Source organism: Marinobacter halophilus, assembly GCF_003007685.1.
Lineage (GTDB): Bacteria > Pseudomonadota > Gammaproteobacteria > Pseudomonadales > Oleiphilaceae > Marinobacter > Marinobacter halophilus.
The window spans coordinates 1-115,343 of record NZ_PXNN01000014.1 but is presented as its reverse complement, the minus strand read 5'-3'; the positions used below and the strand labels follow the sequence as shown (position 1 = coordinate 115,343).

93 protein-coding genes and 2 tRNA genes (1 of these 95 running past the window's edge) are annotated in these 115,343 nt (G+C 57.0%); 46 read left to right on the top strand and 49 right to left on the bottom strand.

What is annotated here, in order from left to right:
• On the bottom strand, nucleotides 1–3,010 hold the 5' portion of the coding sequence (gene purL / locus C7H08_RS12330) for a phosphoribosylformylglycinamidine synthase (RefSeq protein WP_106672315.1). 896 nt of this gene lie to the left of the window's left edge; only the first 3,010 of its 3,906 coding nucleotides appear in the window; the start codon lies at nucleotides 3,008–3,010; its stop codon lies beyond the left edge, outside the window.
• 270 nt (nucleotides 3,011–3,280) lie between these two features.
• Between purL and mltF the strand changes: the two genes are divergently transcribed.
• On the top strand, nucleotides 3,281–4,795 hold the full coding sequence (gene mltF / locus C7H08_RS12325) for a membrane-bound lytic murein transglycosylase MltF (RefSeq protein WP_227663085.1): 1,515 nt from the start codon (nucleotides 3,281–3,283) through the stop codon (nucleotides 4,793–4,795).
• Between the two features lie 7 nt (nucleotides 4,796–4,802).
• Here the strand turns inward: mltF and C7H08_RS12320 are convergent, their stop codons facing one another.
• On the bottom strand, nucleotides 4,803–5,306 hold the full coding sequence (locus C7H08_RS12320) for a regulatory protein RecX (protein ID WP_106672309.1): 504 nt from the start codon (nucleotides 5,304–5,306) through the stop codon (nucleotides 4,803–4,805).
• Nucleotides 5,307–5,452: 146 nt separating this feature from the next.
• Here C7H08_RS12320 and C7H08_RS12315 point away from each other — a divergent pair, with 146 nt between their 5' ends.
• The 5 genes from C7H08_RS12315 (at nucleotide 5,453) to C7H08_RS12295 (ending at nucleotide 14,691) form a co-directional block, all read left to right on the top strand.
• Nucleotides 5,453–7,918 (top strand): DUF349 domain-containing protein, encoded by a 2,466-nt coding sequence (locus tag C7H08_RS12315; protein ID WP_106672306.1) that lies wholly within the window; start codon nucleotides 5,453–5,455, stop codon nucleotides 7,916–7,918.
• 192 nt (nucleotides 7,919–8,110) lie between these two features.
• Nucleotides 8,111–9,319 (top strand): acetyl-CoA C-acetyltransferase, encoded by a 1,209-nt coding sequence (locus tag C7H08_RS12310; RefSeq protein ID WP_106672303.1) that lies wholly within the window; start codon nucleotides 8,111–8,113, stop codon nucleotides 9,317–9,319.
• Between the two features lie 29 nt (nucleotides 9,320–9,348).
• Nucleotides 9,349–11,499, top strand: a complete 2,151-nt coding sequence (locus tag C7H08_RS12305) for a 3-hydroxyacyl-CoA dehydrogenase NAD-binding domain-containing protein (protein ID WP_106672300.1) — start codon at nucleotides 9,349–9,351, stop codon at nucleotides 11,497–11,499.
• 250 nt (nucleotides 11,500–11,749) lie between these two features.
• Nucleotides 11,750–13,924 carry a carboxy terminal-processing peptidase gene (locus tag C7H08_RS12300; RefSeq protein WP_106672297.1) on the top strand — a complete coding sequence of 725 codons (2,175 nt, stop codon included), beginning with the start codon at nucleotides 11,750–11,752 and terminating at the stop codon, nucleotides 13,922–13,924.
• 5 nt (nucleotides 13,925–13,929) lie between these two features.
• Nucleotides 13,930–14,691 (top strand): helix-turn-helix domain-containing protein, encoded by a 762-nt coding sequence (locus tag C7H08_RS12295; protein WP_106672294.1) that lies wholly within the window; start codon nucleotides 13,930–13,932, stop codon nucleotides 14,689–14,691.
• Here C7H08_RS12295 and mtnA read toward each other — a convergent pair.
• Nucleotides 14,680–15,735, bottom strand: a complete 1,056-nt coding sequence (gene mtnA, locus C7H08_RS12290; RefSeq protein ID WP_106672343.1) for an S-methyl-5-thioribose-1-phosphate isomerase — start codon at nucleotides 15,733–15,735, stop codon at nucleotides 14,680–14,682. The genes C7H08_RS12295 and mtnA overlap by 12 nt on opposite strands.
• 182 nt (nucleotides 15,736–15,917) lie before the next feature.
• Between mtnA and C7H08_RS12285 the strand changes: the two genes are divergently transcribed.
• The 8 genes from C7H08_RS12285 to rdgC all read left to right on the top strand — a co-directional run bounded on the left by C7H08_RS12285 (nucleotide 15,918) and on the right by rdgC (nucleotide 21,732).
• Nucleotides 15,918–17,246, top strand: a complete 1,329-nt coding sequence (locus C7H08_RS12285) for a TRZ/ATZ family hydrolase (protein ID WP_106672292.1) — start codon at nucleotides 15,918–15,920, stop codon at nucleotides 17,244–17,246.
• A 23-nt stretch (nucleotides 17,247–17,269) separates the two neighbouring features.
• A complete protein-coding gene (ubiG, locus tag C7H08_RS12280) occupies nucleotides 17,270–17,986 on the top strand; it encodes a bifunctional 2-polyprenyl-6-hydroxyphenol methylase/3-demethylubiquinol 3-O-methyltransferase UbiG (protein ID WP_106672289.1) in 717 nt (238 codons plus the stop codon).
• Nucleotides 17,976–18,641, top strand: a complete 666-nt coding sequence (gene gph / locus C7H08_RS12275; RefSeq protein ID WP_188445131.1) for a phosphoglycolate phosphatase — start codon at nucleotides 17,976–17,978, stop codon at nucleotides 18,639–18,641. The genes ubiG and gph overlap by 11 nt, the downstream gene beginning before the upstream one ends.
• Nucleotides 18,642–18,705: 64 nt before the next feature.
• Nucleotides 18,706–19,458 carry a YciK family oxidoreductase gene (locus C7H08_RS12270; protein WP_106672284.1) on the top strand — a complete coding sequence of 251 codons (753 nt, stop codon included), beginning with the start codon at nucleotides 18,706–18,708 and terminating at the stop codon, nucleotides 19,456–19,458.
• Nucleotides 19,458–19,691 carry a glutaredoxin family protein gene (locus C7H08_RS12265; protein WP_106672282.1) on the top strand — a complete coding sequence of 78 codons (234 nt, stop codon included), beginning with the start codon at nucleotides 19,458–19,460 and terminating at the stop codon, nucleotides 19,689–19,691. The genes C7H08_RS12270 and C7H08_RS12265 overlap by 1 nt, the downstream gene beginning before the upstream one ends.
• 12 nt (nucleotides 19,692–19,703) lie before the next feature.
• Nucleotides 19,704–20,474 carry a peroxide stress protein YaaA gene (gene yaaA, locus C7H08_RS12260; RefSeq protein WP_106672280.1) on the top strand — a complete coding sequence of 257 codons (771 nt, stop codon included), beginning with the start codon at nucleotides 19,704–19,706 and terminating at the stop codon, nucleotides 20,472–20,474.
• A 26-nt stretch (nucleotides 20,475–20,500) separates the two neighbouring features.
• On the top strand, nucleotides 20,501–20,701 hold the full coding sequence (locus C7H08_RS12255; RefSeq protein ID WP_106672278.1) for a DUF2788 domain-containing protein: 201 nt from the start codon (nucleotides 20,501–20,503) through the stop codon (nucleotides 20,699–20,701).
• Nucleotides 20,702–20,799: 98 nt separating this feature from the next.
• Nucleotides 20,800–21,732, top strand: coding sequence for a recombination-associated protein RdgC (gene rdgC / locus C7H08_RS12250; RefSeq protein WP_106672276.1), 933 nt, complete (start codon nucleotides 20,800–20,802; stop codon nucleotides 21,730–21,732).
• Between the two features lie 20 nt (nucleotides 21,733–21,752).
• Here the strand turns inward: rdgC and C7H08_RS12245 are convergent, their stop codons facing one another.
• A complete protein-coding gene (locus C7H08_RS12245) occupies nucleotides 21,753–24,500 on the bottom strand; it encodes a bifunctional acetate--CoA ligase family protein/GNAT family N-acetyltransferase (RefSeq protein ID WP_106672274.1) in 2,748 nt (915 codons plus the stop codon).
• A gap of 207 nt (nucleotides 24,501–24,707) precedes the next feature.
• Here C7H08_RS12245 and C7H08_RS12240 point away from each other — a divergent pair, with 207 nt between their 5' ends.
• A complete protein-coding gene (locus tag C7H08_RS12240; RefSeq protein ID WP_106672271.1) occupies nucleotides 24,708–25,634 on the top strand; it encodes a histone deacetylase family protein in 927 nt (308 codons plus the stop codon).
• A gap of 8 nt (nucleotides 25,635–25,642) precedes the next feature.
• Here C7H08_RS12240 and C7H08_RS12235 read toward each other — a convergent pair whose 3' ends face one another.
• Nucleotides 25,643–26,569, bottom strand: a complete 927-nt coding sequence (locus C7H08_RS12235) for a flagellar protein MotY (RefSeq protein WP_106672268.1) — start codon at nucleotides 26,567–26,569, stop codon at nucleotides 25,643–25,645.
• A gap of 157 nt (nucleotides 26,570–26,726) precedes the next feature.
• On the opposite strand from C7H08_RS12235, the gene pyrC reads away from it, so the two are divergent.
• A complete protein-coding gene (gene pyrC / locus C7H08_RS12230) occupies nucleotides 26,727–27,758 on the top strand; it encodes a dihydroorotase (protein WP_106672265.1) in 1,032 nt (343 codons plus the stop codon).
• Nucleotides 27,759–27,795: 37 nt separating this feature from the next.
• Entirely contained in the window at nucleotides 27,796–28,452 is a 657-nt protein-coding gene (gene rnt, locus C7H08_RS12225; RefSeq protein WP_106672263.1) for a ribonuclease T, read from the top strand.
• Nucleotides 28,453–28,516: 64 nt separating this feature from the next.
• On the opposite strand, the gene C7H08_RS12220 is transcribed toward rnt, so the two are convergent.
• Nucleotides 28,517–30,502 carry an SDR family oxidoreductase gene (locus tag C7H08_RS12220; protein WP_106672260.1) on the bottom strand — a complete coding sequence of 662 codons (1,986 nt, stop codon included), beginning with the start codon at nucleotides 30,500–30,502 and terminating at the stop codon, nucleotides 28,517–28,519.
• Between the two features lie 379 nt (nucleotides 30,503–30,881).
• Between C7H08_RS12220 and C7H08_RS12215 the strand changes: the two genes are divergently transcribed.
• On the top strand, nucleotides 30,882–31,181 hold the full coding sequence (locus C7H08_RS12215; protein WP_106672257.1) for a hypothetical protein: 300 nt from the start codon (nucleotides 30,882–30,884) through the stop codon (nucleotides 31,179–31,181).
• A gap of 41 nt (nucleotides 31,182–31,222) precedes the next feature.
• Nucleotides 31,223–34,063 carry an insulinase family protein gene (locus tag C7H08_RS12210; RefSeq protein ID WP_106672254.1) on the top strand — a complete coding sequence of 947 codons (2,841 nt, stop codon included), beginning with the start codon at nucleotides 31,223–31,225 and terminating at the stop codon, nucleotides 34,061–34,063.
• Between the two features lie 8 nt (nucleotides 34,064–34,071).
• Here C7H08_RS12210 and C7H08_RS12205 read toward each other — a convergent pair whose 3' ends face one another.
• On the bottom strand, nucleotides 34,072–34,713 hold the full coding sequence (locus C7H08_RS12205) for a TIGR04282 family arsenosugar biosynthesis glycosyltransferase (RefSeq protein WP_106672251.1): 642 nt from the start codon (nucleotides 34,711–34,713) through the stop codon (nucleotides 34,072–34,074).
• Nucleotides 34,700–35,419, bottom strand: coding sequence for a TIGR04283 family arsenosugar biosynthesis glycosyltransferase (locus tag C7H08_RS12200; RefSeq protein ID WP_106672247.1), 720 nt, complete (start codon nucleotides 35,417–35,419; stop codon nucleotides 34,700–34,702). The genes C7H08_RS12205 and C7H08_RS12200 overlap by 14 nt, the downstream gene beginning before the upstream one ends.
• A gap of 96 nt (nucleotides 35,420–35,515) precedes the next feature.
• Between C7H08_RS12200 and C7H08_RS12195 the strand changes: the two genes are divergently transcribed.
• The 9 genes from C7H08_RS12195 to C7H08_RS12155 all read left to right on the top strand — a co-directional run bounded on the left by C7H08_RS12195 (nucleotide 35,516) and on the right by C7H08_RS12155 (nucleotide 48,637).
• Nucleotides 35,516–35,592 (top strand) — tRNA-Arg (locus tag C7H08_RS12195).
• Between the two features lie 344 nt (nucleotides 35,593–35,936).
• Complete coding sequence (hsdR, locus tag C7H08_RS12190; protein WP_106672245.1) at nucleotides 35,937–38,366, top strand: EcoAI/FtnUII family type I restriction enzme subunit R; 2,430 nt, start codon at nucleotides 35,937–35,939, stop codon at nucleotides 38,364–38,366.
• Between the two features lie 51 nt (nucleotides 38,367–38,417).
• Complete coding sequence (locus C7H08_RS12185; protein WP_106672243.1) at nucleotides 38,418–39,914, top strand: type I restriction-modification system subunit M; 1,497 nt, start codon at nucleotides 38,418–38,420, stop codon at nucleotides 39,912–39,914.
• Nucleotides 39,911–41,656, top strand: a complete 1,746-nt coding sequence (locus C7H08_RS12180) for a restriction endonuclease subunit S (RefSeq protein ID WP_106672241.1) — start codon at nucleotides 39,911–39,913, stop codon at nucleotides 41,654–41,656. Before C7H08_RS12185 ends, C7H08_RS12180 begins: the two co-directional genes overlap by 4 nt.
• Nucleotides 41,653–42,354 (top strand): DUF3800 domain-containing protein, encoded by a 702-nt coding sequence (locus C7H08_RS12175; RefSeq protein ID WP_106672239.1) that lies wholly within the window; start codon nucleotides 41,653–41,655, stop codon nucleotides 42,352–42,354. The genes C7H08_RS12180 and C7H08_RS12175 overlap by 4 nt, the downstream gene beginning before the upstream one ends.
• On the top strand, nucleotides 42,336–42,845 hold the full coding sequence (locus C7H08_RS12170) for a hypothetical protein (RefSeq protein ID WP_227663087.1): 510 nt from the start codon (nucleotides 42,336–42,338) through the stop codon (nucleotides 42,843–42,845). Before C7H08_RS12175 ends, C7H08_RS12170 begins: the two co-directional genes overlap by 19 nt.
• Nucleotides 42,846–43,127: 282 nt before the next feature.
• A complete protein-coding gene (locus C7H08_RS12165; RefSeq protein WP_106672234.1) occupies nucleotides 43,128–44,138 on the top strand; it encodes a restriction endonuclease in 1,011 nt (336 codons plus the stop codon).
• 703 nt (nucleotides 44,139–44,841) lie between these two features.
• Nucleotides 44,842–45,654: a hypothetical protein gene (locus C7H08_RS12160; RefSeq protein ID WP_106672232.1), complete on the top strand. Its 813-nt coding sequence runs from the start codon at nucleotides 44,842–44,844 to the stop codon at nucleotides 45,652–45,654.
• 280 nt (nucleotides 45,655–45,934) lie between these two features.
• Nucleotides 45,935–48,637 carry a mechanosensitive ion channel domain-containing protein gene (locus C7H08_RS12155; protein WP_227663088.1) on the top strand — a complete coding sequence of 901 codons (2,703 nt, stop codon included), beginning with the start codon at nucleotides 45,935–45,937 and terminating at the stop codon, nucleotides 48,635–48,637.
• Here C7H08_RS12155 and C7H08_RS12150 read toward each other — a convergent pair.
• Nucleotides 48,625–49,416 (bottom strand): SDR family oxidoreductase, encoded by a 792-nt coding sequence (locus tag C7H08_RS12150; RefSeq protein WP_188445133.1) that lies wholly within the window; start codon nucleotides 49,414–49,416, stop codon nucleotides 48,625–48,627. The two genes, C7H08_RS12155 and C7H08_RS12150, sit on opposite strands and share 13 nt — an antisense overlap.
• A complete protein-coding gene (locus C7H08_RS12145) occupies nucleotides 49,413–50,105 on the bottom strand; it encodes an SDR family oxidoreductase (protein WP_106672228.1) in 693 nt (230 codons plus the stop codon). The genes C7H08_RS12150 and C7H08_RS12145 overlap by 4 nt, the downstream gene beginning before the upstream one ends.
• A 149-nt stretch (nucleotides 50,106–50,254) precedes the next feature.
• Here C7H08_RS12145 and C7H08_RS12140 point away from each other — a divergent pair, with 149 nt between their 5' ends.
• A complete protein-coding gene (locus C7H08_RS12140; protein WP_106672225.1) occupies nucleotides 50,255–50,929 on the top strand; it encodes a spermidine synthase in 675 nt (224 codons plus the stop codon).
• A gap of 61 nt (nucleotides 50,930–50,990) precedes the next feature.
• Here the strand turns inward: C7H08_RS12140 and C7H08_RS12135 are convergent, their stop codons facing one another.
• Genes C7H08_RS12135 through C7H08_RS12125 form a run of 3 tightly spaced genes read right to left on the bottom strand, consistent with a single transcriptional unit; the run spans nucleotide 50,991 to nucleotide 54,241 of the window.
• Nucleotides 50,991–51,650 (bottom strand): alpha/beta hydrolase, encoded by a 660-nt coding sequence (locus tag C7H08_RS12135; RefSeq protein ID WP_106672222.1) that lies wholly within the window; start codon nucleotides 51,648–51,650, stop codon nucleotides 50,991–50,993.
• 57 nt (nucleotides 51,651–51,707) lie between these two features.
• Nucleotides 51,708–52,739, bottom strand: a complete 1,032-nt coding sequence (locus C7H08_RS12130) for a hypothetical protein (protein WP_106672219.1) — start codon at nucleotides 52,737–52,739, stop codon at nucleotides 51,708–51,710.
• Between the two features lie 26 nt (nucleotides 52,740–52,765).
• Nucleotides 52,766–54,241 carry a DUF3360 family protein gene (locus C7H08_RS12125; protein WP_106672216.1) on the bottom strand — a complete coding sequence of 492 codons (1,476 nt, stop codon included), beginning with the start codon at nucleotides 54,239–54,241 and terminating at the stop codon, nucleotides 52,766–52,768.
• A 212-nt stretch (nucleotides 54,242–54,453) separates the two neighbouring features.
• Here C7H08_RS12125 and C7H08_RS18420 point away from each other — a divergent pair, with 212 nt between their 5' ends.
• Nucleotides 54,454–54,651: a hypothetical protein gene (locus tag C7H08_RS18420; protein WP_227663089.1), complete on the top strand. Its 198-nt coding sequence runs from the start codon at nucleotides 54,454–54,456 to the stop codon at nucleotides 54,649–54,651.
• A 44-nt stretch (nucleotides 54,652–54,695) separates the two neighbouring features.
• The gene (locus C7H08_RS12120; protein ID WP_227663090.1) at nucleotides 54,696–55,982 is read left to right on the top strand and encodes a diguanylate cyclase domain-containing protein; all 1,287 of its coding nucleotides are present in this window, start codon (nucleotides 54,696–54,698) and stop codon (nucleotides 55,980–55,982) included.
• A 6-nt stretch (nucleotides 55,983–55,988) separates the two neighbouring features.
• Here C7H08_RS12120 and C7H08_RS12115 read toward each other — a convergent pair whose 3' ends face one another.
• The 4 genes from C7H08_RS12115 to C7H08_RS12100 are packed head-to-tail and all read right to left on the bottom strand — an operon-like array spanning nucleotide 55,989 to nucleotide 61,721.
• Nucleotides 55,989–56,594, bottom strand: a complete 606-nt coding sequence (locus C7H08_RS12115) for a condensin complex protein MksE (protein ID WP_106672213.1) — start codon at nucleotides 56,592–56,594, stop codon at nucleotides 55,989–55,991.
• Nucleotides 56,587–58,011, bottom strand: a complete 1,425-nt coding sequence (locus C7H08_RS12110; RefSeq protein ID WP_106672211.1) for a hypothetical protein — start codon at nucleotides 58,009–58,011, stop codon at nucleotides 56,587–56,589. Before C7H08_RS12110 ends, C7H08_RS12115 begins: the two co-directional genes overlap by 8 nt.
• The gene (locus tag C7H08_RS12105) at nucleotides 58,004–60,946 is read right to left on the bottom strand and encodes a coiled-coil domain-containing protein (protein ID WP_106672209.1); all 2,943 of its coding nucleotides are present in this window, start codon (nucleotides 60,944–60,946) and stop codon (nucleotides 58,004–58,006) included. The genes C7H08_RS12110 and C7H08_RS12105 overlap by 8 nt, the downstream gene beginning before the upstream one ends.
• Complete coding sequence (locus C7H08_RS12100; RefSeq protein WP_106672207.1) at nucleotides 60,939–61,721, bottom strand: hypothetical protein; 783 nt, start codon at nucleotides 61,719–61,721, stop codon at nucleotides 60,939–60,941. Before C7H08_RS12100 ends, C7H08_RS12105 begins: the two co-directional genes overlap by 8 nt.
• Nucleotides 61,722–61,811: 90 nt before the next feature.
• On the opposite strand from C7H08_RS12100, the gene C7H08_RS12095 reads away from it, so the two are divergent.
• Nucleotides 61,812–62,459, top strand: a complete 648-nt coding sequence (locus tag C7H08_RS12095; RefSeq protein ID WP_106672205.1) for an MBL fold metallo-hydrolase — start codon at nucleotides 61,812–61,814, stop codon at nucleotides 62,457–62,459.
• A gap of 26 nt (nucleotides 62,460–62,485) precedes the next feature.
• On the opposite strand, the gene C7H08_RS12090 is transcribed toward C7H08_RS12095, so the two are convergent.
• The gene (locus C7H08_RS12090) at nucleotides 62,486–64,105 is read right to left on the bottom strand and encodes a methyl-accepting chemotaxis protein (RefSeq protein WP_106672203.1); all 1,620 of its coding nucleotides are present in this window, start codon (nucleotides 64,103–64,105) and stop codon (nucleotides 62,486–62,488) included.
• Nucleotides 64,106–64,370: 265 nt separating this feature from the next.
• Between C7H08_RS12090 and C7H08_RS12085 the strand changes: the two genes are divergently transcribed.
• The gene (locus C7H08_RS12085; RefSeq protein ID WP_106672201.1) at nucleotides 64,371–65,030 is read left to right on the top strand and encodes a hypothetical protein; all 660 of its coding nucleotides are present in this window, start codon (nucleotides 64,371–64,373) and stop codon (nucleotides 65,028–65,030) included.
• Nucleotides 65,031–65,051: 21 nt separating this feature from the next.
• On the opposite strand, the gene C7H08_RS12080 is transcribed toward C7H08_RS12085, so the two are convergent.
• Complete coding sequence (locus C7H08_RS12080; RefSeq protein ID WP_106672198.1) at nucleotides 65,052–65,675, bottom strand: L-threonylcarbamoyladenylate synthase; 624 nt, start codon at nucleotides 65,673–65,675, stop codon at nucleotides 65,052–65,054.
• Entirely contained in the window at nucleotides 65,672–66,028 is a 357-nt protein-coding gene (locus C7H08_RS12075) for a BolA family protein (protein WP_106672196.1), read from the bottom strand. Before C7H08_RS12075 ends, C7H08_RS12080 begins: the two co-directional genes overlap by 4 nt.
• Before the next feature lie 290 nt (nucleotides 66,029–66,318).
• On the opposite strand from C7H08_RS12075, the gene C7H08_RS12070 reads away from it, so the two are divergent.
• From C7H08_RS12070 to C7H08_RS12055, 4 genes are all read left to right on the top strand, one after another.
• A complete protein-coding gene (locus C7H08_RS12070; protein WP_106672193.1) occupies nucleotides 66,319–68,499 on the top strand; it encodes a DNA topoisomerase III in 2,181 nt (726 codons plus the stop codon).
• A gap of 115 nt (nucleotides 68,500–68,614) precedes the next feature.
• Nucleotides 68,615–69,343 carry a response regulator transcription factor gene (locus C7H08_RS12065; RefSeq protein WP_106672191.1) on the top strand — a complete coding sequence of 243 codons (729 nt, stop codon included), beginning with the start codon at nucleotides 68,615–68,617 and terminating at the stop codon, nucleotides 69,341–69,343.
• Complete coding sequence (locus C7H08_RS12060) at nucleotides 69,336–70,970, top strand: FecR domain-containing protein (RefSeq protein ID WP_106672188.1); 1,635 nt, start codon at nucleotides 69,336–69,338, stop codon at nucleotides 70,968–70,970. The genes C7H08_RS12065 and C7H08_RS12060 overlap by 8 nt, the downstream gene beginning before the upstream one ends.
• Before the next feature lie 33 nt (nucleotides 70,971–71,003).
• On the top strand, nucleotides 71,004–73,571 hold the full coding sequence (locus C7H08_RS12055; protein ID WP_106672186.1) for a CHASE2 domain-containing protein: 2,568 nt from the start codon (nucleotides 71,004–71,006) through the stop codon (nucleotides 73,569–73,571).
• A 4-nt stretch (nucleotides 73,572–73,575) separates the two neighbouring features.
• On the opposite strand, the gene C7H08_RS18415 is transcribed toward C7H08_RS12055, so the two are convergent.
• Complete coding sequence (locus C7H08_RS18415) at nucleotides 73,576–74,019, bottom strand: fibronectin type III domain-containing protein (protein ID WP_227663091.1); 444 nt, start codon at nucleotides 74,017–74,019, stop codon at nucleotides 73,576–73,578.
• A 518-nt stretch (nucleotides 74,020–74,537) separates the two neighbouring features.
• Between C7H08_RS18415 and C7H08_RS12040 the strand changes: the two genes are divergently transcribed.
• Nucleotides 74,538–75,920, top strand: coding sequence for an NAD(P)-binding domain-containing protein (locus tag C7H08_RS12040; RefSeq protein ID WP_106672177.1), 1,383 nt, complete (start codon nucleotides 74,538–74,540; stop codon nucleotides 75,918–75,920).
• A gap of 195 nt (nucleotides 75,921–76,115) precedes the next feature.
• Here the strand turns inward: C7H08_RS12040 and C7H08_RS12035 are convergent, their stop codons facing one another.
• The 17 genes from C7H08_RS12035 to rpsB form a co-directional block, all read right to left on the bottom strand.
• Nucleotides 76,116–77,852, bottom strand: a complete 1,737-nt coding sequence (locus tag C7H08_RS12035) for a methyl-accepting chemotaxis protein (RefSeq protein ID WP_227663092.1) — start codon at nucleotides 77,850–77,852, stop codon at nucleotides 76,116–76,118.
• 397 nt (nucleotides 77,853–78,249) lie between these two features.
• Nucleotides 78,250–78,326 (bottom strand) — tRNA-Met (locus C7H08_RS12025).
• Between the two features lie 73 nt (nucleotides 78,327–78,399).
• Entirely contained in the window at nucleotides 78,400–79,086 is a 687-nt protein-coding gene (rnhB, locus tag C7H08_RS12020) for a ribonuclease HII (protein ID WP_106672169.1), read from the bottom strand.
• A complete protein-coding gene (lpxB, locus tag C7H08_RS12015) occupies nucleotides 79,086–80,264 on the bottom strand; it encodes a lipid-A-disaccharide synthase (RefSeq protein WP_227663093.1) in 1,179 nt (392 codons plus the stop codon). The genes rnhB and lpxB overlap by 1 nt, the downstream gene beginning before the upstream one ends.
• 18 nt (nucleotides 80,265–80,282) lie before the next feature.
• Nucleotides 80,283–81,074 carry an acyl-ACP--UDP-N-acetylglucosamine O-acyltransferase gene (lpxA, locus tag C7H08_RS12010; RefSeq protein ID WP_106672167.1) on the bottom strand — a complete coding sequence of 264 codons (792 nt, stop codon included), beginning with the start codon at nucleotides 81,072–81,074 and terminating at the stop codon, nucleotides 80,283–80,285.
• A complete protein-coding gene (gene fabZ, locus C7H08_RS12005; RefSeq protein ID WP_106672165.1) occupies nucleotides 81,074–81,511 on the bottom strand; it encodes a 3-hydroxyacyl-ACP dehydratase FabZ in 438 nt (145 codons plus the stop codon). The genes lpxA and fabZ overlap by 1 nt, the downstream gene beginning before the upstream one ends.
• An 11-nt stretch (nucleotides 81,512–81,522) precedes the next feature.
• Nucleotides 81,523–82,548, bottom strand: a complete 1,026-nt coding sequence (gene lpxD / locus C7H08_RS12000; protein WP_106672162.1) for a UDP-3-O-(3-hydroxymyristoyl)glucosamine N-acyltransferase — start codon at nucleotides 82,546–82,548, stop codon at nucleotides 81,523–81,525.
• A gap of 42 nt (nucleotides 82,549–82,590) precedes the next feature.
• Complete coding sequence (locus C7H08_RS11995; RefSeq protein ID WP_106672160.1) at nucleotides 82,591–83,088, bottom strand: OmpH/Skp family outer membrane protein; 498 nt, start codon at nucleotides 83,086–83,088, stop codon at nucleotides 82,591–82,593.
• Nucleotides 83,089–83,132: 44 nt separating this feature from the next.
• Nucleotides 83,133–85,451, bottom strand: a complete 2,319-nt coding sequence (gene bamA, locus C7H08_RS11990; protein WP_106672158.1) for an outer membrane protein assembly factor BamA — start codon at nucleotides 85,449–85,451, stop codon at nucleotides 83,133–83,135.
• 45 nt (nucleotides 85,452–85,496) lie between these two features.
• Nucleotides 85,497–86,846 (bottom strand): RIP metalloprotease RseP, encoded by a 1,350-nt coding sequence (gene rseP, locus C7H08_RS11985; RefSeq protein WP_106672156.1) that lies wholly within the window; start codon nucleotides 86,844–86,846, stop codon nucleotides 85,497–85,499.
• Nucleotides 86,847–86,897: 51 nt separating this feature from the next.
• Nucleotides 86,898–88,082: a 1-deoxy-D-xylulose-5-phosphate reductoisomerase gene (gene ispC / locus C7H08_RS11980; protein WP_106672154.1), complete on the bottom strand. Its 1,185-nt coding sequence runs from the start codon at nucleotides 88,080–88,082 to the stop codon at nucleotides 86,898–86,900.
• Entirely contained in the window at nucleotides 88,079–88,930 is an 852-nt protein-coding gene (locus C7H08_RS11975; RefSeq protein ID WP_106672334.1) for a phosphatidate cytidylyltransferase, read from the bottom strand. Before C7H08_RS11975 ends, ispC begins: the two co-directional genes overlap by 4 nt.
• A gap of 19 nt (nucleotides 88,931–88,949) precedes the next feature.
• Complete coding sequence (gene uppS, locus C7H08_RS11970; protein ID WP_106672153.1) at nucleotides 88,950–89,720, bottom strand: polyprenyl diphosphate synthase; 771 nt, start codon at nucleotides 89,718–89,720, stop codon at nucleotides 88,950–88,952.
• Between the two features lie 62 nt (nucleotides 89,721–89,782).
• Complete coding sequence (gene frr / locus C7H08_RS11965) at nucleotides 89,783–90,340, bottom strand: ribosome recycling factor (protein ID WP_106672151.1); 558 nt, start codon at nucleotides 90,338–90,340, stop codon at nucleotides 89,783–89,785.
• Between the two features lie 67 nt (nucleotides 90,341–90,407).
• The gene (gene pyrH, locus C7H08_RS11960; RefSeq protein WP_106672149.1) at nucleotides 90,408–91,136 is read right to left on the bottom strand and encodes a UMP kinase; all 729 of its coding nucleotides are present in this window, start codon (nucleotides 91,134–91,136) and stop codon (nucleotides 90,408–90,410) included.
• Nucleotides 91,137–91,316: 180 nt separating this feature from the next.
• On the bottom strand, nucleotides 91,317–92,186 hold the full coding sequence (gene tsf / locus C7H08_RS11955) for a translation elongation factor Ts (protein WP_106672147.1): 870 nt from the start codon (nucleotides 92,184–92,186) through the stop codon (nucleotides 91,317–91,319).
• A 94-nt stretch (nucleotides 92,187–92,280) separates the two neighbouring features.
• Nucleotides 92,281–93,030: a 30S ribosomal protein S2 gene (rpsB, locus tag C7H08_RS11950; protein ID WP_106672145.1), complete on the bottom strand. Its 750-nt coding sequence runs from the start codon at nucleotides 93,028–93,030 to the stop codon at nucleotides 92,281–92,283.
• 250 nt (nucleotides 93,031–93,280) lie between these two features.
• Between rpsB and map the strand changes: the two genes are divergently transcribed.
• The 6 genes from map to dapE are packed head-to-tail and all read left to right on the top strand — an operon-like array spanning nucleotide 93,281 to nucleotide 100,458.
• Complete coding sequence (gene map, locus C7H08_RS11945) at nucleotides 93,281–94,051, top strand: type I methionyl aminopeptidase (RefSeq protein ID WP_106672143.1); 771 nt, start codon at nucleotides 93,281–93,283, stop codon at nucleotides 94,049–94,051.
• A complete protein-coding gene (locus C7H08_RS11940; protein WP_106672141.1) occupies nucleotides 94,052–96,697 on the top strand; it encodes a [protein-PII] uridylyltransferase in 2,646 nt (881 codons plus the stop codon).
• Nucleotides 96,694–97,896, top strand: coding sequence for a succinyldiaminopimelate transaminase (dapC, locus tag C7H08_RS11935; protein ID WP_106672139.1), 1,203 nt, complete (start codon nucleotides 96,694–96,696; stop codon nucleotides 97,894–97,896). The genes C7H08_RS11940 and dapC overlap by 4 nt, the downstream gene beginning before the upstream one ends.
• Nucleotides 97,893–98,231: an ArsC family reductase gene (locus C7H08_RS11930; RefSeq protein ID WP_106672137.1), complete on the top strand. Its 339-nt coding sequence runs from the start codon at nucleotides 97,893–97,895 to the stop codon at nucleotides 98,229–98,231. Before dapC ends, C7H08_RS11930 begins: the two co-directional genes overlap by 4 nt.
• A 46-nt stretch (nucleotides 98,232–98,277) precedes the next feature.
• The gene (gene dapD, locus C7H08_RS11925) at nucleotides 98,278–99,306 is read left to right on the top strand and encodes a 2,3,4,5-tetrahydropyridine-2,6-dicarboxylate N-succinyltransferase (protein ID WP_106672135.1); all 1,029 of its coding nucleotides are present in this window, start codon (nucleotides 98,278–98,280) and stop codon (nucleotides 99,304–99,306) included.
• A gap of 21 nt (nucleotides 99,307–99,327) precedes the next feature.
• On the top strand, nucleotides 99,328–100,458 hold the full coding sequence (gene dapE / locus C7H08_RS11920) for a succinyl-diaminopimelate desuccinylase (RefSeq protein ID WP_106672134.1): 1,131 nt from the start codon (nucleotides 99,328–99,330) through the stop codon (nucleotides 100,456–100,458).
• Between the two features lie 118 nt (nucleotides 100,459–100,576).
• On the opposite strand, the gene C7H08_RS11915 is transcribed toward dapE, so the two are convergent.
• Nucleotides 100,577–100,795, bottom strand: coding sequence for a SlyX family protein (locus C7H08_RS11915; RefSeq protein WP_106672132.1), 219 nt, complete (start codon nucleotides 100,793–100,795; stop codon nucleotides 100,577–100,579).
• A 142-nt stretch (nucleotides 100,796–100,937) separates the two neighbouring features.
• Here C7H08_RS11915 and C7H08_RS18490 point away from each other — a divergent pair, with 142 nt between their 5' ends.
• Nucleotides 100,938–101,489 carry a cold-shock protein gene (locus C7H08_RS18490; RefSeq protein WP_106672332.1) on the top strand — a complete coding sequence of 184 codons (552 nt, stop codon included), beginning with the start codon at nucleotides 100,938–100,940 and terminating at the stop codon, nucleotides 101,487–101,489.
• A 72-nt stretch (nucleotides 101,490–101,561) separates the two neighbouring features.
• On the opposite strand, the gene C7H08_RS11905 is transcribed toward C7H08_RS18490, so the two are convergent.
• The 4 genes from C7H08_RS11905 to C7H08_RS11890 form a co-directional block, all read right to left on the bottom strand.
• Nucleotides 101,562–101,936 (bottom strand): hypothetical protein, encoded by a 375-nt coding sequence (locus C7H08_RS11905; protein ID WP_106672129.1) that lies wholly within the window; start codon nucleotides 101,934–101,936, stop codon nucleotides 101,562–101,564.
• A complete protein-coding gene (locus C7H08_RS11900; RefSeq protein ID WP_106672127.1) occupies nucleotides 101,908–103,311 on the bottom strand; it encodes a hypothetical protein in 1,404 nt (467 codons plus the stop codon). Before C7H08_RS11900 ends, C7H08_RS11905 begins: the two co-directional genes overlap by 29 nt.
• 122 nt (nucleotides 103,312–103,433) lie before the next feature.
• The gene (locus C7H08_RS11895) at nucleotides 103,434–106,058 is read right to left on the bottom strand and encodes a DUF6351 family protein (protein ID WP_106672124.1); all 2,625 of its coding nucleotides are present in this window, start codon (nucleotides 106,056–106,058) and stop codon (nucleotides 103,434–103,436) included.
• A gap of 169 nt (nucleotides 106,059–106,227) precedes the next feature.
• Nucleotides 106,228–106,668: a VOC family protein gene (locus C7H08_RS11890; RefSeq protein ID WP_106672123.1), complete on the bottom strand. Its 441-nt coding sequence runs from the start codon at nucleotides 106,666–106,668 to the stop codon at nucleotides 106,228–106,230.
• A 59-nt stretch (nucleotides 106,669–106,727) separates the two neighbouring features.
• Here C7H08_RS11890 and C7H08_RS11885 point away from each other — a divergent pair, with 59 nt between their 5' ends.
• On the top strand, nucleotides 106,728–107,639 hold the full coding sequence (locus tag C7H08_RS11885; protein ID WP_106672120.1) for a DUF1853 family protein: 912 nt from the start codon (nucleotides 106,728–106,730) through the stop codon (nucleotides 107,637–107,639).
• Here C7H08_RS11885 and C7H08_RS11880 read toward each other — a convergent pair.
• The 6 genes from C7H08_RS11880 to C7H08_RS11855 all read right to left on the bottom strand — a co-directional run.
• Complete coding sequence (locus C7H08_RS11880) at nucleotides 107,629–108,213, bottom strand: ATPase (protein ID WP_106672117.1); 585 nt, start codon at nucleotides 108,211–108,213, stop codon at nucleotides 107,629–107,631. The genes C7H08_RS11885 and C7H08_RS11880 overlap by 11 nt on opposite strands.
• Nucleotides 108,191–108,604: a TA system antitoxin ParD family protein gene (locus tag C7H08_RS11875; protein WP_106672113.1), complete on the bottom strand. Its 414-nt coding sequence runs from the start codon at nucleotides 108,602–108,604 to the stop codon at nucleotides 108,191–108,193. Before C7H08_RS11875 ends, C7H08_RS11880 begins: the two co-directional genes overlap by 23 nt.
• Nucleotides 108,605–108,711: 107 nt before the next feature.
• A complete protein-coding gene (locus tag C7H08_RS11870) occupies nucleotides 108,712–109,236 on the bottom strand; it encodes a hypothetical protein (protein ID WP_106672111.1) in 525 nt (174 codons plus the stop codon).
• A 19-nt stretch (nucleotides 109,237–109,255) separates the two neighbouring features.
• Nucleotides 109,256–110,332: an ABC transporter permease gene (locus C7H08_RS11865; protein WP_106672109.1), complete on the bottom strand. Its 1,077-nt coding sequence runs from the start codon at nucleotides 110,330–110,332 to the stop codon at nucleotides 109,256–109,258.
• The gene (locus C7H08_RS11860) at nucleotides 110,329–113,736 is read right to left on the bottom strand and encodes a toxin VasX (RefSeq protein WP_106672107.1); all 3,408 of its coding nucleotides are present in this window, start codon (nucleotides 113,734–113,736) and stop codon (nucleotides 110,329–110,331) included. The genes C7H08_RS11865 and C7H08_RS11860 overlap by 4 nt, the downstream gene beginning before the upstream one ends.
• Nucleotides 113,733–115,343: type VI secretion system Vgr family protein (locus C7H08_RS11855; protein ID WP_243411435.1), on the bottom strand; the 1,611-nt coding region annotated here is incomplete at its 5' end. The genes C7H08_RS11855 and C7H08_RS11860, both read right to left, overlap by 4 nt.

Genomic DNA, 115,343 nt, shown 5'->3' with positions numbered 1-115,343 from the left:
TATCACGAAGCGACTGGATGCGATAGCTGGTTTCTGCCCACAACCGTTGCAGATCGGCACGGGGTTCATCGATCACCGCGTCACCTGCAAACGTCAGGTGCATGCGATCTTTGTCATTCAGCGTGCCAATCACACTGGTGTGATCACCGAGCCCGGCAGCAGAAAATTGCTGCAACACAAAGCCCGTGTCATCACGACGCACCTGAATGACCGCGCCCAGCTCTTCATTGAACAGCTCCCGGGCAAACTGAGACTTATCCTCAGCCAGGCCATCCAGCCGGATATCAACACCGGTGCGGCCGGCAAAACACATTTCTGCGAGTGTTACGAACAAACCACCGTCGGAGCGATCGTGATAAGCCAGCAGCTTATTGTCCGCATTCAGCCCCTGGACAACAGCGAAAAACGCTTTGATATCTTCCGGGTCGTCCAGGTCCGGTGCCACAGCACCGACCTGACGATAGACCTGCGCCAGTGCCGAGCCGCCCAGACGGTTCTGCCCTGCGGCAAGGTCGATCAGAATCAGGTCGGTTTCTCCGGCGTCTGAGCGCAATTGCGGCGTCAGCGTGCGCGTGACATCGGTCACCGGCGCAAAGCCACTGACCACCAGCGACAGCGGTGCCGTGACACTCTTCTGCTCGCCGTTATCTTCTTCCCAGGTGGTCTTCATGGACATGGAGTCCTTGCCCACCGGGATGGTGATACCGAGCGCCGGGCACAATTCCATACCAACCGCCTTGACGGTTTCATACAGATTTTCGTCCTCGCCTGGATGGCCGGCGGCGGCCATCCAATTTGCCGACAAACGAATATCGGACAACTTGCCGATGGCTGCAGCGGCCAGATTGGTAATCGCTTCACCCACCGCCATGCGACCGGATGCCGGCGCGTCGATGATCGCAAGCGGTGTGCGTTCGCCCATCGCCATCGCCTCACCGGAAACCACGTCAAATGAGGCTGCTGTAACGGCCACGTCGCTGACTGGCACCTGCCATGGTCCCACCATCTGATCCCGGGCGACCAGCCCGGTGATGGTGCGATCGCCAATGGTGATCAGGAAACTCTTGGAACCCACCGACGGCAATCGCAGAACCCGACGCACGGCGTCGTGAAGGTCAATTTTGGTGGAATCGAAAATCGGCTTGGTGAAAGATGACCGGCTGACACTGCGGTGCATTCGTGGCGGCTTGCCGAACAGAACTTCCATCGGCAGATCAACAGGTTTGTCGTTGAAGTAGGAATCGCCCAGTGCCAGATGATGCTCTTCCGTGGCCTCGCCAACCACCGCATAAGGGCATCGCTCACGCCGGCAAAGAGCATCAAACAGGTCCAGATTTTCCGGTGCTACCGCCATAACGTAGCGTTCCTGGGATTCGTTACACCAGATTTCCAGGGGCGACATGCCGGGCTCATCACTCGGGATATCCCGCAACTCAAATTTGCCGCCACGGCCGCCGTCCTTGACCAACTCAGGCATGGCGTTAGACAAGCCACCGGCACCGACGTCGTGAATAAAGCAGATCGGGTTGTCGTCACCCATCTGCCAGCACCGGTCGATGACTTCCTGACAGCGGCGTTCCATTTCCGGGTTGTCCCGCTGTACCGATGCGAAATCCAGGTTTTCATTGCTGGCGCCAGAGTCCATGGACGAAGCAGCACTACCACCAAGGCCGATCAGCATGGATGGCCCCCCCAGTACGATCAGCTTGGCGCCCACCGGGATAATGCCTTTCTCGACGTGCTGCTCACGAATGTTACCCAAGCCACCCGCAATCATGATCGGCTTGTGATAACCGCGCACTTCTTCTCCGGCGGCACCGGGCACTTTTTCTTCAAAGGTCCGGAAGTAACCGGTCAGATTGGGACGACCAAATTCATTATTGAACGCAGCACCACCAATCGGCCCTTCGATCATGATTTCCAGGGCGGAGGCAATGCGGTCTGGTTTGCCATAACCGATTTCCCAGGGCTGCTGATCGCCGGGCAGATTCAGGTTGGAAACCGTGAACCCGGAAAGACCTGCCTTGGGCTTGGAGCCACGGCCGGTAGCCCCTTCATCCCGGATTTCACCGCCGGAACCGGTCGCGGCACCGGCAAACGGTGAAATCGCCGTCGGGTGATTGTGGGTTTCGACCTTCATCAGGATATGTACCGGCTCACGGTGATAGCCGTAAACACCGGAATTCGCGGCCGGGAAGAAGCGACCAGCCTCGCTGCCCACAATCACCGAAGCGTTGTCTTTATACGCTGAGAGCACGCCTTCGCTGTTCATCTCATAGGTGTTGCGAATCATCGCGAACAGGGATTTATCCTGACCCTCGCCATCAATGTCCCAGGAGGCATTGAAAATCTTATGCCGGCAGTGCTCCGAGTTTGCCTGAGCAAACATCATCAATTCGACGTCGGTGGGGTCGCGCTCAAGATCGGTAAACGAGGTCACCAGATACTCAATTTCGTCGTCCGCCAGCGCAAGCCCCAGGCGTTCGTTCGCTTCAACCAGCGCATTCCGACCACCGGCCAGCACCGGAACCCGGCCAAGCAGCCTCGGCTCTTCATGACTGAACAGCAGTTCTGCCCCACCCATTTCGTGAAACACTTTCTGGGTCATGCGGTCGTGTAACAGCGCCGCTATTCTTTCACGCTGCTCGAGACCGAGCTTACGGTCGGACTGCACATAAAAGGCAGTGCCACGCTCGATTCTGCGAATCTGGCGCAACCCGCAGTTGCGAGCAATGTCAGTAGCCTTGCTCGACCAGGGCGAAAGAGTGCCGGGACGCGGAACGACCAGAAACAGCACGCCGCACGGGTCTTCCACGTCAACGGTTGGTCCGTAGGTAAGCAGTCGGTCAAGAATCGCCTGTTCCGCATCGGAAAGGTCGTCATCAAGATCCACGAAGTGCATAAATTCTGCATACACATGCCCCACATCAGGAACAAGTTGCTGAATCCGGGACTGCAGCTTCAGGGAACGGAAAGGCGAGAGCGCGGGGGCGCCGCGAAGTTCAAGCATGATATCAACCTGTATCGCGCGAATCGGGGGACGTCTGAAAGGCCGCCATGATACTTGAAACCGGACTCAGGATACAGTGTAAGAAATGCTCTTTGCCTGCGGTACAATTGACACTGTTTTGCACGTTAATTAATCAGCTTAATTGACCCGGACTGGCGCAAAGGGGATCATTAAGTTTGGGCAAGGATAGCCTCAGGCATCATAAAACAGGACATATAGTGACACCGTCACCGCATCCTGAGCGTTGAGCTTTATATGGAGATCAGGGATTTGGCGCGTTTTTTCAGTAATGCCAGCAGTACCTGCCTGCTACGGGTTTTGGCACTGACTGCAGCACTCGCAGCCACTGGCTGCTCACAACCCACCACACTTCAGTCAGTTAAAGATGAAGGCGTGTTGCACGTGATCACTCGCGTGGCGCCCTCTATTTATTACGAAGGTCGTGACGCGGCAACGGGATACGACTACGAGCTTGCACGCCGCTTTGCTGACGAATTGGGCGTGGAACTGAGAGTTCGTGTGGCCGAAGATAACTCCGAAGTTCTCTCTGTTCTTGCCAAAGATTACGCTCATATTGGCCTGGCAGGGCTTACCCAGCGTCCGGATTTTGAAGGCAAGTTCCGAGTCGTTCCTATTGGTGTCCAGGCTCAGTCGGTGGTGGTCTATCATCGGGACTACCCGAGCCCATCATCGCTGTCGGATCTCAACGGGGAAACATTGCACCTGCTCGCCGACAGCAATCATGAGCACGTGATTGCCAGCCGCCCTGAGGGCGCCGCCATCAAACGACAGGTTCACTCCGGGCTGGATGCGGCCGGTTTGCTGGCTCGGGTAGAAACGGGCGAAATTGCGTACGCCGCAGTTTCATCCAACGAGCTTGATCTGAACCACGTCTATTTCCCCATGGTCAAAGAAGGCTTTGCGCTGGATGAACCCAGAGAACTGATCTGGCTGTTTCCTGCCGCGCAGGATGACAGCCTGGCTAACGCCGCGGCAGAATTCCTGTCACAAGCCCGCGATAACGGCTCCATGGCCCAGCTTGCGGAACGCTTTTATGGGCATCTTGATCGTCTGAACTATGTCGGTGCCAGGACATTCATGCATCACGTTGAAAATCGTCTGCCCAAATACAAGTCCCTGTTTAAAGGGTATGCCAGCGAAGTAGAGCTGGATTGGCGATTGCTCGCCGCCATCGGCTATCAGGAGTCGCACTGGCGCCCGAATGCAGTATCCCCCACGGGAGTTCGCGGGCTGATGATGCTTACCCGGAACACCGCCAGCTATATCGGAATCAATAACCGCTTGGACCCCGAGGAAAGCATTGAAGGTGGCGCCCGTTACTTCCGTATGGTCCACGCAAAAATCCCGGAGCGCATTCCGGAGCCAGACCGGACATGGTTTGCCCTGGCCTCCTACAACGTCGGCTTTGGCCACCTGGAAGATGCTCGCAGGCTGACCCAGTCCGGTGGCAAAGACCCGGACCGCTGGATGGACGTCAAAGAATTCTTGCCGTTATTGGCACAGAAAGAATGGTACACAAAAACCCGGTTCGGCTACGCACGCGGTCATGAACCCGTGGTCTACGTGCAGAACATCCGCCGTTATTACGATGTGCTCACACGAATCACCGAACCAGATCAGCCAGCGACCGCTCCGAATCCTGAACTGGTATCGTTGCATAAAGGCGCTGAACCAGCCGCAGACAACGATCCGGCGAATGACCTGGGCCAGGATCTAAGGGCAGCCCTGCCATCCGAACTGCACCTGATACCACCAACGCTCTGACCCTCGTTCAGCCCGGCCCAGACACTTCATCGGAATCGTCAGGCACCCTTGCCTCCAGCGCCCGCTCCACGTGCACAGCGGTGAATCCGCGACGATTGAGAAATCTCGCTTGTCGGAGTTTTTCCGCCAGGTCATTTTCCACACACCCTAAACCGAACCGCTTCTCACGCAACCCGATAGCACGCCGAGCCCACTCCTCGTCAGAGGCCTCAGTCAGGCAATCCGGGCTATGATGTTTTATGCCCCTCTGCTGCAGCTCTGCCTGGATTTTCAATGGTCCATACCCTGCATCCATGCGCTGGCGTGCGTAGACATCAGCAAAACGTTGATCGTCAAGCCAGCCCTCGTGTTCATACTCATCGAGTACCGTGTCAATAATGGCTGCCTCGATCTGGCGCTGTCGCAGCTTCAGAGATAATTCGTAGCGGCTGTGTTCACGCCTTGCCAGCAATCGTAATGCCGCAGAACGGGCTTTATAGTCCTGGCCCTGATCTTTTTCATCTTTTGCCATAAAGCCCCTTCCCGCAAATGCACCCAAAACGCTAGACTAGCGACCGATCAACCCAACTCCCCGGCACACGCCTGTGCGCCGATGAACGGTAGTGGCCCACTTTGCCGCTGCCGCAGACTGGTTTCAATCCCGAAGGATACCTGTATATGGCTGCATTCATTCAGAAACTGTTCAAATCCCGCAAGGCTACACCCGTCACCAGCCCCAGGGCCCCGACAAAATCTGAACCCGCACAGCCAAAAGAACAGGACACCCGACAGCAACTTAAAGAGCAGCAGGAACAGCAACTTAGGAGCAACCCCGACCAACCGCAACTGGCGACGCTTGCCCTTGAGGGGGTAACGGCCGCCCTGCGACTGGACGCCGCCAACAGAATTCACGATGAAGCCCAGCTGCAGCAGGTGCAGAAACAGGCAAAAGGTCGGGACAAGAGCGTCTACCAAACCGTAAAACAGGCACTGCAAAGCCTCAAAGAACGACAGGCGGCTGAAGCAAGCACGCGTGAAAAAGTCAAAGGCCTGATCCGACAGGTCCAGGACCAGTCCGTCAGCGAAGACACCAAGCTCTATCAGGCGCGCCTGGACGCGCTTCAGGAAAGCTGGCGGATTGTCGAAAGTCAGGCCAATCCGGAGCAGGCACAACAATTTCTGGAAGCCGTGCACCAATGTCGTGATCGACTGAATAAAATGGAGCAGGCCCGGCACGAAGAAGCACGTCATCAGGAACAGACACGCCAGCGCTCAGAGACTCTGGCCCTGCTGCGCGAAACGTTAACGGATCTGAAATCCCAGGACGCAGCAGAGCTGCCGTCCGTGTCCGCACTGGATGCGTTCCAGAAAACCCAGGAGAACCGCTGGCTCGAAGCGACACGGGAGACTCAGGTCGGCAAGCAGGAACAGAAAGACTACGAACAGCACATGTTGTCGTTCCGCAACTATCTGAATGCCGTAAACAGGCTCAGCCAGGCCAAAGAAGCCATCAATGAGTTGGCCGAAGCAGCCGATACGGAACAGGCCACCGACGCCCACCGTGACGCCGCCACAGCCCTGCTGAAACAAATCGACTGGCCAACAGATTTCCCACAACCCGTGAGCCTGAGCCCGGTTCGCAAACTGGCGGGCAAGCCCAAAGCCCCGAAACCGGCAGACGCCAATCAGGAAAAGCAGAAAGCATTAGCCGAGGCTCTGCAAACGTCGCTTCCGGAGCTCGAAGCTGCCTTGGAAGCCAGGCTGTTCAAAGAATCCAGGCAGCTGATCAAGCTTGCACAAAATCAGTTCCAACAGCTGGACCAGCGCCATCGCAAACCGCTACAGGCCAGGATGCAGTTGCTGAACGGACAATTCCGGGAACTGAGCGATTGGCAGGGCTTTGCTACAGAACCCAAGCAGATTGCTCTTTGTGAACAGATGGAATACCTGGCCGATCAGCCAATGGAGCCGGAAGCAAAAGCGGAACGCATTAAAGATCTGCAAAACGAATGGCGCGATCTGGGCGGCTCATCTGACCGGGCCCTGTGGAGCCGTTTCAAAGCTGCTTCTGATGCGGCCTATGAGCCTTGCAAGGTCTACTTTGAAGCCAAGTCCGGCCTCAAACAGGCGAACCTGGACAAACGCAACGCCATTTGCGATCAGCTGGACACCTTTTTGGCGAACGCCGACTGGACCGTGATTGACTGGAAAGCCGCAGAGCGTATTCACCAGACCGCGCGCGAGGAATGGAAAGGGGCATGGCCGGTGGATTTCAGAGACAACCGTCCGGTGCAGAAACGCTTTGATGAACTGCTCAAAAAGCTGGAACGCCCGCTGGACCAGGAGCGCCAGAACAACGAAGCCTTGAAGCAGACTGTAGTTGAAAAGGCGCAGGCGCTGATCAATCATGAACCTCTGCAAGAGGCGATGGAGCAAGCCAAAGCTTTGCAGAATGACTGGAAGGCCGTCGGCATCACCCGGCACCGCGAAGACCGTAAACTGTGGCAGGCGTTCCGCAAAGCCTGCGACCAGATTTTCGCCCGCCGTGATGCAGAGCGTTCCGCTCAGCAGGAGGCCACGCAGCATGCCGATCAAGCCGCCCGGGAAACACTGACCAAATTCCTGACCGTGACGGTTGATTCTGGCGAGCCCCTGCTTGATGAAGCGCGGGCAGCGGTTGCTCAGCTTTCCGGAGAAACGCTCTCGCCCGGCCTGCGCGATCAGCTGCAGCAGCTCCGCCAGCGCCTGAACAGCATCGCTCAGGAAAAAGCACTGCAAAAAAGAATTACAACCTGGCAAACCCTGGTTACTGGCCGGGGCCGGGCACAACTGTCATCGGAGGCGGTTCCGGAAAAGTGGATCAGCCTGTATGGCGATCTGGATGGCCAGAACGGGCGGGATCTTGCGATCCGCGCAGAAATTCTGGCCGGCGCATCGTCGCCAGAACAGGACCAGACCCGAAGAATGGAAATTCAGGTCCAACGCCTGACCGACGGCATGGGCAATGGCGTCGCCGAAACGCCCATCAAGGAACTGGAAAAACTGGTAGCGCTCTGGTGCCTTCAGCCTGACAACGAGGACATAACGCCTGAAAATGGTGAGCGCCTGAATCAGGCGCTGGCCACCTTACTGCAGGCCGACTGATTTCAGTCGCGTTGATGCTCATGCACAAATCCCTGGCCTGCTTTATCGCGGCCAGGGATTTTTTCTTTATTGTCCCTGAACAATTTTGCCAATCGGATTGGCAGCGCCTGTCATTACACCCTGAGGCAGGTAACGGCTATGGTTACGGCTTTGAACAATCGTGCCCGGAAAACAATTACCAGAGGAACTACCATGACAACCGAGGCGTATATCTTTGATGCGGTCCGCACTCCCCGCGGTCGCGGCAAGAAAGACGGTTCACTGCACAGTGTAAAACCCATCAGTCTGCTGACCACCGTACTGGATGCCCTGCGTGACCGAAACCAGCTGGACACCGCTCAAGTCGACGACATCGTGATGGGCTGTGTTACGGCGGTCGGCGACCAGGGCGCAGACATCGCCAAAACCGCAGCATTGGCGGCGGGCTGGGACGAAAAAGTCGCTGGTGTGACCCTCAACCGGTTTTGCGCCTCGGGTCTTGAAGCCGTCAACCTGGCCGCCATGAAAGTGCGTTCGGGCTGGGAAGACATGGTGGTGGCCGGCGGCGTTGAAGCCATGTCCCGCATCCCCATGGGTTCTGACGGCGGCGCCTGGGCGACCGACCCGGCCACCAACCTGCAAACCGGCTTCATGCCACAGGGCATCGGCGCCGACCTGATCGCCACACTTGACGGCTTTAGCCGGGAGGATGTCGACAGCTTTGCCGTTCGGTCTCAGCAAAAAGCCGCCAAAGCCTGGGAAAACGGTCATTTCGTCAAATCCATCGTGCCGGTGACCGATCAGAATGGCGTGGTGATTCTGGCCCAAGACGAACATGTGCGCGGTAACACCACCGTAGAATCTCTGTCTGGCCTGAAACCGTCTTTCCAGATGATGGGCGAAATGGGTTTTGATGGTGTGGCCCGCGAGAAATATCACTACGTCGAGAAAATCAATCACGTGCATCACGCCGGCAACTCGTCCGGCATTGTCGACGGTGCGACCGCCATGCTGATCGGCAGTGAAGCCAAAGGTAAAGAACTGGGCCTGAAGCCCCGCGCCCGCATCGTCGCCACCGCCGTCACCAGCACCGATCCCACCATCATGCTCACCGGCCCTGCCCCTGCCGCTCGTAAGGCGCTGGAAAAGGCCGGTATGACCGCAGACCAGATCGACCTGTTTGAGGTGAACGAAGCCTTCGCCTCGGTGGTGATGCGCTTCCAGAAAGAATTGTCCGTTCCGGACGAGAAAGTGAACGTCAACGGCGGCGCCATCGCCATGGGCCACCCCCTCGGCGCCACCGGCGCCATGATTCTGGGCACCCTGCTGGATGAGCTGGAGCGCCGCGAATTGCGCTATGGCCTCGCCACCCTTTGCGTGGGCGGCGGCATGGGCATTGCCACCATCATCGAGCGCGTCTGAATCCCACTTTCTAGAATAAGGAACCGACCATGAGTGCCATTCAATACGACCTGGGTTCAGACCAGATTCTGACCCTCACCATCGACATGCCGGGCCAGTCCGCCAACACCATGAACAGCGAATTCCGTGCTGCTCTGACCGAGACCGTCAACAAGGTCAAAGGCGACCTGGACAACATCAAGGGCATCATCGTTGCCTCCGCCAAGAAAACCTTCTTTGCCGGCGGCGACCTGAAAGAGCTGCACAAGGTCACCCGCGAGCAGGCCAAAGACTTTGAAGACATGGTCAATGGCCTGAAAGCCGACATGCGTTTTCTGGAAACCAGCGGCAAACCGGTTGTCGCAGCGATTAACGGTACCGCCTTGGGCGGTGGCCTGGAAATCGCCCTGGCTTGTCATCACCGCGTCGTCCTGGATGACGACAGCACTCAGCTGGGCCTGCCAGAAGTTACCCTGGGCCTGCTGCCCGGTGGTGGTGGCACCCAGCGCTTGCCCCGGATGATTGGTCTGGAAGCCGCCTTTCCATTCCTTATGGAAGGCAAAAAGGTCAACCCGAAAGCCGCCCTGAAGGCAGGCCTCGTCGATCAACTGGCTGGCTCACCAGAAGAGATGATCAGCAAGGCCAGAGCCTTTATCGACGCCAACCCCAAGTGCCTCCAACCCTGGGACCAGAAAGGTTTCAAATTACCAGGCGGTGCACCGCATCATCCGGCAATGGCCCAGAAACTGGCCATTGCCCCAGCCATGCTGAAACAGAAAACCAAAGGCTGTTACCCGGCGCCAGAGCGCATTCTTTCTGCGGCGGTGGAAGGCGCGCAGGTGGACTTTGACAACGGCAGCCTGATCGAAACCCGTTACTTTGCCGAGCTCGTCACCGGCCAGGTCGCCAAGAACATGACCGGCACCTTCTGGTTCCAGCTCAACGCCATCAAGGCCGGCGGCAGTCGCCCGAACGACGTGGACAAGGCGAGCTTTAAAAAGGTAGGGGTACTGGGTGCCGGCATGATGGGCGCAGGCATTGCCTATTCCACGGCCACACGCGGCATTGATGTGGTCCTGAAAGATGTTTCTGTGGAAAATGCAGAAAAAGGTAAAAGCTATTCCGAAAACCTGCTGGCCAAAAAAGTCAGCCGGGGTCGCATGACGGAAGCTCAGAAAAACGACGTGCTGGCCCGCATCAAGGCCTCTGCCTCTGTTGACGACCTGGACGGCTGCGACCTGATTATCGAAGCGGTGTTCGAAGACAGTGACCTGAAAGCCAGAGTCACCCAGGAATCCGAGCCGAGAATGGCGGCCAACGGCATTTTTGCCTCCAACACCTCCACCATCCCCATCACTCAACTGGCTCAGGCGTCGGCCAAGCCCGACAACTTCATCGGCCTGCACTTCTTCTCCCCGGTCGACAAGATGCAACTTGTGGAAATCATCGTGGGTGAGAAAACCTCTGATGAGACCCTGGCCCGGGCGTTTGACTACGTGCAGCAGATCGGCAAGATTCCCATTGTGGTGAACGACAGCCGCGGTTTCTTCACCTCTCGCGTGTTCGGTACCTTTGTGAACGAAGGCATCAGCATGCTGGCTGAGGGCATTCACCCCGCCAGCATTGAAAATGCCGGGGTGCTGGCTGGCATGCCAGTGGGTCCGCTGGCCATTTCTGACGAAGTCAGCCTGACGCTGATGCAGCACATCCGCGCCCAGAGCAAGAAAGACACCGAAGCCGCTGGTGGCAGCTGGCAGCCTCACCCGGCGGAAGCCGTTATCGACGCCATGGTAGACACCCATAGTCGCAAGGGTAAAGCCGCGGGCGCCGGTTTCTACGACTATCCAGATAAAGCCAAGAAAACCCTGTGGCCGGAGCTCGAGAACCTGTTTGTCGACCAGGGTAAGGCTCGAAGCGTGAAACTGCAGGATCTGAAAGACCGGATTCTGTTCATGCAGGCCATCGAAACGATTCGCTGCCTGGAGGAAGGCGTACTGAGAACCGTGGAAGACGCCAACATCGGCAGCATCTTCGGCATCGGCTACGCGCCCTGGACCGGAGGAGCCATTCAGTTCGTCAATCAATACGGTGTGCGAGCCTTTGCCGAGCGTGCAAAGCAGCTGGCTGACCAGTACGGCGAACGGTTTACGCCACCGGCACTGCTCCTGCAAAAAGCTGAAAATAACGAAACCTTTGCCTGACCAACCCGGCCGGAGGGGCAAACCCTCCGGCCGCACCATTTTGCCCACCTGGCCTTTACTTCCCGTTACTCACCCCAATCTATATGGACGTATTGTCACGAAGCGACACCGATGGCCTATGGCAACAGGTGTAGCGCTTGCCTACAATCGAGTAAGAGCTAGTTCAAAGGTCCGTTCACAATCCCGGACGTATGAATATGATAAGCTGAGAAATAACCTCCAGCCGCCCAGAATCGTCAGGTATGCCTTTATGACCATTGCGGAAAAACTGATGCAGCGCCGTTCCCAACCCTCAAAAGTGTGGAAAGTCGGCGCTTGTACAGCACTGACACTGTCTATGTTCTTGGCCGGCCTGACCGGTGTGCAAGCAAACATTGACGATGCGGCAGAGTACAAGCCTGTAGCGCCCACCATTGACCAGGCCCGGGCCAACATTCTGATAGCACGCCAGCTGCAGTTCACGCACTTCCGAAACCTTGGCATTAGTGACGAACTCTCCGGCGATGTGTTTGATGCCTACCTCAAGTATCTGGACGGGCAGCGCGTTTACCTGACCCAGGAAGACATCGATTCTCTGAAATCGATGAAATCACGCCTGGGTTCTGCCCTGAAAACCGGACAGCTTCAACCTGGCTTCGATATCTACAACCTGGTCCAGCAGCGTATTATCCAGCGCCTGCAGTTTGCCTTGGGTGTGATTGATAATGGCCTGGATAAACTGGACTTCAGTGCCAACGACGAAATTCGCGTGGATCGCTCAGAGTCTGACTGGGAAGCCAGTCAGGTGGCGCTGGACGAGCTCTGGATCAAACGCATCAAAAACGCAGTACTATCCCAGCGCCTGAATGGCACCGATGACGAGGCCATCGAAGACACTCTGCGTCGCCGTTATGAAGGCCAGTTAAAGCGCGCCTATCAGGCCCGCAGTGAAGACGCATTCCAGGCTTATATGAACGCCTTTACCGGCATGTGGGACCCACACACCTCGTATTTTTCTCCGCGCACCTCCGAGAACTTCAACATCAACATGAGCCTGTCGCTCGAAGGTATTGGGGCGGTGCTGCAATCGGATAACGAGTACACCAAGGTTGTGCGCCTGGTACCGGGGGGCCCTGCCTCCAAACAGGGTCAGTTGCAGCCGGCTGATCGCATTGTGTCTGTCGCGCAGCAAGGTGAAAAACCGGTCAATGTTATTGGCTGGCGCCTGGACGAAGTCGTCGATCTGATTCGCGGACCACGCAACTCTAAGGTGACTCTGGAAGTCATTCCGGCCAACGCCAGCGACGAAACCGTTACCCGCGACATCGCTATAAGTCGCGACGAAGTAAAGCTTGAAGAGCAAAGTGCCAGCAAAGACGTGATCGAACTGGACCGGGCCGGTGAGTCTTATAAAGTGGGCGTAATCACCATCCCCACCTTCTACGCCGACTTCCAGGCCATGCAGGCCGGTGACCCGAATTACAAAAGCACTACCCGGGATGTCCGTCGTTTGCTCGACGACCTCAAGGAACAGGGTGTGGATGGCGTGGTGATGGATCTTAGAAACAACGGCGGCGGCGCCCTGCACGAAGCCAACGATCTGGTCGGCCTGTTCATTGACAAAGGCCCCACCGTGCAGATCCGTAACGCCAATAATGACGTTCAGGTTCTCAATGATGAAGACCCAACCGTGGACTACGACGGCCCGCTGGTAGTGTTGGTCAACCGTATGAGCGCCTCCGCCTCCGAAATTTTTGCCGGAGCGATACAAGATTATGGCCGCGGGCTGGTAGTTGGCTCCCAGACTTTCGGCAAAGGCACCGTCCAGGCGGTGCGCCCGCTGAACCACGGCCAGCTTAAAATCACTCAGTCCAAGTTCTATCGGGTTTCCGGCGGTTCCACCCAGCACAAGGGGGTCATTCCGGACATCGAGATTCCGTCCCGGGTTGATACCACCCGGATTGGTGAAGATGCACTTGATCATGCCCTGCCCTGGGATCAGATTGAAGCGGTGCCTCATACTCGCTACTTTGATTTCAGCGGCGTGATTGATGAGTTGCGCAAACGTCACGACGATCGCTTCGAGATCAGCCCCGAGTTCAGCCTGCTACAACAGGAAATCGAGTTTCTGACCGAGCAGCGTGGAATTACCTACGTCAGCCTGAATATGGACGAACGCAAGGCTCACCACGACCAGATTGAGCAAACCCGGTTGACCATCGCCAACGCCCGACGCGAACTGAGAGGCGACAAGCCCTTCAAGAGTCTGGAAGATCTGGAAGAATGGCAGACCGAACAGGCAGCGGATCTGGACAACACCGACGAAGAGCTGGACTTTGTGATTCGGGAAGGTGGTCATATCATGGCCGACTTGCTTGAGCTCGATCAGCACATGGCGTCGATCCTGACCCCGGCGCAGTTTGCCGCCAAAGCCGAAACCCGGTGACTCTGATGGCCGGGCAAAACCCCATCGGTCAACAGGACAATGGTCAGCGCGCCCGTGTCCTGCGTGACATGCTGCTGGATGCACTGCACGCCATGCGTTCCATGGAAGAGGTGGACGGTATCGAGCAGGCAGACACCCGGAACAAGACACCGGACAGCAGCCTCTTCGAGCGCATTGCCGGCTTTACCGGTTCTGCGTTGCGGCTGGGTGCCCGGGCGACTGACACTTCACTGCGCGTTGGCCGCGTTCTGGTCAACTCTCAGGATCAACTGCGCGCCATGCTGAGCGCCGGACAGTCGCTCAAAGACATCCGCGAAGTGGCCGGATTAACCCTGTCAGAAATGAGCGAGGCGCTGAACCTTAAAGACAAATCCCTGCTGGAAGCCATTGAAAACGGCACCTCGACCCTCTCTTTTGAGCTGATCCTGCGTCTGGCATCCCTGATTGCCCGAAACGATCCGATTCCGTTCATCATGCGCACTACCCGCAACTACAACCCCGAAGTGTGGCAGTTGCTAAATGACTGGGGTGTTGGCCGCATCCCGCTGCAGTTTGAGCGGGAGCGGGAATTTATCAACATCTTCCGACGCCACGACGACGCCCGCAATCTGTCTGATGAAGGCTTCCGCAAAGTGCTGGAATTCACCCGCCAGAGCTTTGAAATGTCTCTACACTTTATTGAGAAACAAGAGATGGAAGTGGAGGAACTGAAGGCGAAGCTTCAGCCCCAGGACAGCCCGGACAAAAACACCCCATCAGGAAAATAGCGCCCGCATCCCGATGATGTCCGGATTCCGGATCACGCCTTTCTCGGTCACGATGGCGTCAATAAGGCCGGCCGGTGTCACATCAAACACCGGATTGAACACCTCAACACCAGCGGGCGCCAGTTGAATCCCCCGAATCTCTCTAATTTCGGTGCCATCACGCTGTTCTATTGGGATGTCTATACCGGATGCGAGCGACATATCCACCGTGCTCGACGGCGCCACCACCATGAAACCGATGTCATGGTGCCTGGCCAACACTGCAAGACTATAAGTTCCGATTTTGTTGGCAACGTCGCCATTAGCAGTGATGCGGTCTGCCCCGACAATCACCCACTTGACCTTACCTGATGCCATAATGGCAGCTGCTGCTCCATCGGCATTCAGCGTGACCGGAATATCATCACGGCTCAGTTCCCAGGCGGTCAGCCGGCTGCCCTGCAGCCAGGGCCGGGTTTCATCAGCATAGACCCGCGTAAGCAGCCGCTCTTCATGCAACCGGCGAATCACCCCCAACGCCGTGCCATAACCACCCGTTGCCAGCGCACCAGTGTTGCAGTGGGTCAGCACCGAAATCGGCTGGACCGGGCTAATCACACCCAGTGCATGGTCAGCCATCGCCAAATTGGCTGCGAGGTCTTCTTCATGAATGCGCACCGCCTCGGCCGCCAGTCTTTTGGCTGCATCGCTGAGGGAGTCACAACTGTTGAACACCTGCTCCATGCGCTCCAGCGCCCAGAACAGATTGACCGCCGTTGGCCGGGATTTCGCCAGCTCCTGGATGGCTTGGCTGACCTCTGCTTGCCAGTCGTCAGCGCCGGCATGCCGGGCTGCCAACGCAACCCCGTAGGCGGCGCTGATACCGATTGCCGGCGCACCCCGGACAACCATGTCCGCGATGCATTGAACAACCCCGGCGGCGCCCTCGGCGGTAATCCAATGCTCTTCCGTGGGCAGCAGGCGCTGATCCAGCAGTTCCAGACTGTCGCCATGCCAGCGCATGGCCACGGTGCCCATTGATCGGCTGGAAGGGTTGGTTACCATAATCAACTCCGTCTTGATGTCATAAAAACGCCAGTATAACGCCATGTCAGCAGATTGCCCTCCCGGTTGCAGGCAAGCCCGACAGGGATGGCCACTGGGGTAGTCCTGCCAACGGCAGCTGGTTATACTTCTCAATTGAATTTTTCGGCACAGTTCCGTGCCCGCAACCCGAAGGCAGGTTAATGACGGCAGACACCATCACCGCAGCCGATATCCGAATCAACGCCCGCTGGCTGATTCCTGTGCAGCCCTTTAACGTCGTGCTGGAGCATCAAGCGGTGATCCTGCAGGGCAGCCGCATTGCCGCAGTTCTGCCTCAGGCTGAAGCCGATCTGGCGTATCGCACCCGGGAAACCCTGAATTTGAACAGCCATGTGGTGCTGCCCGGCCTGATCAACCTGCACGGTCACACGGCCATGTCTCTGTTCCGGGGCATGGCCGACGACCTGCCCCTGATGACCTGGCTCAACGACCATATCTGGCCGGCCGAAGGTAGATTTGTCGGCGAACAGTTCGTGCTGGATGGCAGCCGTTTGGCAATGGCCGAAATGCTGCGCACCGGCACTACCACTTTCTCCGATATGTATTTCTTTCCTGAAATCACCGCCCAGGCAGCGCACGATGTCGGTATGCGGGCACAGGTCTGCTTTCCGTTGATGGACATGCCGACCGTGTGGGGTTCAGGCCCTGAGGAGTATCTGCATAAAGGCGCGGCCCTGATCGAGCAGTGGCGCAACGACGACTACATCATGCCAGCCATCGGCCCCCATGCGCCTTACACCGTCTCTGATCAACCCTTGCGCTCGGCAGTGGCTCTATCTGAGCAAACCGGCACGGCCATTCAGTTGCACCTCCATGAGACCGCCTTCGAGGTCGAAGACGCCCTGAAAAATTCCGGCCAGCGCCCGGTTTCCCGCATGGCCGAACTGGGCATCCTTGGCAGCAACACCCAGTGCGTGCACATGACCCAGATTGACGACTCCGATCTTCAGCAGCTATCCCGCGCCGGCGCCCACGTCGTGCACTGCCCGGAATCCAACCTGAAACTGGCCAGTGGCCTGTGCCCGGTGCAAAAGCTGATGGACCACGGCATCAACGTCAGCATTGGCACCGATGGTGCGGCCAGCAATAATGACCTTGACTTGTTTGGTGAACTCAAAACCGCCGCCATGATCGCCAAAGTGGTGGCCGGGGATGCCTCCGCACTGTCGGCCCACCGTGCGCTCGAGATGGCCACCATGAACGGTGCCCGGGCGCTGGGCCGAGACCATGAGCTGGGCTCAGTGACCGCCGGCAAACTGGCCGACCTGATCGCGGTAGACCTGAGCGACCCGTACCTGCAGCCGGTTTATGATCCGGCATCGCACCTGATCTACAGCAATCATGGCCGAGCGGTAAGCCATAGCTGGATTCATGGCGTACCTCAATTACAGGACGGCCGCCTGACCCGTATCGATGTGCCAGATCTGATGCTGCGCGTCAGCGACTGGCGCCGACAGATTCTCAGTTAACTCTTCAAACCAGGTGTAACACCATGAGCAACCAGAACGTAGACCACAACGAGATTGCCAAGTTTGAAGCCCTTGCCAGCCGTTGGTGGGACCCCACCAGCGAGTTCAAACCCTTGCACGACATCAACCCGTTGCGGCTCAATTATATTGACCAGAGGGTGTCCCTGGCGGGCAAGAAGGTGTTGGATGTCGGCTGTGGTGGCGGTTTGCTGTCCGAGGGCATGGCGTTACGTGGCGCTCATGTGACCGGCATCGATATGGGCGAAGCCCCGCTCTCGGTAGCCAAACTGCACGGTCTGGAGACCGGCATCAAGGTGGACTACCGGCAGATCACGGTAGAAGAACTGGCCCGCGACCCGGAACAGGCCGGCCAGTACGACGCCGTCACTTGCCTGGAAATGCTTGAGCACGTGCCGGATCCAGCCTCGGTGATCCGTGCCTGCGCTGCCTTGCTGCGCCCGGGCGGCCATATGTTTGTGTCTACCATCAATCGCAACCCCAAGTCGTTCCTTTTCGCCATTGTCGGTGCCGAGTACGTGCTCAGCCTGCTGCCCAAGGGCACCCACGAGTGGAAGAAATTTATCCGGCCCTCCGAGATGTCGGATCACCTGCGCCACGCCAACCTGGAGGTACAGGAACTCACGGGAATGACCTACAACCTTCTCACCAAGACCTACAAACTGGGGCGGGATGTAGACGTCAATTACCTGATGCACGCGCGGGATATTCGTGAAGACTGACCCACAACCATCAGCGGTTTTATTCGATCTGGACGGCACCCTGATCGATACCGCACCCGATTTTATCCGCTGCCTGAACCTGCTCAGGCAACAGCACAGCCTGGCCGCGCTGCCAGCCGAACACATCCGCTGCTCCGTCTCCAATGGCGCCCGGGCCATGGTTCGGATTGGCTTTGGCCTGGAACCGGAACACGAAGGCTATCTGGAGAAGCACACAGCGTTTCTGGATCTCTACGAGGCCGGTGTCGCGGATGAAACCACGCTGTTTGAGGGCATGGATCAACTGTTGGAAATTCTGGAAACCAAAGCTATCCCCTGGGGCATTGTCACCAACAAACCGGTGCGTTTTGCTGCCCCCCTGATTGTCGCCCTTGGCCTGGAGGAGCGTTGCGCCACGCTGATCTGCCCGGACCACGTCTCCGAACGCAAGCCGCATCCGGAAGCCCTGTTCCTGGCCTGCCAACGAATAGGCGTAGATCCGGCCCGTGCGGTGTATGTGGGCGATCACGAGCGCGACATCGAAGCAGGCCGCAACGCGGGCATGCGGACCATCGCGGTGCGTTATGGCTACATCGAGCAACCGGAATCGGTTGACCTGTGGCAAGCCGATGCCATTGCAGACACCGTCGCCGATCTGGCAAAGCTGTTACAATAACCACCATTAAATTTCGTCACCGGCCCGAAGCTGGCCAGTAACCGCCTGAACACGGAGACAGGTTATGCATGATTACCAGGCTCCCGCCGATCTTTTGAAAGACCGCATTGTTATGGTTACCGGAGCCGGCAGCGGCATCGGCCGCGCTGCCGCCAAGGCCTTCGCCGCACATGGCGCCACCGTGATCCTGGTAGGCCGCACCGTGGCCAAGCTGGAAGATGTGTATGACGAGATCGAGGCCGCCGGCCATCCACAACCGGCCATCGTGCCGATGAATTTTGAGGGCGCCGCAGTCAAAGAATACGAAGAGCTGGCGATGACTCTGGAAGAGAACTTCGGCCGGCTCGACGGCTTGTTGCACAACGCCGGCATTCTGGGTTCACGCAGTCCGGTCGAGCTTTATGATCCGGAAACCTGGAGCAAGGTCATGCAGGTAAACGCCACCGCCCCATTCCTGCTGAGCCGGGCGATGATTCCCCTGCTGCGCAAATCCGATGATGCCTCGATGATCTTCACCTCTTCCGGCGTCGGCCGCCAGGCCCGGGCCTACTGGGGCGCGTATGCGGTATCAAAATTTGCACTCGAGGGGCTGAGCCAGCTGCTGGCCGATGAGCTGAACGACACCCGGCACAACATCCGGGTAAACAGTCTGAACCCGGGCGCCACCCGCACCAATATGAGAGTCCTGGCATACCCGGCCGAGAATCCGAACCAGAACCCGGGCCCGGAAGCGCTGATGTCGGTCTACCTGTACCTTATGGGCAAAGACAGCCATTGCATTAATGGCCAGCAGATCGACGCGCAGCCGAAACAGTAATGGAGCTTCTGTTCTACACCACGTCCCAGTGCCACTTGTGCGAACTGGCAGAATCCCTGCTGGTCAGCACGCCCATGCCAGCACCCATTCCGGTCGATGTGGTGGATATTGCCCAGTCTGAAATGCTGGTTGCACGTTACGGCACGCGAATTCCGGTACTGCGCCGCAACGATACCGGGGCGGAGCTGGACTGGCCGTTCACCCGGGAACAGTTACTGACGTTTCTGCAATGAGGAATTGCTGACATGCTGATGATTATCTCCCCCGCCAAAACGCTGGACTACGACAGCCCATTGGCGACGGACACCTACACCCAACCGGATTTTCTGGACGACGCCTGCGAGCTGATCGACCAGCTTAAAGATCTGGAACCGCATCAGGTCAGTAACCTGATGAGCATCAGCGACAAGCTCGGCCAACTGAACGCCGAACGTTTTCGCGCCTGGAGCACGCCGTTCACCCTAAACAATGCTCGCCAGGCCATTCTGGCTTTCAAGGGTGATGTCTACACCGGGCTTGATGCCGAGACCTTCAGCGACGAAGACTTCGCCTTTGCCCAGAAGCACCTGCGCATGCTTTCCGGCCTCTACGGCCTGCTGAAGCCGCTGGATCTGATGCAACCCTATCGGCTGGAAATGGGCACCCGGTTCGAAAACCAGCGGGGCAAAGACCTCTATGCGTTCTGGGGCAACAAGCTCACCGAGGCCCTGAACCAATTGCTGGCGGAGGACGATCAGGTTCTGGTTAACCTGGCGTCCAACGAATACTTCAAGAGTATAAAGAAGAAGGATCTTGATGGACGCCTGATCACCCCCCAGTTCAAAGACTGGAAGAACGGCCAATACAAGATGATCAGCTTTTACGCCAAGAAAGCCCGGGGCCTGATGTGCCGTTATGCTACTCAGAACCGCATCAGCCAGGTCGATGACCTCAAGGGTTTCAACCTTGAAGGCTATTACTTCAGCGAAGACCAATCCGATAAAAACAACTGGGTTTTCCTGCGGGATCAACCGTAACCGTTTCAGTTAATATCGGAGTAACCATGAACGAAGCAGTTTTCTCCCAGATCGCCTTGATGGTGTTTCTGACGGGTCTTATTGTCTGGATGGGTTTCATCGTATGGGATCTGGCAAAAAAATCCCAGGCGGGCATGTTTGGTACCATTGCTCTGTTTACCATATTGGGCGCAGGCGTTGTCGGCTTTATTGTCAAAACCGTGCTGGTTGAGATCATGCAAATCTGACCTGCCCGGATACCCGTCACTTTACGGCCGCACCGGTGTGGCCGTATTATCCCTTCCCTTTTGCAATGCTCTGAACTGACAGCAAGGATTCCAACCGCATGTGGTTTCGTAACGCCCGAGTTTTCCGTTTCACCAAACCCTTCGATATCACTCCCGAAGATCTGGAAGAAAAGTTGAGAGCAGACGCTTTCAAACCCTGTGGTCCACAAGAAACTCTGCGCCAGGGCTGGGTGCCGCCCCTGGGCAAACACGGCGACCAGATGGTTCACAGCGCCAACGGCTACCACCTGATTGCGCTGCGTAAAGAAGAAAAGATTCTGCCGGGCCCGGTGGTCAAGGAAGCGGTGGAAGAGCGTGCCGAGGCCATCGAACTGGACCAGGGGCGCAAGGTTCGCAAAAAAGAGAAAGAAGAAATCAAGGAACAGGTGATGCTGGAGATGCTGCCCCAGGCGTTCTCCCGCAATCGCCGCTGCTTCGCTTACCTAGCGCCTCAGGATGGTGTACTGGTGGTCGATGCCGGCTCTGCCAAACAGGCGGAAGACCTGGCCTCTACCCTGCGTAAAAGCGTGGGCTCACTGCCTGTGCGGCCGCCCGCAGTCGAGCAGGCTCCGGCCTTCACCTTTACCGGTTGGTTAAACGAGACCATCGAGCACCCCGCCAGCATTGTGCTTGGCAATGAATGTGAACTCAAAGACCCGTCCGAGGACGGCGGCGTGGTGCGCTGCAAAGGCCTGGACCTGAAAGCTGACGAAATCCGTAATCATCTGGAAACGGGCATGCAGGTGACCAAGCTGTCACTGACCTGGGACGACAACGTGTCGTTTGTACTGGATGAGGAGCTGGGCATTCGCCGCCTGAAGTTCGGCGAAACCCTGCAGGATCAGCTGGACGACGTGGATGTAGACGATGCAGTCGCCAAGTTTGACGCAGCCTTTACCCTGATGACCATGGAACTGTCCCGCATGATTCCAGGCCTGCTGGAGGCCCTGGGCGGCGAAGACCGCTCCGCCATTGTCGAAGAAGAAGCGTAAACGGCGCGGGCAAAGCGGGCCTACAGGTGGCCCCCTTTGCCCAGCCGCTCCTTCTGCCAGTCATTTTCCGGCTCGTTCAGCACCAGCCGTAGATCCATTACTTCTTCCTCCGAATTGTACCTGGTCTCAAAACCCAGATGCTCCGCCAGCTTCAGCATCGGCCGGTTATCCGCCAATACATTACCGATCATTTCCATGGTGCCGCGGGCCCTGCAGTAATCAATCATTTTCTGCATCAGGGCAACCCCCAGCCCCTCCCCCTTCATGCGGTCATCCACCATTACCGCGAACTCACAACGCAGGTTGTCGGCATCGGTCCAGGTACGCACCGTGCCCAGGGTTTCCTCACCTTCACCGTCCAGGCGGGGAGCGTTGGCGATGAACACCATTTCCCGGTCGTAATCGATCTGCACCATCTGGGCCACGTCTTCCCGGGAGAAATGCTTGCGGTACTGGAAGAACCGGTACCGGATCGATTCCGGCGACTGATGCTCGTGGAAAGACCGATGCGCCGGCTCGTCCTCCGCCAGTACCGGCCGGATAATCACTCGCCGACCGGACCTGGGCAGTACAATCCATTCTTCCAGCTCTCTTGGGTACGGCTGAATAATAGGCCGGCCCGGCTTATCGTCGAGATCGATGGAGATATTTACTGCCACCGCACCCTGCTCATTGAACAGCAGCGGTGAAATTTCCAGGCCGCGAATTTCCGGAATATCGATCACAATCTGGGACAGCGTCACCAGGGTTTCAGAGACCGCCCGAATGTCTTCTTCCGGCTTCAGGCTGTGCTCTTTCAGCAACTTGTACATGTAGGTGCGGCGCAACAACTCCCGGGCCAGCACCATGTTCAATGGTGGCAACGCAATCTGCCGGTCGCTCATGATGTTGACCTGAGCACCGGCCGCCCCGCACACCACTAACGGGCCAAACAATTCGTCACGGGTGATGCCGACGCTGAACTCAATGCCACCCACGTGCTGGTAGGAACGCTGCACCGCAAACCCCAGAAAGCCACTCTGGGGGAAATGCTCCCGATACTCGTCCATCAGAAACCGACAGGTATCGATGATGGCCTGCTCGCTGTTGAGTTTTTTCACAGTGCCTTTGTAGCGGCGCTGGGTCGGGCTCAGATCCAGAAACGGATAACACCCCTGCTCATGGACCACGCTGATATCGATGGGCCGGCGTTCCACCGCAAACACTTCGAGCACTTCTTCCAGATCATCGCAGTACACCGTGTCTATGGTGTTGATACCGTAGTCGCAGATCACCCGGCGGGCGTCCCGATGGGAAAGGTGCCGGCGGCCATCCCGAAGCGCCCTGGCAACCAGTTTCCGGGTATTGGCCCGATCGGCAAAATGGTCGGTGAACGATTCCGGGGTTTCGGTCAGCAGACGCTGCACCCGCTGGTGCCGCACATGCTGCATAAAGGCCATGACGGCTTTTTCCGGGTTGAAGAACGACGGCAACCCGGCCCGGTAAAACTCCTCCCGGGAATCCATCACCGTGCTTTGCCCCAACCAGCAGGTAAAGATATTCAGGCGCGTACCCTTGGACGCCTGCACCACCGCATCGGCAATCTGCAGGCTGTCCTGAACCAGCGTGGGGGCATACATCACCAGCACATTGGCGACATTCGGATCCTTGGCGAGAATCTTGATGGCTTGGCTGTAGAGTTCCGGGCTGGCATCGTAGTTAAGGTCAATGGGGTTTTTACGGGTCCAGTACGGCGGCAGCAACTCGGCCAGCCCATTGATGGAAGTTTCCGACAACTCCGCCAGTTCGCCGCCAAGATCCGCCAAACGATCGACCGCCAGCACGCCCGGGCCGACACCGTTAGCCATGATGGCCAGGGATTCCCGCCGCAACGGACGCATTCGGGTCAGGGTTTCCAGCGCATCAAACATTTGGCCCAACCCATCCACGCGCAACACACCAGCGCGCTGAAGCATGGCGTCGTAGACCGGGTCGCTGCGTTTGATGCCGGCAGGCAGTTCGTGGGGGAACCATTCGGACTCCGGTACCCGCCCGGATTTAACGGCAATGACCGGCTTGGTGCGAGAAGCAACCCGGACTGCGGACATAAACCGGCGCGGATTGGGAATGTTTTCGATGTGCAAGAGAATGGCACGGGTCTGAGTATCCTGGGCCAGATAATCGATCAGATCGTCGTGATCGATGTCCATGCCATCGCCCAGGGTCAGGAAATAGGAGAAGCCGACGCCCCGGGCAAAGGCCCAGTCAATGATTGAGCTGGCGATGGTGCCGGACTGACCGACAAAAGCCACCCGGCCCGGGATAGCGCCCATGTGAGCGTATGTGGCGTTCAGGTGCCGGGCCGGCACCATCAGGCCAATGGTATTGGGGCCGAGCACTCTGATACCGGTTTCCCGGGCAGCATCCCGCACCGAATACATCAGTGGCTGGCCGGTTTTACTGTGGGTACGCGACATACCCCCGGTCATCACAATGGCGGTACGCACGCCACACTCGCCCAGCTTGCGAATCATCTTGGGCACCGTATCCGGCGGCGTACAGACAATGGCCAGGTCCGGGCTGAAATCCAGCCTCGACACTGATTTTACGCAGGCAACGCCGTGCACATTGTCGTAACCGGTCTGGTTGACCACCACCAACCGGCCGGGAAAGCCGCCCCCCAACAGGTTTCGCAGTACCATACCGCCGAGATTGTCGGACCGTTCGGACGCACCAACTATCACAATGGATTCAGGGTTGAACAGACTTTCCAGATAGCGGGTACTCAAGTTGACTCTCCCTGGCGGTGGGCTGGTGCGATTCTGACAAGAATCTCAACAAAACAGGTTACTTATCAATGTATACCTTATCTTAGAACGGTATTTCCTGATGTAAATCGTCAATCACAGCTATTAGACCAAAGAAAGACGACAGGCTTCGGTTATCCCTGATAACATATCAAAAATAATAAGCAATTTCAGGTTCAGACGAAACGTATGACCACGGCATTTTTCTCCCACGATGATTGCATGAAACACAACATGGGCCCGGAACACCCGGAATGCCCTGAACGTATTTCAACCATCCTGGCGTATCTGGCAGACACCCACCTGGAGCAAGACCTGGATTGGGTAAGGCCGGAGGAGATCACCCGTGATCAGCTATTGATGGTGCACCCGGAAACCTATCTGCACCAGCTTGATCTGATGCAACCTACCCGTGGCCGGGTTTTTACTGACCCCGATACGGCAATGATGCCAGACACCCTGCGGGCCGCAAGACTGGCTGCCGGGGGCAACATTCAAGCTGTCGACATGGTGATGAGCAGCCAGGTGACCAACGCGTTCGTTTGCGCGCGACCACCAGGGCACCATGCGGAACGCGCTAAATCCATGGGCTTCTGTTTTTACAACAACGTTGCTCTGGCCGCCATGCGCGCCCTCACCTTCCATCACCTGGAACGGGTAGCCATCATCGATTTTGATGTACACCAGGGCAATGGCACCGTGGATATCGTCAGTGGCGATGAGCGCATCCTGATGTGCTCCAGCTTCCAGCACCCCTTCTACCCGCACTCTCACGTGCATCGGCAGGCCGACAACATTGTCAACGTCCCCATCGAATCCAAATGCTCAGCACTGGAATACCGAAAAACCGTAGAAGCCGGATGGCTGAAACGACTACAGGATTTCCGGCCGCAACTGGTGTTGATTTCGGCCGGATTTGATGGCCACAGGCTGGACCCGATGGCCGAACTAAACCTGGAAGTGGACGATTACCGCTGGCTGACCGAAATGTTGATCAGCGTGGCACACGATCATGCTAACGACCGGATTATCTCCACTCTGGAAGGCGGCTATCATCTGAAAGCATTGGCAGAGAGTGTGACGGCGCACCTCGATCTGCTGAGCACTGTTTACTAACAGCGCACTCAGCCTGAGAAGTCGGTGCCCGGGCCGCTGGCCTGCTGCAGATCTGGCCGTTCACCCTGTCTTTGCAGGCGGATGGTGGTTCGGCGATTGTCAGCGTGGCGTCGGGATACCGGAAACTGATCGCCCTGGGCCCGAACAATCAATAAATCCTCCTGCATTCCCCGAGACCTGAGATAGTCAGCCACCACATTGGCTCTTTCCTCTGACAGAGCCCGGTTATCAATGCGACTGCCGACACTGTCGGAATGACCGTCAACAAACACTCGCTCGACCGTCGAATCCGCCACCACATAGGTCACGATATTATCCAGCAATTGCCGGTCTGCATCCGAGAGGCTTGTACTTCCGCTGGCAAACGGCACGCGGGACCGGCGAATCTGATCGTAATTGACCGGCAACAAACCGGTAACGCATTCCCGGTAGCCTGAATAAGGCCCGGAAAAATTCACATTGGAGAGGTGAACACGGATCGGGCGATCATCGTACCAGGCGACACGGGTCACGGTCGGCCGCATACCCTGCAACAAGCCCTGAGCCACCAGCGTGGCTTCCCGATTACCCAGAATCACCGCCCGCCGGTTGTCTGACACAGTAACGGCACCAATTGCACGGGGTGCAACGCCAGGCCGCCAGGCGGGCGCTTCTACCACAAGCTGTCCACGACCGGGGCGCATCATGGAGGTTTCGGATTCCAGGAAGAAACTGAGGTTCTCGCCGGCCCGGTGACTGAACACAGCCCGCCCATAACCCGGAACGCTATGAACCAATGAGCATTCGAATACCGATTCAGACAGATACCACTGACTGTTTTCTATGCCCGCCCCGTAACTGGACGCCAGCGCTGGCAAGGCAAAGCCTCCAGACAAGACTGCCCCGGCCAAACCTGCTAGCTTGCGGAACATAAACTGGCAAACCGACATGGTCATAGTGATGACACCTCAAAAACGATTACTCGCGATCTCATTTTGGTATAACGACCGTTCAGCGTAATACTTGAGCGCCAAACCTTGCGGAAACGCGAAAACATTCTCTCCGACCTTCTGATATAATCCGCAAAATTTTTTGCTCCGGTGCTTAGCTGCCATGACCAAACAACTGACCATTACCCGCCCTGACGACTGGCACCTGCACGTGCGCGATGGCGCAGTGCTGAACAACGTAGTGCCGGCCACAGCTGCCTGCTTCGGCCGGGCCATCATCATGCCCAACCTGGCGCCACCGGTTACCGACGCGACCGCCGCCGTGGCCTACCGGAACAGAATTCAGGCTGCTGCCGGCAACGCCGGTTTTGAGCCGTTGATGACTCTGTACCTGACCGAAAGCACCACCGCAGACACCATCTTTGAGGCCAAAGCCTCCGGGGTGATTGCGGCCAAACTTTACCCGGCCGGGGCCACCACCAATTCTGCATCTGGCGTAACCGACATCCGCAACATCTATCCGGTTCTTCAGGCCATGGCGGACTGCGGCATGCTGTTACTGGTGCACGGGGAAGTAACCGATGCCGACATCGATATCTTTGATCGCGAGAAAGTATTTCTTGAGCGGGTACTGGCGCCAACGCTTGAGGCCTTCCCGGAGCTGAAAGTCGTGCTGGAACACATCACTACGGCAGACTCTGCCCAGTTTGTGCGCAGCCACACCGGTGGCAATCTGGCGGCAACACTGACCCCCCAGCACTTGATGTACAATCGCAACCATATGTTGGTGGGCGGCGTACGGCCACACCTGTACTGCCTGCCGATTCTCAAGCGCAACACTCACCAGAAGGCATTGAGAGACGCAGTTGCCAGTGGCGACCCACGGTTCTTCCTGGGTACTGACTCGGCCCCCCACGCGCGCGACAAAAAAGAAGCCCCCTGTGGCTGTGCCGGCTGTTATTCTGCTTATGGTGCGATTGGGCTGTATGCGGACATTTTCGAAGAACTCGGCATTCTGGACAAACTGGAAGCCTTTGCCAGCTTCAACGGCGCCGATTTTTACGGGCTCCCCAGAAACACCGACACCATTACCCTGGTGCGCGAGCCCTGGACCATGCCCGAGCAACTGCCACTGGCCGATGGCACCATCGTACCTCTGAAAGCTGGTGAAACCGTTCACTGGCGCATGGCGTAAAACACGTTAAATTCATACCGCGAACAACGGAGTTCGAGTGTCAGAAGAAAACAAACCGCCACATCCTATGTCTCTTCGCTTCCGCGGTTTTTTACCGGTGGTTGTCGATGTTGAAACCGCCGGCTTCAATCCCGAGCGGGATGCCCTGCTGGAAATCGCCGCCGTCATGGTCACCATGGATGACGAGGGCTGGGTACGCCGGGGTGAAACCTTCCTGCAACAGATCGACCCGTTTGAGGGCGCCAACCTGGAACAGTCGGCGCTGGACTTTACCGGCATTGACCCCTGGAGCCTCGAGCGGGAAGCCGTGCCCGAGCGCGAAGGCCTGAGCGAGATCTTTTCGCCGATCCGCAAAGCGGTCAAAGAGCACGACTGCAAACGCGCGGTTCTGGTTGGCCACAACGCCACCTTTGATCACAATTTTGTGTTTGCCGCAGCCCTTCGCGCCGACATCAAACGCAATCCGTTCCACCCGTTTTCAACGTTTGATACCGCCGCCCTGGCCGGCCTGGCCTATGGCCACACCGTTCTGGCCCAGGCGTGCAAGCTGGCTGGCATTCCGTTCAATAATAAAGAAGCGCATTCGGCGGCCTATGATGCCGAGAAAACCGCCGATCTGTTCTGCGGTATCGTCAATCGCTGGAAGGAGCTGGGCGGTTTCCCGCCACCAGTAATTGACCTCGGCGAAGACTGAAACGCGTTTGCAGCAGACATTAAAAAACCCGCCGAGGCGGGTTTTTTAATGTCTGGAATTTCAATTACCAGTAGATGCCGCGCATGATGGCCGCGAACGCCACCTGCTCGGAAGACACCTTCGGTCGCTCACCAGACTTGCTGCCCGCAGCCGACGGCGAATCCGGGAACATCCGGTAGCCGGTGTTCATGACGATCTCCGCCATCTTCGGCGCCAGGGCATGCAGCACCTGGGCAAAAATGCCAAGCCGGGTGGCAACGCGCTTGGGACGGTACACGATAGCGTCCGCCACCATCTGTGCAGCTTCGTCCGGCGACAACGTTGGCACCGAATCGTAGATCTTGGTGGGCGCGATCATCGGCGTTTTCACCAGCGGCATGTTAATGGTGGTGAAGGTGACGTTGCGATCAGACCACTCTGAGGCGGCACAACGGCTGAACGCATCCAGCGCTGACTTGGAAGCAACGTAGGCAGAGAACCTGGGTGCATTGGTCAGCACGCCGATGGAGGAAATGTTCACCACATGACCGCGTCGACGTTCCAGCATCTTGGGTGAGAAACCCATGATCAAACGTACAGAACCGAAGTAGTTCAGCTGCATGGTCCGCTCAAAGTCGTGGAAGCGGTCGAAGGACAAATCCAGTGACCGGCGAATGGAGCGGCCGGCGTTGTTGATCAGCACGTCCACATGACCATGATTGTCCAGCACGGTTTTCACAAACTCGTCGCAGGCTTCCATATCAGAGAAATCGCAAGGATACGCATGCACGCTTGCACCGCGGGATTCCAACTCGTCCGCTACTTCTTTCAGGCGCTCCAGTTTACGGGCACCAATCACCAGAATGGCACCGGCATCCGCCAACTTCTGGGCGGTCGCCAGACCAATGCCCGAGGTTGCACCAGTCACTACACATACGCGACCCTCAACCGTTCCCCGCAGCGTGCGGTCCTTGAACAGGTCCGGGTCCAGATGACGCTCCCAGAAGTCCCAGATAACCGGCGCAAAATCGGTCAGGCGAGGCACCACAATACCGGTACCCTTAAGAGCACGCTCGGTTTCTCGGGCGTCGAAACGGGTCGGATAATTGATGAACGACATCACCGACGGTGGAATGCCCATGTCGTCGAGAACTGCGGCAGTCAGTCGCTTGACCGGCGGCAGGTTCTTCAGGCTCTGGCGAATGAACGGCGGAATAAAGCCAAACATACGGGAATCAATCCGCATGCCCATTTTGGGCGCATGCCCCGCTTCGCTGAAGATATTAAGGATCTCACCCACTTTGTACGGATCCGAATCCACCAAGTGGAAACACTTGCCGTCTTCACCGTCCAGATGCGCAATGTGGTCCATGGCGTTAACCACAAAATCTACCGGCACTATGTTCAGGCGGCCACCTTCAATACCGATGGTCGGCATCCATTGCGGCAGAGCGTGGCGGATTTTCTGGATCATCTTGAAGAAGTAGTAAGGCCCGTCCACCTTGTCCATTTCACCGGTTTCGGAATGGCCGATAACCATGCCAGGGCGGTAGATCCGGAACGGTACCTTGCACTCGTTGCGTACGACTTTCTCTGACTCGTGCTTGGTGCGCAGATAGGGGTGATCCAGCTTTTCCGCTTCCTCAAACATGTCCTCGCGGAAGATGCCCTTGAACAGACCGGCAGCGGCAATGGACGACACGTGATGGAAGTGTTTGGCAGCCATCGCTTCTGCGGCCTGAATCGCGGCGCGGGTGCCTTCAATATTGGTTGCGGCCTGGGATTCTTCATCGGCGCCCATGTCGTACACGGCGGCTAAATGAAAGAAATGATCCACATTTCCCTTCAAAGATTTCAGGGTCTTGGCATCAATGCCAAGGTTTTTGCTGGTGAGATCCCCAATGACTGCCTTCACCCGGGAGTCATCGACACCCCAGCGTTCACGCAGTTGCGCCAGCTTATCCTGGGACTGTTCCCGTACCAGTACATGTACGGTGCCGCCACGGGCCAGTAACTTTTCTACCAGAAAACGACCGATAAAACCGGTGCCGCCTGTCAGGAAATAATTCATAGATAATCCGTCCTGCCTGTTGCTCTGTTGTTGTCATTTCGCCAGCGCAGATAAGACTAAAGTCGTAACCTGCAAACCGTTGGCCGGCATTCTACTTAATTGCAACCCTCATGTATCGAACTTTTTTAGAGCATTTACTCCGTAAGCCTTTGTTTTTATTAGAGCCATTACTCTAAAAACCAGCCCCTTTCCCGACAGTAAATGTCCGGAATACCGACACACTGGTTTTGAGATTAGCACAGTAAACGGTGACCGGGGCCCCGCTGGCCACAATTACCGATGGGCAATGCATGCAGCGGCCGGCAATGCGATAATCGGGAACTTTCTGCGCCTGAAGGCGTCACTAATCAGCCGATAAATTGAGGTTTACCGAACCCGTATGCCAAACGATACGCCCAACACAGAACGCTACATTGCCATTGCCCGCGCCTGCCTCAAGGCCATTAACGATACCGCCGCCGACAGCGGCAGCCGGGAAGACAAAATTCAGGCAGTGTACCAGGCCATCGACAAGGCCTTTCAGGCGGAATTCGCCGACTACCGGCAGTCCGTCGCCATTATGGCTACCGTGCTCGAACGCATTGCGACCGGCGAACTGGATGCCGAGAAAGCCGCAAGTCTGGCCCGCCAGACGCTGGAGCAACAACCGGCCAACACCAAGACCGGATCGATGCACTGACACCCTGATGACCACCTGAACCACCGGACAAAAGAGGCTCCATGACTGCTGAACGCCCCGTGCTCCATCGTCTGTATCGTTTCCAGTGCTTGTTATTGCTGCTGATTGGCAGCGTGCTGCTCAGCCCTTATGCACTGGCCAGCGTCTCGCCCACCAAAAGCCCGAATGACCCGAACGAGTATCGATACCTGGAACTGGACAATGGCTTGCGGGTGATCCTCGCGTCAGATCCGGAAGCGGACAAAGCGGCGGCCTCCATGAACGTGGCCGTCGGTAGCGGTGACGATCCGGCTGATCGGGAAGGCTTGTCACACTTTCTAGAACACATGCTGTTCCTGGGGACCGAAAAGTACCCGGACCCGGGTGAGTACCAGCAGTTCATCCGCAGCCACGGCGGCAGCCATAACGCCTTCACCGCCTTTGCCGACACCAACTACTTTTTCGATGTCGAGGCGGATTTTCTAGAACCGACCCTGGACCGCTTTGCCCAACAATTCTCCCACCCTCTGTTCACGCCAGAACTGGTCGACCGCGAGCGTAATGCGGTGCACTCCGAGTACACCGCCAAGCTTAAAGACGATGGCAGGCGGTTTCTGTCTGTCCGCAAAGCCGGTGGCAACCCGGACCATGCCTTCAGCCAGTTTGCTGTCGGCAACCTGACCACCCTGGAGAATACCGAAGACAACCCGCTGCGGCCGGACCTGATTCAATTCTGGCAAGAGCAGTACTCTGCCAACATCATGACCCTCGCCGTCTATGGCCCGCAATCGCTGAACGACCTCGAAAACATGGTGCGTCAGCGTTTTTCCGCCATCGAAAACCGCGATCTGACCACCAAAACCCACCCGCAGTCGCTGTACGATGACAACCGGTTGCCCGAGCGTATCACCGCCGAAAGCCTGAGAGACGCCCGCAGCCTGACGCTGTCGTTTCCCATTCCGTCCCAGCGGGACAACTACCGCACCAAGCCGGCGTCTTACGTCGCCAGTCTGCTCGGCCATGAAGGCGCCGGCAGTCTGTTCGACACCCTCAAGAAAGCCGGCCTGGTGGAGGCACTCTCCGCCGGTCTGGGCATGGACACCGGCGACCACGCCACGCTGGATGTGCGCATGTCGCTGACCCGAGAAGGCCTTGAGAAGCAAGACGACATCATCGCAATGACCTTCCGATACATCGACCAGATCCGCGCCAAAGGCGTCACCCAGGAACGCTTCGATGAAATGAAGCAACTGGCGGTGATTGACTTCCGTTTTCGCGAACGCAGCGAACCCATGCGCGAAGCCATGCGCTTGGCCAGCTTGCTGCGGGACTACCCGCCGGCCGACATTCTGAGCGCACCCTGGATCATGGACCGCTTTGCGCCGGAGCAATACCAGGCCATCCTGGCGCAGCTGACACCGGATAACCTGAAAGTCTGGGTCTCCGCACCCAACCAGGCTTTTGAAACGCCGTTGTTTACCGAATGGTACGAAACGCCCTGGCACCGTGAGCCCCTGACCATTCGGGATGAGGTGGATGCAGCCCTGGCGGCCCAGCTTAACCTGCCGGCGGCCAACCCGTTCGTGCCGGAGAATCTCGATCTGGTGCCCGGCCAGAGCATGGCCCACCCGATTCAGTTGGGCGAACTCGATGGCCTGGATATCTGGTACGCCAGGGACACCCGCTTCAATACCCCGAAGGCCAACGTCTTCATCAGCCTGCGCACCCCGGAAGCCCGGGCCTCTGCCCGCAGCGAAGTGCTCACACAGCTGCTGGTCGATGCCATTGATACCAACCTGAACGCCTGGGCCTATTCTGCTCGGTTGGCCGGACTGGATTACAGCATCTACCCACACCTGCGCGGTGTGACCATTCGGGTAGGCGGCTACAACGACAAGCTGCACAAACTGGTCAACAGGGTACTGCTGGAATTTTCCGACCCCGACTTCACCGAGCAACGGTTCAGAATTGCCCGGCAACGGCTGATTGATGGCCTGGAAAACAAAGCCAAAGATCGGCCGGTGCAACAGACGTCCGAATTTATCCAGACCGCCTTGATTGATGGCACCTTCCCGGTGGCTGAAAAACTGGCCGCCGCCCGTGAAGTCACCCTCGAAGAGTTAGAAGCCTTCGGCGACCAACTGGTCGCAAAAACCGATCCGGTCATGCTGGCCCACGGCAATCTAACCGAGGCCTCTACCCTGAACCTGGCCAGACAAGTTCAGGCCATGGTGTTGAACGATCGGGAACGCACCGTGGTGGAACGATCACAGGTTCGCCAACTGCCGCTCGGCCAAACGGCTGCCGTGCTGAATGTAGACCACCCGGATACCGGCTACACACTCTACTTGCAGGGCAACGACACCTCTTATGAGGAGCGGGCACGCTATCGCCTGCTGGCACAAATTCTGAGCAGCCCGTTCTATGAAGACATACGGACCACTCGCCAGCTCGGCTACATTGTTTACGCGACCGCGTTCGAGATACTGGAAACGCCGGCATTGGGGCTGGTGGTGCAGTCACCGGAAGCTAGCGGCGAGGCCATTGATGACGCGGTTGACGAATTTGCCGAGAGTTTTGCCGGGCAACTGGCAGAGTTGGATAACGTCCGGCTGAACCGTGAAAAACAGGCGATCATCAGCCAACTGTCAGAGCGTGACCGCCAGCTTGGTGAAGTATCCAGCCGTTATTGGAGAGAAATCGACCGTAACAATATCGGTTTCGATAGCCGGGAGCAGCTGGCTGAGGCCATTCGTAAAGTCAGCCTGGAAGAACTTCAGCACACCTTCCGCGAGGCGTTGACCGAGCGCAAACGCGCGCTGCAGGTAAGCACCGCCGAAGAAGGCAGCAACAGTGCGGTCATTCTGGAGCAACTGCGCCAGCGCGATGCGGTGACGGAGTAGAAAACAAACTAACGTTCACCCACCATACGCCGGAAACGTTGCCAGTCGTCCGGCTCATCCACATCCCAGCGGGGCTCCAGTACATACACACTGAGCCCCGCTGTTTTCATTCGCGCCAGTGTTTGCTCCAGCACCCTCGGCGTGCCCCATTCAATACCAGCCAACGCATCGGCCGTCAGTTTGCGGGCTCCGATCAATACATAGCCACCGTCATCGGATGGCCCGAGCACCACATCGGCGTGGTCCAGAGCCGCGACCGCCGACCGCACGTAACCGGGATCAACCGAGGGGCAATCGCTGCCAATGACCACCGCCTTGGGATAAGCTTCAATACCCTGGCTTAACGCCCGAAACATGCGTTCGCCGAGATCCTCACCCTGCTGGTAATACTGCTGTAGACCGGCCCCTTTGATATTGGCCAACAGAGACGCAGCGAACTCCGGTGGCTGCTCCAGCGGCCGATCCCACCAGAAACTGACGTCGTAACCGGTTGTACAGAGGTTATCGAGTACTTCCAGGCTCAGGGTGATGTGCGCCTGCAAGGCACCGTCAATACCCAGCGCGGGAATCAAGCGGGTTTTAACCCGCCCCGGCTGCGGCCATTTGGCAAACTGCATCAGCATGGCTGGCGAGTTGTCAGTGTTTTGCATGGCGCACATTCCTCCGCCAGAGGGCTGCCAGAGACTCTGGCGCATCACCACGCCAGTAACGCCAGCGCAGACGCCACATCAGCACAATGGTCGACCAAACGCCGTCCTGCTCCCAGCGCCGGCTATCGGTGGTCACCGGCGCTGCAATGCGGTGCGGACGAGCCACCAGTTTCAATCGCTTCGATAATTCGACATCTTCCATCAGGGGCATGAGCCGAAAGCCTCCCAGAGCTTCAAAAACATCCCGACGAACAAACATACCTTGATCGCCGGTACAAATCCCGGTTAGTCGCGAGCGCCAGTTCATAAACCACGCCACCACTCGAAACATCCACCGATGGCCACTCAGGCGCACATCAAAACGGCCCCAGGTAAGGCCATGCCGGTAAGCATCAGTGAGGCGCGCCAGGGCATCTTCGGGTAAGCGGGTGTCCGCATGCAAAAAAAGAATCAGATTACCCCGGGCCTTGGCAGCACCGGCATTCATCTGTACGGCCCGGCCCGGCCCGGAAGCCAACAGGAGATCACAAAGCGGACGCGCAAGATCGGGGGTGTTATCAGAGCTGCCACCGTCCACCACAATCACCTCGTGGCCAGCCTGGCGAATCGGCTGGAGTGCCTGCAGGGCATGCTTAATTCCGCCCGCTTCCATCCAGACCGGAACAACCACACTGAGCGACAAGGCTTTCGGGGTATCGGAATCCATAGCAACGGCTAGCCAACAAAAGACAATGCCCAACCATAACCGGACACCCCTTGAGCCACAAGCCCTTGCCCGCTATCATACCGCCTCTTCTAAAATGCCTCCGTAGCTCATCTGGATAGAGCGTCCCCCTCCTAAGGGGAAGGTAGCAGGTTCGAGTCCTGCCGGGGGTACCAATTAGCGATATTGCTATCTTCCTATTCTCCCCTACCTCACTTCCAATTCGGACCCACGCGCCTGGACTGGAGCGCGCACTCAAATCTTTTACGAAAAGATTTCTGTAATAGAATGCAAAACTATCCCAACCTCAACTTTATTAATTTTGTTTTTAAAACCAGAACTATAAGACAAAACATCATCGTTGCACCTCGAAGCAAAACTCCAGAACCATCGCCTATCATTCGTTGACTCCAGTTCAATACACCTAAACCTTCTGGAAACTGACAATTTCAGCTACCCTGAGACAATAAAACTATTCCAACTCATATAGTTGCAAACAAGAAGTAACGGCGGCGAGCGCATGGACAAGAAGAAGCTGACAGAGCGGGACATCTGCACCAAGTTCATCAACCCTGCCCTGGCGAAAGCAGGCTGGGACATGCACAGCCAGGTGCGCGAAGAAGTCTCGTTTACCGCTGGCCGCATCATCGTGCGTGGCAGACTGCACACCCGGGGCAAACGTCGCCGGGCGGATTATGTTCTCAGCTATAAAAAGAACATGCCCATTGCCATCATCGAAGCCAAAGACAACAACCACAGTCTGGGCGATGGCATGCAGCAGGGACTGGCCTACAGCGATGCGCTGGATGCCCCCTTTGTGTTCAGCAGCAACGGCGACGGCTTTTTGTTCCACGACCGCACCGGCCTTTTCGGCAAAACCGAATCCACCCTCACTCTGAGCGAATTCCCCTCCCCTGATACGCTCTGGGAGCTGTATTGCCAGTACAAGGGCATCATCAACCTGGCCGCCCGGACAACGGTTGAACAGCCTTACTTTGATGACGGCAGTGGCCGAACGCCCCGCTACTACCAGACAGTGGCCATTAACCGCACCGTAGAAGCCATAGCGCGGGGTCAGAACCGTATCCTTCTAGTGATGGCCACCGGCACCGGTAAAACCTTCACCGCCTTCCAGATAATCTGGCGGCTTTGGAAGTCCAAGCAGAAGAAGCGCATCCTGTTTCTGGCCGATCGCAACATTTTGGTAGACCAGACCAAGAACAACGACTTCAAGCCCTTCGGCCAGGCCATGACCAAGGTCACCAACCGCACGGTGGACAAGTCCTACGAGATTTACCTGTCCCTGTATCAAGCTGTTACCGGTAACGAGGAAGAACAGAACATCTACAAGCAGTTCTCGCCGGATTTCTTCGACTTGGTGGTTATCGACGAATGCCACCGGGGCAGCGCTTCCGTGGATTCCGCCTGGCGCCAGATTCTGGATTACTTTTCGGCCGCCACTCATGTAGGTCTCACCGCAACACCCAAAGAAACCAAAGAAGTGTCCAACAGCGACTATTTTGGGGAGCCGGTTTACTCCTACTCCCTGAAACAGGGCATTGAAGACGGCTTTCTCGCGCCCTACAAAGTGGTGCGCATCGACCTGGATAAAGATTTGCAGGGCTGGCGCCCCAGCAAGGGCCAGACCGACAAGCACGGCGAACTGATAGACGACCGCATCTACAACCAGAAAGACTTTGACCGCTCTCTGGTACTGGAAAAGCGTACCGACGTTGTCGCCAGAAAAGTCACCGAGTTCCTTGAGCAAACCGACCCATACCAGAAAGCCATCGTGTTCTGCGAAGACATCGACCATGCCGAACGCATGCGCCAGGCTTTGGTGAACCTGAACCCCCAGCGGGTGAAGGAAAACCGCAAATACGTGATGCGCATTACCGGCGACGAGCAGGAAGGCAAAGCCGAACTGGACAACTTCATTAACCCGGAAGAGCGCTACCCGGTTATTGCCACCACCAGCAAACTGATGACTACCGGCGTGGATGCGCAAACCTGCAAACTCATCGTGCTGGACCAACGCATCCAGTCCATGACCGAGTTCAAGCAAATCATCGGCCGGGGCACCCGCATCAACGACGATTACAACAAGCACTGGTTCACCATTCTGGACTTCAAGAAAGCTACCGAGCTGTTTGCAGACCCGGACTTCGACGGCGACCCGGTAAAGGTGTACGAGCCCAAAGGCGACGATTCTGTAGTCCCGGACGACGAACAGGGCGAGCTGGAACCAGTGACAACCGAGTTGCCCTGCGGTGAGGAAGCGGAAGGCTACGCGGTAGAGCCTGGCGAAACCTGGCAAAGTGACGACACCAAGCCTGCCTCATGGGATGAGGACAATAAAGAAAAGTCCAAACGAGTGAAATACGTGGTGGGTGACGTAGAGGTGAAGGTTATCGCCGAGCGTGTGCAGTACCTGGGCCCGGACGGCAAGCTCATCACCGAAAGCCTGAAAGACTTCACCCGCAAGCAGGTAAAAGAGCAGTACGCCACTCTGGATGACTTTCTGCGCCGCTGGAACGAAGCCGACCGCAAACAGGCTATCATCGAAGAATTATCCGAACAGGGCGTTATCTGGGAAGACCTCATCAAAGACGTCAGCAAAAAACTCGGCGCGGAACCCGACCCCTTCGACGTTATCTGCCACATCGTCTATGACCAGCCGCCCCTCAGCCGCAAGGAACGGGCCGAGCAGGTTCGCAAGAATAACTACTTCAGCAAATACGAAGGCCCCAGCAAACAGGTTCTGGGTGCCCTGCTGGATAAGTACACCGATGACGGCATCGAACCCATCGAGGATATGAAGGTGCTCACCATCGCCCCTTTCAGCAGCATTGGCGCCCCCATGGAGCTGATCCAGGCCTTTGGCGGCAAACCCGGTTACACCAAGGCCTTAAAAAGTCTGGAAGACGAGCTCTACCGGCAGACCTCATAACCCCGATTCCCGTGTACCATTGTTTTCCGAACTTTCAGGAACCGAACACCTATGTCTATCAGCACCACCATCAAATCCATCCAGGACATCATGCGCAAAGACGTGGGCGTAGACGGCGACGCCCAGCGCATCGGCCAGTTAGTCTGGATGCTGTTCCTGAAAATCTTCGACGACCGGGAGCAGGAATGGGAGATGTTCTACGACGACTACAAATCTCCGATTCCAAAAGAGCTGCGCTGGCGCAACTGGGCCGCCGACCCGGAAGGCATGACCGGCGACGACCTCAAGAACTTCATCGACAACACCCTGTTCCCCGGCCTGCAGAACCTGGAGCCGGCCGGCGACGACTACCGGGGCGTGGTTATCCGCAACGTGTTCGAGGATGCCTACAACTACATGAAGTCTGGCCAGCTGATGCGCCAGGTCATCAACAAGTTGCAGGACGGCATCGACTTCAACAAATCCGCCGAGCGTCACGAACTCGGCGATATGTATGAACAAATCCTCAAAGACCTGCAAGGCGCCGGCAACGCCGGTGAGTTCTACACCCCACGGGCGGTGACCGAATTCATGGTCAACCGGGCAGACCCAAAGCTGAACGAAAAAGTGATGGACCCGGCCTGCGGCACTGGCGGCTTCCTCACCTGCACCATTGAGCACAAACGCAAGCACTACGTCAGCACCCCGCAGGACGAACAAACCCTGCAGCAGACCATCATGGGCGTAGAGAAAAAGCCCCTGCCCCACCTTCTGGCCACCACCAACCTGATTCTGCACGGCATCGAAGTGCCCGACCAGATTAAGCACGACAATACCCTGGCCCGCCCGCTCATCAGCTGGACGCCGAAAGAACGGGTAGACGTGATTGTGGCCAACCCGCCGTTCGGCGGTATGGAAGAAGACGGCATCGAAACCAACTTCCCCAGTGCCTTCCGCACCCGGGAAACCGCCGACCTGTTCATGACCCTGTTCATTCACCTGCTCAGGGACGGTGGCCGCGCCGCTGTGGTGCTGCCAGACGGCTTTCTGTTTGGCGAAGGCATGAAATCTCGCCTCAAGGAAAAACTGCTGGAAGAATGCAATCTGCACACCATTGTGCGCCTGCCCAACGGCGTGTTCAGCCCGTACACCGGCATCAAAACCAACCTGCTGTTCTTCACCAAGGGCAAGCCTACCGAAAACTTGTGGTACTACGAACACCCCTATCCAGAAGGCGTGAAAAGCTATAACAAAACCAAGCCCATGCGCTTTGCCGAATTCCAGACCGAAATCGACTGGTGGGGCACCGAGGCCGACGGCTTCGCCAGCCGCGTAGAAACAGAGCAAGCGTGGAAGGTGTCCATCGACGACATAAAGGCCCGCAACTACAACCTGGATATCAAGAACCCGCACGTAGGCGAACAGCTCATCCACGACTTGGACGAACTGCTGGCCCGATACGAACAGCAACAGGCCGAGATACAGGAAATCCGCCACCAGCTGCGGGACATCCTGGCCGATGCGCTTTCGCACAACAGCGATGAGAACACCGGCGGAGGTGCGGCGTGAGTGCGCAGGAGCTGATTACTGAGCATCTGGATTTGTGGACTGGAGCGGTTTCGAAGAAATCCAGCAGTGGCCGGGGGAGTAATGGCAAAGTTGAGCTGACTGGGGTTAAGAAGCTGCGGGAGTTGATTCTGGAGTTGGCAGTTAGGGGAAAGCTTGTAGAGCAGGACCCAGCAGAAGAACCTGCTCGCGCGCTTCTAGAACGGGTTCGGGCTGAAAAGCTTCGTTTGGTGAAGCAAGGCGAAATTAAAAAGCCAAGGAAGCTCCCAGGGCTGTCCGAGTTGACTATTCCGTTTCCATTACCTGAAAACTGGGAGTGGGCACAACTTGAGGACGTGGGCCGTGATTGGAGCCAGAAAACTCCAAGCAGCGACTTCAGCTACATTGATGTAGCGTCGGTAGACAATCTGCGAGGTGTAACTACTCAGGCCAGCATCTTATCAGCCGACGAAGCCCCGTCACGGGCTAGGAAAGTCGTACACCGAGGGACGCTCATTTACTCAACTGTCCGACCGTACCTACAGAATATCGCTGTGGTAGAGCGAGAAATAGAGCCCGAGCCAATCGCCAGTACAGCGTTCGCCATACTTTATCCCCTTTCAGGAATGCCAGCTCGCTTTTTTCTGCACTATCTTCGAAGTCCGGTGTTCGTGAAATATGTTGAGTCAGTGCAAACCGGCATCGCCTACCCCGCTATTAATGACAAACAGTTTTTCTCGGGCGTGGTGCCTATTCCACCACTAGAAGAACAACACCGCATCGTCCAAAAAGTCGATGAACTCATGGCTCTATGCGACCGGCTGGAACAGCAAACCAGCGACCAGCTCGAAGCCCACAAAACTCTCGTGGACACCCTGCTCGGCACCCTCACCCAATCCGAAAACGCCACCGAACTGGCCGACAACTGGGCCCGCCTCGCCGCCCACTTCGACACCCTGTTCACCACCGAACAGAGCATCGACAAACTCAAGCAGGCGATCCTCCGTTTAGCCTTCATGGGTCTTTTATCTTCACCTTCTCGGCCAGACCCCTGCGAGGCAGTCATTTTAGATGAAGCAACCAGCTATAGGTCAAAAAGTGGGAATACCGCGGGTGAGCACAGCCGGTTATCACGGTTCAACGAAGATGAAGTACCTTTTGATATTCCCGAAAGATGGCAATGGGTAAAACTTGGCCAGCTCTTCGAAATAACATCCAGTAAACGTGTTCACGCGCGTGATTATGTCAGCGCCGGCGTACCATTTTATCGATCGAAGGAGATAGGGGAGCTGCAAGCGGGGAGATCAATTAGTACAGATCTATTTATTTCTAAAGAAAGGTACGAAGAGTTATCTAAACAATCCGGCTTTCCGACAGAGGGCGATCTGATGCTCACTTCCGTTGGCACGATCGGTAACACTTGGATAGCTGATGGCCGAGCCTTTTACTACAAAGATGGAAACATTACGAAGATATCGAAAACCCCCCGCTTCGAAATGCGACTTCTACAACACTTCATTAAATCTCCTGTTTTCAGGCAGGCCGCAACCAGCACTGTATCTGGTACTGCGTACAACGCACTCACTATCGTCAAACTGAAGAATATCCCCGTTCCGCTAATTCCGCTGAGAGAACAGGAGCTCATCCTCAAGAAAGTTGACGAACTCATGGTCCTCTGCGACCAACTCAAGGAGCGCCTTAACCAGGCCAGCGCAACCCGATGCCAGCTGGCCGAAGCTATTGTTGAACAAGGACTTTCAGCATGACTACCGAATACAACGTTTACTGCGACGAATCCTGCCATCTGGAAAACGACGGCCAAAAAGCGATGGTACTGGGTGCGGTCTGGTGCCCGAAAGACAAGCGCCTGGAAATAGCTGAGCGAATTCGCGAAATCAAACAGAAGCACGGCCTCGAAAGGGACTTTGAAATCAAATGGACCAAGGTGAGCCCATCAAAACTGGCTTTCTATCAGGACATCGTTGATTACTTTTTCGATGATGACGACCTACATTTCCGTGGTCTGGTGATTCCAGACAAAAGTGTGCTGGACCATGAAAGGCATCAGCAGGACCACGACGAGTGGTACTATAAGATGTACTTCACCATGCTGAAAACCATCTTTGACCCGGATTCGCGCTACTACGTCTATATAGACATCAAAGACACCCTGGGCCATGAGAAGGTCGAAAAACTCCAGGACATTCTGTGCACCAACGCGTACGACTTCTCGCGCAAAATGATTGCAGACGTAAAACGGGTCCACTCCCATGAAGTGGAGCACCTGCAGATAGCGGACTTGCTGATAGGTGCCCTGTCCTATCTGCACCGCGAATTATCCGGAAACAGCGCCAAAGAAGCCCTTATCGCCAGAATCCGGCACCGCAGCGGCTATCGGTTAACATTCAACACCATGATACGTGAGCTCAAGTTCAATCTTTTGATTTGGAGCAGCAGGATTTGACCATGGATGGAGCACCCGAGTGGCTACCCGAACTGGAGCTGTTTTCCGACTATGGCGGTAACTGGCAGCAGTACCTTGATGCGATTTACCAAATCTTCTGTCGGGATTTTGTGGACTCCAAGCCACTCTTCCGGGGACAGCGTTTGGCGTTGAAACGGCACCCGGTTGTAGATGGCAAAGAAGCAACATTCTGGCACATGACCAGCGAAGGCAGCGTGGAATCTGAAAGAACACCGGATTTCAGACGGTGTGAACGAATCCGTTGGCCGCGTCCCGTTATCGAAAACGAGGATAACCCAGCCTTGAAAGTGTGGTCAGAAAAACGAGGCAACGAAAACCGGATTCATTTGTGGTTCGAGGCAGAAGGTTATCTGGTGATTCTGGCCGAGCGGGCAACATACACACTCCCGTGGACGGCCTTCTACATCGAACGCCAACACCAGAGGGACAAGTACACAAAACGTTGGAAACGGAACACAGGCGGAAAATAAGGCTGGCCGCGCCCTCGAAGAGGACGGGGCCGTAACTCTTTCCACACTTACGCCGGGGGCTGGTAGATGAGCTGTTGTGAACTATAGTGCCACCTCAGGCTAATTTCAATGGCCATTCGGCTACTTCGTATACAAGTTCACAGCAGTTCTGCCATGCAGGCGAACATAAAAACCCCCGCGTAAGCTCCTGTCGGAGCCAAGAGGCAGGGGTCGTGTTAACCGAAAGATTAAAGCCACAGCAGCTCGGCATGCAAGCAGTAATCCCGGAAACTTGGATAACTAATGAAAAACGGCTGGATGATTCGTGCCGGCAACGGCGGTCGGTACTTTGACGACTTCAAAGACAATGACTGCGTGGCCATTGGCTGGAATAGCCTTGGCGACCTACGTAACTACACAAGCCACGAAGCGCTGAAGGAGGCTTACATACAGCACTTCGGCAACGCGAAGCCGGGACGCACAGCCAACGCTCTTGCCATGATTCGCAAGTTCCGGGACGACATCAAGCAAGGCGACACCCTCATCACCTACAGTCAGGAGCACCGGGAATACCTGGTTGGTGAAGACCTGGGCCAGTATGAGTTTTGCCCGGAGCCCGAGCAGATAGGAGAGTTCCAGCAAATACGTGAAGTGAAGTGGCTGGGCCGTGTATCCCGGGATCAGTTCAGCCAGGCTACCAGGAACAGTCTGGGCTCGGTTCTGACGGTATTCTCGTTGTCAGATACTGTCATCAGTGAAGTTCAGGACCGACTGGCCGGCAAACCGGTGGTACAGCCAACTACCGCTGATGAAACTCAAACAGCGGAAGCCGAGTTCGAGATTCTGAGAGAAGATGTCGTTTCCCGCGGTCACGAGCTCATCAAAGACAAGATACAAGGCCTGGGCCCAGAGGAAATGGAAGAGCTCACCGCCGCCCTGCTCCGCGCCATGGGCTACCAGACTCGTGTTTCAGCCAGAGGGCCAGACCGCGGTGTAGACGTACTGGCCTCCCCCGATGGCCTGGGGCTTACTCAACCTCGCATCAAGGCCGAAGTGAAGCACCGAAGCGGCAGTATGGGCTCCAATCCCATTCGTAGCTTCATTGGAGCCCTTCGGGAGGGAGACCAAGGCTTGTTTATAAGCACCGGCGGCTTCACCCGAGAAGCCCGCTACGAAGCCGATCGGGCCACCATTCCGGTAACGCTCATCGACATCGACCTGCTGGCCGACCTGGTGGTGGCGAACTACGAGTGTTTTGATATTGAAGGACAGCGTCTACTGCCGTTGGTGAAGGTTTACTGGCCGGCAGAATAGCAACAATTTTGATTAGGCCTGAAGAGGGGCTGGCCAAGCCCCGTCACATCAAATTAGGCTGGCAGTGCAAGTTTTTGCGGGTACTATTAAAGAAGTTCTTAAATTAACACTTATTAAATCAACTAATTAACTCGCATTTTCGAGTCCTGCCGGGGGCACCATCCTTGAAGCAACCCTGCAAACAGCGATTAGCGTTTTCTGGCGACTGCTCAGTCTCGAGCTGTGTTAGCCAAGAAAACAAATCCGCTCCGATTATCCTGCACTCTTCGAGCATCTGCTTCCACCCGCTCCTGCGTGCCGTCCAACTCAAGTAGACCATCGAGAAAGCTGCCGATGTGTCTATGCCGCGCCGAGTTCCCGAGATTAACTGTTTACTATCTGTAACGGTTGTGTCGGAAAATTTTTCACATCTCACATCTTATTTTGTGACGTAGTTCACAGCATGCTGAATTCAATGGTGTATAGCGTCTTGGCTCTGATCTTGCACCTATCTATTCAGTGCGAATTTCTGTGTTTGTGCCGATTCCGGAGCTTGGGAAGCTTGCACTGTTGGATTTTGGGTTTCTTGATTGAAAGTCGCTGCGCGGCGAAAAACCGGAAATTTCAGGTAAAAAGCCGCGTGTTTAACCGTTCATAAGGGGCAACAGAACCATTCACAACGCACTGACGCATTTTCGAAAAGATCGCATCAAGGAGGTGTGAAATGTTTAAAAGGACGTATGGCTCAGGTCTTTCAGCGACCATTATATGCGCGAGTTTGGTTTTGAGTGCCTGTGGCGGTGGAGGCGGTTCGGGTGGTTCAAGTAGCTCAGGTGGCGATGCCAGCACACTTAAAGCTGGCCTATACGAAGCGAAAGTAGAATACGTGAACGGCGCTAGTTCGCAAACGGCGGTCACGTATCTCAGCCCCGCAGGGGATTTTACAAGTGTCTTCAGAGGGGGTGCCGGGGTTTCGATTGGCAAGCTTGCATTTGATACCACCAGGATCAGCGGGGTCAGTTCTGACTATCGCCAGCTGGGCCCTGAGCAACTGGACCCTACTGGCTTTGTCGAAGATAAGGGCACCCAGGAGGGCACAATAAACGGGACAATTTCCTCGCAAGGGTCTGCCACTTTTTCTACCACCGACGCCGCCGATCAAGTTAATACGAACGTCACATTGCAGCGGCAAAACTTAATCAGCGATGTGGGCATCTCTCTGAAGAGAACCTCGGGCACCTATGTAAAGGGTGAGTCCGAGGTAGCGCTAACCATAGGCGCTGATGGTTCATTGGACGCTCAGTACTATACGCAAACTACCGGCTGCCAACTTGTAGGAATCGAAGCCCTCTCAGTACCCGATGCTTCGATTAATGTCTTTGACATCAACTACACAATGTCCAATTGCACCAACGATAATCGCAATGGGGAGTACTCCGGCGTCGGCTATTTCATCCCGATGAATAATCAGCAAATGCGAGTGGTATTTGCAACCCATAACGGGAAGGTGGCCATGCGGTTCAGCGGCGCCAAATAAGCTATGATCTGAAAAATAAGGCAAACTCACCCAAGTGAAGTTCATATCCGCCGCAGTCGAAGGTGACCAACAGCCTTGATGCCAAGCTCAAGGTGACAGCGCCAGGAATAATGAGCACAATTATCCGCGCAATTTTACGGCAACAGAACCAGTGTCAACGTTGTTGCCGATGCCATTCGTTGTAATCCTTTTTCAACGCTCGTGAAAGGTCTGCGGTGCTAATATAAAATGTAGAATGAACAGGACCCTGCTCACTACCTGACGCAAGGAGCGCGACGTCATGAACTGCTACAGGCCACGCTCCCACTGCGGGTTTCGGATACTCTGCCTGATGTGGGCGACTATCCTGTGCCTTGCCGCGATGCCGGCCTACGCCCAGCCAGATGACGAAGCAAGTGGTGAGCAGACAAGCGAGGAAGGCGTCGAGGCCGCCACCGAAGAAAAAAAAGCAGAGCCCGAAGAAGCAAGGCCTGCGGTCCAGCCCGAACTGGAAGCGGAGGCCGAAAGCCCGCCCCAGATCCAGCTTCCTGACACCGAGACGGCGGATATCCGCCAACAGATCCAGTCCCTGAGAGCTTCTCTCGACCAACGCCTGATTGCCGTTGAGTCCACCCGCAACCGGCTCTCCTACGCGGAATCACTTCTCAATCGACTTCAAGACGAATACAACAGTTTCGAGCTTCGCCTGGAAAAAGCCGGACTGAACCTTACCGGCAATTACGCCAATCTCCTTCAGCAGCGGCTTGAACGACTTCAACAGCAAGGCATTGCGGAGGATCTGATTCGTGATATTGAAAACCAGTTATCGACAACGCGCGAGGAACAGCTTCGACTGGAAGAGTTCGAGGCCATCATCGATCCCGGCGATGATGCCCGCGACCAGCTTAGAAGCCAGAGAGCAAGCCTGATCCGCCAGTTGCACAAAGCCGTCACCGAACACATCCAGGCTCTGAACGAGTATTTCAACACGGTATCGGCGCTGCAGGAGCGCGTAGAGGCGTACCAGACTCTGCTGCAGCAGCGCCTGTTCTGGCTGCCCAGTGCACCGGTTGTAAGCGCGGGTACTCTCACAGAGCTGGTCGAAGCGGTGGCCTGGTTTGCCAATCAGTTTCGGCTTGATCCGCTCAACGACGCGATTGGCTATTCGATTCAGGAACGTAGCGGGGCCATCGCCTTTCTCACTATTCTTTTGGCACTTTTGCTTATCAAGCGAAGAGCCTTGAAGCGTAACCTCAAAACCAACAGTCGACACGTTGGGAACGTTGGCCATGATCGCATTGAACATACTTTATATGCGTTCACCAACAGCGCCTTACTGGCACTGCCGGGCGTGCTGGTGCTGGCAATCGCGGCGCTTTTGCTGATGGAGGGGAACGATTTTTTCTCCGCTCTGTCTGGGGGCATGGTCGCTGCGGCACTTGTCACCCTCCTGCTGGCATTTATTCATAACGTGGCCCGCGAGGGCGGATTGGGCGACACCCATTTCCACTGGCATATTGACTCGCTGCGCGCCCTTCGCCGGGAACTGCCGTTTCTGCTGGCGGTAATCATCCCGATCATGGTGATCATGCCCACCACCGCAACACCCGACGGATCCGAATTTGTGGACAGTCTCGGGCGCTTGCTCTTCACCGCCGTATCCATCGCGCTTTCGACGTTCGCGCACCGAATCCTGAGCGCGGTCCGGGCTGATCGGCCAGAGAGCAAGCACCTGTTAGCGCTGCATGCACTGGCCGTTGCCACGCCCCTGGTACTGGTGGTGGCATCGTTACTCGGATATCACTACACCGCCCTGGAACTGGAGCGCAACCTGTTCATCAGCATCTGCTGGATAGCCTTCAACGCCATGCTGTTTTATATCGGACTTCGCGCGCTTTCGGTCAGGGAACGTCGCCTCACCCTGGCGCGGCTGCGTGAACACCGCGAGGCGCAACGCAAGCTCGCCGAAACCCGGGAAGCCGCTGAATCCTCGGGTGAAGGGGTACCGCAAACGCTAGACATGCCAGAAATGGATCTCAAGGATATCAATCAGCAGAGTACCGCGCTCTTACGCATCCTGGTTTCCGTGATTGTCATTACCGGCCTCTGGCTGCTCTGGGCCAGCCTGATTCCGGCCCTGCAGCTGTTCGACAACATCACACTCTGGACCATCGCTACAGACCTGGACGGCGGCAATCCGCTGCCCATTACCCTCGGCGACCTGCTGCTGGCGCTGTTCGTCGGCGTTGGAACTGTGCTCGCCGTCAGAAACCTGCCTGGCACCCTGGAAGTCATGGTTCTCAGCCGGATGAAGCTTGAGCCTGGAACGGGCTATGCCATTACCACCCTCACCACCTATACCCTGGTGTTGGTTGGCGTCGTGGTATTCCTCGGTGTGATCGGGGTGCAATGGTCCAAGTTGCAGTGGCTGGTGGCGGCTCTCGGGGTTGGTTTGGGTTTTGGTCTTCAGGAAATCGTTGCCAACTTTGTGTCCGGCATCATTCTGCTGTTCGAACGCCCCATCCGCGTCGGAGATACGGTCACTATCGGAGGCATTACCGGGACGGTGTCACGTATCCGCATTCGTGCAACTACGCTGGTTGACTGGGACCGCAAGGAACAGATCATTCCCAACAAGACCTTCGTAACCCAGGATCTGACTAACTGGACACTGTCGGATTCGATCACGCGCGTTGTGCTGCAAGTCGGCGTTGCCTACGGTTCCGATATGGATCAGGTGCAGAAACTGCTTACGGAGGTAGCTCACAACAATGAGCGGGTCGTGGATGATCCCTCGCCAGCTGTGTTCTGCGTCGGCCTGGGAGATAGCCGTGTTGATTTCGAGCTACGGGTGTTTGTGAAAGATCCCCTGGACATCATGCCCCTGTCTCACGAGATCAACACCGCCATTACTCGCACCCTGCATGAGGCAGGCATCGAGATTCCCTTCCCTCAGCGGGATATTCACGTGCGTGATAATGGCGCACTCCCTCACTCCTCATAAATCATCTTACGCACCATTCCCCCATCAGCCACAAAGTTCTGGCCCGTGATGAACGAGGCTTCCGGTGAAATCAGGTAGGCCACCAGCGCAGCTATATCTTCCGGGGTGCCTACCCGGCCGGCGGGATGCTGATGATGATCTGCCTGCGAAAGAGCTTCTACCTTGTCCGAGCCGCCCTGCCAGGCCCGGGTATCAATCCAGCCGGGGCTGATGCAGTTTACCCGGATGTCCGGCGCCAGGCTCATCGCAAGGGCGTGGGTCAGCGCGACTATGCCGCCTTTGGTGGCGGCATAGGCTTCGGTGTCCGGCTCAGATTGCAGTGCCCGGGTGGAGGCCATGTTCACGATGACACCTTGGCTTTTCCGAAGGTGCGGCACCGCGTGTTTGGCCACCAGGAAGGGCCCGGTCAGGTTAACGTCCAGCCGGCGCTGCCACTGCTCGAGGCTGAGCTCTTCCACTGGGCCGGTATGAGGGTCAGCAATGGCGGCGTTGTTGATCACGGCATCCAAGCGCCCAGCCCAGCTCATCGTGTCCGCAATTAATCGGGCAACATCATGCTCTGAGGCAACATCACCAGGCAGGAAACAGATTTCCCGCTCCGAGGTGTTTACCAGCTGCTCTCCGGCCGTTTGGTCGGTATCGCAGAAAGCCACCTTCCAGCCGGCCGCGGCCAGATGCAGCACAATGCCCCGGCCTATTCCCTTTGCCCCTCCGGTGACCAGAGCAACTCTTTGCGTTGATTCCAACTCAGCCTCCAACGACTCTGATTTCGCGTTCATTCTGCAGCCGGCGTAGGCCGCACCAGGATTTCATTAACGTCTACATGGGCTGGCTGAGCAACGGCATACATCACCGCATTGGCGATATCCTCGGGTTTAAGCGCATGGGCCGGGGGTTCGTCAAAGAAAGGCGTATCGACCATCCCCGGCTCAATCAGGGTCACGCGGACGCCAGAGCCCCGAAGCTCCTCACGCACGCCATAACCAATGGCGGAGACCGCCCACTTGGTGGCGCTGTACATGGAGCCGGGAATCGTCACACGGCCAGCAGCAGAGCCCGTCAGCAACAGGTGACCTTTACTCTCACGCAACGCCGGGAGGCAGTGCTGAATTGTCAGGCCCACGCCCAGAACGTTGGTCAGAATCATATCTTTCCAGACATCCGGATCGGCTTTACTGAATCCGCCCGGCTCTCCCCCGCGACCGGCATTGGCAAACACGGCATCAATCCGGCCAAATGCCTTCAGGGCCTGTTCTACCATGCGCTTCTGGTCTTCGGCATTTTGCACATCACACTGCACGGTCAACACACTGTCCGTGCCGCCTAACGCCTGCTGCAACCCCTTCAGTTTGTCTTCGGAGCGCGCCGCCAGTACCAGACGATATCCTTGCCTGGCCGCAGCCCGTGCGGTTTCGGCACCGATGCCTGAAGAAGCTCCGGTTATCAGCATTACCGGTTGGTCTGTCATAACGTCTGCCTCTGTTGGTCTGAATATTAATAAACAGCGTGATCTGCTACTTACTGCAGTCTAGCAGTGATTATTCAAGGGGGTTTTGGCTGAAAGCGACCGCGGCATCAGGTTAGAATGCGGCCTGACCTCATCATCCGGAACCCCACATGTCCCGCTTCGACGAAATTGGCACCGCAACCATTCCCGGTAACGGCACCCGGTTGCGCCTGCTGCAACGTAACGACGAATTCTCCATCAAAATTGCTGGCGCCCCCGGTGAGCTGATGAACAGCCGCTTGCACGGCTCGGAAGATGCACTGGCCACCCTCGCCTGCGAACGTATCGCTGACCTCCCCGAGCCCCGGGTCTTGATCGGCGGGCTGGGCATGGGTTTTACCCTGGCGGCGGCACTGTCATCGCTGGGCAACACCGCGCAGGTAACGGTGGCGGAGCTGGTGCCGGAGGTTGAAGACTGGAATCGCGGGCCCTTGGGCGCCGCCTCCGGGTACCCGTTAAGCGATGCACGCGCCCGAGTACACATTGGCGATGTGGCAGAATTGCTGAGAGAAGGTGACGGCAACTGGGATGCGATCCTGCTGGATGTCGACAACGGCCCGGAAGGCCTTACCCGCAAGGAGAACAACTGGATCTATTCACCGGAAGGCATTGCCGCCGCCCAGAAATCCCTGAGCCCGGACGGCATCCTCGCTTACTGGTCTGCAGGACCGGAGCATGCCTTTACCGAACGCCTACGCCGCGCCGGCTTCTCGGTAGAGCCCGTGGTCGTGCGCGCCCTACGCCCCGGCAAAGGCGCAAGACACACCATCTGGCTGGCCTGGTAAAGTTGGGGTCAGACCCCCGGACATTTGGTGGGGTGAAATGTCTTGGGGTCTGACCCCAAATTTAGTTGAGACAGCGGGTGAGGAAGTCGTTGAGGTGGTGCACTTCTTCCAGGCACAGGGTGTGTTCCATGCCGTAGCTCTGGTACTCGGGCTGGTAGCCCTGAGCTTTCAGGGTTTCTACCGCCTTTTGGCCGAGGGATTCCGGGACCATCGGGTCATAGCTGCCGTGGGCCACAAACACCGGTAGCGTCTGATTGGCGGCGGAGCGCTGGATGGAGCCGGCGGTGGCGTAATAGGTGGACAGTGCAAACAGGCCACCCAGGCGTTCGGGGTAGCTCAGGGCCAGTTCGTAGGCGACCGCGCCGCCCTGGGAAAACCCGCCGATGATGATGTTTTCCGGGCGAATGCCTTGCTGGCGTTGCTGGTCGATCAATTGGGCAACCGCATCGGAGGAGGCGCGCAGTTGGAGTTCGTCCACCTTGCGGTCAATGTCCATGGCCAGGATGTCGTACCAGGCGGGCATGCGCATGCCACCGTTGATGGTGACGGCCAGCTCCGGAGCATGCGGGAAGATGAAACGTACCGCCCGTGCCTGGGCGAAAGCCAGTTCCGGCACCACCGATTCGAAATCGTGGCCACTGGCGCCGAGGCCGTGCAGCCAGATAATGGCTATTTCAGGGTTAGGTCCGGTTTCAATGATAAGGCTTTCAAGCGACGACATTCAGAACTCCCAAAGCGAATTTTGGCGCCAGCATACCAGAGCGGCCCGGCCCGGGCATCAGAGCACCCGGGACCGGCGCGCCGGCACAAACCACAGGCAGATCCGGCCCAGCCAGCGCAGCAATAACAAAATCGGCAGCAAGATGATAAACCAGCCAGGTACCTGCACCATCCAGGGCGGCACACCCAACACCTTGGCGGCGCCGGCAAACAGATCGTTCAGGACCAACGGGTGCCGCACCGCCACATAGGCCAGAGCCGCCACTGCTGGCCAACGGGCATGACTGACCATCACCGAGGCCATGCGCCCGGCCCGGGCCAGGCGGGAGGTATAGGCGGCTGAACGTGCGGTGACGGTCGACGCCCGAGCGGTGGTTGCCGCTGCCCTGCCCGCTTTCAGAAATTTCACCGCGCTGCCGATCACGAGGGCATCCACCGCCGCCCAGCCAAGATCACTGGCACGGATTGGCAGATCGGTGCGGTAACGGGATTCCAGGGTGCGGATACCGCTGGTAAAGAATTGGGTCACACCTTCGGTGATGCGTTCGGTCCAGATCCATTCAATGCTGCTGTCCGGACCCACCAAAAATTGTCCGGTGAAGTCATGGCCTTCTTTGTTGGCAAAGTTGATGGCGAACCAGGCGCGTTCTTCCGGGGTGAGGGTCTGGCGGGTGCCCGCCACCCGGTTCATCATCTCGATCGATCCGACCGGGTTCTGGTAGAAGTGAATCACCGGCGGAATCAGGTATTCGCCGTGGGTTCGCAGGGCGTCCTGAAACTCCGGCTCTTCACCGAAGAGCTCCATCAGCAGCCGGGAATGCTCCGGGAACACCTGAAGCGCCGCCTGAGCTTTCAGCAACAGCAGAACATCCTCTCGATAGTCCAGCAGCAACGCCTGCACCGGCAGAGGCTCGGCCAGCAACTCCGAGCGGGCGCCAAACGCCGCTTGTGCATGCAGGCGCACCAGTCGCTCCTCCACCGGTTGCGGCTGGGAGCGCGCCGCCACCAGGACCGCCACCACCAGGGCAATAACCGCCAGCCAGAGTGCGCTCCTACGGCGATGGGTTCTGAACAGTGCGGGCTCTGCCATCGAGCACTCCTGGGACCTGAAAGCATCTAGTCTACACGGAACGCCTCCACCATAGGCGGTATTCCCGGGAACATGCCGATCGCCAGCATGACCGCGCACAGGATAACAAACACAATGCCGGGGATAATCCAGCGCCCCATGTGGCCCAGCTCCTTGCCACGCTCCTTGCAACCGATCAGGCCGAGGTTATCCAGCAGCACCGTCAGCGACCAGCCGAACACCGGGTTCACCAGCGCCGAGGCGAAAATGACAATGCCGGCCGATTCGGTGGTTTTGCCCTTGCGGGTCATCTGCATGCCGGCTTCCAGCAGCGGCAGGAACACGCCCACCATCAGCGCCACGCTCAATACCGGCGGCCACACCGCCAGGTCCATCGGATAGCCCAGAAGGGCGGTGATGATGCACAGGATCCCGGTGAGCACGGCACCGGCGGCAATCGGCCGTTTGGCGATGGAGGCCGGCACAATGTAGGTACCCCAGGACGAGGCAATGTTGCCACCCCCGAGCACCGTGCCCACCACTTGCCGGGTAGAAGCCGTTACCATGGTGTCGTCGATGTTCATGATGACCCGGTCGGTTTTGTCCGGGTAATTAAGCCGTTGGAACACTTGGTGGCCCAGAAAGTCCGGCGACCACATGGCCACCGCGAGAATCGCAAACGGCGCTACCGCCATAAAGCTGTACACATCGGGCAGACCCAACTGCCACCCGGTGTTTTCGCCCCACCAATACGCCGGATTCATGTTGGGAATGCCCGGCTCGGTAACAAACTCGAAGGGTGCACCCAACATCAAAGCAACGATCGCGGCCAGCACAGAGCCCAGGGGAATTGCCAGCCAGCGCATCTGAACATGCTCCAGCCAGGCGTACATGACGATGGTCATCGCCACCACCACAAAGGCGATGTAGCCTTTATCAAAGGTTTCGGCCCAGCTGAACAGGTGGCTGATCTGACTGGTAATGCCGATAAACCCCAGGTACAACAGCAAGCCACCGCACACACCGTTACTGGTCAGCTTGGCCAGCAGACTACCGCCTTTGGTGATACCCAGGATAAACCCCAGCACCCCGACCATGATACCCAGTGCCATCGGGTGACCACCAGACACCACAATGAGCGGAATCATGGGGATCAATGGACCGTGGGTGCCCGCCAGGTTACTGGTGGGGTTAAGAAAACCCGATACCAGAATCACGAACAGGACGGCGGCAATGATCATCTCAAAGCGCACGTTCTCGGTAATAAATTCTTTGGATAACCCCAGCGGTGCTGCGAAGGCGGCCACGATAGCCGCCACCATCACTACCTTGCCGATGGTTGCGGCCATGGCCGGCACCAGGTCTTCCCATTCAAAATGGTAGTCCCGGAACGGCAGGTTTGGTCGCCAGCGACGCGGGGCCATCGTCTGCAGCTCGTGCTCCAGATATTCGCGACGGGTGGCAAAGTCTGATCGGGGTTTTCGGTCGGAGAGGTAGCTGCTTTTGGCTTTATTGTCAGTCATGACTGCTCACGGTCAAAAATTTTGAGTGAGCGATACTAGGGATGAGTTAGCCCGCTAACCATTGGCCCTTTGGCTAAGCCAGCTGATAACAGGACTGGATCACGACTGGAACTGACCATCCTCGTTACACAAAAAAACGCCATGTGGATTCATTGTTTGCAATAACCGGATATCATTAAAAATCATCTTGTATATTTTAGTGACCGCTTCTGATGGACATCCAGGAACAAGAACGAAGAATAATCACCACGGCCATCGTTGCAGTCGTTCTGACAGGCATCGTCATCGCCGTTATTATTGCCGCTCCTCTGATTAACCAGATGCACACCCGGGCAACCTTCGACGCTGTCAGCGTGGCTGACGCAAAAACCAAGAATCTGCACGCCAGATTGACAATCTGGCAGCGCTGATACGCTATGACGCCGACGGCAACGAGATCGCCCGCGTGGGCCCAATGGCCAACGCATTGCCTAATACGATTCCGGTTCCCCGGCAATTAGATATAAAAACCTACGATTTCGACGAAACCGGCTTCACCAATCCGTTAATGCACACCATTGGCACCATTCAGGTAGATGGAGAAAAGGTGGGCACAGACCTGCTACTTTTTTTCTTGGACTCGATGACCAGCGTTTTCGAGGCTCAGTCACACACTCAGATGTGCCTGGTTAATGCTGACCGAACCCGACGGGTTGCATTCGAGCCATTGACCAAAACCTTTGAAATCAGGCCCGCCGACAACTGTCTGGCAAACGCAGCAGGCGTATCGACCAACCGGCCAGGAGCCTTTTTCCGTTCAGCACTGGATGACGGCACTCGTGTGCTTGCTTTTATGCGAGAGATCCGCGGCCATGAATGGGAGGTACACATGCACTCGGAAATCACCCGGGTGTTCGGCAACGTCATCCGAGACATTGCCGTCAGTATTCTGGCCATTCTGCTGTTATCTGCGCTGGCGGGAATGCTGGTCTGGCGCGCTCTGCGGCCCGTTGTTCAGGCTGCGGTGGAGCAGGCGTCTCAAATCGCGCGTTCCACCGAGGAGTTACGGCTGGCCTATCAGGTGTTTGAGCACACCCACGAATCGATCGTGATTTGCGATCCCTCATTTAACATCATTCGCGCTAATCCTGCCTTTATCGATATCGCGGGCATCTCATCAAAGGCACTGAAGCGGAAAAACCTAAGAGACTTTCTGGACACAGCCCGGGGTAATCATCAGATACCCGAACACGTGCACAAGCAGCTGATCGCGGAAAACGCCTGGCAAGGCGAAGTCTGGCTGAAAATGCCAGATCAAAGCACCTTCCCGAATCTGTTGACGCTGTCGCCGGTTCGGAACAGTGACGGCAAGATAAGCCAGTTGGTACTGACGTTCAGTGACATTACCGAGCGGGTCAACGCCGAGAAGCAGATGATCCGGCTGGCTCACTACGACAAACTGACCGGACTGCCCAATCGGGCCTCGCTTGAGACTCACCTGGAACAGGCTATTGAACAGGCCCGCCAGGACAACGGGCGGTTCGCACTGATGTTTCTGGATCTCGACAAGTTCAAGCCGGTGAATGACACCTATGGCCATCAGGCGGGCGATGAAGTGCTTCGTATCGTAGCCAAGCGGCTCAAGCACTGCATGCGCAGCAGTGATGTGGTTGGCCGGCGCGGGGGTGACGAGTTTGTAGTGATCACCGGCGCCATGTATCGGTTGAAAACCGGTGGCCGCAACGCGGTGGCTTACGCCTGAAGCGAATCAGGCCTGTTCATACTCCTGCACCAACTGCTCCAGAAAATACATGCCGGCGCTGCTGAGGAAGTAGTGCCCGGCGCCGGCCCGGAACGCCAGGTTACGCTTGTCCAGGTACTCCAGCGCCTCGGCCAGACCTTTGTCGAACCGGGCCGCCCGAAGAATGTCCTGATACTCCTCATCGGCGGCCATCGCGGCCAGATCCTGCTCGTTCAAGCCGGCATCGGGCCGGCCCAGATAATCCAGATCGCGACCGCTGCGGGCAAAATAGCGGCCAATCAGCAACAGCACCACCTGCACCCGGAAGGCGTTTTCATCGTGCTCTTCACTTTCGTCATCGCTGCTTTCTTTCAGGAAAAAGAAAGCGCCGTTCTCACTGAACACCAGCTCGCTGCCGAGATGCTCATAGAAGGTTCTGAAGTGGGATAAATGGTTGTACAGCAGGTTGTACAGCGGATTGGCCATAAGTTCGGAGCGATGGCTGTCCCACAAATCCCGAACGATCACCCTGCCGGCCTGAAACTCCCGGTAGATGGCGGCACTGTGGGTCGGCAGTATGTCGTCGAACGGGCTGGGCCGCTGCTCGGCCGGCGTGAGAGTCTGGTCAGTCATGGGCGTTCTCTGTCTGTGGTTCCAGGCGGCGTTTCCGGTAAACAAACTGCTCGCCGCTGAGGTCCGGTGACTGCTCGGTTTCAAGCGTCCGGAAGCGGTTGGTGGTGATCACCTGGAAGCCTTCCGGTGGTGTGTTCACCAGCCGGTTCAGGGCCGCCAGCAGGTCCGGAAAACGATAGCCGGGGATAAAGCCCTCCAGCCGGCCATGGAGTTCGCGCACCAAGTCCGCGGTGGGCCGCAGTTCCAGGCTTTCCAGCCATTGATACAGCTGGTTGATGCGCTGCACGTCGATCCGGCTGTTACGACCGGCGCCCGCCACTTCCTGCAGGGCCGGCACTTCGCTTTTGCGGCGCAGATCGGCCAGGCGCAGGTCCAGTTCGCTGAACAGCAGCTGGTAATAGCTGGCGGAGGCGCCGAAGGCGTAATGCTTGGGCCGTTGCTGGCCGCGCAGGCCCAACAGAAATCCAGTACTGCGGGCAAACGCGCTACCTTCCAGCCATTTCCGGCGCAGGCTCAGGGTTTCAGTTTCGCCCTTGAGCTCCCGCAGCTTGTGGTAGAAATGTTCCATGGCGTTGTACTGCACCATGCCCCGGCGAGTCTTGCGCAGAAAATGCTCGACTTCCTGCGCAACCGCCTGAATGGGTTTGTGCAAGGCGTTCAGGCTTAACGCGGACCGGAACAGCTGATCGGCCAGGCTGTGATCACCGCTGTTTTCCAGCAGGCGCACCATCGCCTCCAGGGTTTCAAACAGGTTACTGCCGTCGGGCAGGCGGGTGTCCGGGTTCAGAAACACCAGGGTCGGCTTGATGTGGCGATCGTACAGCGTCACGATCTGCTCGAACAGGGTGTGCCGAAATTCCAGGTAACTCTCCGGCGCCCGGCTGGCATCGCCCGACAGTTCCGCCAGCTGGGCACTGATGGTCTGCATGCGCAGCACGTTCTGGCGCAGCAGACCGATCAGCTGGCTGACCCGCTCGTTCAGATCGTCGCGCAGTTCGGTGAAATCCGGGTCGGCCTCGCTGAAGCTGCTCAGCTCCAGCCGGTTGCGCACATCCCGTAGTGTCACCAGATGGCCCCGCAAGCGGGCGTCGGTGAGTTCCTGATACAAGGACGCGTTGCAGGCGCGCATCAAGTTAATCAGCGCGTCCTGCAGCACCAGCCGGCGTTCGCCCTCGGCCTTGATGATATCGATCACCAGGCCGGTGCGGAACAGATTGTCGCTGTTCAGTGCCAGGCGTACCCGGTCCCGATCGGCCTTGCCCAGGGTGCGGGTGTAGTCCATCACCTCCGCCACCAGATCGCTTTCGCGCAGGTAGCGGGTCTCGTTCCGGTCCATGCGTTCGATCAGACGGAACAGGATTTTCGGGTGTTCGAACAGCAGGCGGGTGGTGTCCAGCGTGCTGAAGCGTTTACTCATCCGCCAGCTCCAGCAGACTGTTCTGGGTGTGATCGGCCCAGTGGCTCAGGTGCTCACCCCCGGTGAAACCTTCCGCACCGCCCCAGAACACCAGCGTGCGCTGGGGACTGTAGGGCCTGGACGTGCGCATCTGCCCCACTTCCAGATGACGGCCGATCAGGTAAATCACTTCGGCACTGGCGCTGTGGGTGGCGGCGGAAAACAGGTTGAAGCCCTGCTTCCTCAGGCGTTCCAGCAACGACGGCATCTGGCTGACATCGACGCTGGCCAGCTCATCCAACACCAGCGGGAAGGACAACCGGATGCCGGGGTACAGCACCCGGTTCAGCAACCGGTACACCAGCTCAAGATTGATCAGCGCGGTGGTCGAGGTGGACTGGCCTTTCTTGTCCAGACCGGTAGCGTTCTCTTTGCGGGTGCGGTAGGAAATGCCGGTGATCACCTTGTCCATGGTCAGGCGCTTGCTGCCGCCCTGCTCTCCGAAGAAATCGGCCACAAACACCCGCAGCCGGTCGTAGAAGGCATCGGATTGCAACTGATTGCCATACGGGTCGATGTTTGTGGCTTCTTCCACCAGATTGCGGAATTTCGGGTCGGTGTGGATATCCACCCGGATTTCCACCAGATCGTTGATCTGCACCCCTTCCAGTTCCCGGTTGAGCTGAGCCTCAAACCGGCTGATGAACTCGTGATTGGAGGTCAGGGCCTGGCGGTAGCTGGCCACGGTTTCGTTGTGAATCTCGATCTGCTCGTGGTGCACCTGCCAGCGCTCGGTCAGCCCGGCAAACAGGTCGGCCAGATTCTTGAAGGTATCGCGAATCACCGACGCCGCCGGGCTGTCTTTTTGCAGTTCACCGTCGGTGTCTTCGTAAACCCCCTGGTACACAAACTGGCGCAGGTGGTCGAGAATGCTGCGGCGCAACTCCTCCATGTCGTCCAGCTGTTTCTGCAGCTCCTCAAAGGCGGTGGCGGATATCTGGTCGATCGCCAACGGCTGCTCAGACTGCAGGGTTTTCAGGTGCTGGAAACGGTGCTCCACGGTGCCCACGCTGCGGCTCAGTTGCGCCAGCTCTTTTTCGCGTTCCTCAATCCGGTCTTTCTCGGCACGGGCGTTCGCGGCTTTTTGCTGGACGGCGTCGAACTTCTCCTGCTCGAGGCGGGACTGCTCTTGCAGTTTGGCCAGCGCTTCTTCTGCGGCTGCCTTTTCCTCGGTGGCGTCACGCAGCGTGGTGGCCGCACCCGGGTAGCGGGCCAGGGTGTCCTGTTCTTTCTCGATGGCCCGGACTTCTTTCTCGGTGCGCTCGATCAGGCGCGGTCGGTCCTGCTCCTTATCGGCGGTATCCACCAGCTCCGCGCGTTCTTTCTCCAGGCCGTTAAGCTCACCCTGCAGGCGCCGGCGCAGCTCGGAAAAATCTTCCTGCCGGGCCGATTGGCCAGGGTATTCCATATCAAACCAGTCGAAGCCGGCCGATGCCGGCACAAACAGTCGGGCGAAGGCGGTGATAGCCGCTTTGCTGTCGCCGTCCAGGGTCTGGCCCGGACTGGCCATCATCAAACGGGGGTCCAGCGCTCGCAGCGGGGCGGCCACAGCTTCATCCAGCTGGTTCTGCAGCTGCCACTGCTGTTTGCTTTCCCGGTCCGCCAGTCCGGCCAGGCGGCGCTCTAGCTCCTGGCGGTTCTTGTCCAGTTGCGCCAGCCGGATCTCGGCCTGGGCGGCGCTTTTCAGGGCATTCAGGTGGCTCTGCTTGCCCTCACGATCTTCCTGCAGGATGTCGCCGATTTCCTGAAGGGTCATATCGCCGTACTGAGCCGTCAACAGATCGCCGTTTTTCTGATCCTGCTCGGCCCGTTTCAGGTTGCGGTCTGCGGCGCGGATCTCGCCGGTCAGGCTGCTGCTGTCCTGCTCCAGCTTCTTCAGGGTTTGCACAACCTGCTTGAGGATGTCGTTGTGCTCGGTGTAGGCATCCACCGCCGTGCGCCGCTGCCGGGCAATGTCCTGCAGGGCATCACTCAGGCCCTCGCGGAAGGCGGCAAAGTCGTGCTGACTGCGCAGCAGAGTCAGGTACTTCTGGTAATCGCCATTGAGCTTGTCAAACCGGGGCCGTTCTTTTTCAATCCGGTTCAGCTGGGCCTGCTGCTCTTTGAGCTGTTCGTGGCGATTGAGGAACTCGTCGATGTTGAAATCAAAGGCGTCATCGGCGAACTTCTTGTCCGCTTCAATAATGCTGGCCACCGCGTTCGCCATGGCCTGATCGTCGGCCTTCATCTCAAACAGCAGCAGAATCAGGGTGCGCAACGACTGCACCCGGCGCTCATCCGATTCCCCCAGCGGCAGCACCGAATAGCGCACGGCGTCGGCGTTCATCAGCTCACTGTTGTAGAGCATGGTCCTGAGTTTGGCGGGGTCGCTGACAAACCGGGTGTCTTTCGACCGTTTTTTCAGGGCGTCGGACAACCGGCTGAACGACAGTTCCGGCACGGCCTGACCGATGCCGTCTTCGTCATCGCCGTTCCAGAACAGGGGCCGCAGCTGGTCATAGTTCACCGGCACAAAGGCGCGGCCATAACTCAGCTGGCTGGCGCTGTCCCGGTACAGAATCTGGCAGTGCACACCGGCGGGGTTTTCTGCCTCCACGATCAGGAAACTGAACTGGCTGGGAAAGTAATGCTGGTAGCTTTCTTCGTTGGTGTAAAAACTGCCCGCGCTGGCGTTACGGAAAGCGAATTTCTTACGACTGTTCTTGAAGTTGTTCTCCGGCAACAGGAACAGGCGCAGGGAATTCAGCAAGCTGGATTTGCCCAGGTTACCCGGCCCCAGAATCAGGCCGTGGTTGTTCACTGGGATCTCCACGTAGCAAAAGCCGGCGGAATCCACCAACACCAGGCGGCGAATGCCAAAGGTGAAAGCGTTTGGGCTCGCCTGAGAATCAGTCATTCAGAATCATCTCCTGTTCCATAAACTTGCCGGTGGCCCGGAAGGCCTGCGCCAGGGGGATAAAGCCGAGATCTTCCGCCATCGCAACGGCTTTTGTAAACCGTTCCGTGGTTTTGGGTGCCATGCGGAACTGCGCCAGCCAGGGCTGCCAGTCTGTGGGCTGTACAAACTGCGCCCGGTCACCCAGTTTGCCGGCTATGGTAGCAAACATCTGCAGGCCGCCGGCATCGTAATCAAAGGCGCAGAACACCCGCTGGTAACCGGCCAGCCAGTTCAACACCGACGACTGGGTAATGCGGTTGCCGCCTCCGAGGATCACATCGCAGCTGGCCAATTCCAGAGGCTCATTGAGACATTCAGCGACAAAGGCCAGCATTTGGCGATAGTGGAAGAAGTTACGTTCGTTCTCCACCACCAGCACAGAGGTAGCAGGCCGAAAACCCAAATCCACCAAATCCCCAGCAATCACTACCGAATCCGGCCGATCAGAGGCCAGCCCCCCATGATAGACCAGCAGAAAGCTCACCTCTGTGCCATGGCGGTGTGAATTACCTTTCCTTGCGGCGTCTACCCGGCTAACCGGCGTCGCTACGTGCCGCTGCAACTCATCAAACATCGATGTATTCAGAACCGTTACGCGCCAACGATTTGCAGCTACTTTTTCAGTCGAAAACAGGTCCCGGTGCCGCCGTCTAAAAGCTTCCGGCAGCTTCTTCAAAAAGGCCTCGTAGTTGATGGCCTGGCCCTTGAGGATCTTCTGGAGGTAGTCGTTCAATGGCTCGCCTGCTCAGAGCTTGGTATTATCAGTCTACTACTATTCAGATGCGCTTTATCGCAAGATCAAATCTCACCAAACTGGAACACTATGTCACTGAAGTATAAAATTATTCCTGTCACGCCGTTTCAACAGAACTGCACGCTGATCTGGTGCGACCAGACCCGCAAAGCCGCGGTTATCGACCCCGGCGGCGATCTTGACAAAATTCGTGCCGCCATTGCTGCCGAGGGCGTCACTGTCGAGAAAATTCTGCTGACCCACGCCCACATTGACCACGCCGGCGGCACCGCCGAGCTGGCACGGTCCGCGGGCATTCCCATCGAAGGGCCCCATAAGGAGGATAACTTCTGGATTCAGGGATTGGCCATGCAGGCGCAGATGTTCGGCTTTACCGCCCCGGAGGTGTTTACGCCGGACCGCTGGCTCGAAGATGGCGACACAGTGACGGTGGGCAATGAAACTCTGGAAGTGCTGCACACTCCCGGCCACACCCCGGGACATGTGGTGTTCTTTCACCGCGAATCCCGGCTGGCCCAGGTGGGCGATGTGCTTTTCAACGGCTCCATCGGCCGCACCGATTTCCCGAAAGGCGACCACAATACGTTGATCCGTTCGATCCGGGAAAAGCTGTTCCCGCTGGGCGACGACGTCAGTTTCATCTGTGGCCACGGCCCCATGTCCACTTTCGGTCGGGAAAAAGCCACCAATCCGTTTGTCTCAGACCACCGGGGTTAACCACCCCGGCGCTGTCTCTTCCTGGACTACCCGTTCTGCGACAAGCGGAACTGCTCGATGGTCTTGCGCAGGGTTTCCGCCATGGCCAGCAGGTCCCCGGCAATGCGGGCGGTTTCCTGGGCGTCACTGGAGGTCTGCTCCGCCGAACGGCTGATTTCAATCACGTTGTGATTGATCGATTCTGACACGTCGCTCTGCTCGTTGGCGGCGCTTTCCATTTCTTCATTCAGGCCGGTAATTTCACGCACCGCACTGGCAATGGTCTGCAGCTCGCTCTCCACTTTCAGGATCGCGTCCACCTGATGTTGAGCCATTTCCGAGGCGTGGCGCATGGTGCCCACACACTCCACCACTTCCTGCTTGAGACCCTGAATGGTCTGGCGGATTTCTTCTGTGGACACCTGGGTGCGAGACGCCAGCGCCCTCACCTCATCGGCAACTACTGAGAAACCACGCCCTTGCTCACCGGCCCGGGCCGCTTCGATGGCGGCGTTTAGCGCCAGCAGGTTAGTCTGGTCGGCGATCTCGGAGATCAGCTCCAGCCGTGCAGCCATTTCCGTGGTGCGCTGATCCAGTTGTTCAATTCGCCGGGCGCCACTCTGGACTTCGGTATTCAATGATTCGATACCCTGAACCGCGTTGCGCGCCAGCTTTTCGCCAGCTTCTGCCGCTTGCGCGGTATCGGCGGATTTACGGGCCGTGGTGACGGCATTTTCCCGAACCTGAACCGCCGAGGCGGCCATTTCAGTGGTGGCACTGGCCACCTGATCGGTGTTGTCTTTCTGGGCAAGCACTTCGCGCTCGGTGGTCTCTGCCTTGTTAGCAATGGCGCGTGCAGCGGTTTCAACCTGCGCAGCGTTGTCCATCACCGTATGCATGCTGTCCCGGATCTTCGACACCATCCGGTTGAAGGCGCGAGACAAAGAGCCAATCTCGTCGTTACGGGAAACATCCAGCTCAATCGACAAATCAGAATTCCGGGAAATCTCATCCATGCGATCGTGCAAACGGCGCAATCGGGAGAACACCAGCTTGCCAAGCACCATCGCCGTGAGGAAGAAAATAACGACAAAAATCACAATCTGAACGCCACCACCGACCAACAACTGCTGCTGCAGACGGGAGTCACTCTGAGCAAGAGAATAATCCACACGAATGGCGCCCAGGATATCGCCTTCCTGAGCCTGGTGGCAGCCCAGACAATTGACGCCTTGATAATCAGCTTGTGCCACCACCGGTTCAATCAGGGTGTACACCCGCCCCCGCGCATTCTCGGAATACTGCTCAATACGTTCGCCGCGTAACGCTTTCAGATCTTCGGGCTCGCGGCGCTGCTCTTCGGCATTGCCGGCGCCATACATGGCGTTCAGCTGATCACTGCGCACCACCCGGATGTCCAGCACATCCTCGGAAGCCCGGGCCCGATCACGCAGCACTTCCCGGTTATTGATGGTGCCCGTGACCATCATCGTGTTCAGGCCGTCGAAATAGGATTTGGCCAGGCCATCTACGTACTTGTGACTGTACTCTTCAAGGTGTGCCCGCTGGGTTTGAGCGCTGTAAATAACGGTAAACACAAGAATCACGGAAAAGGCCACAGCCAATGCTGCAAGCAGGAGGAATCGAATCGAGTAGTGTTTTTTCATGGTACCCCGGCGATGGAAGAGCAACTGTGCAACCATAGAATATGACGGCGGCCTGGCGGATAACTTTATAGATATCAGTCAATTTTTTAATGACACAGATCAGTCGACCAGCATCACTATGACACTCGTTGCAACGTTTTACATTTGACTGGCACCACCGCCTGACCCAGAAATCAGCAATCTGGCCCGAAATCTGCTTGATACTTTCCAAGACACATTTTCAACGAAATTCCGGCAGATCATTTCCGCCCAGAGGGAACCCACCATGTCGTTGCTGACATCACTGATACAGGCCAGCGCACGTTTTCAGCAAGCCATGGACAACCGCCAGGCACCGGCGGCCAAACCGAATGACGGTCAGACCGCCGAAGCAAAGATCCCCGAAGCCGCCGGTAGCCCCGGTGATGACCGCTTTACCCCCTCAGGCCAACCCGAAGGTGATTCCGGCAGCCTGAAAACCCGCCAACTGCCGCTGGGCCAATACAAGCAGACCGTCGCGCAGGACCTGTCATTCGTAAGGGAAACGCTCCGGCACAAACTTGCCGAATACAACCTGCATCCCGCCACCGCCCTCAGCGTTGGCAAAGGCGAAGGCAGCAGTGCCGTGGTTGAGGGAAAAATACCGGATGAACTGCGGGACAAAATCGAAAAAGATCTGAACAACAATCGCGGTTTCAGAGATGCTTTCAGCCGCCTGAGTGTGACCGAGCCAACCCTGCACTTCATGGACAATGCGCTGAAACTGAACCAGGCCTACGGCGTGAGTAATTCACTGCTGGATTCCCTGGTCAGCGAAAACCAGCAGTTTAACGGCTTGCAGGATGTGATTCACCGCTACGACAGCCTCAAGCGCAGCGCTGGCACCAGCCAGCCCGAGAGCATCAACTCGCCACGCTACGCCTTCAGCCTGAACGCCCGGGCCTGATCCCCGGGCCAGTCGATAACGCTAGACCTGGAAAGGCGCAGGATCGCCCTGACCAACCCGGATCACCTCCGGCGCATCGCCGGTGAAATCCACCACCGTGGTCGCTTCCATGCCACAAAACCCGCCATCAATAATCAGCTCCAACTCATGCTCGAGCGTATCCCGAATGTCGTAGGGATCGGTCATCGGCTCGGTTTCACCCGGCAGGATCAGCGTGCTGCTCATGATCGGCTCGCCCAATTCGCCCAGCAAATCCCGCACAATCTGGTTATCCGGCACCCGAACCCCGATCGACCGACGCTTGGGGTGCATCAACCGACGCGGCACTTCACTGGTGGCCGGCAAAATGAACGTGTAAGGCCCCGGCGTAAACGTCTTCAGCAAACGATACTGAGTGTTATCAACCTTGGCGTACACGCCGATGTCCGACAAATCCCGGCACACCAGGGTAAAGTTATGCTTGTCATCCAGCTTACGAATCCGCTTGATCTTATCCGCCGCCGGTTTGTCGCCCAGGTGACACCCCAGGGCATAACCGGAATCCGTCGGATAGGCAATCACCCCACCCTTGCGCAGTACCTCAACGGCCTGATTAATCAGCCGCTTTTGAGGATTCTCCGGGTGAACCTGAAAAAACTGACTCATCTATTGGCTCCCTGTTCCAGTTTAGCGGCCATGGCGGCATCCCCTTTGGAGCCACCCTTACAATTCGGTGATTCAGGCGCTGCCTGGCCACTGGCCGACCACTCCTCCGGCGTGTACAAATGCAACGCCAACGCATGCACCGGCCCCGCCAACTCCTCCGCCAGCACCGCGTATATCGCCTGGTGCCGCTTCACCTTCATCTGCCCCGCAAAACCCGATGACACAATCGTCACCTTGAAGTGGGTTTCCGAATTCGGCGGCACCGAGTGCATGTGGCTCTCGTTCTCCACCGACAGCACCTGGGCATCGAAGGCACTCTTCAGTTTAGTTTCAATGGCATTCTGGATTTTCATAACAGCTCTGCTCCGACTCCCTGAATAACCGCCGGCAAGAATCGCGGCGAATTGCACGGCATTCGAAAGCGGATGTGGAGGAGGCCTTCCCAAAAGTGTGTGTTGCCAGGGATGGCAACACCAAGCCCCCATGGATGGGTCCACGGCGTCTTTTGGGAAGGCCTCCTTCACAGCCGCCTCCCCCGGCACAACCAGTCTACTACACAAAACCGCGGAATCCCGAACAGAGGGTTGACAGAAAACAGCCAAACCGCCACATTCCGATGCCATTCAAAGAACACCCTGTAGCCATGCACCTGTACATCGCTGAAAAACCGAGCCTGGCCAGAGCCATCGCCGCCGCCCTCCCCGAGCCCCATCAAAAGGGCCAGGGCTGGATCCGCTGCGGCCAAGGCAAAGACGCCGTTACCGTCAGCTGGTGCATCGGCCACCTGCTGGAGCCGGCCGAGCCCGCCCGCTACAACCAGGCCTGGAAAAAATGGCGCCAGGAAGACCTCCCCATGTTCCCGGACCCCTGGCAGCTCACCCCCAAAGACAGCGTTAAACAACAGCTCAGCGTGCTGGAATCCCTGATCCGCCAGGCCACCCTGATCACCCACGCCGGCGACCCCGATCGCGAAGGCCAGCTATTGGTGGACGAAGTCCTGAAGTTCGTCGGCACCCAGGCGCCGGTCAAACGCATTCTCATCAACGACCTCACGCCCAAGGCCGTCGCCCGCGCCATTCAGGCTCCGAGAGACAACAAAGAATTCCGGCGGTTGTCCCACTCCGCCCTGGCCCGGCAACGGGCAGACTGGCTCTACGGCATCAACCTCACCCGGTTCTACACCCTTGTTTACCAGCAGCAGGGTGAACAGGGCGTGTACTCGGTCGGCCGAGTGCAAACTCCGGTGCTCGGCCTGGTGGTCGAGCGCGACAACACCATCGAAGACTTCAAAGCCAAGCCCTGGTTCCGCATTGAAGGCCAGTTCCAGGCCAGCGAAGACGAGACCGACCAGAGCCCCTTCACCGCCCGATGGCTGCCAGGTGATGGATTCCAGGACCACGTCGACGAGGAAAACCGCCTGCTCAGCCGGGACATTGCCGAGCAGATTGTTCATGAGGTTAACGGCCGCCCCGGCACCATCACCGAATCCCGCTTTCGGGACCGGCCCGAGCCACCGCCGCTGCCGCTATCGTTATCCGCCCTGCAGATTGAAGCAGGCCGACTGTTTCGGATGGGCGCAAAAGACGTTCTCGACACCGCCCAGAATCTGTATGAGCGGCACCAGCTGATCACCTACCCGCGCTCTGACTGCCGCTACCTGCCGGAGGAGCATTTCCACCAGCGGGAACAGGTGATCCGCGCCATTGGCCGGGTCTCCGGCGAACTGGAAGCCTTTACCGGCCAGCTGGATATCAGCCGTCGCTCTGCCGCCTGGAATGACAAGCAAGTCGATGCACATCACGCCATCGTTCCGACCGTGCGCCTCAAGCCCAGCGGCAAGCTGTCTGCGGCTGAACAGAAGATCTATAGCCTGATCAGTCGCTACTACCTGATGCAGTTTGCCGGCGATGCTGTGCACCGTGAGGGCAAACTTACGGTCAAGGTTCAGGAACATCTGTTCCGGGCCACCGAGACCGCCATCCTGACCCCGGGCTGGAGAGCTCTGGAGCTGAAACTCAAAGAGGGCAAGAGCGAAGCGGAGAAGCCACCGCTACCGCGACTGGAAAAACGCGAGCCGGTCACCTGCCGCAGCGCTGAGATAAAAGAACGCAAAACCCAGCCACCGCAACATTTTACCGACTCCACTCTGTTGTCGGCAATGACCAACATTGCCCGCTTTGTCTCGGCGCCGGAGCTGCGCAAAACTCTGCGGGACACCGACGGCCTGGGCACCGAGGCCACTCGTGCCGCGATCATCGATATCCTGTTCCGGCGCGATTATCTATACCGGGACAGGCGCCACATCCGCGCCACCGATAAAGGCAAAGCCCTGATCGCAGCGCTGCCGGACAGCATCCGCACACCCGACCGGACGGCAGTCTGGGAAGCCACACTGGAAGGCATCCGGCGCGGTGAAGATGACCCAAGGCTGTTCCTTGAAGCCTTGAAGGGTGAAATCCGGGAAGTGATCAACCGCGCGCCATCCCCTGCCACAAAAGGGCATAGCGCCAGTGACAGCGTCAGCGAAAGCAGCGTTCACTGCCCGAAATGTCGGGCACCCATGGTCGCGAGGGAGGGTAAATTCGGTCGTTTCTTCGCCTGTACCCGTTACCCGAACTGCAAGGGCACCCGCCCCCTAGAAGACAGCCAGCCTGAGGACGGAACCGGGCAAAAACCCATCCCCTGCCCGCACTGTTTTTCGCCGTTGGTCAGGCGGCAAAGCAAAAAAGGCTGGTTCTGGGGCTGCAGTAATTTCCCCACCTGCCGTCAAACGGTCAATGACGTTGATGGTAAACCTGCGCTGCCGTTACGGAACTCTACATAACACTACTGAATACAAGCTCATTTTTTGGGACAATTACGAAATACTGCATCGTGGTCCGATACCACGTTGCGGACAGGCAAACCAAACCGGTCAACACCATTGAGGGCCAGGATTAATGCGCATTGCTCTGCTTGAAGATGAACATGAACAAGCGCAACACATACAGGCCATTCTGGCCGAGAAAGGTCACGACTGTGACAGCTTTGCTACCGGACAATCGTTTCTTGGAGCGGTGCTGCACCGCAGTTACGATCTGATCATTCTGGACTGGCAAATACCGGACATGACCGGCATTGACGTGCTGAAAAACGTGCGGTCTCAGCTGAACTGGTCGATACCTGCCGTCTTCCTGACCCAACGGGACAGCGAAGTCGATATTGTATGCGCACTCGATGCCGGCGCCGATGACTACCTGTCAAAGCCTGCCCGGGCAGCCGAACTGATTGCCAGAATTCACGCCCTGGCCCGCCGGAGCAATCCAGACAGCGACAAAGAGGTGCTGGTGTATGGCCCATTCGAGGTGAACACCCGCCAGCGAGTCATCTTGCTGCACGGTGAACTCTTGACCTTGACTGACAAGGACTTTGATCTGACGTTGTTTCTCTTCCAGAACCAGGGCCGCCTGCTGACCAGAGAAATGTTGCTTGAACGTGTCTGGGGGCTGGCACGGGACATCAATACCCGAACGGTAGACACCCACATGAGCCGATTACGACGCCGACTGGGCGTCAATCCCGAGAACGGTTTCCGGATCAAGACCATTTATCAGCGCGGCTATCGCCTGGAAGCCATCAGAGCCAATGAAACAACCGAGACCAACGAAGATCGCGCAGCCAATGCTTGAGCTCAACCGCCGTGGTGCAGCGGGATGGCTCCTGCTGCTGGCCCTCAGCTTTTTGTCAGGCGTGGTTTGCGCCGATATCTCTGTGGCAAGAGGGTCCGCTTCCGCGCAGCCCCAACAAACTTCGAGCGCCCCGGAATGGATTTACACGCTGCGTTCCGGTGAAACCCTCACCGACATCGCCCAGATGCTGCTAACCGATCGCATCAACCTGAACCAACTTGTGCAGCACAACAATCTTACCGGCGATGCCACCTTGTCTGGTGGTGAGCAGATTCGCATTCCACTGAGCTGGCTCAAGCGCCAGCCAAAACCTGCCACCGCCAGCTCTGTCAGTGGCAACGTACTCCATGTGTCCGGCAACAGTGGCCAGAAATCTCCGCTGACCGAAAACTCGATCATTCGGGTTGGTGATGAAGTGATCTCTGCGGCTGGCACCGCCACCATCGTTTTGGCGGATGGCTCGGAGCTTCGTATGTCACCCAACTCCCGATTGATCTTCAACCAGCTTACCCAATACGGTAAAGCCGGCATGGCCGACACTCGCTTGAGGCTTCAGCGTGGCGAAGTACACACCCGCATCAAACCGGTAATGGAGGATGGCTCAAGGTTTGAAATAGAGACCCCGTCGGCAGTGGCTGCCGTGCGCGGCACCGTATTCTCCATGCAGACCTCGGCCAACGGCAGCAGCGTTCAGGTCACCGAAGGCGTTGTCGACTTTGGCCAGCCAGGTCAGACCCGCCGGGTACCGGCCGGTTTCGGCGCCAGCGTGTCTACCTCAGGTTCCGAGCCCATGAGCATTCGCCGACTGCCACCAGCCCCGGGGCTTAACCCGATCGCACCGGTGCTCAAACGGCTGCCGGCGGAACTCAGCTGGCAGCCAAACGGTGCCAACCGATATCGGGTCAATATCTTTGAGGAAGACGGTGGCGCTTGGCTTCAAAGCAAAGATACCGCAGAGGCACGCTTTGACATCAGCCAGCTCGACAACGGCCGCTACGAGATTCAGCTGGCCGCGCTTGATCAACATGGCATTATTGGCATGCCAGCAGTTGCATCAGTCGAGGTAGATCTGCAGGCACGTACACCAGATCTTATTTCGCCCGAAGAAGGTGAAGGCGTAAATGACGATATGCCTGAATTTCTCTGGCAGCTGAACGGGACCAACGAAGTCGCCCGGGTTGAAATCGCAGAGGACGAAGAGTTCCAGCGGCTGATCACAGCCAGCGAGTGGGCACCGGATAATCGCGCGCTGCCCGCCCGGCCATTGAGCCCGGGCCAGTATTTCTGGCGTGTGGTGAGTGAAGCCGGTGGCAATTCGGTGGCCACATCGTCAACACGAACGCTGGTGGTGAACGGTACCCTGCCGCCGGTCCGGATCATCAGCATCAACTACATTGACAGCCAGGTGCGGGTATTCTGGGAAAAGGTGGATACCGCCAAAGATTACCGACTCCAGCTGGCCGAGGAGCCCGCTTTCAACAACATCATAAAGGAGGCAAACGTTGCAGATACCACGGCGGCCTTGCGCCTGATTCCCGGAAGAAGGTATTTTGTGCGCGTCAAAGCTCTTTCTGATGGACCACTGGCAAGCCGGTGGGGCCCAGGGAGGGAGTTATACCTGGATTAAGCCACTTCACTACCAGAACGAACAGCACGGCCCATGAGAAGGGATTGGTTATCATTAAAAACAACACCCTTGTCTCTGGGCCTTCTGCTCACAGGCATACTGTTGCTGATCCAGACCACAACCTTGCCCTGGCGGGTCGATGCCTGGCTTTACGATAACGCCATCACCACCTGGCCTGCACCGGTTGACCATGGCGTTGTCCTCGTCACCATCGATGAACACAGCCTTGATGTCTTGGGCCGCTGGCCTTGGGATCGCAGTCTTCATGCTGACCTGATCAACCGGCTTGGTGAAGCTGGAGCACAAACCATTGTCTTCGACATTCTGTTTTCTGAGCCGACCGGCAACGACCAGACCCTTGCGGACGCCATGGCGCGCCATGGCAGCGTGGTTCTGCCCATTCACTATTCGCCAGCCACCGACCGCCATCTGATTCGCGAACAACTGCCAACGCCGCCGCTGGAACAAGCCGCCTCCGCACTCGGTCACGTTCATGTCGAACTGGACGAAGACGGCGTTGCGCGAGGCCTGTATCTTTACAACAGCCTTGGCCACCAGCAAAGGCCGGCACTGGCTATCGCTGCGCAAGATCAAACCTCGGGGCCCCTGGTTGACACGGACGCACCCGCTTACACCAACGTGCGCAATGAGTTCAGACTGGTACCGCTGGCCGGTGGCGCAGACACCCTGCCAGCCTACCCCTATGCAGACGTACTTCGCCAACCGGCGGCACCAGAGCTGTTTGCTGGCAAGACCGTGTTCATTGGCGCAACCGCCGCAGGCTTCCGCGATGTATTAAGCACACCCTTCTCTGGCCTCAGCCGCCCGATGAGTGGCGTAGAATTCCACGCCAACGTCTATTCCGCCAGCCGTCAATCACTACTGATCTCGCGTGCGCCTCAGTGGCTGTCGCTGGCGATGGCGCTCGCGATACTGCTCATTTTGGTCAACACCTTACCAAGACTGAAGCCGACGGTGACCTTTGCTGCCTGCGCAGGCAGCTTTATATTGGTACTGGGTACGTATTTTATTGCCCTACGCAGCTTTCAGGTTCACCTCTCGGCGGCCAACGCAGCGTTCCTGCCCATGATCGCCTTTCCGGTCGCCACCGGTCTGCGCCTTGCCATGACCAACCGCTTTCTGAACCGTCAACTGGACGACATGGCCAGGATCCCGCAACTGTCATTACCGGAACCCTCCCGCCGCCACCCGATGCAACTAATGGAACACCTGTGCTCTTTGCTGCAACCACAGGGCTGGCTGCTGGCTGAAGGCGAAGACCTGCTGGCGGTAAATCGCATGATCCTCCGGGATGCCCCAGGATTCAGCGAGCCGGGGCAGTGGGTTCACCTTGGTAATCAAAGCTGGATATACCTGATCCGCAGCGGCGCAAGGTATGTGCTTGGCCTGACCCTGCCAGACGATCTCAGCCGGGAAGTCATCCAGCTCTACCTTCAGAAACTCAAACTGGAAGACACCCTCCAGCAAAAAAACAAACCGGGCACTCAGGAAAACATTTCCAATCGAATCGAAAGAGTGCGAACGGCAACCGATCGCCTCCGGCAAATGCAAGCCTTCATAAGCCACAGTTTCGAGCACATGCCCGATGGCATCATCGTCACCGACGAACTCGGCGTTATTCGCTTTGCCAACCGACATATTGAAGCCTGGTTCCGGGAACCCATGCCCAGTCTCAGCGGCCTGCCATTGACCCGCTTGCTCGAAGGCCATGACCCGCGCGAACTTGCGCCCTGGCATGAAACCGTCGCCGAAACCCTGACACTGCAGCAGAGCCGGACTGTGGACTTGAAAATCCACAACAAAGATTTCCTGATTCACCTGGCGCCCTTTGCTCTGCCCGACAACAAGCAATCCGGGATTATTGCCAACATCTCCGACATTTCAGAGCTGCGAGAGCAACAACGCCAGCACCGCGAAGCCATCGACTTTATTTCTCACGACGTTCGCTCACCCCTCGTTTCGCAACTGGCCCTGATCGAGCAACTGAAACGAGATCCAAGCCACATCGATGCAAGTCAGCTGGAACAATTGGGCAGACTGGCTCGGCGCAGCTATCACCTCGCTGAAGAGTTCGTGCAACTGGCCCGCGCCGAGCAGCTGACCGAAACCCGCTTCTACGAATGTGAGTTTCTGGCGATCGTGGAGAATGCTCGCGACAGCGTGTGCGAACAGGCGCAGGAAAAGCGGATCAGCTTGGTGGTTGCAGGTACGGAGGATCTCTGGCTGAAAGGGAACGCGGAATTGCTGGAACGGGCGGTGATCAACCTGATGACCAATGCGGTGCAGTACAGCCCTGAAGGTTCGGCCATCACCGTTCAGGTTTACCGTGCTGGCTATCTGGCCTGCCTGGCGATCTCCGACGAGGGCAGCGGTATCGATCGGGACGAGTTGCCGCAGCTGTTTGATCGTTACCACAGGCAAAAGCGAAGCGAACTAACAGGCAACCACGGTACGGGCCTCGGCCTGTCATTTGTGAAAACCGTGGTTGAAAAACACCAGGGAGAGATAACAGTTGATTCCGAGCCGGGCGAAGGCACCACCTTCACATTGAAATTACCGATCGCCGACCCTATGCCCTGACTGATCAGCTACGGATGGTTTTGCTAACCGGTTCTGATGGTTCGCTGACAAGACCTTCTTTATCCAGCACCTGAATTGTGAAGTACCAGGTGCCGCTGTCCAGATTCTCAACAATGTAGGACATCTCCGGATAGCTGTCGGCCTCGCCGATCATCACTTCACCGGACAAGTCATCAACATCCTGACCATAACGGATAACGTACTTGTCCAGCTCGCCCATCGCAATACCCGTACCGTTAACTCGAGTCGCGGGCGCAGACCAACTCAGAACCGCTGAGCGCGGAGCCTCGGCCACCACACTGGAAGAACCAGCCTCAGACCCGGCGGTCGATGACCCGGAAGAGTTGGCTGAGCCGCCATCGGAGCCTCCGCCGCCGCAACCTGTAAGAACGATCCCGAAGAAAAACGCAGCAGTCCATGCCTTTGACATTTTGATGACGCGTTTCATATCTTTCTTGCACCAGTTTGTCGTCGATTTTGTGAAATTCTATAAAATCTGGACAACCTATGATGCGAATAGCGTCATTTTTAGGGAGTAAAATTCGCCGGTTTTTTGACACCTGGAGCGAACTAAGGCTCGCTTAAACCACAAGAACTTCCGTTCTGTGTTAAGATTTCACTTCTGATTTACCGAATCACCCCAAAAGGCGGCAGCGATCCGCCTTTGCAAATCACCTCAAGCTCTGCCCTGGTGCCGACGCTTAGACGCCTTGCAGAACAGCCAACTCGGCTGAAACGAAAATTTTCCGCCCTGAAGCGAATTGCCTTTATTCCTCGGCAAACGGAACGAAGCCTCCGGGTATTTTTTACCCGCAGCTGATTCTGCTTTTGGCGTGCGCATGCGCGAACCGCTCTCACAGAGCCTTGCTCCTGCGGAAGAACAGCCAAGGCACGACTATCTTTTTCGTCGCACGAGCAAGCTCTCGCTCATTCAGCCGACGCACATCCAGACAACAGAGGAAAACTATGAACTTTCGAATCGCCGTTCTTGGGGCGGGCCCCAGCGGGCTTGCCCAAATCCGCGCTTTTGAAGCAGCACGTCTCGCCGGTGCCGACATTCCTGAAATCGTCTGCTACGAAAAACAAAGTGATCTGGGCGGGCTATGGAACTACACCTGGCGCACCGGCCTTGATGCCTACGGTGAACCTGTGCACGGCAGCATGTATCGCTACCTCTGGTCGAATGGCCCGAAAGAATGCCTGGAGTTTGCGGATTATAGCTTCGAGGAACATTTCGGCCGACCCATTCCCTCCTACCCGCCCCGGGCAGTGCTCCGGGATTACATCATGGGCCGAGTTGAGAAGAGCGGTGCACGTCAGTACATCCGCTTTGATACGGCGGTACACTGGGTGGACTATACCGAGAAAACTGGCAAATTCGCGGTCACCGTAAGGGATCTCAAAGAAGACCAACTGAGCACTGAAGAGTTCGATTATGTGGTCGTGGCCACTGGTCACTTCTCGACGCCTAACGCGCCTTATTTTGAAGGTCTCAACCAGTTCCCGGGCCGGGTATTGCATGCCCATGATTTTCGCGACGCCTGCGAATTCGCCGGCAAGGACCTTCTGCTGATCGGTAGCAGCTATTCTGCTGAAGACATCGGCACCCAGTGCCATAAATACGGCGCGAAATCGGTCACCTTCAGCTACCGCAGCCAGCCCATGGGCTTCGACTGGCCCGACTCTTTTACCGAAAGGCCACTGCTCACCAAGGTGGTCGGAAAAACGGCCTATTTCAAGGACGGCAGCAGCCAGAATGTGGACGCCATTATTCTCTGCACCGGCTACCAACACCACTTCCCGTTCCTTCCCGACGAGCTGACCCTGAACACTCACAACCGGCTCTACCCAGAAGCCCTATACAAGGGCATCTTTCTTGAGAAGAACCCGAAGTTGGTATTCCTGGGCATGCAGGATCAGTACTACACCTTTAATATGTTCGATGCTCAGGCCTGGTACGCGCGTGATGTGATCATGGGCCGAATAAGCCTGCCAGATGAGTCCGCCATGGCCGCCGACAGCGCAGACTGGGTCAAGCAGGAACAAGGCGTCGAAAATCCGTTCCAGGCCATCGATTTCCAGGCCGCCTATATCCGCGATCTCTTGCAACCCACCGACTACCCAACCTTCGACGTCGAGGGCGTGGCCGAGATTTTCAAACAATGGGAACACCACAAAGAAGCGGACATTCTCGGCTATCGCAACAAGAGTTACCGCTCAACCCTCACCGGCACCCTCGCACCGGCCCACCACACGCCGTGGATGCAGGCGATGGACGACTCCCTCGAAACCTTCCTTAGCGAAGAGCTACCAAGCGAACCGCAAGAAGTTCCGGCGCTGGAACACTGAGGCTATTTCGGAGGAAATGACCGTAAAGCTCGAGGCGCCGTTTTCTGAACCCTGCCTCTGAGCAGCGGCACGAGGTTTGGAGCTCCCTCCCGAGCGGAGCTACCAAACATCCGGGCTTGATGAGCTTACCGTTGCGAGCGGAATTTTGCTTCCCAAATCGAGCCGGTTCGATGCGGGCGCAATGCGCCTGAAACGTCAGGTTTTGTAGTGGTCGAGTTTGGCCTGCAATTGCTCAACCACGGTCCTCACATTCTCCGCCGCCTCGTTGGTAGACGCAGAATTTTCGTCGCTCACGCCCGCCATTTGCCGAATTTCCTCAAGTCGCTTATTAATGTCCTCAGACACCTGGCTTTGCTGCTCTGCAGCACTGGCCATTTCAATGTTAGTGTCGCGGATGGCACGAACACCCGTGCGTAACTGCTCAATAGCCGCTCCGGTCTCCATGATCGTACCATTGGCTTCTTCGGCAAGCCGACTGCCATCGATGATCACTGCCACCACACTCTTGACACCTTCCTGCAAGTATTGAATCTGATCCTGGATTTCCTTGACGGAATCCTGGGTCCGCCTGGCGAGACTCCGCACCTCGTCCGAAACCACGGCAAAACCACGGCCATGTTCGCCGGCTCTGGCGGCCTCAATCGCAGCATTCAGGGCAAGAAGATTAGTCTGCCCGGAAATGTTCTCGATAACAGATAGAATACTGCCTATGTTTTCAGAGGCATTTTTGAGTAATGCACTAGAACTGGTCGAGCGCTCGCCATTCTCAAGTTGTTTGGCTATGGTTCGGGTGGTTTCCTCAATCAGAACTTGTCCGTTTTCGGCGCAGTGATCGGCTTCCTTGGCCAAATTCTCTGCCCGTGCAGCACTTTCGGCAACGGTTTGTGCGGTCGCGCTCATTTCGTTCATGGCGGTCGCCACTTGCTCCGTTTGCTGGTTTTGACGGTAAATTACCGATTCGGATTCCGAGGCGATTGTTTTGAGATTTCCGGATGCATCCAGCAGGCTTTGGGTCGAGCCCTTGGTGTCCATAATCGTGGTTTGCAGCCGGTCTATCAGCTTATCAAAGCCCTTGGCCATCAGCCCCAACTCGTTGGTTGTGGTCGGATTGAAACGGGCAGTAAGGTCTCCCTCTCCCTCAGCAATGTCATTGATGGCCTCGTTCATCTTCTGTAGCGGTCTGGCAATGACCAGCTGCACCAGCACCCCGAGGCAGCCGATAATGACAAGGCCGCCAACGGCGATCATCAACACGGCGCGAGTGGTCTGTGCCCAGACCATGCCGGACACTTCGTCCGTTGCGTAGCCGGTAACAACGCTGTAACCCCAGGGTTCGAAGGCCGTCTGCTCAAGCTGCCAATCGTCCGGGGTGGTCTCCAGAATCTCGTTAATCTTGCCGATCTCGATTACATCCGAATGCATTCGCACCTCACCCTGATCACCTACAAGCGCAACAAAGCCTTTGTCCAGCAGGCGGGCTGAGGCAATGGCGTTGCTCAATTCCGTCAGGTCGGCTGAGTAGCCCACGTACCAGATACCAACGGTCTCGCCGGCCTGGTTAAGCATAGGGCTGTAGGCGGTAAGGTAGGGATTACCGAGAATTTCCACCTGGCCAAAATAGGCTTCTCCACGCTGGATGGCTTGCCCGGCAGCGCCGTTGAGATTCAGCGTGGTACCTGTGGCTCGTGAACCGTCCTGCTTCTTTACGTTGGTGGACACGCGGACATAGTCGCGGTCATGCTTCACAAAGAGAGTGGCAGTTCCGCCCATCACTGCGGTGACACCATCCACCAGGCCGTAGTTGTTGTTGATCAGCGTATCACCGAGAAAGAGCGCAGGGGCCTCCTTACCGGCAACCGCCTCGTACCCCCCTATTCTCGGCGCCCCGAGCTGTTGGCCTCTGGCCGTCAATAGGGCCAGGGAACTTTCCACGCGCTTGGCCTTCGTCTGAAAAAGTGGCACCCGACCTTTCAGACAGCATCACGCCTCCCTTTTCTGAGCCAATCCGCCCGGGCGGCAGAGTTTCAACCCTGCTCTACAAAGAAACAGCACAACGAACAGGCTTTGATGCAACCGAAATGCTCTGGAGATTATTTCAGTGTATGGCAGGTGATCTTCTGGAGCTTCACAAGGCGCAGTGAAGCGAAAGCACAGACATGAAAAGCTGAGTCCAGGGATGGAATCGGGGAAATCTGAAGGGTACTCCGCTATCAGGATAGCGGATAAGACCTTGTGCAAAAAAAATGAATGACGGTCATCTGGCACTTAACTGCGGGTCCAGACACAAAAAAGGCAGACCAGTAAGTAACTGATCTGCCTTTCTTTTATATGGTAGCGGGGGCAGGATTCGAACCTACGACCTTCGGGTTATGAGCCCGACGAGCTACCAGACTGCTCCACCCCGCATCAAACCGGTTGTTGTCTTCGGGGCTAACCCCGATCAACGTGGCGCAAATATTACAGCCACCCTCCGAGCCTGTCAACCCATATTTTCAAACAGATCCACCGGATAGGCCAGTTCGTGGCGTTGGTCCTGGGTATCACTTTGGAACAACCCGACGGTGTCGATAGCCTCCTGTACCGGACGGAAAGACCGGCGGTGTTCCGGAGTTGCGCCAAGCCGCATCAGCGCTTCAAGATGCACCGGTGTGGGGTAACCTTTGTGCTGCGCCAGGCCAAAGCCCGGATACTTCTGCTCAAGTACCTCCATTTCCCGGTCACGGGTGACTTTGGCAATGATCGACGCAGCACTGATGGCCGATACCCGGCTGTCGCCCTTGATCACGGGCTCGGAAGGCCAGGCCCAGTTGGGGCAACGGTTACCATCCACCAGAACATATTCCGGCTGGATAGTGAGCCCCTCAACAGCCCGCTTCATGGCGAGCATGGTGGCCTGGAAAATGTTCAGCCGGTCTATTTCAGAAGATTCACAGCGACCCAGACTCCAGGTGGCGGCCTTATCGACGATTTCATCGTAGAGTTTCAGGCGCCGCTTCTCGGTCAGCTTTTTGGAGTCGGCCAGCCCCTCAATCGGGCGTGCCGGATCCAGGATCACGGCGGCAGTAACCACCGCGCCAATCAAAGGGCCGCGACCAACCTCATCCACGCCCGCCAGGCGCCAACCCAGGTATTCACACTCGAACGGTGGCAGCTCTTTGCCGGCCATTAGCGCCTGCTCTCCAGCAGATCCGAAATTGCCGACGCAGCTCGTTCGTCAGCATTCTGCCTGAGCGATTCGTGCAGTTCCGAGAAAGCCTCATTCAGGCGAAGTCGTCCCTGTTCGTCCTCGAGCCGCTCCAGCACCGCCGCACCCAGCGCCTCTGGCGTTGCATCATCCTGCAGCAGTTCGGGCACCAGCTGTTTCTGGGCAAGCAGGTTTGGCAAAGCCACCCACGGCACCTTGACCAGCTTTGAAAGCAGCTTGAAGCTGAAGTTACTCAGGCGATAACCGACCACCATCGGCTTTTTCAGTAACATGGCTTCAAGGGTTGCAGTTCCGGAGGCCAGCAAGACCACGTCGCTGGCGGCCATCACCTCCCGAGAACGGCCCCGAACGAGGGTGACCGGCAGCTTGACCTCGAGCGACTCCACCAGGCCCTGCACCTGTCTCTCCCGGTCCCGGTTTACGCAGGGGATAACCAGCTGAATATCTGGCCGGTGGCACTGAAGCCAGCGCGAGGCTTCCAGGAACAGGGTGCCCAGCCGCTCCACCTCACCTCCCCGGCTACCGGGCAATACCGCCAGCACAGGTTTGTCGACATCCAGACCAAGACTCTCTCGTGCAGCGCGAGTATCAGTTTTCATGGCAATGCGATCCGCCAATGGGTGCCCCACGAATGCCACGGGCACCTGATGCTCCTCGTAGAAACGCGCCTCAAAGGGAAAAAGCGTCAGCATCAGATCAACAGATTTGGCAATTTTGAAAATGCGTTTCTGACGCCAGGCCCAAACCGACGGGCTGACATAGTGTACCGAGGGAATACCGGCCTCCCGGCAGCGGCGCTCAATTGCCAGGGTAAAGTCCGGAGAATCAATGCCAATAACCACATCAGGAGGAGTTTTAAAAAAGAAATCCAGTAGTCGGGCGCGGATGCTGAACAGCTCCCGAATGCGCCCCACCACTTCTACCAAGCCCATCACCGACAGTCGCTCCATAGGCACCAACGAATGGAAACCTTCAGCGACCATCTCATCACCCCCGATACCGACGAAGCGGGCATTCGGGTAACGTTTGCGAAGCGATTGGATCAGCCCCGCACCAAGGATATCCCCCGATGCTTCACCTGCGATAATCGCAACCGTCAGCTTGCGATCACTGACCAGATCAGTCTGAGAGTTTGGCACCGGCAACCTCCAGCCAGATCAGCGGATGATGCCGCGATCCGCTCTCCGGAGCGAGTCGATCAGCGGGCGAACCTCCGGCACGTCGGGAAAGGCCTGTTCAAGCTCTTCCAGTGCCTGCTCAGTAGTCAGGCCCTGACGATAGATCACCTTATAGGCGCGACGCAGGGTAAGCAGTATTTCTTTGCTGAAGCCTCGACGCTTCAGGCCTTCTACGTTCATGCCGTGGGGCTGAGCAGACTGACCACTGGCCATCACGTAGGCCGGAATATCTTTCAGAATGATGCTGCCACCAGCAGCCATACTGTGCGGACCTATATGACAGAACTGGTGCACCATGGTGCCACCACCCAATATGGCGTAATCGCCTACCGTGACATGACCTGCCAGGGTGGCACAATTGGCCAGAATGGTGTTATTGCCAATACAGCAGTCGTGGGCAACATGCACATAAGCCATCAACAGATTACCACTGCCGATCCGGGTTTCACCTCGATCCTGAATGGTGCCGCGATGAATGGTGCAGTTTTCACGAATAACATTATCGTCGCCAATAACCAGAGTGGTAGGCTCACCGGCATACTTCTTATCCTGGCATTCTTCTCCGATACTGGAGAACTGAAATATGCGGTTGTTGCGACCAATGACCGTTGGGCCTTTGATCACTACGTGAGACAGGATGTCGGTGCCCTCACCTATTTCAACGCCAGGACCCACGTAACTCCAGGGACCAACGGTCACGTTATCCGCCAGTTTGGCTGATGGGTCCACAATCGCCTGAGGATGGACACCCGACCAGTCATTTGTCGCCATCAAACTTCTCTCTCAGCGGTCAATATTTCGGCCACGCACACGACTTCACCGTCGACCAGGGCGCGGCACTCAAATTTCCAGATACCGCGCTTGCCGGATAAAAACACAGACTCCATATCCATGCGATCTCCGGGCAGCACGGGGCGCTTGAAGCGCGCTTTGCTGGAACCAGCCAGATATTGTATCACGCCATCTGAGGGTTTCCGTTCCACGGTCACAAAACCGAGAATTCCCGACAGCTGGGCCATCGCTTCGATGATCAGTACACCGGGCATAATCGGATTATTGGGAAAGTGCCCGGTAAAAAACGGCTCATTGAAGGAAATATTCTTGTATCCCTTGATCGATTTGCCCTTTTCGACCTCGGTTACACGATCAACCAGCAAAAAAGGGTAACGATGTGGCAGATACTCGAGAATTTCATCAATTTTCATCATGTCGATCGGCCTCAGCCCTTTAATTGCTTTTCCAGTTCTTTGATTCTTCTGGCCAGTACATCCAACTGCCTGAAGCGTACCGCATTTTTTCGCCATTGGCGGTTGCTGTCAAAACCGGTTCCAGAGGAATACACCCCGGGCTCCGGAATATCCCCGGTGACCATGGTCATTCCGGTAAGCTGGACCTGATCGGCAATCTCAAGGTGGCCGGCAATACCAGAGGCACCACCGAAAACGCAGTGGCTACCAATTCGGGTGCTGCCGGCGACAGCCACCGTCGCAGCCATGGCACTGTGATCACCGATGGAGACGTTGTGACCGATCTGAACCAGGTTATCGATCTTCACACCGTTACCGATGACCGTACTATCCAAAGCTCCACGATCAATCGTGGTATTCGCACCAATTTCAACATCGTTGCCCAGAACGACACCGCCCACCTGCGCAATGCGGTGCCATACGCCTTGATCGATGGCAAAGCCGAAGCCGTCCGAACCAATCACCGCGCCGCTGAGAATAAGGCAACGCTGGCCTATGACGACGTCATGGGCCAGGGTCACTCTCGGACAGAGAATGGAATGATCACCGATCTGTGTGCGCGCACCGACAAACGAGCCGGCGCCGATAACGACGTGTTCGCCAACCTGCGCATCCGCCTCGATCACAACATGGGCGCCAATGCTGGAGGTTTCAGGAACCACCACTGAGGTGTCAATCACGGCAGTTGGGTGAACCCCGGCCGACGCAACCGGTGCAGGGTCAAACCAGTGGCTGAGGCGAGCATAGCCCAGGTAAGGGTTGTCCAGTAACAGGACATTGGTCTGAGCATCATCAGCCGCCGCTGGCGAGACAATAACGGCGGATGCCCTGGTTTCTTTCAGGTATTTTCCATAGGCCGGGTTGGCAAGAAAACTGATAGTTCCCGGGCCGGCAGCCTGCAATGTGGCCAGTCCGGAAATGCGGGTATCTGGATCGCCTTTGAGTTCTGCGCCCAGAGCCTTTGCCAGCTCCTGGAGGCTGTAAGATTTCGTCGTCATTAACCTTCTCCGAATCCCGCCAGCCGGGGGCATTTGTTTCAATCAGCGGTTCAGTTTTTCCAGAAGCTCGGAGGTGAGGTTCATCTCCGGCTTAACGTAGACCACTGCTTCGCTGGGCAGAATCAGATCAAGATTGTGCTCACCCAATAGCTCTTTGACAGCCTCATCCACTTCCGGGCGCGCACTCTCAAGGAACTGCTGCTTGCGCTGGGCCACGGTGCTGTCGAGACGCTGCTTCAGGAAGTTAAATTCCTGAACGGTTTCCTGGAACTCACCGGCAAGCTTGTTGCGTTCGCTCTCGTTCATCATGGCACCATCTTTTTCGAGACGATCCTTGAGCGTTCTGGCCTTTTCCTGAGCTTCCCGCACCTTTGCCTCTTCGCCCGCGAAATCCTGCTGAAGCTTTTGGCTAAAGACCTGGGCGTCATTGGAAGAGAACAGCGCCTGGCGCAGATCAACCACACCAATACGGGTTTCCGCTGCAGCTTGCAGCGAGAATGCCATCAGAGTTGCGCCAATAATGGCAGATAGACGTTTCATGAAAATCTCCTGTGTTTCATCCTTTGTTTTTTTGTGCACTGCTATCAGAAAGTCTGCCCCAGGGAGAACTGGAATACCTGGGTATCGTCACCTGTTTTGTCATTAAGCGGTTTCGCCAAACTGAACGCAAGCGGGCCCACGGCGGTAATCCATTGGAAGCTGATACCGGCCGAGGCCCGCACTTCACCCGCTTCAGGATCAAAGTTCCGGGCAGTATCGAACACCTGACCCGCGTCGAGGAACACAGAGGTGCGCATTGAACGCGTATCGCCAGCGAATGGTGTCGGGAAGATCAGTTCAAGACCTGCTTCGGTCAACAAGTTTCCGCCAAACGGATCAGGATCCGACCGGTCACCCACGGCTGGCTCTGCGCGGTTACCGAGGGAGTTTGCCCGGAAACCCCGCACCGAACCATAACCGCCGGAATAGAAATGCTCGAAAAACGGCATTTGTGTGCGATCACCGTAGCCATCGCCGAAACCAACCTCTGTCCGAGCCCTGACAACCCATCGCTGCGTATCAACCAGCGGGTAGTAGAAATCAGTTCTGTGAGTGGCCTTGTAGAAGGTCAGGTCACTGCCGGGTACCGCCACGTCCAATGACAGGGAATGGCTGTAACCGCGAGTTGGCAGGACACCTCGGTTAAGCGTGCTGCGGCGCCAGTTACCAAACACAAAGTAATTGACGAATGAGTCACCCTCTTCATCAATAAAGGTTTCAACTTCCTGGGCGGAAAAAATACCTTTTTTGATGTTGGACTGAGTAATTCCCACCCCGAAATTCAGGCGGGTAATTGAATCCGTCGGGTAACCGAAGGTTAGTCGCCCGCCGTACTCGTCCAGCAGATACGATGAAATTTCTTCTTCCTCGTAATCCGTCTCACGGGCAAACAGGCTGAAGCCACGACTTACCCCATCAACGGTGTAATACGGATCAAGATAAGACACATTGGCGCTTTTGACCGCATCACTGACATTAACACCAAAAGACACCCGCTTACCGCTGCCAAAGAAGTTGTTCTCTGACACCGCCGCACCCAGGATTATCCCTGAGTTCTGGGAAAAACCGATCGACGCCGACAAGCTGCCGGTCGGCTGCTCCTGAACACTGTAATTCACATCAACCAGATCATCAGACCCCGGTACCGGTACCGTCTCAACATCCACCGACTGGAAGAAGCCCAGCCGCTCAAGGCGGGTTTTGGAGAATTCGATACGGTCGGAGGAGGCAATGCCACCCTCCATCTGAGTCATTTCCTGACGGAGCACTTCGTCTTTGGTAGAAACGTTACCGCCAAAATTCACCCGCCGCACATACGCGCGCTTACCGGGCTCAATAAAGAAGGTGACCGCCGCCGTGTTATCTTCACCCGGCTCAGGAACGGCGTTTACATTGGCGAAGGCATAGCCCTCTCGGCCAAGGCGGAACGACAACGCCTCAGAAATGGCGGTCATCTGAGCGCGGGAAAACACATCCCCTTCTGACACCGGGATCAGTTTGCGCAACTCTTCCTCACCAACAATCAGTTCGCCGCGAAGGCGGACATCAGAGATGGTGTATTGGGGACCTTCGTCCAGAGAAATCGCAATGAAAACCTGCTGTTTGTCTGGCGAGATGGAGACCTGGCTCGACTCCACATTGAAATCCAGATAACCACGATCCAGGTAGAAGGACCGTAATGACTCGAGGTCACCGCTCAGGCGCTCCCGCGCGTACTTGTCCTTGTTAGTGATTGAATTCCACCAACTGGTAGTCCGCAGCTCAAACAGGCTGATCAGCTCTTCATCACTAAAATCAGAATTACCAATGATGTTGAGGTGCTGAATGGACGCCACAGAACCTTCATTGATATCGAGGCGAACCGCCACCCGGTTTCTCGGAAGCTCTTCGGCACTGGCCCGCACTCGGGCGTTATAGCGGCCCTGAGCAATGTAAGAGCGCAGGATTTCCAGCTCCAGCCTTTCCAGGGTTGCCCGCCGAAACACCTGCCCCTCTTCAAGCCCGGCACCGGCGAGGGCATCCATCAACATATCAGTCTCAATATTCTTGTTGCCGTCGATTTCGATGGATGAAATGGATGGCCGCTCCTTAACCGCAAGAATCAACACGCCAGCGTCACGGCTGGCCTCAATATCGGTGAAAAGGCCCGTCCGGAACAGATCCTTGATGGCAGCAGCCAGACGGGTCTCATCCACCTCTTCACCGATATTGACCGGAAAAGCAGAGAATACAGAGCCCGCCGAAACCCGTTGAAGGCCTTCTACCTCGATATCCGCCACCGTGAATTCATCCGCCAACACAGGCTTGATACCAGTTGCGGTAATGGCTAGGCCAACGGCTACAGCTAGAAGGGAACGTCTCATTCAGTTATATCGCCTGGTTAATGTGCGGTAAGGAGCCCGCAATTCTCACAACCGCATCAGGTCGTTGTAAAGAGCAAACACCATTAAAGTCAGAATCAAAGCCATACCAATTCGTAATCCAAGTGCCTGAACCTGTTCAGACACTGGCTTACGGCGGATTGCCTCAATGGTGTAATACACGATGTGACCGCCATCCAGAACCGGGATCGGCAGTAGATTGAGCACGCCCAGGCTGACACTCAGGTACGCCAGAAAGCGCACAAAATCCTCAAAACCGGAACTGACACTGGCCTCGGCAACCCGGGCGATGGTAATCGGCCCGCTCAGGTTGGTGGGCGACAACAGCCCGGTGGCCATTTTTTTAATGGCGACCAGGGTCAGCCGAGTATCCGACCAGGTTTCCTGGACCGCATTCGGAATGGCCGCCAATGGGCCATAACGAACCTCTCGCAACACTTCATCAGGCCAGCCGATGGCCTCTACCCCGGCGCCGACAAAACCGATGACTTGGCCATCATCCAGAGTCCGGGACGCCGGACGCACGGTAAGCTCGCGTGGTTCGCCATTGCGCTCAACCGATAATGTCAGTGCGGTCTCGGGGGCATTCTGGATGATCTCGACCAAGGCAAACCAGTCGGCGATCGGCTCACCCTCGACCGCAACGATACGGTCACCGGTTTCCAGTCCTGCGGCCGAGGCCCGGCCATCAGCCATCACCTGTCCCAATACCGCCGGCACCGCCGGGCGCCAGGGCGTGATTCCGAATTCGGCCAGCGGGTTTGGCGCATCGTCGCTCAAGCGCCAACCATTGAGAGAGCCCTCTACCGTACCCCTGGCGCCATTTCGGGACACCTCAAGGGTAACCTCGCCATGCTCTCCGGCCCGCTCCAGCAAGCGCATGTTGACGTCGCGCCAGGACGTAACCCGACGCCCATCGATACCGTGTATTTCCATACCCTGCTGCAGGCCGGCCCGCTCGGCCACGCTCCCCGGTGAAACCTCACCCACAATCGGCGCGACGCTGGTGACACCCACAACACTTAACAGCCAGTAGGCAAAAATGGCGAAAATGAAATTGGCAACCGGACCAGCGGCGGCGATGGCAATGCGCTGGGAAGGCGGTTTTGACGTGAATGCCTGATCTTTCAGTTCTTCGGGTACCGGACCCTCTCGCTCGTCCAGCATCTTGACGTAGCCACCCAGCGGAATGGCAGCAATCGCAAATTCGGTGCCGTGCCGGTCATACCAGGAATAAAGTGGCTTACCAAAGCCCACGGAAAATCGGAGTACCTTGACCCCGAATCGCCGGGCAACCCAAAAATGCCCATACTCATGCAGGGTAACCAGAATCCCCAGAGTTAACGCAAGCGCCAGAACAGTTTGAATAATCTGCATAGATTTTCCGGTTAGTGGCTAAAGGCGAATATGGGAACATTCCCGCAGGGGTCAGACAGACAGCAGGCTGATCTGTTCCCTGGCACACTCCCGCGCCTCGGCATCTTTCGTGAAGATGGTCTCGAAGTCGCTCGCCGTTACCACGGGGATAACGGCCAGAGTCCGCTCTATGATAACGGGGATATCGGCAAAGCACAGCCTGCCCTCAAGAAACGCCGCCACCGCCACTTCGTTGGCCGCATTCAACACTGCCGGGGCGGTACCGCCACTGGCGAAGGCTTCCGCCGCGAGGCGCAGACAAGGAAAGCGCTGAAGATCAGGGCGCTCAAAGTGAAACTTTCCAATCGAGAACAGGTCCAGCGGCGCCACGCCGGCTTCAATCCGCTCTGGCCAGGCCAGGCCATTGGCAATCGGCGTACGCATATCCGGGCTGCCCAGCTGCGCCAGTACCGAGCCGTCAGCATACTCCACCATAGAATGGATAATACTCTCTGGGTGAACATGAACCTCGACATGTTCCGGCGTGGTGTTGAACAACCAACAGGCTTCGATAAGCTCGAGCCCCTTGTTCATCAAGGTGGCGGAGTCGACCGATATTTTCTGGCCCATGGACCAGTTCGGATGCGCACAAGCCTGCGCCGGGGTGACTTCTCTGAGCTGCTCGGCGGCGAAAGTTCTGAACGGACCGCCGGACGCCGTCAGCAGAATCCGGGTAATACCTGCGGCCTTGGGATCGCGAATTTTGTCCGCCGGCATGCACTGGAAGATGGCATTGTGTTCGGAGTCGATCGGTAGCAACTCTGCACCGGAATCGGCCACTGCATCCATAAACAGCTGGCCAGTCATCACCAGAGCTTCCTTGTTGGCGAGGAGTACCCGTTTGCCGGCGCGAACCGCCGCCAGAGTGGGTGCCAGCCCGGCCGCGCCGACAATAGCCGCCATCACGGTATCAGCATCCTCCGCCGCGGCCACGGCAGACAACCCCTGGTCCCCGGCAAGTACCTGGATATCCGGGCAATCACTCAACAGCCGGGCAAGCTCGCCGGCCGCGCATGAGTCTGCCATTACCGCGACTCTGGGCCGAAACTCGCGACACAGCGCTGCCAGCTCCCGGGCCCGGGTGCCCGCGGTCAGCGCGTAGACAGAGAATCGTTCCGGGTGTCGGCGAACAACGTCCAGCGTGCTCAGCCCGATGGAACCCGTTGCACCTAATAGGGTAATGCAACGTTTTGTCATAACGACCAGTGACCGGTGGTCAACCAACCCAGCAGGGTGATCATCAAGGCAAAGACCGGAATAGCGGCGGTAAGGCTGTCGACCCGGTCCATAATGCCGCCATGGCCAGGAAGCAGCTGGCTGCTATCCTTGATACCCCGGAAGCGTTTGAGCATGCTTTCCAGCAGATCCCCCAGCACCGAGACAAACCCGGTCAGCAGAGTGGCAGCGATTAACAGTACAGTTTCGGTAACGCTGGCCGCCGCCAGTACGCTGGCCACCACGGCCAGCAGTGCCACGGCTACCAGACCGCCCCAAACGCCGGCCCAGGACTTGCCAGGGCTGACTTTGGGCGCCAATTTGGCTTTGCCAAACGCTCTGCCCGCAAAATACGCGCCGATGTCCGCTACCCAAACCACAAAGAAGATATAGACAATAACGATCAGATTGCTGGAGACCTCACCAAACTGGACCCCTCCGGTGCGAAGGTGATTCAGCCCCACCCAGGCTGGCACCAGAACAAACAGGCCCATCAGCGCCCGCAGTGGCACGGTGCCCCAGGTGTCGGAGCCAGCCGGATAGCGGCGCACCAGCCAGAAACATACCAGCCACCAGATGACCGCCAGCCATAACAAAGGCACCGCCGGTAGCTTTAACAGCCAAACCAGATAAAGAAGTGCGGCAACCGCCAGAGCATACACAACGCGGCCCGGCTGACCTTCAATGCTGGCCATGTTCGCCCACTCCCAGGCGCCGAGGGCAATGATGGCGCCGGTAAACAACGCAAAACCCAGCGGTGGCAGGAAGAAGATCCCGCCAATGGCAATGGGCGCGAGAATGAGTGCGGTAATAATGCGGGTTTTTAACACGGTATAAGTCGCTGTATCGTTATTGTTGTGAAGCTCGAGCCGCAATCTGGTCATCTGTCTGACCAAAACGACGCTGGCGGCAGCTGTAGGCCTCGAGGGCCTTGCGCATTTCCTCGGCCTTGAAGTCTGGCCAGTACACACTGGAAAAGTAGAATTCCGTGTAGGCCAGATGCCACAACAGGAAATTACTGATGCGCTGCTCTCCTGCGGTACGAATCAGAAGATCCGGCATGGGCAGGTCGCCGATGCTCAGATGCTGCTGGATCATATCATCCGTGATATCCGATGCCTGCAATGCCCCGGCCTGTACCTGCTCAGCCACCTTGCGGGTAGCCTGGGTAATATCCCAGTGGCCGCCGTAATTGGCAGCTATCACCAGCGTCATGGCGGTATTGTCGCGGGTCAGCGCCTCGGCTTTGTCCATATGCTCTTGTAAAACAGCATTGAACGCAGAGCGGTCACCGATGATCCTGAGGCGGATGTTGTTCCGGTGAAGCTTTCTGACTTCACGCTCCAGAGCAATCAGAAACAACCTCATCAAAGCCGAAACTTCATCCTTCGGCCGGCGCCAGTTTTCGCTGGAAAAGGCGAAGAGGGTAAGCACTTGCACACCTTCCCTGGCACAGGTTTCCACGACGGCTTTCACCGCATTCACGCCCGCTTTATGCCCTGCCACTCCCTTGAGCCGATGAACTTTCGCCCACCGGTTGTTGCCATCCATGATAATGGCCACATGCCGAGGACAGCTATCTGCCGTCACCGGAATTTCTGCGGTTACTTGTGCCGTCATGAAATCCTCTGTGCGGCGGAGTGTTGACCCGCCGCTTGCTTTGTACTGAATAGCCCTGGCGGTCAGACCGCCATGAGATCCTCTTCCTTCGCTTTCAGCATTTTATCAACGTCAGCGATGTACTTGTCAGTCAGCTTCTGGACTTCTTCCTCACCCCGGCGCTCATCGTCTTCATTGATCTCTTTTTCTTTCAGCAGATCTTTGAGCATGGTGTTGGCGTCGCGGCGGGCATTACGGACAGACACCCGGCCATGCTCGGCGTCGGCTTTTGCCTGTTTGACCATTTCTTTCCGGGTTTCCTCGGTCAGCATGGGCATGGGCACACGAATGATGTCGCCGTTGGACGACGGGTTGAGGCCCAGATCCGACATCATGATGGCTTTTTCGACGACCGGTACCTGGTTCTTTTCCCAAGGCGTAATCATCAGAGTGCGGTTATCCTCTACGTTGACACTGGCAATTTGCTTCAGTGGCGTTTCCTGACCGTAGTAATTCACCATCACGCTGTCCAGAATGGACGGATGGGCACGGCCGGTGCGGATCTTGTTGAAAGCCGAGTGCAGAGCTTCCAGGCTCTTTTGCATTTTCTTTTCGGCATCTGCTTTGATGTCGTTAATCACGTCAGCATCCTCAAATTCGTTCGTCTGATTCTATCGAAGTCACCGGCTGTTAGCGGGCCGGAAACCATTATTCTATCAATGTGCCTTCTTTCTCGCCGGTGACAATGCGGGTAAGCACACCAGGCTGAGTCATGTTGAACACCCGCAGCGGCATGCCGTGGTCACGGGCCAGACAAATGGCCGTCAGGTCCATCACGCCCAATTTCTTGTCCAGAACCTCATCGTAGGTCAGGTGATCGTATTTTACCGCGGTCGGATCAAGATGGGGATCGGCATTGTATACGCCATCCACTTTAGTTGCCTTCAGTACTGCATCGGCCTCGATCTCAATGCCGCGCAGGCAGGCAGCAGAATCGGTTGTAAAGAACGGATTACCGGTCCCCGCACTGAAGATCACCACATCCCCTTCCTTAAGGTCACGCACCGCACGCCGGCGATCGTAATGCTCAACAATGCCACTCATCGGGATGGCAGACATCACACGGGTACGGATATTGGAACGCTCCAGGGCATCCCGCATCGCCAGGCCATTCATCACTGTGGCCAGCATGCCCATGTGATCACCGGTTACCCGATCAAGGCCGGCAGCGCTCAGGGCAGCGCCACGGAACAGGTTACCGCCGCCAACGACCAGGCCAACCTGAACGCCAATACCAATCAGAGCCCCGATTTCCAGCGCCATGCGATCGAGGACTTTGGGATCAATACCGAAACCGAGGTCTCCCATCAGGGCTTCACCACTGAGCTTCAGCAGAACACGCTTGTATCTGGGCTGGTTTTTTGAAGATGTCGGCATGGTGATCCCCTTTTCGTCTGTTGGCTATCCGGTATCAAACCCGTTGCAGGCTTGTATCTGACATACTCCTCAAAAAAGGGGTATCTCAGATACAAGCCCGCCACGAAAGCCGGGGAAACCCGGCAGACGTGGCAGACTCAGGTAGTGTTGTCACCCTTTGCGACAACACTCAGAAGCAGATCAGGACTTGCCTGTGCCAGCGGCAGCAGCCACTTCAGCAGCAAAATCCACCTCTTCTCTTTCGATGCCTTCACCCACTTCCAAGCGAACGAAACCAACCAGTTCGCCACCGGCGGACTTGATCAGGTCACCCACTTTCTGGTCCGGGTTCTTGACGAACGGCTGCTCAACCAGGCTGTTTTCAGCCAGGAACTTCTTGATACGGCCACCCATCATCTTCTCGATGATTTCAGCAGGTTTGCCTTCCATATCCGGCTGAGCCTTGATGATGTCCTTCTCTTTTTCCAGCTCTTCCTGCGGCATTTCTTCCGGCTTGCCGACGCGCGGATTAACAGCCGCGGCGTGCATGGCGATGTCGCGGGCCAGCTCAGAGTCACCAGCGGTCAACGCAACAACACAAGCGATCTTGTTGGTGCTGTGAACGTAGCCGCCAACAACCGGGCCTTCCACTTTCACGATGCGACGAACAGTGATGTTCTCACCGATCTTCTGCACCAGCGCTTCACGCTTGGACTCCAGGTCGCCTGCCATCAGCGCGGCAACGTCAGTTTCGCCTTTTTCAAAGGCAACGCCCAGCACGTCGTTGGCAAAGTTCAGGAAGTTATCGTCACGGGCTACGAAGTCCGTTTCAGAATTCACTTCAAGAATGTAGGCAACGGTGTTGTCGTCAGAAATCTTGATCAGAGACACACCTTCAGCGGCGGTCCGGCCAGCTTTTTTGGCGGCTTTCAGGCCTGAAGACTTGCGCAGCTCTTCAATCGCAGCGTCAACACTGCCTTCCGCCTCAACCAGCGCCTTCTTGCATTCCATCATGCCAAGGCCGGTACGCTCACGCAGCTCTTTGACCATTGCAGCGGTAATTGCAGCCATGTTCAATCCTCTTAATCGTTTCCGAATTCGGTGGGGAGGCATGCCCGGATAAAAAGGCGGGCATGCCTTACAACTCAAACCGTCAGTTCAAGTGTTACTCAGCGGCCGGAGCAGCGCCTGCAACATCTTCGCTGACTTCAACAAACTCGTCAGCTCCGCCTGAAGACTGGGCAGCTTCCAGGCAGGTATCGGCAACGGCCTGAACGTAGATCTGGATGGCGCGAATGGCGTCATCGTTACCCGGAATCACGTAATCAACGCCGTCCGGATCGCTGTTGGTATCAACCACACCGATAACGGGGATGCCAAGCTTGTTGGCTTCCTTGATGGCGATGCGCTCGTGATCCACGTCGATCACGAACAGGGCATCCGGCAGACCGCCCATGTCCTTGATACCGCCAATGGAACGCTCAAGCTTGTCCATCTCGCGGGTACGCTCGAGAGCTTCTTTCTTGGTCAGCTTGTCAAAGGTACCGTCCTGACTCTGAGCTTCCAGATCACGGTAGCGACGGATAGACTGACGGATTGTTTTGTAGTTGGTCAGCATGCCACCTAACCAGCGGTGGTTAACGTACGGCTGGTTTGAACGCTGAGCTTCTTCCTTGATAATCTTGGACGCAGCACGCTTGGTACCAACGAACAGGATCTTGTTCTTGTTGCCTGCCAGCTGCTGAATCACATTCAGCGCTTCGTTCATCGCAGGAACAGTCTGTTCAAGGTTGATGATGTGAATCTTGTTGCGGGCGCCGAAGATGAACTTCGACATTTTCGGGTTCCAGTAACGAGTCTGGTGACCGAAGTGAGCACCTGCCTTGAGCAGGTCACGCATATTTACCTGAGCCATGATATTTACCTTTTAGCTTCGGGTTAGGCCTCCACGCGTCCGATTGACCCAACCAGCCTCCTTAAAACAGGAGCCGGCACCCTGGGACAACGTGCTGACACGTGTGTGAATTTGCCGGAATTGTTTCCAGCGGGCGCGTTTATATCATAATTCTGCGCCAAAACGCCATTACTTTTACCTGCATGCTTCCTTGTACCGGAACCCTCCGACCCTTAAAATGCCGGTTTGATGCAAATCAACAGGAAGCCCGATGCAGGTATCTATCAAAACCCCCGATGAAATCGAAAAGATGCGCGTAGCCGGCCGCCTGGCCGCCGACGTTCTGGAAATGATCGGCGAGCACGTCAAACCCGGCGTGACCACCGAAGAACTGAACAGCATCTGTCACGACTATATTGTCAATGAGCAGAAGGCGATACCCGCCCCGCTCAACTACAAAGGGTTTCCGAAGTCTGTCTGCACTTCTGTGAACCATGTTATCTGTCATGGCATACCCTCAGAGAACAAAGTGCTGAAAGACGGCGACATCATCAACATTGACGTTACCGTTATTAAAGATGAGTACCACGGCGACACCAGCAAAATGTGGGTTGTCGGCAAGCCCAAACCGGGGTCTGAGCGTTTGATCCAGATCACCCAGGAATGCCTGTATAAAGGTATTGAGCTGGTTAAGCCAGGAGCCCGCCTGGGCGACATCGGCCACGTGATTCAGCAGCACGCTGAAAAACATCGATACTCAGTGGTGCGAGACTACTGTGGCCACGGCATCGGCAAGGTCTTCCATGAGGAACCGCAGGTGATGCATTACGGCAAGCCCGGCACAGGCATGGAGCTGCAGGAAGGCATGACGTTCACCATCGAACCGATGATCAACCAGGGCAAGCTCCAGACCAAACTGCTGGCAGATGGCTGGACCGTGGTCACCAAGGACCACAAGCTCTCGGCGCAGTGGGAACACACCATCCTGGTGACGGCCGACGGTTTTGAAGTACTGACCAAGCGCTCGGAAGAGTCATTCTAAGTGGATCGGAGCGAGCTGGAATCCCGCATCAGCAACGATACCTCACCGGTTTTTGCCGCCCGGGAGCTGTTAAGGACGAGCTATGACACGGATGCTGAAGCGTTTCGGCAAGGCGCCGACGTCAGAGCCCTGGTTCATACACGGGCCAACACCATTGACAAGGTGCTGCGGCTGATCTGGAACCGGTATCCGCTCTCCCGCTCCTCTGACATCGCGCTGATCGCCGTCGGCGGCTATGGCCGGGGCGAACTGCACCCCCACTCAGACATTGACCTGCTGATTCTGACACGCAATGGCATAGAAGAAGGCTGGCAGGACGATCTGGGCGCCTTCATTACCTTATTGTGGGATCTCAAGCTGGATATCGGCCACAGCGTCCGCAGTCTGGAAGAATCCGTGGCTTCCGCCCGCCAGGACATCACCATCCTGACCAACCTGCTGGAGACCCGGACCATTGCCGGGCCGGACGGCTTACGCAAAGAGCTCAGTGACACCATCTTTTCAGACGACGTCAGCTCGGATCGTGACTACTTTCTGGCCAAGCGAGCGGAACAGCAGAGGCGCCACCAGAAGTACGGCGACACAGAATACAACCTGGAGCCCAACGTGAAAGGCTCCCCCGGTGCGCTGCGGGATATCCAGACCATCGGCTGGATCACCAAACGGCACTTCGGGCTGCAGAACACCACGGACCTGACCCGCTTCAGCATTCTGACCGAAGAAGAACACCAGATCCTGCATCAGGGAGAAACCTTCCTCTGGCAACTGCGCTACGGCCTGCAACTGCTCGCCGATCGCAACGAAAACCGGCTGCTGTTCGACCATCAGCGAGCACTGGCGGAAATGCTGGGCTACCAGGACGAAGGCAAGCGCCTTGGGGTCGAGTTGATGATGCAGTCCTATTACCGCACCGTGCTGGCCCTGGCCGAGCTCGCCGACGTCATTTTACAGTTCTACGATGAGGCGATCATCGGCAGCGGCAGCGAAGACGAAATCCGGCCACTCAACAAACGCTTTCAAGTGCGCAACCTTTATATCGAAGCCATCAACAATCAGGTCTTCGCCTATGCCCCCTACGCCATCATGGAAATTTTCGTATTGATGGCCCAGCACTCCGAGATCAAGGGCATCCGGGCCACCACCATTCGCTCCCTGCGGGCACACCGACACCTGATTGATGATGCCTTTCGCTCCGACCTGGCAGTAACCACCTTGTTTATGGAACTGCTGCGCACCCCGCACGCGCTCGACCAGACTCTGTCGGCCATGAAAAAATACAACGTGCTGGGCCGCTACCTGCCGGAATTTGGCCAGATTATCGGCCAGATGCAGCACGATCTGTTCCACATATACACCGTGGATGCCCACACCATGCGGGTCATCCGCAACATGGTACGCCTGAACAGCACAGATGTGCGTGATGAATACCCCCTGGCCTCGCGCCTGATCCACCGGCTGCCCAAGCTGGAAACCCTGTTTATCGCCGGCCTCTATCATGACGTTGCCAAAGGCCGGGGCGGTGACCACTCGGAACTGGGCGCCATTGATGCCGAAGCTTTTTGCGAGCGCCATCACCTGAGTGAGCGGGATACCCAGCTGGTGTCCTGGATGGTGGAAAACCATTTGCTGATGTCGATGACCGCCCAGCGCAAAGACATCTCGGATCCGGACATCATTCAGGCCTTTGCCCGCGCCATTCCCAGTCAGGCCCACCTGGACTACCTGTACATTCTCACCGTGTGCGACATCAGCGCCACCAACCCGAAACTCTGGAACACCTGGCGGGCGTCCCTGTTGCGCCAGCTCTACATTGAAACCAAGCGCGCCCTGCGCCGGGGCACCGATACCCCCGTCGATCGCCAGGCCTGGATTGATGCCACCCGTGAAGAGGCGCGCGGAATCCTGCACGCGCAGAACATGACCGATGACCAGATCGAGCATATCTGGGGCACGGTTGACGATGACTACTTCCTGCAGGACTCCACCGTCGACATCGCCTGGCAGACCGCCGCGATTATCCGCCATGGCGATAATCCGGACCCGTTGGTGCTGATCCGTGACACCCGGGGCGGGCCAACCGACGGCTATTCCCAGATCATCATTTATATGAAGGATCGGGTCGCGCTGTTCGCCGCCACCACCGCCGTGCTGGAACAGCTGAATCTGAACATCGTGGACGCTCGCATCAACAGCAGCGAAGGGCCTCACTCGATCAGCTCCTACGTGGTGCTCGACGAGCAGGGCCAGCCCCTTGGCGTGGACCCGGCCCGCAAAGAGCGGACCCGCAAACGCCTGATCGAAGAACTCGATGACCCGGAAGACTACCCGGACATTATTCACCGGCGCACGCCCCGGCAACTGAAGCACTTTGCCTTCCCTACGGAAGTGACGTTTTCCAACGACACCATCAACCAGCGCACGGTGATGGAAGTAATCACCCCTGACCGCCCTGGCCTGCTGGCCCGGATTGGTCAGGTGTTGCTGGAACACCGGGTGCGACTGACCAACGCCAAAATCGCCACCCTGGGCGAGCGGGTTGAAGACGTGTTCTTTATTACCGATGAGCACGGCGAACCCCTGCGCGACTCGGGCGTGTGCCAGGCCCTGCAACAGGACCTCTGTACCATGCTGGACGACATTCAATGAACCCCAATCTCGACCGACTTCACCCCTACCCGTTTGAAAAACTGGCCAAACTGAAAGCCGGCATTACCGTGCCGGAGCACCTGACGCCGATCTCACTGGGCATTGGCGAACCCAAACACCCGTCACCCGCGTTTGTAAAACAGGTGATTGCTAACAACCTGGACAAGCTGGCCAACTACCCCACCACCAAGGGCCTTGACGAACTACGGGAGACCATCGCCGGCTGGGCCACCCGCCGTTTCGGTCTGGCCCAAGGCGCCCTGAGCCCGGCCCACAATGTGCTTCCGGTTAACGGCACCCGAGAGGCCATTTTTGCCCTGGTGCAAGCGGTGGTGGATGCCAGCAAACCGGCGGCTGTGGTCAGCCCCAACCCCTTCTATCAGATATACGAAGGAGCCGCCTTCCTGGCCGGCGCCGATCCGTTGTACCTGCCCTGCGACGCCAATAACGGCTTTATCCCGGATTTTGACGCCGTGCCGGAGTCCGTGTGGCAAGACTGCCAGATCCTGTTCCTGTGCTCCCCCGGCAACCCCAGCGGTGCGGTAATGCCACGGGAAACTCTGATCAAGGTCATCAACCTGGCCGACCGGCACGATTTCCTGATCGCCTCCGACGAATGCTACTCCGAACTCTACCCGGACGAAGCCAACCCGCCCGAAGGCCTGCTGCAGACCTGCGCCGCCATCGGCCGCCACGACTTCAAACGCTGCATCGTGTTCCACAGCCTGTCCAAGCGCAGCAACCTGCCCGGCCTGCGCTCCGGTTTTGTCGCCGGCGACGCCGACGTACTGGCCGGCTATCTGAAATACCGCACCTACCACGGTTGCGCCATGCCGATTCACAATCAGCTGGCCAGCATCGCCGCCTGGAACGACGAGGATCATGTGCGTGAAAACCGCGCGGCCTACCGAGCCAAGTTTGAAGCGATCGTTCCGATTCTCAGGGAGGTGATGAACGTAGACTTTCCGGACGCCGGCTTCTATCTCTGGCCGGAAACCCCGATAGACGACGAAACCTTCGCCCGTGAACTGTCCGCTCAGCAAAACGTGCACGTACTGCCCGGCCGCTATCTGTCTCGCACCGTGGATGGCTACAACCCCGGGGAAAACCGCGTGCGCATGGCCCTGGTGGCACCGCTGGACGAGTGCGTGGAAGCCGCCCACCGGATCGTCAAGTTCGTAAAAGGCTTTAACGCATGAAACTGTATGGCATCAAGAACTGCGACACCGTCAAGAAAGCCCGCAAATGGCTGGATGATAACGGCGTTGCCTACGAGTTCCACGATTTCAAGAAAGACGGCCTCACCAGCGTCAAGCTGGACCAGTGGGAACAGGCCGTTGGCTGGGAAACCCTGATCAACAAACGGGGCACCACCTGGCGGAAACTTCCCGATGAGGTTCGTGATACCATTAGCGCCCCAAGCGCCCACCAGATCATGCTGGAGAACCCCTCCATCATCAAACGCCCGGTTGTAGAGCGCGGCAATGACGTGACCGTGGGCTTCCATGCAGACCAATGGGCTGCATGGAACTAATCGGCAAAAACATTTTTCATTTAATGAATACAGGAGCAACCACCAGATGAGTTTTGCATTCGGCATTGGCATCGGCAGCCAGAACAATCAGGGCGAATGGCTGGAGGTTTACTACCAGCAGCCGATCATGACTCCAGGCAAAGACCTGATCGACGTGGTTGAAACCGCGCTGGACTATCAAGGTGGCAATCAGGCCATCGAGGCCAGCGCCGAGCTGCTGGCCCAGTTCGCTAACGCCCTTCGCCAGCTGGGCCAGATCGACCAGGCCAGACTGGCCGAGACAGCAGCCCAAAGCAAACGCCCGGTGGTGGTGACGGTTCTGGCCACCGACGACACCGCCTCGAGCACCCCCGAGGTGTATCTCAAGCTGCACCTGATCTCACATCGCCTGGCCAAGCCCCACAGCCTCAAACTGGACGGTATCTTTGGCTTGCTGCCGAATCTGGCCTGGACCAACGAAGGTGCGATCGACCTGAACGAGCTACCCGAACGCCAGCTGCAGGCCCGCATCGAAGGCCGCACCCTGGAAGTGAAATCGGTCGACAAGTTTCCGCAAATGACCGACTACGTAGTGCCCAAAGGTGTTCGTATCGCTGACACCGCTCGTGTCCGCCTGGGCGCTTACGTGGGTGAAGGCACCACCGTGATGCACGAAGGCTTCATCAACTTCAATGCCGGTACCGAAGGCACCAGCATGATCGAAGGCCGCATCTCTGCCGGCGTAATGATCGGCAAAGGCTCGGACCTGGGCGGCGGCTGCTCCACCATGGGCACCCTGTCCGGTGGCGGTAACATCGTTATTTCCGTCGGTGAGAACTGTCTGCTCGGTGCCAACGCCGGCATCGGCATCCCCCTGGGCGATCGCTGCACCGTTGAGGCTGGCCTGTACATCACCTCCGGCACCAAAGTGGCGCTGCTGGACGATAACAACCAGCTGGTGGAAGTGATCAAGGCCCGCGACCTGGCCAGCAAGAACGACCTGCTGTTCCGTCGCAACAGCCAGACCGGCGCTGTCGAGTGCAAAACCAACAAGTCAGCCATCGAGCTGAATGAAGAACTGCACGCCAACAACTAATCAGGAAAACTGGTAGACCGCATGAGCTTATCGCCCACTCTCGAACTCGCCATAGACCTCATTCGCCGTCGGTCGGTCACGCCAGACGACGCCGGCTGCCAGGATCTGATGATGTCGCGCCTGGAGCCGCTGGGTTTCACCGGTGAGAATCTGCGGTTTGGTGAGACCGACAACCTCTGGGCCCGCAAGGGCACTGATGGCCCGGTACTGGCCTTTGCTGGCCACACCGATGTGGTGCCCACCGGCCCGGAGCAGAATTGGGCGCACCCGCCGTTTGATCCGGTGATCAAAGACGGCTACCTATATGGCCGAGGCGCCGCTGACATGAAGGGCAGCCTGGCGGCCTTTGTGACCGCGTGCGAGCGCTTTGTGAATAACAACCCACACCATCGCGGTTCCATCGCCCTGCTGATCACCAGCGACGAAGAGGGCCCGGCTCAGGATGGCACGGTCAAGGTGGTACAAGCCCTGGAAGCCCGCCACGAGAAAATGGACTGGTGCCTGATTGGCGAACCGTCCAGCACTCATCAGGTGGGTGATGTCATCAAGAACGGTCGACGTGGCTCACTGCACGGCTACCTGACCGTGCACGGTGTGCAGGGCCACGTGGCCTACCCGCACCTGGCGGAAAATCCGGTGCATACGGTCGCACCCGCGCTGGACGCCCTGGCCAAGGAATTCTGGGACAACGGCAACGATTATTTCCCGCCGACCACGTTCCAGATTACCCGCATTGAGTCCGGCACCGGCAGCAACATCATTCCGGGGGAGTGCCTGGTGCACTTCAACTTCCGTTACTGCACCGAAAACACCGCAGAAAGCCTGGAAGAGCGAGTGGTGGCGGTTCTGGATCGCCATAACCTGAAATACGATCTGCAATGGCACCTGAGTGGCCGCCCGTTCCTGACCGACAAAGGCGCTCTCGTGGCTGCCAGTCAAGACGCGATCCGCACCGTCACCGGCCGGGAAACCGAACTGTCCACCTCTGGCGGCACCTCCGACGGCCGCTTTATCGCGCCCACCGGTGCCCAGGTGGTCGAACTCGGCCCCATCAACGCCACCATCCACAAAGTGGACGAATGCGTGAAAGCCGAAGACCTCGACACCCTCTCTGAAATCTACGAACAGATTCTGGTAGAACTGCTGGGATAACCCTGAGGGGTCAGACCCCGGAGGCTAGTTGGGCCGCTCACCGCCGAGGGGTCAGACCCGCGCGCGCTTTGAGGCCTTAGGGCCGCGCGGGGGTCTGACCCCGGAGCTCACGCCAATCTCAGTAATGCGGCGGTGGCGCCTCGTCCTGCTCTGACTTGAGATTGGACGGCGCCATATCCCGCAACTGTTTGTGCATTATTCGCTTCGCTTCCCACAACTCCCGAAGATCCATTTCCTGCTTGGCCACTTGCTCACTCAGGGTGTTAATCACGTCATCCTGGAACGCAAGTCGCATTTCCAGTTCCGCAAGACGGTCTTCCAGGGTGTTTTTACTCATGAGATTTGGTCAGTCCTTTCCGTAATCTGGTATCATGCCGCCTTTTACCGCCATCAGTGGCGGCGTTCATTGGCCGGGCATGCCATGTTACCCGATGTCCGGCTTTTTATCGTTAGTGTTAATTATGGAGAATATTCAGCCAATGCGTAATCCAGCCAAAGCGATCCGCCTTTCCCTTATGATCGCCATTCCGGCACCTCTGATACTGTTCCTATTGCTGTCCGTGACACCGCAATTCCTCGCCGCCCTCAGCGCTGGCAACATCGCCGAGGCACTTGGCAGCGTTGGCGGCCTTGCGGCGTACCTGATTGCCTTCGTTATTTTCGCCATCACCGGCTTTCTGGCGATCGCTCTTGCCAACAAACAGCCGGCACCGGCGACTGCTGCAGCTGCTCGTCCGCAAAGCCGTCCTGCACGCGCCAGTCAGCAGAGCAGTGTTTACGATGAAGATGAAGAAGACGATTTTGACGACACCACACCGGAAGGTGATGAAGAAGGTAGCGTTAAGTGGTTCAACGTCAAAAAAGGATTTGGCTTTATCGTCCGTGACAGTGGCGATGAAATCTTCGTTCATTTCCGCGCCATTCGTGGCCGCGGCCGTCGCGTACTGCGCCAGGGCCAATTGGTCCGGTTCAATGTGGTCGAGGCCGACAAAGGCCTGCAGGCAGACAACGTGTCTATTCTGAGCGAGTAAACGTCACCTGCAGAACCCAAAAAGGCAGCCTGTAAAGGCTGCCTTTTTGTTACCCCGATCAGTCAGGACCGGTTAATTCCACACCACCTGCTGCTCACCCCGGTGGTCGAGCCGCCACCACTTATCCTCTTCAACCGGCTCACCTTCCTTCCAGTCACCAGGACTGCAGCGAACCTCGGTTTCCACCGCCCTCCAGGCACTGCGGGCACATTCCAGATCGGTGTTCCAGGGTAGACGCTCCCCTTCCATCACCAGCGACGTGAACCGTTTGCCAAAGGCACCGGGGTAAAGCGTAATGCGAACCCGCTCACCGTTGTGGATTGCGGTACCTTTCATTACCGAAGACACATCACTGTCATCCAGTTGCAGCTGGTCCAGCTGCCCCTCAAGCCACCCGGATACGGCGCCCGGCTTGATGTCACGAATATAAATTTCCAGATCCTGCACCCAAGGAATCTCCCTGCTGTTGGTCACAATGCAACACATAGTGAACCGGCCCGGGTCTTGCTGCAACCCAACGTTCCAGTTCCTTACGGACGTCCTCAACCAACAGTCGCCGCAGCGTTCCCGAATGCTTGCGTTCATGCCACACGACCTCCGCCGCGGCCTGCTCAATCGCCAATGCTTTCATGGCCTCTTCAGCGACTTGCCACTCTTCATCCCTGGCCATAGCCACCAACGATTGCCGCCGAAGCGTCTCCTGCTGCGCAGCCCCGGCCATGATCTCAAGCGGTCCACGACTGGCAAACAGGTCCAGCCTGGCGGCGGCTCTCTGAAGCCACTCCAGCATAGCCCCCGGTGTTGCCACACACGGGTTGCGGCACGATGCCGCAAACTCCATCGCGGCCGGAGATAACTGAACGTTCCAGCGCTTCTCAATAACGGGCTGATGCGCACTCAGAATCGACACGCGTTGCACCACGCTGATGCCCGGTATCGCCATTACGTCCAGCTCACGCCCGAGTTGCGCCGACAACCGGCTGTCATCCGGAGAGGCGCGCCCCTCCGCCAGCAACAGTATCGGGCCCCGCCAGCCGGTCAGCAACTCCCGAACAACGCCGTCCCGCTGCGCTAACAGTTCCAGCAACTCGGTCGGCGATACGTTATCGAGAATCAGCGCAGGCCAACTGGCACGCGCGTTATCGCCCGCCGGCAGCAAGGGCTGATCAGACGCCATCACTTCGGCCTGACGGCGCACATCCATTTGCACCCAGGGCAACCCGGGCGTAGCCAACAACATTGTCAGCCAGGCGCTCTTACCACTGCCCCGGGCACCCCGCATCCATACCAGCGCTCGCCGGTTGGCAGACAAGATCACGGCAACGTCCTCTGCCAGCTGCAGCCAGGCCGGGTCTGTGATGGTGACGGGCGTGAGGGTTTGATCCTGAGCCAGCAGCGGCGCTACCGGCGAAGACGACTCGATTGGCCAGTGATTCACCAGCTCCAGTACCGCCACATACGCTTTGTCCTGCAGGCGTTCTGCACAATGCACCAGACCGCGCAACAGCTGTGGCCAGTCCAGCCAGGGCGATTCAATGGCCTCGCGGGTTCCGGAAATCCAATAGATGAGCTGTGACGACAGGTCACCATCGCCGTGTACTTCAGCGACAATGGGCTGCTCGCCCTGAATGGTGCGCACCAGCTCATCCAGATCGACACCCTGGCGCGTCAGAAACGGCACCACGTCGACCGCGGCATCGAGTAACGCCAGCAGAAAATCTTCAACGGTAATGACCGAGCCGCCACGGCTGGCGACATTCTCGCGGGCTTGCAGCAGTGCAGCCTGGCATTGAGGGGCCAGGCAAGCTTGCCAATCGTCCATTCGGCATTCTCCTTCCTTGGTTTTGGGGCTGCATCATCCTGATGCAAAAAAACAGCCGGGAATTCTAGGAGGAATACCCGGCCAGGGCAACGCTACCGTGCCCGTTTTGATGAGTTGCGCAACTAATCCAGACGGTTTGGCGACAACGTCACCTCAAACGCCGGCGCAGCCCAGCCCGCAACCGGTTGGCCATGCTCTGCCAGCGGCGCGCCACCGTAGACCACCTCCCGGGCATCGCCATAGTGCATCCAGGTTACCGTCGGCCCCTGCCCAACCGGCGGCTTACGGTAGTCGCATACCCCCTCGGGGAAGATCTCAGCCACTTTCTGGGCAAAATTTTCCGAGTTGGTGATGCCCTGCAGCAGGTTAACCGGGTAATCCGCCGGGTCCACCGGCTTCAATTGGCACTTGTTGTTCAGCGTACGGATGTCATCCCCTGCCACCGTTCGGGGTGTGCCAAAGCGGGTTTGCACCAGCAAAGACTGAAGCTCAACAACCGGATCGGTGATTGGAGACAGCAGGTCCGTCACCAGAGAAGGCAGTCCCAATGCGCCCAGGTCCAGGCCGCAGACCTGGCCGGTGGCCACGTCCAGAATCTCGCCAATCTCTGCGGGCAAGCGAGGTGCCAGCAGGTGCTCCAGGCCAGGCAAAACCGGGTCGGGATAAATCAGGCCGCCGGTAAGCGGTAACACCACCCCCCACTCCGCCGTCGCACCGGAAAGCGACAGGCAGCGGTCGCGGGCAAATTCAGGCCGGTTGCGAACAACCTTGTTCGCCAGGCCATCATCACGTTCGTCGGTTTCGATGCCCGCCAGCCACTGATCCATCGTCAGCAGCGCCTCGGTCGCGAAGACGGTATCCCCGGCAATTGGAAAGGCGCCGTACCAGATCACATGATTCAATGAATGGCCCTGAACAGACTCAATCCGCGCACGGGTCTGCCAGGAATGGAAGGCATCGTGAGCCAAACCAGGGTCTGGCCCTCGCAAATCAATCATCGGCACGCCGACCAGATTTTCCGTCGTGTTGATGGCACCGGTGCGATACGCGTTGGTGATGGCCTGAACGTCACCCCGGGTGCGTTCGGGCTGATACTTGATATCGACGTTGAAACCGCCGATTTCCCGGTTCAGATCCAGGAACTGGGCCCCACTGATCGTCCCTTCCTGCAGCGCCCGCAAACCGTACTGCACACCTTCGTTGTCCAGCGGAAGGCCGGCAAACCCGCGCCCTAGCAACTGTTCATTTTCAGACCAGACCTCCGGGGGCCGCTCGCCAAATTGATTGACCATGTAATCGATCAAGCCGCACCGAAGGCCCGCTGGATTCTCTTCCGGGTGGTAGACCGGAACGCCATCCTGCAGGCGGCGACACTCTTCCTGGTCCGGATAGGCCGCCGGGAAAAAGGCCAGGTCTGACACCACCGGATTGACCGGCAGGTGCCCGTACACAAAGGGCCATTGCACAGGCAGCAGGGTGTTGGTCAACAGGTCGCCCATAAAGGACAGAAACCCTTCCGGGCTCTCGGGCACTTGCAGCCCAAGGTAGTTGCTGATCAGGTTGTAATCCGCAAACTGGGTAGCCGTTGTCCAGACATCCGGATAGGAACACTGCACAATCAGGCCCTGATAGATACCCGGGTAGGCATTGGCGATGTGCTGCTGGGCAATGGCGCCGCCGGAACACCCGGTGCCGATGGTGTATCGGACGGGACCATAGTTCTCGATGATGTGCTCCTTGGCCATCATCAGGGATTCGGCAGCAGTCACCAGATTGACGTTGTGCCCCAGGTTGGCCTGAGCCGTAGACAAGGTCACAAACCCCCTCGCCAGGGCCACCGAAATGCTGTCACCAAACAGCAACTCGTTACCGTTGGTCAGGCCAGAGATGTCGCCGTTCGGGGGGCTGCCCATGCCATAACTCACCCCCACATTACCACCGTGATGAACCAGCACCTTGCCGTTCCAGTGTGACTGGGGGTTCAGCGCCGTCCAGTCTCCGTCGGGCTGATAGAGTGACATGACCTGATAGCGGTCACGGTTAATCACGCCGGTTTCCACACGCACAATGAAAGGCATGTCGATGCCCTCATCGGTGGTGATCATGGCGATGTCGTCATCGGCGGGCGGGTGGTCAGGATCGTACGGCAGGAAGGCGTCTGGCATCCCCGGATCTTCCGGATCAAACTCGGTAAACAGGCGGGACAGCTTCTCCGCAGGCACGTACTTGAAACGATACTCCGGCGGCTGGTTACATTGCTCGTCGATTGCCCCCGCGTTGGTGCAGTTCCAGGGCTGAACCTGAGGCCCGGAAAACACCGGGCCGCCCTTGGGGTGGTTGGTGATGGTTTTCTCCAGCCGGCTGGTTGCGTTATCCAGCAGCACCTCCAGAGTGTTCTCACCCAGCACCAGCCCCGTCACCAGGCCTCGCAAGGTGTCAGCACCCTGCACCGTGAACTGGCTGGAGATATCCTGATCGTTCAGCAGAATGCGGGCAGCCTGGGGGTCACGGATAACGACATCAACCAGAGCATCGCCGCCACTGATCAGGTCAGCGCGGTTCGACAACACCCGGACCTCGCCCTCCCCTGTAGGCAACACTTTGTTGCCGCCGGCATGGCCGGGAGGCGCGGTATCAGGTGCTACCGGCCCCGCAGCCTGAGCAATATCGGAGGCAGAATCCGAACCACCACAGCCCACCAAGCCCAGCATTATCGCTGCTGCCAGCGCGTTTCTGGAAAACATCATAACCACCTCATTTGTTGTTGTTTGCGTAACGGGCGTTACAAAACCCAACAAATGATAAGCCAGTGGTATGGGTCGCAGCCTTGGTCTGATCGACCAGGGCTGCCGTCAAAAATGTGAACCAGATCTCACTTTGCGGTGACCCGCGCTCTGCAGGAGGGCACCCAGCGCGTCACCAGCTGCCGGTATTCTCCATACTTGCCCAGGGCTCCCGGGGTGGCAGTGCCTCGCCTTTCTGCAGCAGCTCGATCGAGATGCCGTCCGGCGTGCGCACAAAGGCCATGTGGCCATCCCGGGGTGGTCGGTTGATGGTCACACCATTGGTTTGCAGCGTCTCACACAGTGCGTAAATATCCTCGACCCGGAACGCCAGATGGCCGAAGTTGCGGCCACCCGAGTATTCCTCGGGGTCCCAGTTGTAGGTAAGCTCAATCATCGGTGCCCTGTGCTCGCGGGCCCGGGCCTCATCGTCCGGCGCCGCCAGAAACACCAGGGTGAAGCGGCCCTTTTCACTGCTCTTGCGGCTAATTTCCACCATTCCCAGCAAATCACAGAAGAAGTGAAGGGTATCGTCCAGATTGCTGACCCGAATCATCGTGTGCAGGTATTGCATAACAGTCTCCTGTCTTTCGCTGGCTCTTATTGATTCACAGTTTACGGTATTCTGACGCCATGACGACACATGCAGCCTCTTTGATCAGCTATCAGACACCCGCCATCCGCCACCTGGCCTGGTTGTGCCAGGCGCCGCAATTGCTGGCGTCACCGATGAGTTTTCAGCCTTCGCGGTTTCTTCCTGCAGATTATCGTGAGCAATTACAACACTGGGACCGACACCCGGAGACCCTGCCTGCAAGGTTGGCCGAGCCCGCCGAGCGCAGGCTGGGCCATTACTTCGAGCGACTGTATGAGGTGATGCTGACCGACCTGCTGGGCTGGGATATTCTGCTCAAGAACCAACAGATACGAGCCGGCGGGCAAACCCTTGGGGAACTGGATTTTCTGGTCCGAAATGCCGGCACCGGAGTGCTGGAACACCACGAAATTGCCATCAAGTACTATCTGGGCGTGCCAGAACCTGGCTCTTCCACCCTGTGGTATGGCCCCAATGCCCGGGACCGGTTGGATTTAAAGGTAGGCCGGATGCTGGAGCATCAAAGCGGCATGGCGCAGCGGCCAGAGGCACAGACCCTGCTGAACGAACTGGGCATATCAGAAACGATCACGCCGAGGATTTTTTTGCCCGGGTACCTGTTCTACCCCGACAGCGGCAACGTGTCCGTGCCCGAGTTTGTGCCCGGTGATCACCTGCGCGGCCATTGGCGATATGCCCGTGAACTGAGGGCGCAGGATGTTAGCAACTGGGCGTCCCTGAAGAAGCCGCACTGGATTAGCCCATGGCGGCAGGTGGAGACACCCGATGGCACGGCAGCGTGGGAGGCCGTCCGCTTTGTGGTGGACAGGGGGATTCCGGCGCTGTTTGCCGAGTTGGTCTGGGATTCTGGGTTTGGCTGCTGGGTTGAGAAAACGCGGTGTTTTGTAATGCCGGGGGATTGGCCTTTGGCGGGTCGACTCAATCGCTGATCAGCAAGGCTGTCCAGTCAGGTACAGGGTTCTGATGTAACACCCAGTTTCCGCTTTTCCACTCCGCCACACGGACAAATGGCTTTTCCGCGCTCGAGTTATCAATCAGGTGCAGCTCGTCCACCAGGCCAATACTTGCCTTCAGATTCTGCAGTGTGCGAGGAATCCCGGTCTCAATTTTTTCTTCCGGAACCCCGTGTCCGCCAGCTTTGACCCGCGAGTGAACACGAGCCTTGTTCAGCGACGCCAACTCCAAATGGAAATAAAACATCCGGATTCGAAAACCTGCCGCTTTGGCAGCCCCGAGAAAATCCACCTTCGAAGGATGAGAGAACACCGTTTCAAAGCAAAAGCTGGCACCTTCCTCCAGAAACCGATACCGCTCCTTTTCTGCAATCAACGCCGCTGCATAACTGTGCTTTTCGGGCGCCTCCGGCCATAGGCTTCTGGCGATGTTATCGGCATTGATAAAGGCCAGATTTCGACGCGCCAAAAATCGCTCATAAAAGGTCGACTTACCGGAACCGTTGCCACCGATAAGAAGCCACAACTCAGGCTGCGTCATCTCGGTCATTCAGCGCCTCAAAAGCTCCATTTCTGAACAAACCGGTTTGCCGGCCACCATCGGGGTGAATGGCTTGCAGATAGCCAGGTTTATCGAGCGAGCGCTGATACACGGTGCGGTGATGAGAGATAGCTTTTGCCAGCTCGCCAGACTCCCTCGCTGCATCCACCTCAGCCCACAAATCGTCACTTGATACAGACTCCGGAACCAATGGCTCCACTCTCACCCGACGATTGCCCTGAGCGATGGCGACCAAATCCTCGGCGGTCACTTCTCCAGCCACAATTCGGCCAATTTCCGCCCAGTATTCGATCTGCTTGGGCGTAGAACGCCGCTGAACCTGAGCCTCCGCTGACGCCTCACGGATTAGCTTGTCATCAATTCGAATTGCGGTAGCCATGATGCCCTCCTGAACTGACTGCTGGACTGATACAGCTACAGATTACTACAAATGTTGCATTTTGCAACAAGCAAAAGTTGATGCTAATCCGAAGATTATAAATTCAGCTATTCCAGGATATACGCTCCACCTTCGTCTTTCTTCACATCCATAAAACCCATGTGAGGAAATAGTCGAACCTTGACCGAGTACGAAAGAGCGCCCCCGGCAACCGCCAACAAAACACCCACGATCGAGACAATCGGGAAATGGTTGAAGAAATAGACATAGCTGGCGATAACGGCAACACATAAAAGAATAAATGAGGCATATCCGGTGAAAGACTTTCTTAACAGGCCGACAAAATAGAATATCGTCAAAATGAACGTTGCGACGATGCCTTGCCAGCCAAACTCCTCATCCGTCGGGACCACATTGGAGTAGATCACCCAGATCCCGAGAAATGCCTGGAGCAGGCAGAGGGTCAGGAGGACCCGGTTGATTAGGACGGTTTTCGTAGAGGGTGAGCCAGGCTCGAACGTTGCAACCTTATTAGCCAGACGCATTTGATTGCCCGACTGCTTTTTGAGCTGCTCGAAGATTTCGTGTCGGCTCAGGCCCTGCTTCATAAGTTCTTTGATTTGATAGTCCATTGTTTACTTCCTTGTAACGTTAAATTGGCCAAGCACCCTCTGGCCGTTGCTTACGGTATTCTTCCATCGAAATCTTGCCCAGTTGTGGAGTGAGTTTGCAACGCCGACTTCCCCAGGCAAACTGACTCTGCCGCTGATGGACTTCTGTCCAGCCTTCACCCTCTTTCCAGACTTCCAGGTCCAGGTCGCGCCAGTATCTTGGATTACGCCCCGTTTTCTTGTCGTGCTCGACGGTTACGGGGTCCAGATGGCGGAAGGGTTCCAAACGGGGTGTATCAGGCAGTGGCTGAGTCACATCCATGTAACGCTGAAGCATATCCCAGAGAGCCAGAACTTCAGACTTTTCTGCTTCAATGGTACTGAAACCGGTTTTGTTAAATGTTTTCTGAGTGTAGCGGTGCACGAGCACCAGCCGGAAGAAAATACCTCCGTGCTGGATCACCCGGTCCACATAGGCGTCGAATTCTACAAAAGGGGCTTCAAAAAATCGGCCCTTGCCCAGCGCTATGCGGACCTGCCCGGTGACTCGATTAAATTCGCTACAGCCGTCTTCTAAGGTGTCGCTCAGCTTTTTGTTGATGTGTGTTTCGAAAGGCTTGAGGAAAAAACCTATTCCAGTACTCATTAACCAAGTGGTGCTAGAGGGAATTATCCAAAATGAAAATATTAACCACGCTGGTACAAGCGTAAACAAAAGCAGTAAATGAATAAACGCCGGAAGTCCATACGTCTCAGTCAGGTGGACAGTGCCCCATACAATCGAGCCCAAACCACCGATTACCAACGTCAAGACCCAAGCTAAAGGCAGAATCAGCATCAAAAACTTCAATCCTAGCTTCCCATTTAAAAACTGGAGCCTCCGGTGATCCGACCACCAATCTTTGTCTTTAAACTCAGGGTCGACCTTTTCATGCGCCTGCAGAGCTTCAACGTCTTGTATCGTTCGCAGATAGGGAATCATTTCCGCATAGGTACCTATCGGCTGCAACTCCTCGCCGATACGGGTACGTTTGTGCGGGGAGTCAGGAAGAGGTCCTACGTTCTCAGCTCTGAAAGCGGCACCTGAAAATTCAGACAGTTCTGGCTTGTTACTCATACGGTAACCTCGGTGAAATACCAATAGGGAGACTTGGGCTGAGCGTATGGATCCAGGATTGTTCTTTCTTTGGGTGGCGGGTTGCCATGCACAACCATATCGAACGGTTCAAAATTCTCATACACAGGAGCAGGAAATATCAAAGGGCCCAACTCAGTATCAAGAATAACCTGCAGTCCGACCCGAACCCGGGTTGAGACCGATTCCTGGTAAAACAGGCTGAGATATTCACTGTCTTGAAACTCACGCTTAACCAGGAATCGAACCGCTGATTGGTGAGGCAAAGATTGTCTGGCCGTAACCTTAGTTAATGGTGTTGCCTTAACTAACTGGGTAGCGCTGACAGGTGCTATCGAGCCCGGAGACGTGATACTTGTACTCGAGGACTGGTAGGCAACTTCCTGAACAACCAGATTAAACGACCTTTCGGGAAAATCCGCCCGGCACTCATACCCGCGGTATAGCTGTAAACGACTAATAAGCGGAAATTGCACCGTGACTACGTAGTCATCTGGTTCAGGCGCATAACTCGGATGGGATAGCTCTGGGTCTGGATCAATATCAGCATATCTCTGGGCTGTCACCCGAATTGGCGAGAGCAAAGACAGCAACTGGCTGTAGTATGCCTGATCATTCAGCTCCATCAAGGAAGTGTCGGGATATGTGCCCCACGGCCCACGTTTTAGGAGCCGCTCAAACGAATCATCTCTGACCGCGTTTGCATATAAGCTGCCTCCAACCACCATACTCATCCCCAAGATTGCCCACCCCCAGCCTGGAATAGCAAGCAGAGCACCCATAAGAGGATAAGCCATAAATACCAAGGCACCTGTTACCGCTATTGCATGGCCTGCGGCGGCGTCAAAGTCCTTATTAGAAAAACTAATACGCATCTCCCAGGAGCTCAATACAACTGTAATGGTTCCTGTTATAAATGTTGCCAAACCAACGGTCCGGACTAATGTGCCTACGCTCAGATTTTTCAACCTATTGCCAATGAAAATCCAGTTTTTCATATCGAAAAGTGGACGAGTGGCAAACTTGTGAACGCTTGTTGTTTGAACTGCGCCACTCTCCAAAACAAGACTAAGCTTTAAAGACGCAGCAACTAGGTCAGTAAAAGCCCCAGCAACTTTGCTTGTTGCCAGTGTTAGATTCCCATTCTGTTGCCGAAGTACTTGGCTCACAGCGTGGGCCTCCAGGAATACATTAAACGCCGCTAACACCACCAATCCGCGTGACACTGCGGGGCCATCTACTATTTTGCCAACTCGTTTTGCAAAATCGACTTTCAACAATCCCAACTTCTGAGCTTCAGGGTGACCTTCCGGGACGAAGAATACTGTTGTTCCACCAGCTGCCTTCTGAATGGCATCGTCTAAAGCTTGAGCGGCACGGGTGGGGCTACTTGATGCGACCAATTTATCAGCGTCATCCAGCATATCTGCATACAGATAATCACTCTTGCGGGTGAGCACACCGTCTACACGATCAAAGTCTGTCAACCCTCGTTTGAGTCCGTTTCCTGATACACCAATTATGGACCCGCGTGTAACCGCACCCGCTCGGTTTACAACATCAATGTCTTTTAAGGCTGGATCGGTCAAAATAAGATTGGAGGACGCGGCCTGCATAATTCTCTGAATTTCAATCTGCTGTATCGCGCCCTCCTCGATCAAGCGCTTGCAGACAGTCAATACTGAAGAACTCCACTCCCCAAGGGCACCAGATATCAGGCCGCCTATTTTTCCAGCATTGGACAGATCTTTGAAAATGCTGTCGCCGCCGTCCTGTTTTTCCTTAACTTGTTTTTCAAGGTATACCAATGATTGAATGTTGAGGCGATCTAATAGGCCTTCATCAATCTCGGCCTGTTCACGAGCGAGCTTTTGTAGCTTCTCAAACGGAGACAGTGATCCAGCACTCCTACCTTGGCGGCCTGTCAATTGCGGAGCCCAATCGGTAAGAAAGTTTCCATCCAATAACCATTCGCGTAATCGGGTTAACACCCGATCGCCAGTGCTGACACCTTGGGCTCTTAGAACACCTGGAATCTGTTGTAATACATTAAGCTGGTCTGCAATCAACAGGTAGGCTTCGCAAATCGCTAGATCATTACATTCCCGATAATCTTCAAAGAAAACATCAAGACTCCTCAAATTAATTTTATGCTGAAGGTCGTCAACATGTTTTTCTATAACTCGAATAGCATGGTTCTTTTCGGGGGTATCCAGAACTTCGTCCAACTTTTCACGATCGACCGCCGTCGCATAATTAGCTAGAACGCTGGGCCTGCCATTCGGCAACGGATCAAACACAGCTTGCCGGATCAGCATCGCCGAATGCGCCATTGGATTCTTTTGGATAGAAACATCCACAGCATCCAAATAATGCATAGCCAAATGCAATTGCGTCAAAGAGTGCCGAAGCTCGAAAAGAGGGTCTGGAAGTGCCACGCAGGCTACACCTTTGTGCCTGCGAAGATCCCACAAAAGATCCATTCCCTGTTCGCAACTAAATTCAAGCATCTCTGGCACTTCACCACCGTCATCACTCGCATCAACTTGACTGTCTGATACAGCCTCGGCCGTTTGACTCTGGTTCTGCCTCAATAGCTTCGCCAGTTTGGCGCATAATTCATGGTTGCCCGGCCCCTCAAAACTGGGAGCAAAGTCACTGGGATTTTCTATCATCAATTCAATGCCCAGATCCCTGTGCCTAAGCTCCGGAACATCTTCAACACGTGATGCAGGAAATCCAGTTTCAAAACTCAATGAATCAACCGATGTGACAGCCCAGGCGTGACCCACACCCGTCGTCCTTGCATTACGAGTCGCTGCACTCTCTTCAAGTTTTTGGATGTAAGACCAATCCCACTGAACCTCACTGAAGGCCATGCGGAAATCGTGCATCACCGCCTGTCCTTGGAGAAACACCGGAACAAGCACATCATCCAACCACTGCCCGGCGGATGGGCGAACCATTCTAAAGTCTGACGCTGGATCACCAACCTCCGCTCTCGTTGCCTCAAGATCAATATCGCTAAATTGAGAGTTCTGACTGATTTCCAACTCCCGCCAGAGCTTGTCTTTACGGAAAATATAGAGAAAACCGGGCCGGAGCAGTGCCACCCCCTTACCCTGATAGATCGTGAGTCCGCCACTTCTCACTGGCAGGTCGCTGGCGATCTCAGCCAGAGGCTTAATTCTTACCAGCGTATTCTCTTGATAATCATCGCGCTCCATGTTCGATCTGGCGTGCTTCAGGAGAGGGATAGAGATTTTGCCGCCATCACGCTTGGGGACGGTCAACACCAGATCTTTGGGATCAGCGTCATCGTAATCGGCTTTTCTTAGAATAGAGCGATCTCGGGACTCATCTGAAAAATCCACATTATCCGTCATGCGTTTTCCTCCCCTTCGGTGCCCTTGACTGCTTCCACTGAGTCGCGCTCTAGATGCCCGCCAATCACATCAATGATCAGTTTTCGATCAGAACCCGGTAACTGCCCAAACTCCATCTGGTCAGGAGAGGCAGCTTTGCGTTGGCCAACGTTTGCCAGTGCGGGAGGTTGCGGCATTGTTGCCCCAGCTCTGCCAAGCACTGCAGGCAGCTCCGGAGCAGCTGCGCTTTGCCCACTCCCACTCCCCGCACTCCCCCCAGAATTTATCTTGATCCCCGCCCCACTCAACGTCACCCCACTCGGGTCCAGTTTGATAAAGCTGCCACCACCAGAAATCGTCAGTTCTGCCCCGGCATCCAGCACCACTTTCGCACCCGCTTTATGGTGCACCTCGGTACCGGCTTCCGAAGCCATGGTACGGCCAGTTTTCTGGTGAAAACTGCCTGCGATAATCTGGCTGCAATCGTCGCCAACGGAAACCCGGCTTTCCCCATCAGTGGTGCAATGCTCAGCGGCTTTTGTGTGGCTGAATTGGTTATTCTCCACCGTCAGATGGCTGTCATTCTTGATGAATTCGGTGCGGTTGTTCTCCGTGAGCAGGTCCAGGTCTTTCTGGGCGTGGAGGTAGATCTGCTCCTGGTCGGCTTCGTCTTCAAAGCGCAGTTCGTTGCTGCCTTCCCCTTTGTGGGTCTTGGTTTTCAAGGTGGTTCTTGTTTTGTGTTCCGGCAGCGCATAGGGCGGTGTGTTGGTGGCGTGGTAGGTACGGCCGGTGATGATGGGCTGGTCCGGGTCGCCGTCCAGGAAGCTGACGATGACTTCGTTGCCGATTCTGGGCAGGGCCATAAAGCCGTATTGGCCGCCGGCCCAGCCCTGGCTGACTCTGAGCCAGGCACTGCTGTGTTCGTCGTTTTTGGAGTAGCGGTCCCAGGGGAATCTGACTTTCACTCGTCCGTACTGATCGCAGTGGATTTCTTCACCGTCCGGGCCGGTGACGAGGGCCATCTGGGGGCCGTCCATCATCGGTTTGTGGTTGCACAATGGCCGCCAGGTTTTGTCGGCCGGGATGGCGGTGAAGTCGTTGTGGTAGCTGGTGGGCTGGCTGCCACCTTCTTCCTGCATCGCCTGAGGCTGCTTGCCGGTGTGGGTGATGGCGGTCAGCAGCCATTCCCGGTTCAGGCTCTGGCTGTCGTGGTCCTGCAACTCGACTTTGGCACCCACGGTGAAGTCCGGGCGGTTGCTTTTGCCCTGGGCCAGGGAGGCGTCGTTTCTGAGGGCGTCCAGTCTGGCCTGGGTGAAGGGCTGGCCGCTGGCGTCGGCCTTGTAGCGGCCGGGGTAGTCGTAGTGTTGATAGTCTTCGCGGTGGTTCGGGCTGCCGGCGCTTTGTTCGTGCATCAGGGCGTAGGCGGGGTTTTTGAAGGTGTAGTCCTTCATGGCGACCGAAGCGGCTTTGATGCGTTCTTCGTAGGCGAAGCTGAACACGCAGGCCTGTTTGGTGCTGCCGCCGGCCTGGGTGTTGCAGGGCACCGGGTCCAGTTTCGGGGCGTCGCCGTGGTGGTCGGCGATGATCAGCGCCGGTTGTTCTTCGCCGTCCACGCTGCCGTGCTGGTA

Coding starts and splice junctions, on each gene's coding strand:
- C7H08_RS12165 (WP_106672234.1), top strand. CDS start 43,128: ATGAAAAACGGCTGGATGATTCGTGCCGGCAACGGCGGTCGGTACTTT.
- C7H08_RS12270 (WP_106672284.1), top strand. CDS start 18,706: ATGCATGATTACCAGGCTCCCGCCGATCTTTTGAAAGACCGCATTGTT.
- C7H08_RS12075 (WP_106672196.1), bottom strand. CDS start 66,028: ATGAAAATCCAGAATGCCATTGAAACTAAACTGAAGAGTGCCTTCGAT.
- tsf (WP_106672147.1), bottom strand. CDS start 92,186: ATGGCTGCAATTACCGCTGCAATGGTCAAAGAGCTGCGTGAGCGTACC.
- dapE (WP_106672134.1), top strand. CDS start 99,328: ATGAGCTTATCGCCCACTCTCGAACTCGCCATAGACCTCATTCGCCGT.
- C7H08_RS12120 (WP_227663090.1), top strand. CDS start 54,696: ATGGCCAACGCATTGCCTAATACGATTCCGGTTCCCCGGCAATTAGAT.
- bamA (WP_106672158.1), bottom strand. CDS start 85,451: ATGAGACGTTCCCTTCTAGCTGTAGCCGTTGGCCTAGCCATTACCGCA.
- C7H08_RS12080 (WP_106672198.1), bottom strand. CDS start 65,675: ATGAGTCAGTTTTTTCAGGTTCACCCGGAGAATCCTCAAAAGCGGCTG.
- C7H08_RS11930 (WP_106672137.1), top strand. CDS start 97,893: ATGAAACTGTATGGCATCAAGAACTGCGACACCGTCAAGAAAGCCCGC.
- C7H08_RS12110 (WP_106672211.1), bottom strand. CDS start 58,011: ATGAGTAAACGCTTCAGCACGCTGGACACCACCCGCCTGCTGTTCGAA.
- hsdR (WP_106672245.1), top strand. CDS start 35,937: ATGGACAAGAAGAAGCTGACAGAGCGGGACATCTGCACCAAGTTCATC.
- C7H08_RS18420 (WP_227663089.1), top strand. CDS start 54,454: ATGGACATCCAGGAACAAGAACGAAGAATAATCACCACGGCCATCGTT.
- C7H08_RS11895 (WP_106672124.1), bottom strand. CDS start 106,058: ATGATGTTTTCCAGAAACGCGCTGGCAGCAGCGATAATGCTGGGCTTG.
- C7H08_RS11915 (WP_106672132.1), bottom strand. CDS start 100,795: ATGAGTAAAAACACCCTGGAAGACCGTCTTGCGGAACTGGAAATGCGA.
- C7H08_RS12215 (WP_106672257.1), top strand. CDS start 30,882: ATGCCAAACGATACGCCCAACACAGAACGCTACATTGCCATTGCCCGC.
- C7H08_RS12140 (WP_106672225.1), top strand. CDS start 50,255: ATGTCCCGCTTCGACGAAATTGGCACCGCAACCATTCCCGGTAACGGC.
- ispC (WP_106672154.1), bottom strand. CDS start 88,082: ATGACAAAACGTTGCATTACCCTATTAGGTGCAACGGGTTCCATCGGG.
- C7H08_RS12185 (WP_106672243.1), top strand. CDS start 38,418: ATGTCTATCAGCACCACCATCAAATCCATCCAGGACATCATGCGCAAA.
- map (WP_106672143.1), top strand. CDS start 93,281: ATGCAGGTATCTATCAAAACCCCCGATGAAATCGAAAAGATGCGCGTA.
- dapC (WP_106672139.1), top strand. CDS start 96,694: ATGAACCCCAATCTCGACCGACTTCACCCCTACCCGTTTGAAAAACTG.
- C7H08_RS18490 (WP_106672332.1), top strand. CDS start 100,938: ATGCGTAATCCAGCCAAAGCGATCCGCCTTTCCCTTATGATCGCCATT.
- C7H08_RS12305 (WP_106672300.1), top strand. CDS start 9,349: ATGAGTGCCATTCAATACGACCTGGGTTCAGACCAGATTCTGACCCTC.
- C7H08_RS12160 (WP_106672232.1), top strand. CDS start 44,842: ATGTTTAAAAGGACGTATGGCTCAGGTCTTTCAGCGACCATTATATGC.
- dapD (WP_106672135.1), top strand. CDS start 98,278: ATGAGTTTTGCATTCGGCATTGGCATCGGCAGCCAGAACAATCAGGGC.
- rnhB (WP_106672169.1), bottom strand. CDS start 79,086: ATGGCCGGCAAAGAGCTGCCACCGTTCGAGTGTGAATACCTGGGTTGG.
- pyrH (WP_106672149.1), bottom strand. CDS start 91,136: ATGCCGACATCTTCAAAAAACCAGCCCAGATACAAGCGTGTTCTGCTG.
- C7H08_RS12125 (WP_106672216.1), bottom strand. CDS start 54,241: ATGACTGACAATAAAGCCAAAAGCAGCTACCTCTCCGACCGAAAACCC.
- C7H08_RS12065 (WP_106672191.1), top strand. CDS start 68,615: ATGCGCATTGCTCTGCTTGAAGATGAACATGAACAAGCGCAACACATA.
- C7H08_RS12135 (WP_106672222.1), bottom strand. CDS start 51,650: ATGTCGTCGCTTGAAAGCCTTATCATTGAAACCGGACCTAACCCTGAA.
- uppS (WP_106672153.1), bottom strand. CDS start 89,720: ATGACGGCACAAGTAACCGCAGAAATTCCGGTGACGGCAGATAGCTGT.
- ubiG (WP_106672289.1), top strand. CDS start 17,270: ATGAGCAACCAGAACGTAGACCACAACGAGATTGCCAAGTTTGAAGCC.
- lpxD (WP_106672162.1), bottom strand. CDS start 82,548: ATGACGACGAAATCTTACAGCCTCCAGGAGCTGGCAAAGGCTCTGGGC.
- C7H08_RS12295 (WP_106672294.1), top strand. CDS start 13,930: ATGGCCGGGCAAAACCCCATCGGTCAACAGGACAATGGTCAGCGCGCC.
- mtnA (WP_106672343.1), bottom strand. CDS start 15,735: ATGGTAACCAACCCTTCCAGCCGATCAATGGGCACCGTGGCCATGCGC.
- C7H08_RS12255 (WP_106672278.1), top strand. CDS start 20,501: ATGAACGAAGCAGTTTTCTCCCAGATCGCCTTGATGGTGTTTCTGACG.
- C7H08_RS12105 (WP_106672209.1), bottom strand. CDS start 60,946: ATGACTGATTCTCAGGCGAGCCCAAACGCTTTCACCTTTGGCATTCGC.
- yaaA (WP_106672280.1), top strand. CDS start 19,704: ATGCTGATGATTATCTCCCCCGCCAAAACGCTGGACTACGACAGCCCA.
- C7H08_RS18415 (WP_227663091.1), bottom strand. CDS start 74,019: ATGAAACGCGTCATCAAAATGTCAAAGGCATGGACTGCTGCGTTTTTC.
- C7H08_RS11995 (WP_106672160.1), bottom strand. CDS start 83,088: ATGAAACGTCTATCTGCCATTATTGGCGCAACTCTGATGGCATTCTCG.
- C7H08_RS12145 (WP_106672228.1), bottom strand. CDS start 50,105: ATGACAGACCAACCGGTAATGCTGATAACCGGAGCTTCTTCAGGCATC.
- rseP (WP_106672156.1), bottom strand. CDS start 86,846: ATGCAGATTATTCAAACTGTTCTGGCGCTTGCGTTAACTCTGGGGATT.
- C7H08_RS12285 (WP_106672292.1), top strand. CDS start 15,918: ATGACGGCAGACACCATCACCGCAGCCGATATCCGAATCAACGCCCGC.
- C7H08_RS12130 (WP_106672219.1), bottom strand. CDS start 52,739: ATGGCAGAGCCCGCACTGTTCAGAACCCATCGCCGTAGGAGCGCACTC.
- C7H08_RS11885 (WP_106672120.1), top strand. CDS start 106,728: ATGACGACACATGCAGCCTCTTTGATCAGCTATCAGACACCCGCCATC.
- C7H08_RS12060 (WP_106672188.1), top strand. CDS start 69,336: ATGCTTGAGCTCAACCGCCGTGGTGCAGCGGGATGGCTCCTGCTGCTG.
- rdgC (WP_106672276.1), top strand. CDS start 20,800: ATGTGGTTTCGTAACGCCCGAGTTTTCCGTTTCACCAAACCCTTCGAT.
- C7H08_RS12070 (WP_106672193.1), top strand. CDS start 66,319: ATGCACCTGTACATCGCTGAAAAACCGAGCCTGGCCAGAGCCATCGCC.
- C7H08_RS12095 (WP_106672205.1), top strand. CDS start 61,812: ATGTCACTGAAGTATAAAATTATTCCTGTCACGCCGTTTCAACAGAAC.
- C7H08_RS12310 (WP_106672303.1), top strand. CDS start 8,111: ATGACAACCGAGGCGTATATCTTTGATGCGGTCCGCACTCCCCGCGGT.
- C7H08_RS12175 (WP_106672239.1), top strand. CDS start 41,653: ATGACTACCGAATACAACGTTTACTGCGACGAATCCTGCCATCTGGAA.
- C7H08_RS11865 (WP_106672109.1), bottom strand. CDS start 110,332: ATGAGTAACAAGCCAGAACTGTCTGAATTTTCAGGTGCCGCTTTCAGA.
- rpsB (WP_106672145.1), bottom strand. CDS start 93,030: ATGGCTCAGGTAAATATGCGTGACCTGCTCAAGGCAGGTGCTCACTTC.
- C7H08_RS12040 (WP_106672177.1), top strand. CDS start 74,538: ATGAACTTTCGAATCGCCGTTCTTGGGGCGGGCCCCAGCGGGCTTGCC.
- C7H08_RS11880 (WP_106672117.1), bottom strand. CDS start 108,213: ATGACCGAGATGACGCAGCCTGAGTTGTGGCTTCTTATCGGTGGCAAC.
- C7H08_RS12220 (WP_106672260.1), bottom strand. CDS start 30,502: ATGAATTATTTCCTGACAGGCGGCACCGGTTTTATCGGTCGTTTTCTG.
- C7H08_RS11870 (WP_106672111.1), bottom strand. CDS start 109,236: ATGGACTATCAAATCAAAGAACTTATGAAGCAGGGCCTGAGCCGACAC.
- C7H08_RS11900 (WP_106672127.1), bottom strand. CDS start 103,311: ATGGACGATTGGCAAGCTTGCCTGGCCCCTCAATGCCAGGCTGCACTG.
- fabZ (WP_106672165.1), bottom strand. CDS start 81,511: ATGATGAAAATTGATGAAATTCTCGAGTATCTGCCACATCGTTACCCT.
- C7H08_RS12200 (WP_106672247.1), bottom strand. CDS start 35,419: ATGGATTCCGATACCCCGAAAGCCTTGTCGCTCAGTGTGGTTGTTCCG.
- C7H08_RS12205 (WP_106672251.1), bottom strand. CDS start 34,713: ATGCAAAACACTGACAACTCGCCAGCCATGCTGATGCAGTTTGCCAAA.
- C7H08_RS11860 (WP_106672107.1), bottom strand. CDS start 113,736: ATGACGGATAATGTGGATTTTTCAGATGAGTCCCGAGATCGCTCTATT.
- C7H08_RS11890 (WP_106672123.1), bottom strand. CDS start 106,668: ATGCAATACCTGCACACGATGATTCGGGTCAGCAATCTGGACGATACC.
- C7H08_RS12090 (WP_106672203.1), bottom strand. CDS start 64,105: ATGAAAAAACACTACTCGATTCGATTCCTCCTGCTTGCAGCATTGGCT.
- lpxA (WP_106672167.1), bottom strand. CDS start 81,074: ATGGCGACAAATGACTGGTCGGGTGTCCATCCTCAGGCGATTGTGGAC.
- C7H08_RS12115 (WP_106672213.1), bottom strand. CDS start 56,594: ATGACTGACCAGACTCTCACGCCGGCCGAGCAGCGGCCCAGCCCGTTC.
- C7H08_RS12055 (WP_106672186.1), top strand. CDS start 71,004: ATGAGAAGGGATTGGTTATCATTAAAAACAACACCCTTGTCTCTGGGC.
- C7H08_RS11875 (WP_106672113.1), bottom strand. CDS start 108,604: ATGGCTACCGCAATTCGAATTGATGACAAGCTAATCCGTGAGGCGTCA.
- pyrC (WP_106672265.1), top strand. CDS start 26,727: ATGACCAAACAACTGACCATTACCCGCCCTGACGACTGGCACCTGCAC.
- C7H08_RS12155 (WP_227663088.1), top strand. CDS start 45,935: ATGAACTGCTACAGGCCACGCTCCCACTGCGGGTTTCGGATACTCTGC.
- C7H08_RS12240 (WP_106672271.1), top strand. CDS start 24,708: ATGACCACGGCATTTTTCTCCCACGATGATTGCATGAAACACAACATG.
- C7H08_RS12085 (WP_106672201.1), top strand. CDS start 64,371: ATGTCGTTGCTGACATCACTGATACAGGCCAGCGCACGTTTTCAGCAA.
- C7H08_RS12300 (WP_106672297.1), top strand. CDS start 11,750: ATGACCATTGCGGAAAAACTGATGCAGCGCCGTTCCCAACCCTCAAAA.
- C7H08_RS12150 (WP_188445133.1), bottom strand. CDS start 49,416: ATGAACGCGAAATCAGAGTCGTTGGAGGCTGAGTTGGAATCAACGCAA.
- C7H08_RS12265 (WP_106672282.1), top strand. CDS start 19,458: ATGGAGCTTCTGTTCTACACCACGTCCCAGTGCCACTTGTGCGAACTG.
- C7H08_RS12235 (WP_106672268.1), bottom strand. CDS start 26,569: ATGACCATGTCGGTTTGCCAGTTTATGTTCCGCAAGCTAGCAGGTTTG.
- C7H08_RS12210 (WP_106672254.1), top strand. CDS start 31,223: ATGACTGCTGAACGCCCCGTGCTCCATCGTCTGTATCGTTTCCAGTGC.
- C7H08_RS12315 (WP_106672306.1), top strand. CDS start 5,453: ATGGCTGCATTCATTCAGAAACTGTTCAAATCCCGCAAGGCTACACCC.
- C7H08_RS12320 (WP_106672309.1), bottom strand. CDS start 5,306: ATGGCAAAAGATGAAAAAGATCAGGGCCAGGACTATAAAGCCCGTTCT.